The organism is Sphingobium sp. B7D2B, from assembly GCF_025961895.1.
Classification (GTDB): Bacteria; Pseudomonadota; Alphaproteobacteria; order Sphingomonadales; family Sphingomonadaceae; genus Sphingobium.
Window position 1 is genome coordinate 56698 of record NZ_JAOQOM010000001.1, and the last position, 114247, is coordinate 170944.

99 protein-coding genes, 1 tRNA gene and 1 riboswitch (2 of these 101 running past the window's edge) are annotated in these 114247 nt (G+C 65.3%); of the genes, 39 read left to right on the top strand and 61 right to left on the bottom strand.

Annotated elements, in window-relative coordinates; translation table 11 throughout:
• The 4 genes from M2341_RS00280 to M2341_RS00295 all read right to left on the bottom strand — a co-directional run.
• A protein-coding gene (locus M2341_RS00280; protein ID WP_264583795.1) for a ParB N-terminal domain-containing protein crosses the window boundary here: on the bottom strand, positions 1–1551 show its 5' portion. It extends 1017 nt beyond the left edge of the window; the window shows 1551 of its 2568 coding nt (coding positions 1–1551); its start codon is at positions 1549–1551; its stop codon lies beyond the left edge, outside the window.
• A 56-nt stretch (positions 1552–1607) separates the two neighbouring features.
• Positions 1608–3047: a hypothetical protein gene (locus M2341_RS00285; protein WP_264583796.1), complete on the bottom strand. Its 1440-nt coding sequence runs from the start codon at positions 3045–3047 to the stop codon at positions 1608–1610.
• A 96-nt stretch (positions 3048–3143) separates the two neighbouring features.
• Positions 3144–3428 (bottom strand): hypothetical protein, encoded by a 285-nt coding sequence (locus M2341_RS00290; RefSeq protein ID WP_264583797.1) that lies wholly within the window; start codon positions 3426–3428, stop codon positions 3144–3146.
• Positions 3425–4297 carry a hypothetical protein gene (locus M2341_RS00295; protein ID WP_264583798.1) on the bottom strand — a complete coding sequence of 291 codons (873 nt, stop codon included), beginning with the start codon at positions 4295–4297 and terminating at the stop codon, positions 3425–3427. The genes M2341_RS00290 and M2341_RS00295 overlap by 4 nt, the downstream gene beginning before the upstream one ends.
• A gap of 278 nt (positions 4298–4575) precedes the next feature.
• Here M2341_RS00295 and M2341_RS00300 point away from each other — a divergent pair, with 278 nt between their 5' ends.
• From M2341_RS00300 to M2341_RS00310, 3 genes are all read left to right on the top strand, one after another.
• Positions 4576–7131 carry a MobA/MobL family protein gene (locus M2341_RS00300; protein WP_264583799.1) on the top strand — a complete coding sequence of 852 codons (2556 nt, stop codon included), beginning with the start codon at positions 4576–4578 and terminating at the stop codon, positions 7129–7131.
• Positions 7132–7280: 149 nt separating this feature from the next.
• A complete protein-coding gene (locus M2341_RS00305) occupies positions 7281–7427 on the top strand; it encodes a hypothetical protein (RefSeq protein ID WP_264583800.1) in 147 nt (48 codons plus the stop codon).
• Positions 7424–9073 (top strand): recombinase family protein, encoded by a 1650-nt coding sequence (locus tag M2341_RS00310; RefSeq protein WP_264583801.1) that lies wholly within the window; start codon positions 7424–7426, stop codon positions 9071–9073. The genes M2341_RS00305 and M2341_RS00310 overlap by 4 nt, the downstream gene beginning before the upstream one ends.
• Here M2341_RS00310 and M2341_RS00315 read toward each other — a convergent pair.
• Positions 9044–9119 (bottom strand) — tRNA-Thr (locus M2341_RS00315). The genes M2341_RS00310 and M2341_RS00315 overlap by 30 nt on opposite strands.
• A 224-nt stretch (positions 9120–9343) precedes the next feature.
• On the opposite strand from M2341_RS00315, the gene M2341_RS00320 reads away from it, so the two are divergent.
• Together M2341_RS00320 and M2341_RS00325 are read left to right on the top strand one after the other, a co-directional pair.
• Positions 9344–10666: a hypothetical protein gene (locus M2341_RS00320; protein ID WP_264583802.1), complete on the top strand. Its 1323-nt coding sequence runs from the start codon at positions 9344–9346 to the stop codon at positions 10664–10666.
• A 139-nt stretch (positions 10667–10805) separates the two neighbouring features.
• Positions 10806–15461: an NAD-glutamate dehydrogenase gene (locus M2341_RS00325; RefSeq protein WP_413715174.1), complete on the top strand. Its 4656-nt coding sequence runs from the start codon at positions 10806–10808 to the stop codon at positions 15459–15461.
• Here M2341_RS00325 and M2341_RS00330 read toward each other — a convergent pair.
• The 5 genes from M2341_RS00330 to M2341_RS00350 form a co-directional block, all read right to left on the bottom strand.
• Positions 15458–16165 carry a peptidylprolyl isomerase gene (locus M2341_RS00330; RefSeq protein ID WP_264583804.1) on the bottom strand — a complete coding sequence of 236 codons (708 nt, stop codon included), beginning with the start codon at positions 16163–16165 and terminating at the stop codon, positions 15458–15460. The two genes, M2341_RS00325 and M2341_RS00330, sit on opposite strands and share 4 nt — an antisense overlap.
• Positions 16166–16297: 132 nt before the next feature.
• Complete coding sequence (gene purH / locus M2341_RS00335; protein ID WP_264583805.1) at positions 16298–17887, bottom strand: bifunctional phosphoribosylaminoimidazolecarboxamide formyltransferase/IMP cyclohydrolase; 1590 nt, start codon at positions 17885–17887, stop codon at positions 16298–16300.
• An 11-nt stretch (positions 17888–17898) separates the two neighbouring features.
• The gene (locus M2341_RS00340) at positions 17899–19656 is read right to left on the bottom strand and encodes a heparinase II/III family protein (protein WP_181561169.1); all 1758 of its coding nucleotides are present in this window, start codon (positions 19654–19656) and stop codon (positions 17899–17901) included.
• Complete coding sequence (gene rpe, locus M2341_RS00345) at positions 19653–20315, bottom strand: ribulose-phosphate 3-epimerase (protein WP_264583806.1); 663 nt, start codon at positions 20313–20315, stop codon at positions 19653–19655. The genes M2341_RS00340 and rpe overlap by 4 nt, the downstream gene beginning before the upstream one ends.
• Before the next feature lie 79 nt (positions 20316–20394).
• Positions 20395–21705, bottom strand: coding sequence for an RsmB/NOP family class I SAM-dependent RNA methyltransferase (locus M2341_RS00350; RefSeq protein WP_264583807.1), 1311 nt, complete (start codon positions 21703–21705; stop codon positions 20395–20397).
• A 108-nt stretch (positions 21706–21813) separates the two neighbouring features.
• On the opposite strand from M2341_RS00350, the gene M2341_RS00355 reads away from it, so the two are divergent.
• Positions 21814–21978 carry a DUF1674 domain-containing protein gene (locus M2341_RS00355; protein WP_264573935.1) on the top strand — a complete coding sequence of 55 codons (165 nt, stop codon included), beginning with the start codon at positions 21814–21816 and terminating at the stop codon, positions 21976–21978.
• 226 nt (positions 21979–22204) lie between these two features.
• Positions 22205–22771: a hypothetical protein gene (locus M2341_RS00360; protein ID WP_181561165.1), complete on the top strand. Its 567-nt coding sequence runs from the start codon at positions 22205–22207 to the stop codon at positions 22769–22771.
• A 23-nt stretch (positions 22772–22794) separates the two neighbouring features.
• Here the strand turns inward: M2341_RS00360 and M2341_RS00365 are convergent, their stop codons facing one another.
• The 15 genes from M2341_RS00365 to M2341_RS00435 form a co-directional block, all read right to left on the bottom strand.
• Positions 22795–29715: a beta strand repeat-containing protein gene (locus M2341_RS00365; RefSeq protein WP_264583808.1), complete on the bottom strand. Its 6921-nt coding sequence runs from the start codon at positions 29713–29715 to the stop codon at positions 22795–22797.
• A gap of 51 nt (positions 29716–29766) precedes the next feature.
• On the bottom strand, positions 29767–31428 hold the full coding sequence (locus M2341_RS00370; RefSeq protein ID WP_264583809.1) for a ShlB/FhaC/HecB family hemolysin secretion/activation protein: 1662 nt from the start codon (positions 31426–31428) through the stop codon (positions 29767–29769).
• 434 nt (positions 31429–31862) lie between these two features.
• A riboswitch (cyclic di-GMP riboswitch) is annotated at positions 31863–31942 on the bottom strand.
• A gap of 452 nt (positions 31943–32394) precedes the next feature.
• Positions 32395–32919 carry a single-stranded DNA-binding protein gene (gene ssb, locus M2341_RS00375; RefSeq protein WP_181561162.1) on the bottom strand — a complete coding sequence of 175 codons (525 nt, stop codon included), beginning with the start codon at positions 32917–32919 and terminating at the stop codon, positions 32395–32397.
• Positions 32920–33027: 108 nt separating this feature from the next.
• The gene (feoB, locus tag M2341_RS00380) at positions 33028–34893 is read right to left on the bottom strand and encodes a ferrous iron transporter B (protein WP_264583810.1); all 1866 of its coding nucleotides are present in this window, start codon (positions 34891–34893) and stop codon (positions 33028–33030) included.
• Complete coding sequence (locus tag M2341_RS00385) at positions 34893–35156, bottom strand: FeoA family protein (RefSeq protein ID WP_181561160.1); 264 nt, start codon at positions 35154–35156, stop codon at positions 34893–34895. The genes feoB and M2341_RS00385 overlap by 1 nt, the downstream gene beginning before the upstream one ends.
• Before the next feature lie 104 nt (positions 35157–35260).
• Positions 35261–35956, bottom strand: coding sequence for a COQ9 family protein (locus M2341_RS00390; RefSeq protein WP_264583811.1), 696 nt, complete (start codon positions 35954–35956; stop codon positions 35261–35263).
• Positions 35957–36017: 61 nt separating this feature from the next.
• Positions 36018–36437, bottom strand: coding sequence for a 6,7-dimethyl-8-ribityllumazine synthase (ribH, locus tag M2341_RS00395; protein WP_264583812.1), 420 nt, complete (start codon positions 36435–36437; stop codon positions 36018–36020).
• Positions 36438–36469: 32 nt separating this feature from the next.
• Complete coding sequence (locus tag M2341_RS00400; RefSeq protein WP_264583813.1) at positions 36470–37333, bottom strand: DMT family transporter; 864 nt, start codon at positions 37331–37333, stop codon at positions 36470–36472.
• A 2-nt stretch (positions 37334–37335) separates the two neighbouring features.
• The gene (gene ribB, locus M2341_RS00405) at positions 37336–38622 is read right to left on the bottom strand and encodes a 3,4-dihydroxy-2-butanone-4-phosphate synthase (RefSeq protein ID WP_264583814.1); all 1287 of its coding nucleotides are present in this window, start codon (positions 38620–38622) and stop codon (positions 37336–37338) included.
• Between the two features lie 55 nt (positions 38623–38677).
• Positions 38678–39286 carry a riboflavin synthase gene (locus M2341_RS00410; protein WP_264571709.1) on the bottom strand — a complete coding sequence of 203 codons (609 nt, stop codon included), beginning with the start codon at positions 39284–39286 and terminating at the stop codon, positions 38678–38680.
• A gap of 10 nt (positions 39287–39296) precedes the next feature.
• Entirely contained in the window at positions 39297–40253 is a 957-nt protein-coding gene (ribD, locus tag M2341_RS00415; protein ID WP_264583815.1) for a bifunctional diaminohydroxyphosphoribosylaminopyrimidine deaminase/5-amino-6-(5-phosphoribosylamino)uracil reductase RibD, read from the bottom strand.
• 26 nt (positions 40254–40279) lie between these two features.
• Positions 40280–40738, bottom strand: a complete 459-nt coding sequence (locus tag M2341_RS00420; protein ID WP_181561153.1) for an OmpH family outer membrane protein — start codon at positions 40736–40738, stop codon at positions 40280–40282.
• Between the two features lie 60 nt (positions 40739–40798).
• The gene (locus tag M2341_RS00425) at positions 40799–41479 is read right to left on the bottom strand and encodes an energy transducer TonB (RefSeq protein ID WP_264583816.1); all 681 of its coding nucleotides are present in this window, start codon (positions 41477–41479) and stop codon (positions 40799–40801) included.
• Positions 41480–41608: 129 nt separating this feature from the next.
• A complete protein-coding gene (gene gltX, locus M2341_RS00430) occupies positions 41609–42949 on the bottom strand; it encodes a glutamate--tRNA ligase (protein WP_264583817.1) in 1341 nt (446 codons plus the stop codon).
• A 3-nt stretch (positions 42950–42952) separates the two neighbouring features.
• Positions 42953–44617, bottom strand: a complete 1665-nt coding sequence (locus tag M2341_RS00435; RefSeq protein ID WP_264583818.1) for an NAD+ synthase — start codon at positions 44615–44617, stop codon at positions 42953–42955.
• 174 nt (positions 44618–44791) lie between these two features.
• On the opposite strand from M2341_RS00435, the gene M2341_RS00440 reads away from it, so the two are divergent.
• Complete coding sequence (locus M2341_RS00440; protein ID WP_181561149.1) at positions 44792–45727, top strand: ribose-phosphate pyrophosphokinase; 936 nt, start codon at positions 44792–44794, stop codon at positions 45725–45727.
• 32 nt (positions 45728–45759) lie between these two features.
• Here M2341_RS00440 and M2341_RS00445 read toward each other — a convergent pair whose 3' ends face one another.
• Both M2341_RS00445 and M2341_RS00450 read right to left on the bottom strand, forming a co-directional pair.
• Positions 45760–45930, bottom strand: a complete 171-nt coding sequence (locus M2341_RS00445) for a hypothetical protein (RefSeq protein ID WP_264577089.1) — start codon at positions 45928–45930, stop codon at positions 45760–45762.
• Positions 45931–46063: 133 nt separating this feature from the next.
• Complete coding sequence (locus tag M2341_RS00450) at positions 46064–46765, bottom strand: NnrU family protein (protein WP_264583819.1); 702 nt, start codon at positions 46763–46765, stop codon at positions 46064–46066.
• 101 nt (positions 46766–46866) lie between these two features.
• Between M2341_RS00450 and M2341_RS00455 the strand changes: the two genes are divergently transcribed.
• The 3 genes from M2341_RS00455 to M2341_RS00465 all read left to right on the top strand — a co-directional run bounded on the left by M2341_RS00455 (position 46867) and on the right by M2341_RS00465 (position 49960).
• The gene (locus tag M2341_RS00455) at positions 46867–48054 is read left to right on the top strand and encodes an aminodeoxychorismate synthase component I (RefSeq protein WP_264583820.1); all 1188 of its coding nucleotides are present in this window, start codon (positions 46867–46869) and stop codon (positions 48052–48054) included.
• A gap of 35 nt (positions 48055–48089) precedes the next feature.
• Entirely contained in the window at positions 48090–48683 is a 594-nt protein-coding gene (locus M2341_RS00460) for an aminotransferase class IV (protein ID WP_264585949.1), read from the top strand.
• Positions 48684–48757: 74 nt separating this feature from the next.
• Positions 48758–49960, top strand: a complete 1203-nt coding sequence (locus M2341_RS00465; RefSeq protein ID WP_264583821.1) for a pyridoxal phosphate-dependent aminotransferase — start codon at positions 48758–48760, stop codon at positions 49958–49960.
• A 320-nt stretch (positions 49961–50280) separates the two neighbouring features.
• Here M2341_RS00465 and cobT read toward each other — a convergent pair whose 3' ends face one another.
• Positions 50281–52107: a cobaltochelatase subunit CobT gene (cobT, locus tag M2341_RS00470; protein WP_264583822.1), complete on the bottom strand. Its 1827-nt coding sequence runs from the start codon at positions 52105–52107 to the stop codon at positions 50281–50283.
• A gap of 241 nt (positions 52108–52348) precedes the next feature.
• Between cobT and M2341_RS00475 the strand changes: the two genes are divergently transcribed.
• Positions 52349–52963, top strand: coding sequence for a PEPxxWA-CTERM sorting domain-containing protein (locus tag M2341_RS00475; RefSeq protein ID WP_264583823.1), 615 nt, complete (start codon positions 52349–52351; stop codon positions 52961–52963).
• Between the two features lie 45 nt (positions 52964–53008).
• Here the strand turns inward: M2341_RS00475 and cobS are convergent, their stop codons facing one another.
• The 3 genes from cobS to M2341_RS00490 all read right to left on the bottom strand — a co-directional run bounded on the left by cobS (position 53009) and on the right by M2341_RS00490 (position 56100).
• Entirely contained in the window at positions 53009–54016 is a 1008-nt protein-coding gene (gene cobS / locus M2341_RS00480) for a cobaltochelatase subunit CobS (RefSeq protein WP_264571700.1), read from the bottom strand.
• Between the two features lie 84 nt (positions 54017–54100).
• Positions 54101–55411 (bottom strand): Hsp70 family protein, encoded by a 1311-nt coding sequence (locus M2341_RS00485; RefSeq protein ID WP_264583824.1) that lies wholly within the window; start codon positions 55409–55411, stop codon positions 54101–54103.
• 65 nt (positions 55412–55476) lie between these two features.
• Entirely contained in the window at positions 55477–56100 is a 624-nt protein-coding gene (locus M2341_RS00490) for a J domain-containing protein (protein ID WP_264583825.1), read from the bottom strand.
• Positions 56101–56150: 50 nt separating this feature from the next.
• Here M2341_RS00490 and M2341_RS00495 point away from each other — a divergent pair, with 50 nt between their 5' ends.
• Genes M2341_RS00495 through M2341_RS00505 form a run of 3 tightly spaced genes read left to right on the top strand, consistent with a single transcriptional unit; the run spans position 56151 to position 57815 of the window.
• Complete coding sequence (locus M2341_RS00495; protein WP_181561141.1) at positions 56151–56435, top strand: BolA family protein; 285 nt, start codon at positions 56151–56153, stop codon at positions 56433–56435.
• Positions 56398–56910 carry an NUDIX hydrolase gene (locus tag M2341_RS00500; protein WP_264583826.1) on the top strand — a complete coding sequence of 171 codons (513 nt, stop codon included), beginning with the start codon at positions 56398–56400 and terminating at the stop codon, positions 56908–56910. The genes M2341_RS00495 and M2341_RS00500 overlap by 38 nt, the downstream gene beginning before the upstream one ends.
• On the top strand, positions 56907–57815 hold the full coding sequence (locus M2341_RS00505) for a tyrosine recombinase XerC (RefSeq protein ID WP_264583827.1): 909 nt from the start codon (positions 56907–56909) through the stop codon (positions 57813–57815). Before M2341_RS00500 ends, M2341_RS00505 begins: the two co-directional genes overlap by 4 nt.
• A gap of 7 nt (positions 57816–57822) precedes the next feature.
• Here the strand turns inward: M2341_RS00505 and M2341_RS00510 are convergent, their stop codons facing one another.
• The 4 genes from M2341_RS00510 to rsmI all read right to left on the bottom strand — a co-directional run bounded on the left by M2341_RS00510 (position 57823) and on the right by rsmI (position 60744).
• Positions 57823–58434, bottom strand: coding sequence for a DedA family protein (locus tag M2341_RS00510; RefSeq protein WP_264583828.1), 612 nt, complete (start codon positions 58432–58434; stop codon positions 57823–57825).
• 50 nt (positions 58435–58484) lie between these two features.
• Positions 58485–59444 (bottom strand): glutathione synthase, encoded by a 960-nt coding sequence (gene gshB, locus M2341_RS00515; RefSeq protein ID WP_181561138.1) that lies wholly within the window; start codon positions 59442–59444, stop codon positions 58485–58487.
• A 92-nt stretch (positions 59445–59536) separates the two neighbouring features.
• A complete protein-coding gene (locus tag M2341_RS00520; protein WP_264583829.1) occupies positions 59537–59911 on the bottom strand; it encodes a YraN family protein in 375 nt (124 codons plus the stop codon).
• On the bottom strand, positions 59908–60744 hold the full coding sequence (gene rsmI / locus M2341_RS00525) for a 16S rRNA (cytidine(1402)-2'-O)-methyltransferase (protein ID WP_264583830.1): 837 nt from the start codon (positions 60742–60744) through the stop codon (positions 59908–59910). The genes M2341_RS00520 and rsmI overlap by 4 nt, the downstream gene beginning before the upstream one ends.
• 10 nt (positions 60745–60754) lie before the next feature.
• On the opposite strand from rsmI, the gene M2341_RS00530 reads away from it, so the two are divergent.
• A complete protein-coding gene (locus M2341_RS00530; RefSeq protein ID WP_413715175.1) occupies positions 60755–61969 on the top strand; it encodes a penicillin-binding protein activator in 1215 nt (404 codons plus the stop codon).
• A gap of 81 nt (positions 61970–62050) precedes the next feature.
• Here the strand turns inward: M2341_RS00530 and fsa are convergent, their stop codons facing one another.
• Complete coding sequence (gene fsa, locus M2341_RS00535) at positions 62051–62704, bottom strand: fructose-6-phosphate aldolase (protein WP_181561134.1); 654 nt, start codon at positions 62702–62704, stop codon at positions 62051–62053.
• 146 nt (positions 62705–62850) lie between these two features.
• Between fsa and M2341_RS00540 the strand changes: the two genes are divergently transcribed.
• The gene (locus tag M2341_RS00540; protein WP_264583831.1) at positions 62851–65019 is read left to right on the top strand and encodes a primosomal protein N'; all 2169 of its coding nucleotides are present in this window, start codon (positions 62851–62853) and stop codon (positions 65017–65019) included.
• A gap of 79 nt (positions 65020–65098) precedes the next feature.
• Here M2341_RS00540 and M2341_RS00545 read toward each other — a convergent pair whose 3' ends face one another.
• Positions 65099–66214, bottom strand: coding sequence for an LPXTG cell wall anchor domain-containing protein (locus tag M2341_RS00545; RefSeq protein ID WP_264583832.1), 1116 nt, complete (start codon positions 66212–66214; stop codon positions 65099–65101).
• 156 nt (positions 66215–66370) lie between these two features.
• On the bottom strand, positions 66371–67414 hold the full coding sequence (ada, locus tag M2341_RS00550; RefSeq protein WP_264583833.1) for a bifunctional DNA-binding transcriptional regulator/O6-methylguanine-DNA methyltransferase Ada: 1044 nt from the start codon (positions 67412–67414) through the stop codon (positions 66371–66373).
• A 199-nt stretch (positions 67415–67613) separates the two neighbouring features.
• Between ada and M2341_RS00555 the strand changes: the two genes are divergently transcribed.
• A complete protein-coding gene (locus tag M2341_RS00555; protein ID WP_264583834.1) occupies positions 67614–69212 on the top strand; it encodes a S1C family serine protease in 1599 nt (532 codons plus the stop codon).
• A gap of 31 nt (positions 69213–69243) precedes the next feature.
• Here the strand turns inward: M2341_RS00555 and rnk are convergent, their stop codons facing one another.
• The 3 genes from rnk to M2341_RS00570 all read right to left on the bottom strand — a co-directional run bounded on the left by rnk (position 69244) and on the right by M2341_RS00570 (position 70920).
• Positions 69244–69642 (bottom strand): nucleoside diphosphate kinase regulator, encoded by a 399-nt coding sequence (gene rnk, locus M2341_RS00560; protein WP_264583835.1) that lies wholly within the window; start codon positions 69640–69642, stop codon positions 69244–69246.
• A gap of 242 nt (positions 69643–69884) precedes the next feature.
• On the bottom strand, positions 69885–70250 hold the full coding sequence (locus M2341_RS00565; RefSeq protein ID WP_264583836.1) for a hypothetical protein: 366 nt from the start codon (positions 70248–70250) through the stop codon (positions 69885–69887).
• A gap of 4 nt (positions 70251–70254) precedes the next feature.
• Positions 70255–70920, bottom strand: a complete 666-nt coding sequence (locus tag M2341_RS00570; RefSeq protein ID WP_264583837.1) for an EI24 domain-containing protein — start codon at positions 70918–70920, stop codon at positions 70255–70257.
• A 126-nt stretch (positions 70921–71046) separates the two neighbouring features.
• On the opposite strand from M2341_RS00570, the gene M2341_RS00575 reads away from it, so the two are divergent.
• Positions 71047–72057, top strand: a complete 1011-nt coding sequence (locus M2341_RS00575) for an adenosine kinase (protein WP_264583838.1) — start codon at positions 71047–71049, stop codon at positions 72055–72057.
• 29 nt (positions 72058–72086) lie between these two features.
• Here M2341_RS00575 and M2341_RS00580 read toward each other — a convergent pair whose 3' ends face one another.
• Genes M2341_RS00580 through M2341_RS00600 form a run of 5 tightly spaced genes read right to left on the bottom strand, consistent with a single transcriptional unit; the run spans position 72087 to position 77424 of the window.
• The gene (locus tag M2341_RS00580; protein ID WP_264583839.1) at positions 72087–72326 is read right to left on the bottom strand and encodes a ribbon-helix-helix domain-containing protein; all 240 of its coding nucleotides are present in this window, start codon (positions 72324–72326) and stop codon (positions 72087–72089) included.
• 8 nt (positions 72327–72334) lie between these two features.
• A complete protein-coding gene (phbB, locus tag M2341_RS00585) occupies positions 72335–73057 on the bottom strand; it encodes an acetoacetyl-CoA reductase (protein ID WP_181561125.1) in 723 nt (240 codons plus the stop codon).
• A 34-nt stretch (positions 73058–73091) separates the two neighbouring features.
• Positions 73092–74114, bottom strand: a complete 1023-nt coding sequence (gene hemH, locus M2341_RS00590) for a ferrochelatase (RefSeq protein WP_264583840.1) — start codon at positions 74112–74114, stop codon at positions 73092–73094.
• Positions 74111–76390: a xanthine dehydrogenase family protein molybdopterin-binding subunit gene (locus M2341_RS00595; protein WP_264583841.1), complete on the bottom strand. Its 2280-nt coding sequence runs from the start codon at positions 76388–76390 to the stop codon at positions 74111–74113. The genes hemH and M2341_RS00595 overlap by 4 nt, the downstream gene beginning before the upstream one ends.
• 20 nt (positions 76391–76410) lie before the next feature.
• Positions 76411–77424 carry an Mrp/NBP35 family ATP-binding protein gene (locus M2341_RS00600; protein WP_264583842.1) on the bottom strand — a complete coding sequence of 338 codons (1014 nt, stop codon included), beginning with the start codon at positions 77422–77424 and terminating at the stop codon, positions 76411–76413.
• A 124-nt stretch (positions 77425–77548) separates the two neighbouring features.
• Between M2341_RS00600 and hflK the strand changes: the two genes are divergently transcribed.
• The 4 genes from hflK to M2341_RS00620 all read left to right on the top strand — a co-directional run bounded on the left by hflK (position 77549) and on the right by M2341_RS00620 (position 82881).
• Entirely contained in the window at positions 77549–78670 is a 1122-nt protein-coding gene (hflK, locus tag M2341_RS00605) for an FtsH protease activity modulator HflK (protein WP_264583843.1), read from the top strand.
• Entirely contained in the window at positions 78667–79512 is an 846-nt protein-coding gene (gene hflC / locus M2341_RS00610; protein ID WP_181561122.1) for a protease modulator HflC, read from the top strand. Before hflK ends, hflC begins: the two co-directional genes overlap by 4 nt.
• A 151-nt stretch (positions 79513–79663) precedes the next feature.
• Positions 79664–81163: a DegQ family serine endoprotease gene (locus M2341_RS00615; RefSeq protein WP_264583844.1), complete on the top strand. Its 1500-nt coding sequence runs from the start codon at positions 79664–79666 to the stop codon at positions 81161–81163.
• Between the two features lie 116 nt (positions 81164–81279).
• Positions 81280–82881, top strand: a complete 1602-nt coding sequence (locus tag M2341_RS00620; RefSeq protein ID WP_264583845.1) for a DUF853 domain-containing protein — start codon at positions 81280–81282, stop codon at positions 82879–82881.
• A gap of 20 nt (positions 82882–82901) precedes the next feature.
• Here M2341_RS00620 and queF read toward each other — a convergent pair whose 3' ends face one another.
• Entirely contained in the window at positions 82902–83348 is a 447-nt protein-coding gene (gene queF / locus M2341_RS00625; RefSeq protein ID WP_181561119.1) for a preQ(1) synthase, read from the bottom strand.
• Between the two features lie 77 nt (positions 83349–83425).
• On the opposite strand from queF, the gene sseA reads away from it, so the two are divergent.
• From sseA to M2341_RS00640, 3 genes are all read left to right on the top strand, one after another.
• The gene (gene sseA, locus M2341_RS00630) at positions 83426–84271 is read left to right on the top strand and encodes a 3-mercaptopyruvate sulfurtransferase (protein WP_264583846.1); all 846 of its coding nucleotides are present in this window, start codon (positions 83426–83428) and stop codon (positions 84269–84271) included.
• Complete coding sequence (gene metC / locus M2341_RS00635) at positions 84268–85512, top strand: cystathionine beta-lyase (RefSeq protein WP_264583847.1); 1245 nt, start codon at positions 84268–84270, stop codon at positions 85510–85512. The genes sseA and metC overlap by 4 nt, the downstream gene beginning before the upstream one ends.
• 320 nt (positions 85513–85832) lie before the next feature.
• Positions 85833–86570 carry a TorF family putative porin gene (locus M2341_RS00640; RefSeq protein ID WP_264583848.1) on the top strand — a complete coding sequence of 246 codons (738 nt, stop codon included), beginning with the start codon at positions 85833–85835 and terminating at the stop codon, positions 86568–86570.
• A gap of 128 nt (positions 86571–86698) precedes the next feature.
• On the opposite strand, the gene M2341_RS00645 is transcribed toward M2341_RS00640, so the two are convergent.
• The gene (locus tag M2341_RS00645; protein ID WP_264585951.1) at positions 86699–87244 is read right to left on the bottom strand and encodes a peptidylprolyl isomerase; all 546 of its coding nucleotides are present in this window, start codon (positions 87242–87244) and stop codon (positions 86699–86701) included.
• A 314-nt stretch (positions 87245–87558) separates the two neighbouring features.
• On the opposite strand from M2341_RS00645, the gene M2341_RS00650 reads away from it, so the two are divergent.
• The 4 genes from M2341_RS00650 (at position 87559) to pgeF (ending at position 90818) form a co-directional block, all read left to right on the top strand.
• Complete coding sequence (locus M2341_RS00650; protein ID WP_264583849.1) at positions 87559–88059, top strand: sterol desaturase family protein; 501 nt, start codon at positions 87559–87561, stop codon at positions 88057–88059.
• 125 nt (positions 88060–88184) lie between these two features.
• Positions 88185–89048 (top strand): prolipoprotein diacylglyceryl transferase, encoded by an 864-nt coding sequence (gene lgt / locus M2341_RS00655; RefSeq protein WP_264583850.1) that lies wholly within the window; start codon positions 88185–88187, stop codon positions 89046–89048.
• Positions 89038–90057, top strand: a complete 1020-nt coding sequence (locus tag M2341_RS00660; RefSeq protein ID WP_264583851.1) for a class I SAM-dependent methyltransferase — start codon at positions 89038–89040, stop codon at positions 90055–90057. Before lgt ends, M2341_RS00660 begins: the two co-directional genes overlap by 11 nt.
• Complete coding sequence (pgeF, locus tag M2341_RS00665) at positions 90054–90818, top strand: peptidoglycan editing factor PgeF (protein ID WP_264583852.1); 765 nt, start codon at positions 90054–90056, stop codon at positions 90816–90818. Before M2341_RS00660 ends, pgeF begins: the two co-directional genes overlap by 4 nt.
• 31 nt (positions 90819–90849) lie before the next feature.
• Here the strand turns inward: pgeF and M2341_RS00670 are convergent, their stop codons facing one another.
• Entirely contained in the window at positions 90850–91494 is a 645-nt protein-coding gene (locus tag M2341_RS00670) for an HAD family hydrolase (protein ID WP_264585952.1), read from the bottom strand.
• 116 nt (positions 91495–91610) lie between these two features.
• On the opposite strand from M2341_RS00670, the gene M2341_RS00675 reads away from it, so the two are divergent.
• From M2341_RS00675 to M2341_RS00690, 4 genes are all read left to right on the top strand, one after another.
• Positions 91611–92720: an ABC transporter permease gene (locus M2341_RS00675; RefSeq protein ID WP_264583853.1), complete on the top strand. Its 1110-nt coding sequence runs from the start codon at positions 91611–91613 to the stop codon at positions 92718–92720.
• On the top strand, positions 92717–93517 hold the full coding sequence (locus M2341_RS00680; RefSeq protein ID WP_264571668.1) for an ABC transporter ATP-binding protein: 801 nt from the start codon (positions 92717–92719) through the stop codon (positions 93515–93517). The genes M2341_RS00675 and M2341_RS00680 overlap by 4 nt, the downstream gene beginning before the upstream one ends.
• A 74-nt stretch (positions 93518–93591) precedes the next feature.
• On the top strand, positions 93592–94554 hold the full coding sequence (locus M2341_RS00685; RefSeq protein WP_181561110.1) for an MlaD family protein: 963 nt from the start codon (positions 93592–93594) through the stop codon (positions 94552–94554).
• Positions 94551–95204, top strand: a complete 654-nt coding sequence (locus M2341_RS00690; RefSeq protein WP_264583854.1) for an ABC-type transport auxiliary lipoprotein family protein — start codon at positions 94551–94553, stop codon at positions 95202–95204. The genes M2341_RS00685 and M2341_RS00690 overlap by 4 nt, the downstream gene beginning before the upstream one ends.
• A 24-nt stretch (positions 95205–95228) precedes the next feature.
• On the opposite strand, the gene pepN is transcribed toward M2341_RS00690, so the two are convergent.
• The 3 genes from pepN to argH all read right to left on the bottom strand — a co-directional run bounded on the left by pepN (position 95229) and on the right by argH (position 99661).
• Positions 95229–97829, bottom strand: a complete 2601-nt coding sequence (pepN, locus tag M2341_RS00695) for an aminopeptidase N (RefSeq protein ID WP_264583855.1) — start codon at positions 97827–97829, stop codon at positions 95229–95231.
• Between the two features lie 165 nt (positions 97830–97994).
• Positions 97995–98282, bottom strand: coding sequence for a hypothetical protein (locus M2341_RS00700; RefSeq protein WP_264583856.1), 288 nt, complete (start codon positions 98280–98282; stop codon positions 97995–97997).
• The gene (argH, locus tag M2341_RS00705) at positions 98279–99661 is read right to left on the bottom strand and encodes an argininosuccinate lyase (protein WP_264585953.1); all 1383 of its coding nucleotides are present in this window, start codon (positions 99659–99661) and stop codon (positions 98279–98281) included. Before argH ends, M2341_RS00700 begins: the two co-directional genes overlap by 4 nt.
• A gap of 31 nt (positions 99662–99692) precedes the next feature.
• On the opposite strand from argH, the gene M2341_RS00710 reads away from it, so the two are divergent.
• Positions 99693–100322 carry a TlpA family protein disulfide reductase gene (locus tag M2341_RS00710; RefSeq protein ID WP_264583857.1) on the top strand — a complete coding sequence of 210 codons (630 nt, stop codon included), beginning with the start codon at positions 99693–99695 and terminating at the stop codon, positions 100320–100322.
• A 15-nt stretch (positions 100323–100337) separates the two neighbouring features.
• Here the strand turns inward: M2341_RS00710 and M2341_RS00715 are convergent, their stop codons facing one another.
• Together M2341_RS00715 and M2341_RS00720 are read right to left on the bottom strand one after the other, a co-directional pair.
• Entirely contained in the window at positions 100338–101969 is a 1632-nt protein-coding gene (locus M2341_RS00715; protein WP_264583858.1) for a cisplatin damage response ATP-dependent DNA ligase, read from the bottom strand.
• Entirely contained in the window at positions 101969–102970 is a 1002-nt protein-coding gene (locus M2341_RS00720) for a ligase-associated DNA damage response exonuclease (protein ID WP_264583859.1), read from the bottom strand. The genes M2341_RS00715 and M2341_RS00720 overlap by 1 nt, the downstream gene beginning before the upstream one ends.
• Before the next feature lie 77 nt (positions 102971–103047).
• Here M2341_RS00720 and tldD point away from each other — a divergent pair, with 77 nt between their 5' ends.
• On the top strand, positions 103048–104490 hold the full coding sequence (gene tldD / locus M2341_RS00725; RefSeq protein ID WP_264583860.1) for a metalloprotease TldD: 1443 nt from the start codon (positions 103048–103050) through the stop codon (positions 104488–104490).
• A gap of 30 nt (positions 104491–104520) precedes the next feature.
• Here tldD and M2341_RS00730 read toward each other — a convergent pair whose 3' ends face one another.
• A complete protein-coding gene (locus M2341_RS00730) occupies positions 104521–104817 on the bottom strand; it encodes a CcdB family protein (RefSeq protein ID WP_264577713.1) in 297 nt (98 codons plus the stop codon).
• Positions 104817–105062, bottom strand: a complete 246-nt coding sequence (locus M2341_RS00735) for a type II toxin-antitoxin system CcdA family antitoxin (protein WP_181561102.1) — start codon at positions 105060–105062, stop codon at positions 104817–104819. Before M2341_RS00735 ends, M2341_RS00730 begins: the two co-directional genes overlap by 1 nt.
• A gap of 68 nt (positions 105063–105130) precedes the next feature.
• On the opposite strand from M2341_RS00735, the gene M2341_RS16430 reads away from it, so the two are divergent.
• Positions 105131–106246, top strand: a complete 1116-nt coding sequence (locus tag M2341_RS16430) for a DUF924 family protein (RefSeq protein WP_319801034.1) — start codon at positions 105131–105133, stop codon at positions 106244–106246.
• A gap of 27 nt (positions 106247–106273) precedes the next feature.
• Here the strand turns inward: M2341_RS16430 and M2341_RS00750 are convergent, their stop codons facing one another.
• The 4 genes from M2341_RS00750 to M2341_RS00765 all read right to left on the bottom strand — a co-directional run bounded on the left by M2341_RS00750 (position 106274) and on the right by M2341_RS00765 (position 111937).
• Positions 106274–107764: a DUF389 domain-containing protein gene (locus M2341_RS00750; RefSeq protein ID WP_264583861.1), complete on the bottom strand. Its 1491-nt coding sequence runs from the start codon at positions 107762–107764 to the stop codon at positions 106274–106276.
• 98 nt (positions 107765–107862) lie between these two features.
• Positions 107863–108999 (bottom strand): ATP phosphoribosyltransferase regulatory subunit, encoded by a 1137-nt coding sequence (locus M2341_RS00755; protein WP_264583862.1) that lies wholly within the window; start codon positions 108997–108999, stop codon positions 107863–107865.
• 92 nt (positions 109000–109091) lie between these two features.
• Positions 109092–110675, bottom strand: a complete 1584-nt coding sequence (serA, locus tag M2341_RS00760; RefSeq protein ID WP_264571656.1) for a phosphoglycerate dehydrogenase — start codon at positions 110673–110675, stop codon at positions 109092–109094.
• A 113-nt stretch (positions 110676–110788) separates the two neighbouring features.
• Entirely contained in the window at positions 110789–111937 is a 1149-nt protein-coding gene (locus M2341_RS00765; RefSeq protein ID WP_264583863.1) for a phosphoserine transaminase, read from the bottom strand.
• A 273-nt stretch (positions 111938–112210) separates the two neighbouring features.
• Here M2341_RS00765 and M2341_RS00770 point away from each other — a divergent pair, with 273 nt between their 5' ends.
• Together M2341_RS00770 and M2341_RS00775 are read left to right on the top strand one after the other, a co-directional pair.
• Positions 112211–112879, top strand: coding sequence for an extensin family protein (locus tag M2341_RS00770; RefSeq protein WP_264583864.1), 669 nt, complete (start codon positions 112211–112213; stop codon positions 112877–112879).
• Positions 112880–112923: 44 nt separating this feature from the next.
• Positions 112924–113799: a TIGR00730 family Rossman fold protein gene (locus tag M2341_RS00775; protein ID WP_264583865.1), complete on the top strand. Its 876-nt coding sequence runs from the start codon at positions 112924–112926 to the stop codon at positions 113797–113799.
• A 120-nt stretch (positions 113800–113919) separates the two neighbouring features.
• Here the strand turns inward: M2341_RS00775 and M2341_RS00780 are convergent, their stop codons facing one another.
• Positions 113920–114247 carry the 3' portion of a c-type cytochrome gene (locus tag M2341_RS00780; RefSeq protein ID WP_264583866.1) on the bottom strand. Its footprint extends 311 nt past the window's final position, so the window shows 328 of its 639 coding nt (coding positions 312–639); the start codon falls outside the window, past its right edge; its stop codon occupies positions 113920–113922.

Below are 114247 nucleotides of genomic sequence, written 5' to 3' on the forward strand. Positions count from 1 at the left end.
TTCGGGGAGGCCCAGCAGGACGAGCTTCAGATGGCCCGCGAATTCACGCTCGATCCTGGCAGTAAGCGGGGCGTTCGCGATCTGGGAGATGGTGGTATAATGCCGCGTGTGCAGGGACTGCATGTCGCCCTCGCCCAGGATGGCCTCAAAGGCGTAGTCGAGATTGTCGATGGTGAGCGCATAACGGCCCGCCTCGAAAAGTGAGCGCGCGATGCCGGGGAAGCCATCGACGCTGCGCAGGCTTTCCAATTCGAAGCCCAGCGCTTCCAGCCTCGACGGTTCGCAGCCGACGCCCAGCGCCAGTATCTCAGCAAGATTGACCGCGAGGAATTCCGAAAGTTCGGCGTATTTTCCCGGCAACGCCTCAAGTGTGGTGAGCGGTAACTGCGCGATCAGTTGCGCGAGGTGGGACAGATGCCTGGGGTTGGCGAGGGTCGCGGGGATGAAGCCAGGCCATGACCGGACCATGCCGGCGACAAATGTGGGCACCTGCGTCCCGGAAGCGTAATAGCTCGTGAAGAACGCATCAATCGTTTCGAATTCTGACGACAGATAGCCAAACATGGCATCGACGTGAGATCCATAGGATGCCGGATCAGACAGCAGGCAATCGACAATTTTGACGTTGAGCACGTAGCTCTGCCGGAAATCCTCATCGCGCATCGCGGCTATAACTTCTTGAGGGTTATCGATCGGGAAGCCTGGTTCTGGCGTGATGAAGCCACGAATCTTTTTCAGATATTTGTTGTCGTTCGGAGACAGGCGGCCCGCATGGAATAGCGACGTGTATTGATAATATGTGTCGTCGAGATGCCCTTCGAGGACAAGGAAGCGCGCGAGTTCGCTTCTGTTGCCGAAGGCCTTGAAGAGTTCGTCCAGCCCATCGGTGTTGAGCCGAATGATCTCGTTGAATTTGGCGGCGCGAAGGCTCGCGCTTTTCGCACGCAAGGCGCGGAGCTTCTTGGCGGCGGTATTCCTGAATCCAACTGCCCTCTGCTCAATCTCCTTCTTGCGTTCCTGATAGGTTCGCGACGGATCAACCTCCGCCGCAATCATCGAAGGATTGAGCTGAGTCTGATGACCTTGTGGCGACCTTAAATAGACATTCGAACTCTTGATGAGCTGATCAAACGTATCGGTCGTGGCGATCGAGGAGATCTCGACCCAACTCTGTCCATTGACCATGATTTGCGATATGTAAGACGGCGCCTTCTCAATGAGCGCCATCGCGTAGATTCGGCGCAATTCCAGAACATCGGACGGGATCTTTCGCTCAGCAACGTCGATCTCGTCTTCCAGGTGCTCGATCTGGGCTCTACGTGACCCAGCCACAAGTTCAAGCCTGCCGTCGCCCAGGCGCATGACGATTGCCGGCATCAGCTGCCCATTTTGACGCACCGATTCAGCGAGTTCTTCCAAATCGCTTTGCGCCGCTCCCTCTCGCGATCGCGGATTCCAGCGAGACAGGGTCAATTCCTTGGGATCGACCTGGAAGATCTCCCCTTCACTTGTCATTGCCGGCCGGCGCGGATCATATGTTGTTTCAACCATGTTCTCTTCCTTTCCACCGTAGCGGTGGGGAACAAGAATCGACGAAGCCAGGAAGCCTACTGAATTTCGGCAAACTTATGATCGAGACCTAGCCATGTAGGGGTGATGGCCTGAATGGATGCGATCTTGACCGCAAGCGGTGTTGGGATACCACGCATATAGAGATTTGGTGCCCAGCGATGCGCCTGGCGTACCTCAAACGCGATCTCGTCACGCTTGGCGGCCATCGCTTGCGGTGCCCCGGCGGGATTGGCTCCAGACGCGAGCCACGACCAGATGGGCAGATCAACGTCCCGGCAGAACCAGAGGCCCGGCAGAAAGAGATCGGCTATCGGCGCGCTGCCCGCCTCGACACCCCTGGATATAAGATCGAGCAACGGGCGATCGTCCGCGAAATTTCGGGGGTCCCAATGCATCGTGATCGAAGCCGCGATCGCGCTGCGATGCACCCTGGACTTGAGCTGACATAGTTGTTTGCGAACGGCATGAGCACCGACCGTTTCCGGAGAAGTGCCATAACGATGTCCGGTACGCAGGTCGTGCTCAAACTTATCAAGTTCGATCTTGCTCGGGTCGATATTGCGCAGGATCGCTTTGCCCGCACGAAGCGTGTCCATCGGTAGCTGGGATCCATCGTCAGTCGTACCAGGCACTCCGCTTCGCTTACTGCTTGAGGAAAAGACGGTGAATAGCGCGCCGAAAATCGCTTCCAGCACGGTGCGGCCGTAAAAGCGGGCATAATGATTGTCGTGATGGCTGGTCAGGCGATGGAGATGTTTGTCATCCTCGGCTCGCCGTGTCGATGCCACCGTCCGATCCTCGCTGAATGCCACAACCGGATCGGGATCCCACGTACCAAAGCGAACTTGGGTGAGCGGATGTTCCCTCGCAAGATAATCACCCGCCATCGCGCGAGCCAGCATCGCGTGACTGACACCGGCGTCAACAATCGCTGTGCCGAGCCGGCTCTCCTCGACGATCGCTGTTTGCGGCGCGTCGTTCTTGATGCGTCGATACGCGCTCGTCAAACCGAGCCGGGCATCCTGGCCATCAGCGTTCGGCTCGTGCATGCGCCATATCAATTCACGGCCAATTTCGCAGGCTCGACCGAGCTCGAAAAGTTGTGCCATTACCCCTGGCAGGCCGAGCGGTACATGTTTGAACAGCGTCATGCGCGCGGACAACCATGGAAACAGAGCGATAACGTCGTCGAGCCGCCGCAGGATAAATAACCGGAACAGGCCCTCCGTCCGAAAACGCAGGAACCAGTCAAGACGATCCGCCGCCGACGGCAGATGAAGAACGGCTGGCGTCCATTGGTCGAGGCTGGCCTCGCAGCTCAGAAGACGATTAAGGCGAATATCCAACTCCTCGCTGGACCAGATTCGATCGAGACTTTCCTGTTTCCTGGACTGGCAAATCCGCCGCTCAAAGCTATCGAAAGCCTGATCATCAAGGACGATATCAAGACATAACTGCTCCAGATGATCGACCAAGTGCCTGATGACGTCCAGTGCCCGGCCATTGCGCTTGGCAGCGCCCTCTCCATTTTGAGGGTTACGCCGGAATGGAGGTCGTTGCTTTTGGGAGGATCACGGCCGCTGGATTTTCCAATCGAGGGCGAAGCGCCGCATGGACTCGACAAAGTCGCGTTCTTCCTGCTCATTCCACAGCCGCACGATTTCGATGCGGTCTACGAGTGCGTCATAGCATGCTTTGAGTTTCGGCAGGTGTTGCATCCCAGCCTCAAGTTTCTGTCCACCGGGCGCTTGAACGAGGGCGAGGATTTGTTCGGTCATAGTGTCGATTTCGCGAATAATCGGTTCAATATCGTTAATGTCTTGCTCGATCCCTCCGAGCTTTGCGCGGATCGTCATGTGTGTCCTTCTCTTTTGTTGAACCGAAGATTGGCGCCGTGTTTGAACAGCCAGTCGGCCGCGTCGCCACGCGTCAGAAAATCAGGCTGATCCACAGAAAGCGCACGGGCAGTTGCCGTGGCTAGAAATCCCTGACCGGATGTTGGTGGCAGGTCGCGCCAGCGTTTGAGCTGGTCCTGTCCATCATAGGCCGCGAAAGATTCGCAGTTGGCTAGATATCGGGCGCGGGCGCGTAGATAGGTGGATTGCTTACCGCGCGATGCGAGCCGATCATGATGGGCATCGAGCAGGGGCCGTAACAGATCGACAAGTCTGTCCTGCTTGGAGGCTGCGATCGCGGACATCAGGTCGGCCAGCGCCTCGAAGCCGATCGTCCAAAGTCCTGCGAAAGCATGGCGATCCTCTGCACGAAGGCCAGCCTTGGCGAGTGGCAAGCCCAGACCAAACTTGCCGCCCTCCCTCAACCAGTTTTCTGGAAGACGACCATCTACCAACAAACCATGGTCGTGCAGATATTCCATACCATGCACCGCAGCGCTCGGGCGAAGGAAGGAAAGTTGAGACAGGCGTCGCAGCAAATAGGCCGGCTGCTGGGGCGATGCGTCATCCCGAATGAGCGACAGCGCCTCGGTCCAGGGCTGCGTAAGCCACCAATGTACAAGCGCAATATCGGCCACGCGGAGACCGGCCCCTGCGAGGACGCCGCCGAGCGCAAATTTATGATGGTTGGGGTGACATCCAACCGCTGTCTGCTCGCCTTCGCTGGTCGTCAATTGGGCTTCCAGCACCGTGCTGTCGCCCAGCACATGCGCAAGCTCATTCTCGAGCCATCGCTCTAGCGCCTGAGGTGATTGTGGCGTCTCATTCATGACGCTCGCGATGAGCCTCGAGAATCCCAAAAGCCAGGAAGCCCAGCGTCGGACGCGCGCAGTCCGCCCGATGTCCGGGAGGTGGCCACCTCATGTATCGCGGCAGGTTATTAGAGGAAGCCGCACCGTTCTGGGCTTCCTCGCTTCATGGATTTTGCTCCGCTAACCGAGCTTGGCAGGCCAGTGATGCACCGAAGGACTATGACACTGGCCACATCTTGAAGCGAATTCTATTTTTCAGGCGGGGTGCGCAATAAATGAATTCTTCGAATTCGGACATGAGAGTTGCTTCGCGAAGGACCCCGCCCGATCCATCAAGTGACATCGAGATTTTAACGGCAAAGGGTCGTTGCATCCGTGCAACCGCGGCCAATCTCGAACTCGCCATGGTGCAGCATCGCAGTGAAGAGACCGCTCAGGCCAAGGCGGCAGCCAATGCGCGTCAGCGCAAACTGGCGACCGCCAAAGCCGATCGGGCAGCAGCATTCGCCGTCATGCGCGAAATTGAACAGGGCTATCGGGACCATATTCGATTTGCCGTGCGGGTCCGGGTCAAGCCTCCCGTTAGGGGGGAGGAGGGCAAGAGGAACGAGATCAGGATTGCGCCGGGAGCTAAGCGCGCAATTTCCCACGGTTCGAGTTGGGAAGTCGACCGCAGCGGGATGCGCGGCGTCCACTACCAGCAAAGCTACATCAGTCGGAAAAGCCCTGCTTTCAAGCCCGGCTGCGCGAGAAAGCGGCTTCTGTATATCACGCGGCCTGATGCGGTGCTCGCCGATGAGCACGGCGAGCCCCTCATCTTTTCCAACCTCGGGCTTAATACCTATGAAATGGGCAATGCCTGGGATGTCATCGAGGCAGCATCCACCCGCAAAAACGCTAAGATCCAGATTGAAGCGATCGTGGCCTTTGATGCGGATGCCGCGCCCGCCGAACAAATTGCGGCGTTGCAGACATTCCTTCGTACTGTGTTCGATCCGCTCGACATTGGTTACACGGCCGCCATCCACACGCCCTCGCCGACTGGAGACCAGCGCAATACGCACGCTCATATCCTCTTCAACCTTCGCCCGGTGCGCAGGATCGCTGAGAATGAATGGGAAATTGGCGACAGCATGATCCGGGAACTGGATGGTCAGGCCGGTTTGACGGCATTGCGCACCCTATGGGCCCATGCTCAGACGATGGCAGCTGAAGAAGCCCAGCGCGATATGGCGTACACGGCGCTATCTTACGCCAATCGTGGGCTCAATCGTCAGGCTGGCGAGCATCTGGGGCCAGCCCGATCAGCGCAAGTGCTTCGCGGCAAACATGTTCCTGCGGACCTGCGCAATCGCAAGAAAGCTGAAGCGAACCACCTGCGCCGCAAGCTTGCCGATCTCAACAGCAAGAAGAGGGCTCTGGTTAGGCTCAGGGATACGCTTGAAAAGCGCAAAGCTAGCTTCGCCGATCTTACCCAGCCGGGATCAGACCTCGCGTTGATCGCCATTCCCGCAATACCAACGCGCGGGACCCTCGCCGACAATGTTATTCCGCCCCCATCGCCGCCATTGGCGGTCAACGCGCACGTTATGTTCGATCACGGTTCCTTTCCTCGCAAGAAGCCAGTTGCACCCGTGCAACCTGCGCCGTTGTCCGCCGTCATTTACTTACCTGGAATCCCGCGCCCACTTCTAGTCGGCCCACTGTACACCGACCAGAATAAGCTGCTCAGCACTCGATTGCCGATGGGTATGGAATGTTGGGCACTACCGGCAACGTTGGTCGCTGCGACCCAGCACCTCGGGGCTCTTCCAATGCGCACCGCAATCCGGTCAACATCGGCGATAGTGCAGCCGCCCCATAGTCCCTTTAGCTGTTCTCTTCCTGTTCGCAGCGAACCCCTGACCGGCCCGCTGCTTTTGCCAGCCCAGCTGGTCAGCACCCCCAAGATGCCAACTTTGCCGTTGAGACTGCCAGCCACGCCGAGTGCCTCGTTGCCACTGCCTTTGACAGCGACCGTGCGCTTACCTCTGCATGCTGTTTCGGCGAGATTTGCGCGGCATCGATTCGCTGTTCCCGCACGGTTCACAACGATTGAGCTCAGCAGCACGATCCTTCGCGAACCGCCCCCGGAAGCAGAGGCAATCGAACCGCCTCTGGTCCGTTATCCGTCGACGCTCGACGGCGCTTTGCGACAGCGCGCACTGAACGCGTACCGATCCATGCAGCAATTGTTCGAGCTCGCCGAGAGAAGGGAAAAAGAGAAGTCCGATTTGAAAAAGGTAGCTGCGGCGGCCGCTACCGCGTCAGCCGAAAAGCTCCGCACCCGGCCGACACAAGCCGCTTCGCCCGCCCGGACATCTACGGCCTCGACGATCACCGGTGTGCAGACAGCCGGACAATTCGCAGACGGTTTTGGCGGCGTGCGCACCTCGTTTCCGCCTTCGCATGCCGCTCCGGCGGGAGCGCTGCGCATGCCCGCATTCACGCGTGAAGGCGTGCCAGGGCAAGCGCTCAAGAGTCTGCTCTATTGCCTTGCGAGGAACCCGCTGCTCGCCGAGTTTGCAGATGATCGTCGTCTCACCATAACGCCGGCCTCACAAACGGATCCCGGTCTGCGCGAGGCGGCGTTCTTCATGCACTGCTGGCGTTCCGATCCAGCAATCCATGACTTGATGGTCGAAGTCGCCCGCCGAGCGCGCGCGGGGGACGAGCATCCTTGGCCGCCCAAGTTCGCGAATACGTTGCGTGAATTCGCCAAGCGTCGCGATAGGGAGGAAAAGGACATCCGTCAGCGATCGCTCCAGCTCGGCAAAAGTATCGGGATCGAGCATCGTGGGCTTGAGCGCTAGCTAACTTGGCGTACCAGACCACATGATCTGCGCGCTTTGTCCCGGAAGCAAGCCAGTCCTTCAACCAGTTCTGCCGGCGCCGCTGGGCTTCCTAGGAATATCGATTCTCGACGTCCACTCAAAGACGCATGGCAACGGCTAGAGACCATGTGGCAGCAACTTCACCCGGTGATGAACCGGCGACCAGGATTGTGTTTGAAAACCGCGCGTTCGAGGCGCCCTCCGTCGAGGAGGCCAGGCTCATCGTCTCCTGGCTCGAAGCCGAGCTGCTCGATCTCTTCAAGGATACATCATGACCAAGACAAAGCGCCTGCCGGCATTCGGCTATGTTCGAGTGTCCACTGACGAACAGGAGGAGAACCGCACGAGCATAGAAAGCCAGATTTCTGCTGTCGAAAGCTATGCCCATGACCACGGCTATCAGATCATCGAGATGTTCATCGAGCCTGCTGCCTCCGGTCGAAACCAGCGCCGCCCAAAATTTCTCCAGATGATCGCACTGGCGACGGCGCCGGATCATCCGGTTGAAGCAATCATTGGCTGGGCGCAATCTCGTCTATGGCGCGACCTCGAGACCCATGTGAACACCCGCAACAGTTTGAGCAAGGCACGCGTGGCTCTGCTCTCCGTGACGCAGTCATTCGGAAATGACTCAAACGGCCAGATGCTTGGCAACATGACCGCCATGTTCGACGAACATTTTGCGCGGGAGACAGCGAAACATACGCGCCGAACGATGCGGGCGAACGCCGAGGAAGGTTTTTATAACGGAGGGCGTTTTCCGTTCGGCTACGAAGCGCGCACCGTGGAAGTGCGTGGAAAGAAGGAGAAGCGGCGCCTCTTTATCAACGAACAGGAAGCGGTCGTGGTGCGGCTGATCTACGATCTGGCCGATCATGGCGAGGGCGAAGGCCCCATGGGCGGGCGCGCCATCGCCGGCTGGCTCAACGACCGCGGCTACACGCTGCGAGGGAAGCCATTCTACAACGGGACGATCGCGAGCATCCTCTCCCAGCCTCATTATCTCGGGCGCTACTCGAACATGACTGTCGATGAAAACGGCGACAAGTTGCCGGAAACAGACTGGGTGTGGGTCGAGTGTCCGCCGATCATCGATCCAGAGCAGGCAGCAAGAATCGCGACCTCCCGCGCGAAGCGCAGCCCGAAAGTTACAGCGCCCAGGATCGTATCAGGGCCAACGCTCCTTACCGGAAAGGTCCGATGTGGCATGCCTGACTGCGGTGCAGGGTTCACCATGGCGACCGGAAAGGGAGGACGATATCGCTATTATCGATGCAATCGGCGGACCAATGCTGGCGCCGGCAGCTGCAAGTGCCCCGCCGTCCGCGTTGAGAAACTCGACGCCATCGTAGTTGACGCTCTGCTCGAAAAGCTCTTCACGCAGGAGCGTCTTGCAGAGCTTCTTGCCCGCGTGATGGACGTCTCAGACCAAGCTCAGCAACGGCAGCGCGCTGAGCTTGGTCAGTGCCGCGCGGAAACGGACCGTTCACAGGCCGCCTTGAGCCGCCTGCTCGATCTCGTCGCTCAGGGCATCATGAGCCCGCGTGACCCCGCATTGGCTGAAAAGCTCTCCGAGCACCGGGCACGCATCGCGACCTTGTCCGAACGCGCAAATCTGCTGGAGCGCCAACTCAATCGCGGCGGAACGATCCTGACGCCCGACCTAATCAAGCGTTTCAGTCAGCTCATTCGCGACAGGCTCCGGGATGATGAATCGCCGCTCCGGCGGAGCTATGTGCGCATGTTCGTTGATGAAGTGATCGTTGGGGCAGCGCCGGATAAGGGCAGCGAACCCCACATCATAGTGCGTGGCTCCCAATCCACCATCGAGACGGCAGTGATTTCTGCCGCAGTATCAACGAAAGGCCAATTGCCCATCTTTGACCGGGAATGGTGCCGCTTAGGTGACTCGAACACCTGACCCTCGCATTACGAATGCGATGCTCTACCGGCTGAGCTAAAGCGGCTCCGGCTCGCCGGCAAACCGGCGATCATCATGATGCGTGTCCGGTGCGGCGCACGATCATGCAGGCGGGGCGCTTATCAGCGTGTGCCGGGCATGGCAAGCGCCGATCGCGTTTTCGCCTGTGGTATCGCGCGGGCCGGCGGCGATATTTGGTGCCTTTACCGGGCCTTTACCCTTCATGGCGCAGGGTTCGCCCCTTGCACGCGACCACAGGCGAATCCTCGAATGGACGTACATCACAGCCCGGCCGATGCGGTCACCACGCTGGACGAAGCCATGGATGCCCCTCCGCTCGTCCGCTTCGACGAGCGGCGCATGCACATCCGCGCTTATAATTACTGGTCCTCGCTGCTCCGCGACCGGTCGCTGCCGAGTATCGAGGATCTCAATCCCGAGGAACTTCAGGATTTCGGCTCGCACAGCGTGCTGCTGGACTTCACGGCGGGCGTCGAGGATCCGACCATTGCCTTCATCGGCCCCGCTCTGGCCGCGCAGTGCGATATCGACACCTCCGTGCGCCGGGCCAGCCAGGTTCCGGCCCGCACATTGCTCTCCCGCCTGACCGACCATTATCTGCAGATCGTGGCCAACGCCGCGCCGATCGGGTTCGAGGCGGAGTTTACCAACCAGCGCGGCGTCGAGGTCATGTATCGCGGCATCATGATGCCCTTCTCGACCCGCGATGACGCGATCGACTTCGTCTATGGCGTGATCAACTGGAAAGAGGTCGCGACGGATGCGCTGACCGAAAGCATCATCGCACAGGCCGAGGCCGCCTCGCCGGTGCGTATGAGGACGACCGACGCGACCGCCATCTGGGCTGACGGCCCCTCCGCGCAGACGATCGCAGCGGCGTCCGTAACCGATTTCGCCGAAGACGTGCCGACCGACGATGCGCTGGACCTGACCAGCGAGACGATCACCCTGCCGGACCACGACACGGCGCTGGCCGACATGCTGGCCCTGGCGCGCGACGCCGCCATGGCCGCCCATGCCCAGGAGGGACGGACACGCCACGCGCTTTACCGCGCGGTCGGGCTCGCGCATGCGCTGGCGCAGGTCGCCGCCGCCCGGCGGGAGGATTATGCCGCGCTGCTCGCCGACTCTGGCATAGCCGTGCAGCCTCGCAGCCCGCTGACCGCGCTGGTGAAGCTGGTCTTCGGCACGCACTATGACAAGACGCGCCTGGCCGAGTTCGTCTGCGCCATCCAGTTCGCGCTCGACGCGCGGATGCAGCCGGGCGCCCTGATCGCGCATCTTCATGCCACGGTGGGCGGCCTCAAGGGCGTGGTGGCGCAGGTCCGCGCGGCGCGACGCAACGAAGCTCCCAAAGAGCCGCACAAGGCCATCATGCGCTCCCGCCGGGTGCTGAAGCAGGCCCCTGCCCTCCCCGCCGATCAACTGGCCATGGACGGCGAAGGGCTGGCCGTGGTGATCATGCGGCGAGAGGCCGATGGCTCACTTGCCATGGTGGCAGCGCTGGACGGCGCCGACCAGCTGGCCGAACGGGTTCTGACGAAAGCAGCCAAGGCGATTCCGGCATCCTGAGCAGGCGCGGAGCATAAGCAGGCCGAGCAAGGGTCCGGTTGCGGACCCTGCTGGCGGGGTTTAACCACACAGGCCCGACACTGCTTCCACAGATGTGCGTTAGGCAGACAAGGGCCGGCACAAGTGGAAGAGGATGTCCATGACCATCAAGACCAATCGCGACGACGCGCTGACAGCAGCCATCGCGGAGGCACTGGCCAAGGGCGTGCTCGAAAGCGAGCAACAATCGCCCCAACCGGACCAATGGGACGAGGCGGCGCGCTTCGTGCTGGAAGCCGCCGCAATGCGCAAGGATGGCGAGAGCGCCATCCTCATCGACAGCCTGACCGATGAGCGCAGTGCAGGCGCCGCGAGCCGGCGGCAGCGCATCGCCATCATCAACGCCGACATGCCCTTTCTTGTCGACAGCATCGGCAATTGCCTGAGCCAGGCCGATCTGGTGATCCACGTGCTCGCCCACCCGATTCTCCCGGTGCGGCGTAACGAGGACGGCGGGTTGCTGGCCATTGGCGATGAGGACGGCGCCGTCCGCGAATCGCTGATTTATATCGAGACCGACCGCATAGACGCGCGCGGTCGGCGGGAGCTTTGCCGGGCGCTGGAGGAAACCCTGTGCCACGTCCGCGCGGCGGTGAGCGACTGGCGGGCGATGATCGACGCGCTCAATGGCGATGCCAATCGCCTGGGCGCCGGCGAAGGCGGCGACTTTCTGCGCTGGCTGCTCAAGGGCAATCTCACCCAATTGGGGCACGAGCTTTGGACGCCGAATGCCCAGCCAAGCCGGCGCAAGGGCATTTGCCGGGCTGCCGAAAGCCCCGTGCTTTCGGACCAGTCCGCCGCTGCCGCCCTGGCCTGGTTCGAGTCTGGCCATGCCGGGCCACTGATCCTCAAATCCAACATGATGGCCAAGGTCCATCGCCATGTGCTGATCGACCTGTTCCTTGTGCCGGTGCGGGAAGAGGGCAAGATCACCGCCATTTCCATCCATGCCGGTCTGTGGACGAGCGCGGCGCTCGCCACCGCCCCAGAGGATGTGCCCATCCTGCGCGACACGCTTTCGGGATTGATGGCGCGGTTCGGCTACAATCCCTCCGGTCATGCCGGCAAATCGCTGGTCCACGCCCTCACCGCCCTGCCGCACGACCTGATGCTGGCGTTCAGCGCGCAGGACCGGGACCGCATCACGCTCACCGCCATGTCGCTGGCCGACCGGCCCCGCCCCAAGCTGGAGCTGGTGAGCGATGTGCTCGGCCGGCACCTCTTCGCCTTCGTCTGGATGATGCGCGACGACCTCTCGACCAGCCGTCGCGAAGGTATCTCCGCGCTGATCGCCTCGGCGGCGCACGCCAGCCTGCTCGGCTGGTCCATCGCGCTGGAGGAAAGCGGTCTGGCGCTGGTGCGCTTCACCTTCGACCTGCGTGATGAAGGACAGGTGCCCGACGCCGAGGCGCTGGACCTGCAGATCGCGCAACTGCTGCGCGGCTGGACGCCAGCCGTGGAACAGGGGCTCATCGAACTAGGCGAAAGCTCGCGCGCCGCCGTCCTCGCCCAGCGTTATGCGCCGACCTTCCCGATGTCCTACCGGGAAAGCGCCGGGCCGGACGAAGCTGCCCGCGACGTGCTGGCGCTGCACCAACTCACCGGCCCCGATGATCGCAGCGTGCGCTTCTACCGCATCGCGCAGGATGGCGACCACCAGCTGCGCGTGAAGATCTATTCGCTTGAACCGCTTGTGTTGTCAGAAGCCGTGCCGGCGTTCGAGAATTTCGGCTTCCGGGTACTGGAGGAGCGCAGCACCAGCGCGGGCGCGGAGGGTTCGCTCGGCCATATCCAGCGCTTCACCCTCGAGCGGCAGGATGGCGGCCCCGCGGCCGAGGTGCTCGACCGCGCGGCAATTGTCAGCGAGGCGCTCGATGCCGTGCTGGAAGGCAGGGCGGAAAATGATCGCTTTGCCGAACTGATCGTCACGGCGCAGCTGGGGCCGCGCGACATCGTCTTCCTGCGCGCCATCTTCCGCTATCTGCGCCAGACCGGGCTTGCCTACGGCCTTTTGACCGTCGTCGAAACGCTGCGGCGCGAGGCGCGTATCGCCCGCCAGATCGTGGACCTGTTCTTCGCGCTGCACGATCCTGCGCGCGGCAAGGATGCTGAAGACGCCGCGACGATCAACGCAGCCATTGATACCGCACTCGAAGGCGTCAAAGGCCTTGATGAAGACCGCATCCTGCGGCTCTACCGCGCGGTGGTCAACGCCACGCTGCGGACCAATGCCTTCACCCCGGCCGCGCAGGAGGCGCTGGCTTTCAAGCTGGACAGCGCGCTGGTGCCCGGCCTACCCAAACCGCTGCCTTGGCGCGAGATCTGGGTCTATTCGCCGCGCGTCGAAGGCATCCACCTGCGCACCGGGCGCATCGCCCGCGGCGGGCTGCGCTGGTCCGACCGGCGCGACGACTTCCGCACCGAAATCTTGGGGCTGATGAAAGCCCAGCGGGTCAAGAATGCGGTCATCGTCCCCACGGGCGCCAAGGGCGGCTTCTACCCCAAGATGCTGCCCAACCCGGCAAGCGACCGCGATGCGTGGCTGGCCGAAGGCACCGAGAGCTACCGCGTGTTCATCCGGGCGCTGCTCTCCGTCACCGACAATATCGTCAAGGGCAAGACCGTGCACCCAAAGGGCATGGTCATCCGCGACGGCGCCGACCCCTATTTCGTGGTGGCGGCCGACAAGGGCACGGCGAGTTTCTCGGACGTCGCCAATGCCATCGCCATCGATCATGATTTCTGGCTGGGCGATGCGTTCGCCAGCGGCGGCTCCAACGGCTATGACCACAAGGCGATGGGCATCACCGCGCGCGGGGCTTGGATCAGCGTGCAGCGCCACTTCGCTGAAATGGGCGTCGACGTGCAGAAGGACCCGGTGCGGGTGATCGGCGTGGGGGATATGTCCGGCGACGTGTTCGGCAATGGGATGCTGCTCAGCAAGAGCATCCGCCTGGTCGCGGCGTTCGACCACCGCCATATTTTTATCGATCCCGACCCCGATGCATCCGCCAGCTGGAAGGAGCGCCAGCGCCTGTTCAAGCTGCCGCGCTCAAGCTGGGCGGATTACAAGGAAAGCCTGATCAGCGAAGGCGGCGGCGTGTTCGCCCGCAGCGAAAAGAGCATCCCGCTCAGCCCGCAGATGCAGGCGCTGGTCGGCACCGACCAGACGGCCATGGAGCCGGCGGCGCTGATTTCGGCGCTGCTGCGCGCGGAGACCGATCTGCTCTGGTTCGGCGGCATCGGCACCTACATCAAGGCCGCCAACCAGAACAACGCCGAGGTCGGCGACACCGCGAACGACCGTCTGCGGGTGGATGGCGAGGACGTGCGCGCGAAGGTGATCGGCGAGGGCGCCAATCTGGGCGTCACCCAGGCCGGGCGCATCGCCTATGCGCTCAAGGGCGGGCGGATCAATACCGACTTCATCGACAATAGCGCGGGCGTCGATTGCTCGGATAATGAAGTGAACATCAAGATCGCGCTCAACAAGGAGGTCGCTGAAGGGCGGCTTGCGCAGGAGGCGCGCAACGATCTGCTGCGAGCCATGACCGATGAGGTCGCCGCCATCGTTCTGGAAGACAACCGCCTGCAGGCGCTCGGCCTCTCCATTGCGGAGCAGGGGGGGAGCGCGGACCTCGCCTCCTATGTCCACCTGATCCACACGCTGGAGGATGGCGGGCATCTCGACCGCAAGGTGGAGGGTCTTGCCCCTGACGAGGAGCTGGTGCGCCGCGCTAGCGAAGGGCTGGGGCTAACGCGGCCGGAGCTGGCCGTGCTTTTCTCGACCGCGAAGCTGACGCTGCAGGACGCCATCGAGAAGAGCGACCTTGCCCGCGATCCTGCGCTGGAAAGCGACCTGATCGGTGCCTTCCCGCCCCTGATGCAGCAGCACGAGGGGGATGCGATTGCCGCTCACCAGCTGCGCGACGAGATCATCGCCACCAAGATCGCCAACCGCATCGTCAATCGCCTCGGCGTGATTCTGCCCTTTGCCCTCACCGAGGAAGCCAGTTGCTCGCTCGATGAAATCGCCCATGCTTTCGTGATCGCCGAGCGCCTGTTCGGCGTGCGGCAGCTTTGGGACGATATCGATAGCGCCGATCTCTCCGAGCAGGCGCGGCTCGCCCTCTACCGCAGCGTCGCCAATGCGATGGCAGGCCATATCGGCGATGCGCACCGCTCCTTGCCGACCGGCATCGCGCCGCACAAAGCCATGGCAATGCTCGATGGCGCCATCGACACGCTCAAGACCAAGGTCGACAGTCTGCTACAGCCCGAGCCGCTCAAGGCCGCCGAAGCCATGAGAGCCATGCTCACCAGCCTTGGCGTGCCGGATGCGCTGGCCGAACGGACCGTGATGCTCGTGAAGATGGATGGCGCCATCGGCCTTGCCCTGCTCGCGCAGAAGGGGTCGCAGGACGCGCTGAGCGTTGCCGCCGCCTTCACGCGGCTGGGCAGCCTGCTCGGCATCGACTGGCTTCAGGCCCTCGCCGCCCAGATGACGCCGAGCGACCCGTGGGAACGCTTGCTGGTTGCCGGCAGCGCGCGGGAATTGCAGCAGATGCGGCTCGGCTTCCTGGCCCGCGCCGGCGCGAAGACGAGCGAGGAGCATCTCGATCGCTGGCTCGCGGAGAACAAGGTTGCGGTGGAGAAGTTCACGGACTTCATCGCCCGCGCCCGGCAGGCCGCCGCGCCTTCTGCCGCCATGGTCGCGGAATTGACCGGACAGGCCCGAACGCTGCTCAGCCGCTAGCGAACCGCGCCGCGCGGGCTCACCAGCCAGGGCTTCACCACGCCGCTCGGCTTGGGCGTGCCATCGAGTCGCACGGCACGCTTGATCGTAACGCGGTCCTTGATCATCTGGCCGAACATCACGCCGCGCCCGCAGCAGGTGTCGCGCGCCATGATGCGCCTGACCACATCCATGCCCGCGACCACCTGGCCGAAGGCGGCATAGCCCGCATAGCCCGGCCTTGCATCGAGCGTGGGGTTGGCGCCGACCTGAATGGAGAAGTTGCCGGTGCCCGAATTGGGCTCCTTGTGACGCGCCATGGAAATGGTGCCATCCAGATGTTTGAGGCCAGTCTGATCGGTCGGCTCCAGCTCCACAGTGGGGAAGTAGACCCGCCGCGCCTCGGTATCGATCCCGCCCTGGACGAAGCCCGACTTGGGATCGTTCTTGCGGCGGAAGGCCCGGTAGAAGCTCGTCCCGTCCAGCCGGCCATCATCCACATAGATCATGAAATTGGCGACCGTCTTGGGCGCGCGACGGGCGTTCAAAGCGAGCACGATGTTGCCCATGTCCGTCTCCAGCCGCACGCGGATGAAGCCGGGCGTCGGCTTGGTCGCGCTTTGCGCAAGCAGCGGCCCGGGCACCGCAACCAGCAGCAGGGAGAAGAGAGCGAGGAAGATGAGGTTCAGGCGCAGGACGGGAACAGGCTGAAGAAACAAGAGCATCGATCCGGGCAGTGGCAGGGCGGGCGAAGCCGCACCATGTCACATCGCGGCGCCCGGCATCAACCCGCCGGCGCGCAGAACCGGGCGGACCGAGGCCCGCTCCGGCTGCATGCCTACTTCTGCCGGCACAGCTTAGTGGCGGAAGTGACGCATCCCGGTGAAGACCATCGCCAGCCCGGCCTCATCCGCCGCCGCGATCACCGCGTCGTCGCCCAGCGACCCGCCCGGCTGGATCACCGCGCGTGCGCCAGCCTCGGCCGCTGCGAGCAGGCCGTCGGGGAAGGGGAAGAAGGCATCGGACGCTACGGCGCTACCGACGGTGCGCGGCTCGCTCCAGCCCGCAGCCTCGGCCGCCTCGCGCGCGCGGATGGCCGCGATGCGGGAGGAATCGCGCCTGTTCATCTGCCCGGCACCGATGCCCGCCGTCACACCATCCTTGGCATAGACGATGGCATTGGAGCGGACATGCTTGGCGACCGTCCAGGCGAACAGGCAGTCGGTCAGTTCCTGATCGGTCGGCGCCCGCTTGGTCACCACCTTGAGGTCATCGCGGCTGATGCGGCCATTGTCGCGCGTCTGCACCAGCATGCCGCCCGCAATGGACTTCATCGTCATGCCCGCGCGTGCCGGATCGGGCAGCGGGCCGGTGAGGATGAGCCGCAGATTCTTCTTCTTCGCGAACACGGCGCGTGCGGCATCATCGGCATCCGGCGCGCAGACGACTTCGGTGAAGATCTCGGTGATCGCTTCGGCCGTCGGCCCGTCGAGCGGCCGGTTGACCGCAATGATGCCGCCAAAGGCCGAGACGGTGTCGCACTGGAAGGCCGCGCGATAGGCGTCGATCAGCGTCTCGCCGGTGGCAACGCCGCAGGGATTGGCGTGCTTGATGATGACTACGGTCGGCGGCCCCTCGCGGAACTCGCTGACCAGCTCCATCGCCGCATCGGCGTCAGCGAGATTATTGTAGCTCAGCTCCTTGCCCTGCACCTGCCGGTGGTCGGCAAGGCCGCCCTCGGGCGCGAAGGCCGGCAGATACAGCGCGGCCTGCTGGTGCGGGTTTTCGCCATAACGCAGCGACTGGCCGAGCCGCAGCGGCACCGCCATGCGCGGCGCGAACGGCTCGCCCTGATCCACCGTGGCGAACCAGCTTGCGATCATGGCGTCATATTCCGCGGTCGCGGCATAGGCCTTGGCGGCGCAGAGGCGCCGGAAATCATAGCTGGTCGCGCCGCCCTTCTCGTCCATCTCGTCCATCAGACGCGCATAATCGGCCGGATCGGTGAGGATCGTCACGCTGGCGTGGTTCTTGGCCGCAGAACGGACCATCGAAGGGCCGCCAATATCGATATTCTCAATCACCTCGTCCCGGTCGGCGCCCTTGGCGACGGTGGCGGCGAAGGGATAGAGATTGACCACGACGAGATCGATCGCGCCGATCTCATGCGCCTCCATCGCCGCGACATGCTCGGCATTGTCGCGCACCGCGAGCAGGCCGCCATGGACCTTGGGGTGCAGCGTCTTGACGCGCCCGTCCATCATCTCGGGAAAACCGGTGAGGTCCGAAATATCCTGCACCTCAAGCCCCGCCTCGCGCAGCGCCTTGGCCGTGCCGCCGGTGGAAACCAGTTCCACGCCATGGCGCGCCAGCGCGGCGCCCAGCTCAAATAGCCCGGTCTTGTCGGACACCGAAAGGAGTGCCCGCCGGATCGTCACATCCTGCATCTGTCTTGTCCTTATCCCGATTTCTTGAGCAGCCAGCCGATGCTTGTTCCGCCCGGCCCCGTGGTGGCGCTCACCACGAGTTGCTGCGTGGGGTGGGGCCTGCCTTCGCCGTCCACCCAGAGGCTTTCTTCCACTGCGAGTTCCCCGGCGCCGACCCGGAACTGCCACAAGGCACCGCTCGGCAAGCGCAAGAGGGCGCCCTGCCGATCGGCGGTCAACGTCGGCTCGATATCCGGGCCGAGATGGAAGCGGATGGCGAGCGGGCAGCTGACCGGCTTGCGGCGGCGGCTGCCGGGCAGCAGCACGTCCTCGCCGCGCAGCTCCCGCCCTTCATGCGTGAGAACCAGCGTGCGCCGATGCAAATGGCCAAGGCGCCGCGCATAGCCATCATGCGCAATCTCGAGCCGGCTGCCCTGCTCATGCTCCTGCCGATCCAGCTCCACTTCGCTCACGCCCTTACCGAGCGCGCCATCGGGGAGGATCGCGGTGGAATTGGTGTCGTCCAGCACCAGCGTCGAATGCGCCGCCGTTGTGCGCAGACCCTGGGTCAGATCAGCCGGGAGAGAAGCGCCCGCCAGTGCCGCGCCGCCGCAATTGACGATGAGCCGCACCGGCCCATCCGAGACTTCCAGCGCCGTGGTCGAGGCGCAGCCATTGGAGGCCAGCCGGGCCACCGGCGGCGGGGCCGCATCGACCTGAACGACAGTCGTGCCGCCGCTCAGCCGCTGATAGCCCCAGTCGCGTGCCTGCCGCAGCGGCCGGGCGCGGATGCCGGAGGCCGCGACGATAGCGGTGATTCGTGCGGGATCGAGCGGCGCCCCGCCCTGCCAGCTTCCGGGCGCGCCATCGCCATGCAATATGCCGAGCAGGGCCGCGACGATGCGCTCCATCGTTTCAGCCAGCCAGGCCGGCAGGTCGGCGCGGCGGACGTCATAGACGGCGCGCAGCATCGCCAGCAGCGTGATCGCCTCGACCTGCTCCAGCGGCGAGCGGGAAATGATGCCGCCATCGCTCGAAAAGCCCGTCTCCAGCGCACGCCGCAGCCCGGCCTCGCCAAATATCCGTCGCGGATCGCCACCGGGCAGCAGCAGGCCGGCCGCAACGATGCCGGTCCAGGCAATCACGCGCGGCAGGCCGAGCGGCGCCTTGTCCGCGCCCCGATCGAGATGACGCGCCGTGCGCGCGATGCTGTTGAGCACCAGGCTGCGGTAGACGAGATCGTTGCTGGAGAGGATCAGCGGCGAATAGGCCGTCCAATACAGGATGCGCCAGCCGGCATTATCGGCACGCCAGGCAGGGTCCGTCGGCTTTTCGGCATGGGCGGTCAGCCAGGCCCGCATCTGCGCCTCGGCGACGGGCACCGCATTGTCCCGCGTGGTGGCGGCCGCCAGATCGCGCATCCAGCGGAAGCTGTGGAGATAATCCACGAACTCCGCCGGCTGCTCGATGCGGCGCCAGTCCAGCGTGGCCACGGGCTGCTTGAGGCCGCGAAACAGGAAATAGCCCGCCCGCAGCGCCTTGCCCGCCCGCGCGTCGCCCGGAATCCCGTCATCCGGTACGGCGAGCAGCTTGAGCGGATATTTGCCCTTGAGCCGCATATTGTGGAATGGCGTCGCCCAGCTCAGGCGGTAGAAATGATTGGCGAGCCGCTCGGTCAGGGACACGCCGCGATCGTCCGAGACGCGAATCAGCCGCTTGCCCCGCTCAATACCGTCTTCCACCGGCGGTTCCGGGGGCGGCGTAGGCGTGGGGAGCGGCCGGGCGCTCATCCGCCCCTCAGCATCCGGATGTTGTCGGCATAGGATGCCGGGCCACCCCGGAAGGTCGCGGTGCCCGCCACCAGCACATCGGCCCCCGCCGCAATGACGCGCGGCGCGGTAACGGCATCCACGCCGCCGTCGACTTCCAGCGCAATCTCCTTGCCGGTCTTGTCGATGGCCTTGCGCACGGCCTCGATCTTGCGCAGCTGGCTGTCGATGAAGCTCTGGCCGCCAAAGCCGGGGTTGACGCTCATGATGAGGACCAGATCGAGATCCTCGAGCAGATAGTCCAGCATCTTGGCCGGCGTGCCCGGATTGAGCGAAACGCCCGCCTTCTTGCCCAGCGCCTTGATGCGCTGCACGGTGCGGTGAATGTGCGGCCCGGCCTCGGGATGCACCGTCAGGATGTCCGCGCCGGCCTCTGCAAACGCATCGAGGAAGCTGTCCACCGGCGAGATCATCAGATGCACGTCAAGCGGCTTCTGGGTATGCGGCCGCAGCGCCTTCACGACCATCGGGCCGATCGTGATGTTGGGCACGAAATGCCCGTCCATCACGTCGACATGGATCCAGTCGGCACCCGCCTCGTCAACGGCGCGGACCTCCTCGCCCAGGCGTGCGAAGTCAGCGGAGAGGATCGACGGGGAAATACGCACGGATGGCATCATGAATTTCGCTTAACCCTGCGATTCGGACAGTGCAACTGCCACAGGCCGAAAGTTGTGGATGGATTGGGGCCCGCGCGCCCTAAAGCGAGTCAGAGCGGGACAGGCTGGCGATGAAGAAGCCGTCAAGCCCGCCCGCCGGCATCAACGCGCCGGGGAGAAGACGCAGCACATGCCCGTCCGCCACGAGCCCCTCGGGCAGCAAGGCCGTGTCAATCGGCCGTGGCAGCATCTCAGAATGGTTCGCGCGCAGGGTGGCCATCTGCGCCTCGCCTTCCTCCGGCTCCAGCGAACAGGTGGCGTAGACCAGCACCCCGCCGGGCTTCAGCCAGCCCGACACGCGTGCGACGAGCGCCGCCTGAATCTCGGCCATCTCGGCAATCTGTCGCAGGCCAACGCGGTGCAGCACGTCCGGGTGGCGCCGGAAAATGCCGGTCGCGCTACAGGGCGCATCGAGCAGGATCGCGTCGACAGGCGCGTCAGGCGCCCAGTTGGTGAGGTCGGCGCGCAGCACCGCTGCCTCAAGCCCGGTGCGCGTGAGATTGGCCTGCATCCGCTCCAGCCGGCGCTGGGACTGGTCCACAGCGGTGACAGTCCAGCCCGCAGCCGCAAGCTGCATGGTCTTGCCGCCAGGCGCCGCGCACAGATCGAGCACGGAACGGCCTCCCCCCGCCCCGAGCAGCCGGGCCGGAAGCGAGGCGGCGAGGTCCTGCACCCACAACTGCCCCTCGGCATAGCCGGGCAGGGCTGTTACCTCGCTATCCGCCGGCAAACGGACGTGACCGGGCATAAGTGACACGCCGCCAAGCCGCTCCGTCCATTCGTCAGTCGTTCCGGCATCGCGCAATGTGAGATCGAGCGGGGGGCGGTGCGCGATCAGCTGCCGCGCCGCGCCGACGACCTCTTCGCCCCACGCCTCGCCCCAGCGCGCCTCAACTTCGTCCGGCAGGCGAGGCGCCTCGGGGAGGGCCAGCTGGCGCCGGAACAAGGTGCCCAGAACGCCATGAACGAGCTTGCGTGGCCCGCCATCGACCAGCGGCAGGGATGTGGCGATCACGGCGTGAGGCGGCGTTTCAAGGATCAGCGCCTGCGCCAGCGCCAGCCGCAGCACCATGCGCGCCTTCGCGTCCACGGGCAGCGGACGGGCGGTTGCGCTGTCGATCAGCGCATCCAGTTCCGTCATGTAACGCAGCACCCCGGCCGCGATGCCATGCGCCAAGGCGCGGTCTGGCGGATGGCTGATGTTGCGGGCCGCAGCCCCCAGCGCCTGTTCGAGCGGCTGCCCCCGCCGGATCACGGCATCGAGCAGGCTAAGCGCCGCTCGCCGCGCAGGCAGACCGGCAGGTTGGGCATTTTGAGGGACGTGCTGCGATTTGGCGGTTGGGCGGGACATGGCTTGGCCCTATAACAGCTAAAGTCGATACGTGACCGGGAAATGCCGCTTATGGCATCATCAGGTCACGAACCGCGTGCCATTGGCGCGAAAACGGAGCACTAAAGCGTGGGAAAACGCCCCGATCATCTCAAGCCGCCGAGCTACCTTTCGAAAAGCCCGCCGGTGCCCCAGCCCGAGGAAGCCCCGGCGCAGCCGCGCCCTTCTGACGAGGAGCTGGACCCGACCCGCTTCGGCGACTGGGAGCGCAAGGGCATCGCCGTTGATTTTTGAGCGCCGCCCCCTGCACGCAATGTTGCATTTTTTTGGCGTTCGCCTTGGTACAACGCAATTTTCGGATGCACTATCGGCGGCTATCAGTCATATAGTACACTTAACACTCCACAAAGAGAGTGGGACGAAGAGTCGGTTCGCTGGTCTTGGGGCGAGATGCCATTGTGTCTGCTGTGATGATCCCACCATCATGCCGATGCGCGCTGTTGCCTGACGGATGAGCAACGTGTCCGATTCCCACCGAACTTCTGCTTCGCCCGGCAACAATGCCGGTGTCGAGCAAGGAACGCCGGTCGGTTCTCCCACGCCGACCGGCGAACCACTTTCAGAAGACCAGCCCGATCTTTTCCCCGGCGCACGACCTGCGACTGCGCCTGCCGATGGCGATGCCGCGCTGTTGCAGGCGGTTGGCCGCCTGATTCTCGCCTGGGGCCAGCTTGAGCGCACAACCGCGGACAAGGTCTCGACCATGCGCGAGTCGTTCGGCGATGTGCGCTCCGTCGGCGGACGAACCCGCCCCACGCTGCAAAAGCTGCTCGCCGAACTGCGCGCGCTGGTCGCCATGCGCGACCGGCACGATCAGGATGCGCTGGCGGTGATCGCCACCATCGATGGCAGCCTCCAGCGCACCGCCCAGTTCCGCCAGCTCATCATCGACGGCGCGCAGGGCGCATCCGGCAAAATCCTGAATTGCCGGGATATCAAGAATTGCCCGCTGGAAATCGGCCTGCGGGAAGTCGAGCGGGAGGCCGCCTCGCTCGACCGGATCTGCGCGCAGATCGCGGAAATCTAGGCAAGCGGCGGCGAGGCTGATCCTTAGCGCGCGCTGGCCAATTCCAGCTCCCGCTCCACCTCCTGCCGGCCCTCGTCGATCTGGATGATGATCGCCCTGTAGCCCTGCCGCAGCAGCTCGCCCAGCCGCTGGACCGTGTTGACGACGATCGGAGGCCGCGCCGGCCCAACCGCAGCGCTGGCGGGCGCGATTACGCCCAGCGTGAGATTGGCGGGCAGGATGATCTCGCCGGTGCCGGTCACCTGGCCACCGACGGGCGTGATGAACGTGTCCGTGATGATCTGGTTCGGGTTTATCTTGCCGCCAGCCACCACGGGCTGATCGTTGACCACGAACGACCCGTCGCCATTGCTGCTGATCTCCTTGAACACACCCTCGATGGTGCCGCCGGGCGCATCGACGACGAGCGCGCCGCCGTTGACCTGCACGTTGAGCGGCGTGTTCGACTGCAGCGAGATCGTGCCGCCCGAGCTGATGGTGCTGGTCACCGCACCGGGCGCCGCCACCGACACGGCGCCACCGGCGTTGATCGCGCTGGAAATGCTGCCCGTGCCCGAGGTGACCGAGGCGCTGCCCGCCGTGACGATCTGCGAGCTGATCGACCCGGCACTGGCCAGCACGGTGACCGGGCCGGTCGCCTTGATCGATCCGCTGACATTGCCGGACCCCGCCGAGACGCTGACGCCGCCGCCCGCATTGACCGTGCTCGATATGCCCGACTGCGAGGCGATGGACGCAGAGCCACCGGAGGTGACGGACGAGCTGACCGGCCCCGTCGCACTCAGCGCCACCGGCCCGGCGGCCTGGATGGAGCCACCTACGCTGCCGCTCGAGGTGAGCGAGACGCTGCTTTGCGAACTGACGTCGCGCGAGACATTGCTGGTGTAGGCAAGCTGCACCGGGCCGCCCGCTATGATCGAGCCCGTGCCCGAACCGCCCGCGCTCACCGCCACGGAGCCGCCCGCCACGATGGGGCCGCTTTCGCTGCCAGTCACCGACGCGCTGACATTGCCGAGCGTATCCAGCGTGTTCGCGCTGAACAGCTGGTTGCCACTCAATTGCGAGGTGAAGTCGCCCGCCAGCTTGACGGTTGCGGCGGAGAAGTTCCCGCCCGTGACGGACAGACTGCCCAGCCTTATGCTTTCGCTGCCGAGATTGCCGAGACTGACGTCACCGTCCCCTGTGGCACCCGCAAGACCGGTGCCGGTGAGGAACGCCACGCTTTGCGCGGCATTGGCGGTGCCGATCAGATTGGTGCTGATCGCGATCGACCCGCCGGGACGCGCATCGAATTGGGTGAGCGCCTGTGTCAGGCGCAGCGTTGATCCGGTCGCCGTTCCGCTGAACGTCAGCCCGCTCGCCGTGTAGCTGCTGCCGTTCAGCACGACCTGATTGCCGATTACACGCGTTGCGCCGAGCCGGGTGATCTGGCCGATATTGCCCAGAGCGGCCGTGCTCGCATTCAGCGTGAACGTCTGGCCACCGCCTACACCCCCGTTGATGCCGAGGAAACTGGCCACCACCAGCGCATCGACCGTGGTGGCGCCGGCCAGCGTCGTGGCGCCGTTCACGGAGAAGCTGGTTGCGCTGTACGTGCCGGCCAGCGTCGTCGCGCCGGTGTAGCTCTGCGCTCCCGTCGTGACAGTGCCCGCGGTCATGATCTGACGCGCGGTCGCCGTGATGCTGCCGACGTTCACCGACCCCAGCTCGATCGCGCCTTGCCCGGCGTCCACGGCCAGCGTCTGGGGTCCGCTGACGACACCCAGACGGACAGCCCCACCGTTCGTCACCAGCGTGGTTGCGCCACCAAGCGTGGTCGCGCCATCCACGCGGAAGGCGCCTCCGCCTGTGCTGAACGTGCCGGAGAGGCTGGCAGCGCCGGTATAGGTCTGGCTGGCGGTCGTGGCGATGTTGGTGGCCGAGAGCGTCGTGCCCATGGCGTCCAGACGGCCGATCGCGGCGCTGCTGATCGCCACATTGTTGCCGCTCAGGCTCAGCCCATGGTTTCCGTCGACCGAGGCCAAGCTGATCGTGCCCGCCTGCGCTCCAATCACCATATCCCCGGAAAGGGTGAGGAGACCGGCGGCGGTAAAGCCACCTTGCCCAACCATCACCGAGCCCCTGATGCTGGTGCCGGTCGCGCCGCCGCCAAGCGTCATCCCGTCCACAGTCGCGCCCTCGAAGATGAGCGCGCGCAGGCCGGACAGGCTGGCCGCTTCATTATAGCGCCCGGCGCCGACGAAGATCGCGTCGCCCGTGTTAGAGTCGTCGAAGGCCGACTGGAGCGAGAGCATCGCCGTCCCCCCGCCATCGAGCTGCCCCTCGCCGACATAATAGGTGCCGCTGCTCGCCGTGCCCGACCAGCCCTGAACAAGGCTCGCGTTCGCCGCTGCAAGGTTGACGGCATAGTCGAAGGCGTCCTGCCGGCTCTTCTGGAAGAAGGTGAACTGCGCGCCGTCCTGCCGGTGCTCGGCATTCCGGACGATATAGTCGTAGCCCAGGATATTGATCGCACCGGGCGCCGTCATCGTGGACGAATTCTGCAGGTAGAGGCCGTTCGATTCACCGAAGCTGTTGCTCGCCTCGATCGTGATATTGGTGAGTTGCTGGGTGCTGCCACCACCGTCGATGTTGTTGGCCTGATAGAGCGCCAGCCCACCCCAGGCATTGCCGGCCGTCTGGCTGTTGCGCACAACGACATTGGCGCTGTCGGTGATCGAAATGCCGTTGCCGGCCACGACGCCGCTGACTGAAACCCCATCGATGGTCGCGCCGACGACGGCGTTCAGATCGAGACCGGTCTTGTGCGATCCGCTGATCGCCACATCAGTAATCGCAAAGCCGGTGTTGCGAGAGTCGGCATCGCCGCGCTTTTCAACCTTGATGCCATAGGTAGAGCTGGTGTTCGCTTGTGAGCCGAGCAACGCGAAGCCGCTCAAGGCGACATCGTCGGCATTCACCCTTATGCCGTAATGGCCGTGCCCGCTGGCATCGATCACGGTCAGCCCGGAGCCCTGGCCAACCACATCGATATCCTTTGTGATAAACAGCGTGTCGGTGAGACTATGGGCGCCCGCCGACAGGTTCAGCCTGTCACCGTCTTGGCCCAGCGCCAGCGCCCGCCGCATGGCATCCGGGCCGGACGCGGTGGTAACGAAGAGCTGACCGGCCACCACATGGGCGAGACCCGCGCCGGAATTGTCCACGCCATGGGTAATCCGATCTTCGACAGCGAAGAGTTGGTCAAGCGTCAATGCGCTCGCCAGCACACCGTTGAAGCTGACTCCGGTCAGATCGAGATCATTCGCGCTGCGCCACACAATATGCTGCACGGTGGCGTCACCCGCGACGAAATTGTTGCCGCTGCCGAAGCTGAGTGTCCCCGCGCCGGCGACATTGGTCGGCAGGTAGAAATCATAGCGATTGTTGATGAAGCTGTTGCCGGTGATGGTCGTCGCCGTCGGCAAGCCAAAGCCGGGCTCGACAGCCAGAACCTGATTGTTGTTGGTGAAAATGTTGTCGGTGAGGTTCAGCGCCTCCACGCCGCGCATCATCAGCACGGCGCCGTAGGTGGCTTCGCCGCTGGGCGTCCAACTGCTCGCCCCGACATCGCTGACGCTGTTGCCGACGAAATTGACGGTTCCGGCGCGGAACGCCTTGAAGATCGCGCCGAACGAGAGGTCCGAATCGCCGCCATTGCGCACGATATTGTGGGCGATCGTCACATCCGGATAATCGAAGTCGCCGCTCTGCTGCCGGAAGGCGATGTGCCCTGCCGTGTGGTCGAGCAGATTGCCGCTGAACACGACACTACCAATCTGTGCGCCGTCATTGGCGCTGCCGGCGCCGCTGCGCGTATCGAATGCTGCCCAGCCACGGATATTGAGGAATTCCGAGCCGGTGATCGCGATATCGCCACCAATCTGCCCGCCGATGAAGCCGTGGCGACCCGCGACATTTTCGCCGTCGATCCGCACGCCGCTGAGGGTCAGTCCGGTGATCGTCCCGCTGTTGCTGATCACGGCGGAGCCGGCCGAGCCCCGCACCGCAAAGTTCCGCAGGGTCAGTCCGCTCGGGCTGCCGCTGATCGTCATGCCGCCGGTGATGATCGTCTCATCCATGCCCGCGCCACTCAGGGTCAGCGCCTTGGTGACGGCTGCGGTCTCTTCATAGGTGCCGGCGGCGACATTCACCGTCGCGCCGGACCGCGCATCACCGATCGCGGTGTTGATCGACAGACCTTCGGCCACGGTGAAGATGTTGGTCAGGCCACCCGGGCCGTATCCCTCGATCGAACTGGCCGCAGCATTGCCCACGTCCCGCGCGAAACTGAGCGCGTCCGCCAGATCCGTGCGATAGAAGATGAACTGCCGGTCGAGATCATCACTGCGGTGATCGCTGTTGCGCACCGCATAATCGAAGCCCGTCAGGTTGAGCTGGCCGAACTGTTGCGTGGTCGATTCAAGCTGGCTGAACAGACCCAGCTGTTCTTCGAAGCTGTTGAGAGCGGCATCAATGGTGATGCTCGTCGTCTGCCCATTATAGCCGCTGCTCTTGTTGCTCTGATACAGCGCAACCCCGCCCCAATCATTGCCGAGCGTATGCACGCCCTCCAGCACCACATCGGCACTGTCGGTGATCTGCACGCCAGCACCCTCCGTGAGAAGTGCGTCATTGGCGACGCTGCGGCCATCGGCGGTGACGTTGGTGATGCGAGCACCGACCACACCGTTAAGGTCCAGCTCGGCTCGCCGCGAGCCACGCACCGTCACATTGCTGATCGCAAAGTCGTGGACCCGCTCGCTCGTTCCGCCCGGCGTGCTGACATGCCCCGCCGGATTGGGCTGGACCTTGATGCCGTAATTACCGCCGGCGAGCGTGCTGCCATATAGCGTGAAATTCGACAGAGACACATTGTCGGCAAGGACCGAGATCGTGCCCAGCCCGTTGCCGCTGACCGCGCGCCCATCGAGGATCACGCCGCTCTCAGACTGGCCAGCCAGGGTCAGCGCCTTGCGGATGACGAGTTGCGAACTGCCAAGATCGTAGGTGCCGTCCCGCACCTCCACCATGCCGCCGGATACGACGGCGTTCACGCCAGCCTGTACCGACGACAGAGGCGTCGCCGCCGATCCCTGAGCGCCTCCCGAACCGTTTGTTGCGACCGTGACATGCGTCCGGTTCGAGGCGGTATAGGCCTGGTTGAACACGGACATGCCGCCATTGGCACCGCTCAGCGCTAGCAGTCGCGCCTGCTCCTCCACGGAGATATTGGCGCCGAGCAGACCGTTTCCGGACGTGGTCGTGGTGCCGTTCCACACCCCGTTCAGATGCAGGTTCATGCCCCACTCGTTGCCGAAAGCACCCGCGCTGTTGCCGCTGATCACGAACCCGGGGGCGGACCCATCGACATATTGGAGGGAAATGCCGCTTTTTGTATTGTCGATCAGATTGCCGGTGATCCGCAGATCGGCGACATTGCGTCCATCGACAAGAATGCCATTGCGCACGCCGATGATGCTGTTGCCGGCGATCGTCGCATTGTTAGCGCCATTGAGCAGCGCAATGCCGCGCGTAACCGAGCTCCCCCAATCAAAACCCCATGCGGCCGCGCCCTCGGGCAACGTACCGATGAACCGCAGGCCGGTAATCGTCACCTCATCGGCATTGACGGTCAGGCCGTTGATCTGCCCGCCGGTTAGCGGGAGCAAAATTGTCGCGAGACCATCTCCATTTATGGTGACGTTGTTACGCGAAACGGTCGCGCCGGCGGCGTAGATGCCCTCGCCCAGGTTCAGCAGCGTGCCACCGGCGACGGTGCCGATCACACCGAGCGCATCCCCGATCACATCGCCATTGCCGCTCACATCGGCACCGCCGATGTTGAGGGACATTTCCAGCGCCCCGTTGCTTACATTGATCTGCCCGGCCCCGCCGATGCGGGCGCCCTCCACGAGCATATCGCCAGACACAGACAGCGCCGAGGTGACGTCGATCCCGCCGGCCGCTCTCGCACCAACCAGACCGTCCGCACCGGCATCGATGGTTCCGCTCATCGCAAGATCGCCACTCTGGGCGAACAGCACGACCGTCCCGTCGGGTTCGGAGGTCATGCCGGATGCCGTGAGCGTGCCGCTATTGACCACCTGATCGATCAGGGCACCGGCCGTCCGGGCCGTGAGCAGGATCTGGCCGCCCCGCGCGGCAATCGTGCCGCTGTTCTCGACCAGCGCATTGTCTGCGCCAAGGCCGATCTCGAGAAAGCCCGTGCCGTCCAGATCCAGTGTGGCGCTGCTGCCCGAGGCGAGCACGACGCGGCCAAGCCGGGCCGAGATCACGCCCTGATTGCGCACGGTCGGCGCGAAGAACGCGGCAAGGCCCTGATCGGCAATGCTGATATTGGCGCCAGCGCTGACCACGATCTCGGCCGTCGAGCCTTGCATGCCGGTGAAGGCCAGCGGACCGCCGTTCATGAAATCGGCATCCACCACATTGGCGCTGCTGGCGATCAGGCCGCCGACATTCACGTCGGCCGTGCCGGCAAACATCACGCCATTGCTGTTGATGACCGCCACGATGCCGTTGGCATTGAGAGACCCGGCGATCTGCGACGGCGCATCGCCTCCAACGACACGGTTGAGCGCGACGGCGCTGGCGCCCGGCTGCGAAAAGGTGACCTGCGCATTCGAGCCGATGTCGAAGCTGTTCCACTCGATCAGCGCGCGGTCGCTGGTCTGCGTGATGGCCAGGCTGGAGGAAACGGGCGCACCGATGGTGGCGCTGCCGCCGACCACCACGCCGCCGGTCGGCAGGGCATTGGCGTCCTGCGCGAGAGCGGGGCGTGCGCTGGCCAGCGCGAGAATGGCTGCCGAGAGCAGCAGCGCGGTACGGCGGCCCCGAAGGGGTGAGAGGGCGGGCTGTGCTGCGAGAGTAGACGTGCTCATATCAGGTCTCCACGAAATCGGAACGATCGGCGCGACGAGGGTCGCGCCGGCTCAGTAAGCGGCGCTCAGGGACACGAAGATGCGGCCATCCCGGTTGCCCTCTGCGCTGACGACGCGGCGGACGGGCTTGGCGTATTCCATCGAGAGGCTGAAACGGTCGGCAATGCCGGCCCGCAGGCCGACGCCATAGGATCGCAATCCGGCGCGCGGGCGCTCGCCTGGCAGCAGATCGTTCTGCCAGACACGGCCGCCTTCATAATAGACATAGGGTTCGACCGTCCCCATGCCGCGCGCGGCGATGGTGTAGAAAAGCTCCACCTTGCCGGCGATGCCCTTGTCCCCGGTGATTTCGGAGGGATCATAGGCGCGGCCATATTGGGCGCCGCCCAAGCCGAACTCTTCGGAGGCCAGCAGGCTTTCGGCCGACCACTGACCCGTGGCGCCGAGCAGAAGATGCAGGCCGCGATAGAGAGGCTGCACCCGCGTCACTTCGCCATTGAGACGGGTGAACATGGCCGATGCAGTCCCTCGTGATTTCGCGGGGTCGCCCAGCCTTGTCGCATCGAAAACGTCGAGCCCCTGTGTCACGGAGGCGCGCAGCGTCGTCTGGCCGCCCATTCGGTCGGCATGATTGGCCAGCAATTCGGCCGTGACGGTGCGAATGCGGTCATCGAAAACCGGATCGATCAGGCGATTGCGGGAACTGCTCTCCCGCGATTGCCAGGAGAACCGCCCGAGAACGTTGGTGTGCCGGCTGCGCAACATGGGGTATTGGAGAGCAAGGCCCCAGCTGAAGCTCTTGCCCTTGACGGCCAGCACCCGCAGTTCGTCACCCGGCTTGGTGCGCGCGAAGCTGGCAAAGCCGCTCATCCGCAGCCCGGAACCGCCGAGCGGCTGATCATAGGCGCCGGACACGAAGGCCAGTTCACCGCTTTCATCAGGGGCGGCCACCGCGGTGAGGGCAAGGCGTCCGCCCAGCTGCGCGAGATCGTTGAAAACCAGCCCTCCGAAGAGTTGCACCGGCCCGAGCCAGCGCGATCCGCGATTATCCACCGCGACAAAGGCCTCGATCGGTTGGCGCGCGACGAGGAGAGAGAGGTCGGCGGCCCCTTCGTCGCTCGACGGGGTCAGCACGGCACGCACGCTGGCGCCTTTGAGGTCGCGCGCGAGCAGCAGCGCACGTGCGAGATCATCGCCCGAGGTCGGCCGCTCGGCCCGCACCGGCGCGAAATAGCCTTCGAGGAGCGGGCGATAGCCGCCGGGATCGCCCTCGACGCGCACGTCACCGATGAAGCCCTCGACAATGTTGATCGTCGCAACGCCGTTTTCGATACGCTGCGGCGCGACCACCGCGCGGGACAGCACGAAACCCCGGCGCCGATATTCCGTCGTCACCGCTTCCGCGAGCCGGAAAAGGTCGGCCAGGGTGATGTCGCGGTTGAGATAGGGTTGGGCCAGTGCGTTCAGAACGTCGAGCGGCACCGCGGTCGCTCCCTCGAACCGGATGAGGGAGAGGCGGAGCGGCGCCGTGCTCTCCGGCGCAGCCTCCGATGTGGGCGCCTGCGGGAGTTCCACCGGCGAGACCGAGGGCATGGCCGGCTGCCCGCGCAAACGCTCGTCGACCCGTCCGGGATCGACAGTCTGCTGCGCATGTGCGGATGTGCCCGCCAGCGCGATGGCGGCCAGCAATAAGCTACGAGTCGTCATGGTCATTCCGATCCCCTTGTTCCCCATCGGAAAGTGATTGAGCGCCAGGATGCAGCCCCCTGCATCGCGGTGTGCGAGCGCCGTCAGGCGGCTCTGAAATCTTTAACGAGAGCGGTTGTCGCGCGGCGGCCGGTAACCGTGACAGGCTGGCGGCCAAGTCCCGGCCCAGCTGAAGCCCGACAAGCCTTTTGCTCTTGCTGCAAAGCCCGTGATCGCAGGGCTCCGCAGGGCCACCTCACCGTGCCGGCCCGCTCATTCTGCGGTGACAAGAATATGAGAGACGCCAAGCCTCGCCAACGCGCGCGCCACATTTGACGTGGGAAAACGCGCCTGTTTTCAAGATATTCAAAGGAAAGCCTGCGTCGCTCCGCGACGGAGCATGGCGGCTTTCGAAGGCTCCTGGGGGAGCCCGGAAGATCACGCGGTATCATGTTCGACCTTTCGGCAACCCCGCTATCCTGAAGGCTCAGGACCGGAGGCTTTGCGTCCCGCCGTTACCGACGGTTTGCCCTTTCGAGATCAAGGCGATCTCATCGGTCTGTTAATGGGCATAGTTAATCGAGCCCGTCAAGGTTAATGAGAGCCGATTGCAAAGATGAAGGATTAATAGAAATTTCACGCTGACCCACGTTCGCGTGAAAATTTCGTAGATTCCGGAATAATGCGGGCAGTCGCCAAGATAAGGAGCGGGATTTGTCTTATGGCATTGCGGCTTCGCTACTCGCGCATCGCAATTGCTCTGCGAGATTGCGCTGAAGACTATAGTTAAACTCTATTTAACTGACGCAGCCCCTGGGATTTGGACATGCTCACTATAATTGGCGGCGGCGCGGCCGCCCCTTCGGCGGCCAACTGCTTCCGCCGTAAGCGCGGACAGACCCACGCGCAGAAGCGCTCCGCACGTCCATTCAGACTGCCGGCGCTAGCTTTATCGCTGCAAGGAACCCGCGCGTCTTGTGCGCCGGGCGACCGTCAGAACGGAATTTCGTCGTCGTCCAGCCCGTCGTCGAACGCGCTGCTGCTCGAGCGCGCGCCGCTGCCGCCAGACGAGGAGCGACCACCGCCGAAGTCGTCGTTACCGCCGCCCCAGCTATCGTTGCGGCTGCCGCCACCACCGCCCTGACCGCCGCCACCGCCGCCGCCCTGGCCGCCGTCGAGCATCGTCATCACAGCGCCGGGGCCGGAGAGCACGATCTCGGTGGAATAGCGGTCCTGCCCGTTCTGGTCCTGCCACTTGCGGGTCTGCAGCGAGCCTTCGAGGTAGACCTTCTTGCCCTTGCGCAGATATTTTTCGGCAATGCCGATCAGGCCATCCGAGCGGATCACGACGCTGTGCCATTCGGTCCGCTCACGGCGCTCGCCGGAGGCGCGATCGGTCCAGTTTTCCGACGTCGCGATGCGCAGATTGCAGATGCGTCCGCCATTGCTGAAGCTCTTCACTTCAGGATCGGCACCGAGATTGCCGACCAGAATGACCTTGTTGACGCTGCCTGCCATGGAGCTCTCCGAAAAACGCGACGAGGATAGGAAATCGAACGGCTGCTTATAAAGCTGAACGGCGTCTCGTCCAGATCGCAATACCGCTCAGCATCCGCCTTGCGTCGATTAAAGGCCGAAGGCGACCGCCGTCCAATAGGTCGCGCCCGCGGCCAGCCAGGCCAGCCCGAACAGATAGGCCGTCATGAAGAGCGGCCAGCGCCAGCCATTGGTCTCCCGCCGGGCAACCGCGATGGTCGACAGGCATTGCGGAGCGAAAACGAACCAGGCGAGGAAGGCCAGCGCCGTCGGCAGCGACCAGCGCCCCCGCAAGCGTTCACCGAGCGTGCGGGCGGTCTCGTCCTCATCCTCACTGGCCTCGATGGCATTGGCCGTCGCGAGCGCCGACACGGCGACCTCACGCGCTGCCATGGCCGGGATCAGCGCCAGTGCGATTTCATGGTTGAACCCCACCGGCCGCAGCACCGGCTCGATCACGCTCGCGATGCGCCCCGCCGCGCTATACTCGACCAGGCTGGCCGAACTGCCCGCCGGGGGCTTGGGGAAGGAGAGCAGCAGCCACAGGACGATGGTGGTGCCGAAGATGATCGTGCCGGCGCGGCGCAGGAAGATCCACGCACGCTGCCACAGGCCGATGATGACGTCGCGCAGCATCGGCATCTGATATTTCGGCAATTCCATCAGGAAGCTGCCGCCCGGCCCCTTGATCACGCCCATGCGCAGCAGCATCGCAACGATGACCGCACCGATGATGCCGGAGACATAGAGCGCAAACAGCACCAGACCCTGCAGGCCAACCCCGCCCCAGACCGTGGTCGAGGGGATGAAGGCGGCGATGATCAGCGTATAGACCGGCAGGCGCGCCGAGCAGGTCATCAGCGGCGCGATGAGGATGGTCGTGAGGCGATCCTTGGGGTCCGAGATGGTCCGCGTCGCCATGATGCCGGGAATGGCGCAGGCAAAGCTGGAGAGCAGCGGAATGAACGCGCGACCGGACAGGCCGACCCGCGCCATCAGACCATCCATCAGGAAGGCGGCGCGGGTCATGTAGCCCGTCGCCTCCAGCATGAGGATGAAGAAGAAGAGAATGAGGATCTGCGGCAGGAAGACGACCACCGACCCCACGCCGTTGATGACGCCCTGTACGATGAGATCGCGCACGAAACCTTCGGGCAGGATCGCTTCCATCGCTGCCTGAAGAGAGGCGAACGCTTCCTCGATCATTGCGATCGGCGCCTCGGACCAGGCGAAAACGGCCTGGAAGATGACGAACAGCAGCGCCAAGAGGATGAGCGGACCCAGGAGCGGATGCAGCACGATCCGGTCGATCTGCGCGGTGATCCGGCGGGTCGGCGTTTCGGCGACGATGGCGCGCTGGGCGATCCGGCGCGCTTCGCGACGCAGATCATCGGCATCCCGCGCTGCGTGCGTTGCGAGGACGGCGGGCGCGGGGGCATGGGCCGGCACCGCCGCCACCATAGCCGCCTTCAGATCATCCAGCCCGCGCCGGCGCACGGCGACGGTCGGGATGACCGGCACGCCGAGGTCGGCCGCAAGCTGCGTCGCGTCCAGTTCCAGTCCGTCGCGGGTCGCCAGATCGACCATGTTCAGCGCCAGAATGCAGGGCGAGCCGAGCGCGATCAATTCCAGCGCAAAGCGCAGGTGATTGTCGAGATTGGCGGCATCGACGACGATGACGAGGAGGTCCGGCCGCCGTTCGCCTTCCTGATGGCCGAACACGACGTTGCGGGTCACCTGCTCGTCCGGGCTCTTCGCATCGAGACTATAGGTGCCGGGGAGATCGACGAGATCGGCTGTCCGCCCATCCGGCAGCACCAGCCTGCCGAGCTTGCGCTCGACGGTGACGCCCGGATAATTGCCGACCTTCTGGTGCGCGCCGGTCAGCGCATTGAAGAGCGCGCTCTTGCCGGCATTGGGGTTGCCGACCAGCGCGATGGTGAAGCGATCATCCATCACGCCGCTGCCTCACCCGCATCAGCCGCAGTACGGACATGGATGGCATCGGCATGCGCCGCCCGCATGGCGACGATCATGCGCCCGATGCGGCAGGCATGCGCGCCGCGACCGGTAAATCCGGCGCGATGGAGCAGTTCGACGCTGGCGCCCTCATGCAGGCCGAGTTCGCGCAGGCGGCGACCGTCCATCTCGGATATGGCGTTCCAGTCGACACTGTCGACATAGGCGGGGCGATTGGGTTCTAGGGAGGTCAGGCGCAACGCAATATCGATCTCTGGTGGTTTTGCGAACGACTATCAATATCGCCCGATAGAAGCAAGGCGATGCTGGCGCGGCCGTGGCTTATCGGCAGGACGCCAGACGGTTAGCGCCCCCGGTAGCGCAGCCGGCCCAGGAAGCGCGCCATGCTGAAATGCTGGTCGGTCTGCCCAGTCAGCCGGCCCTTGGCCTTCTCGAAGCGCATGATCCCTTCGATCCGCCGCGCCAGAAAGGCGCGGGTGTCAGCATAATCCGTGCTTTCGTCATTGACGAAGACGAGCAGGGTCGCGGCATAGACCCCTGCCAGCGTGGTGCGCTTGGAATAATGATTATAATCTACCGCGCGGTCCCCGGCGGCGCGCCACATCGCATCGGCGGCGCGCCAGCCCAGCCGGGTCGCCCGCGGCAGGTTGAGCGGCATCGCCAGCACGGCCTGAGCGCGGCGCAACGCCTCGCGATTGGGCGCCAGCACCGCAAGCCGGGCCTCGACCAGTGCCGTAATCCGCTCGCGAATTTTCATCGCGGCCAGACGCTCTGCCGGCAGGGCATCGAGCATGGCCTGATCGACGCTGGCGAACCACGCATCGATCATGGTCAGAGCGCCGCCGGAGAAAGCCAGCGCCGCCACGTCCCGATCCACACCAGCGGTGTCCGCTGCGACCGCGAGAGCCGCATCGGACCAGCCATCGAAGGCGGCGTTGGCCGCGATCAAAGGCGCGAGCCGCAGTCGCAGGTCGTCCAGGGTCTCATCAGCCAGCAGACCGGCGGTCTGCGGTGCGGCGGTGGAGGGCGCGAGGGTCATGCCTCTGCTCTACGGCATTTTCACGCGCGAGGAAATCGCTGCCGCCATCGCCATGACCGTCTCAGCGATACTCTTCGGCGATCTCCAGCATGCGGATCGCAGCAACGGCGGCCTCGCCACCCTTGTTCTTGCGGGCCGGATCGGCACGTTCGAGCGCCTGCGCCTCGTTTTCCACGGTCAGAATGCCATTGCCGATCGGGATGCCATCCATGGTGAGCGCCATCAGTCCACGCGCGCTCTCGTTGGAGACGATCTCGAAATGATAGGTTTCGCCACGGATCACGACGCCGATGGCGACGAAGCCTTCATAGCGCCCGCTCTCAGCGGCCAGCGACACAGCGGCGGGAATCTCCAGCGCGCCGGGCACGGTGAGCACGTCGACCAGATGACCCGCCGCATCCAGCGCCGCCCGCGCACCGGCAATCAGCATATCGTTGAGGTGGTCATAGAAGCGCGCTTCGACGATCAGAAACTTGGCCATGTCGGTTCCTTTCAAGACATATGTTCGTGAGCTTATCTGAACGCCGTGCCGGCAATCACCGCGAGCGTGCCCGCCATCACCAGCAGACCGCCCGTCAGGCGGCGCCAGCCGAGCTTCTCCTTGAGCATCCACGCGCCAAGCACAAGCCCGAAGACGATGCTCGATTCGCGCACCGCCGCCACCGCGCCGACTGGCGCCAGACCAAGCGCGAACAGCGCCGGGGCAAACGCAACCACGGCCATCACCCCCGCCCGAAGCCCGGCGACCCGGTCGCGGATCATGAGGGACAAGGCGTTGCGACCGTGGCGCACTGCCAGAGCCGCCGGCATGGGGAATGAGCCGAGCAGGAAGAACCAGGCGATGAAGGTCAGCGAATCGGGCGCCGCCCGTACGCCCTTGGCATCGACCAGCGTGTAGCAGGTGGTCAGCAGCCCGGCGATGGCAGCGGCGGCAAAGCCGGCCGGCGAAATGGATCGGCCGCTCGCCAGCACCAGAATCCCGGCGCTCACGACCGCGATCCCGGTCAGGACGAAACCGTCCAGCCGATCCCCCAGCAGCGCCATGCCGAGCAAGGCGGTGAACACCGGCACGAAGCCGCGAGCGATAGGATAGGCCGCATTGAAATCGCTGACCGAATAGGACCAGGAAAGGACGAGTTGATAGACGGCGTGAACCACGACGGCCGCGAACAGCCAGGGCCAGAGTATTGCCGGCGGCAGGCCGATCCACAGCACGAATGGCAGGGCGAGCACGAATTCGACGCAGCGAATCCAGGCTAGCACCGCCAGCTTGTTCTCACCCGATTTGAGCAGCGCATGCGCTGCCGCCGAGGCGAGCGCCGAAAACAATGCGAGCAGGAGGCCGGTCAGAACCGCCGCAGCGCTCCCTTCGATCATGGTCAGACGCCCGTGATCGCCCGCTCCTCGACAACCGCCAGATCATAGCCATCCAGCGCGATCAGATTGTGGTGGCTGTTGGTGAGCAGGATCATGTCATGCACGCCTAGATCGGCCAGGATCTGCGCGCCGACGCCATAATCGCGTAGCTCGTCCATGCCGGCAGGGCTTGCTTCACCAGTGCGGATCTTCATCTGCCGGCTGAACCGGTCTTCGCTCGGGCGATTGATGACGACGATGACGCCGGCCCCTGCGTCCGCGATCATTTCCATCGCGCGGGAGAGCAGGCTGGCGCGCGGGCCTTCTTCCCCGAAAATATCGGTGAAGACGGACACCTGATGCATGCGCACGAGCGTCGGCTGCTCGGGCGTGACATGCCCCTTGATGAGCGCGACCTGTTCGGACTCGGTCGCGCGATTGAAGAAGGTCACCGCGCGCCACTCGCCGCCCCAGCGGCTGGTGAACGTGGCTTCTGCGCGCCGCTCCAGCATATGATCGTTGCGGCGGCGATAGGCGATGAGATCGCGAATGGTGCCGATTTTGAGGCGATGCTTCTGCGCGAAGGGGATGAGATCATCGAGGCGGGCCATGGTCCCGTCGTCCTTCATAATCTCGCAGATCACGCCGGAGGGATTGAGACCCGCCAGCCGCGCGACGTCCACCGCCGCCTCGGTATGGCCGGTGCGCACGAGCACCCCGCCATCGCGTGCGATCAGCGGGAAGACATGGCCCGGCGTCACGATGGCTTCGCGCCCCTTGGAGGCATCGATGGCAACCGCGACGGTCCGTGCACGATCGGCTGCGGAGATTCCGGTGGTCACGCCTTCGCGGGCCTCGATCGATACCGTGAAAGCGGTCTCGTGCCGGGTGCCGTTGCTGGCGCTCATCAGGTTGAGGCCCAGCGTCTCGACGCGCTGACGGGTCAGCGCCAGACAGATGAGGCCGCGGCCGTGCGTGGCCATGAAGTTGATCGCATCCGGGGTCGCCATCTGCGCGGGGATGACCAGATCGCCCTCATTCTCGCGGTCCTCGTCGTCGACCAGAATGAACATCCGGCCATTGCGCGCCTCGTTGATGATCTCCTCGGCGCTGGCCAAGGCCGTCCCGTGCGCGCGGGCGAGCAGATAGCTTTCCAGCTTGCCCAGCGTATCGGCCGTCGGATTCCAGTCGGCTTCATCTAGCCGACGCAGGCTGTTGGCATGGAGCCCGGCGGCACGGGCGAGGCCGGAGCGGGACAGAATGCCATCGCGCACCAGCTTACGTACGTTTTCGATCAATTCGCTGCTCATGAAGGGCAAATATCACATCGTAATGTGATTGCCAATATTTCTCGGCAACTGCGCCTTAGCTGCGGGCCTGATGATCCTTCATGCGCGCCAGATATCGGGCCAGCACATCGATCTCCAGATTGACCGGCTGGCCCGGTGCAAGCTGGCCAAAGGTCGTCACCGACCAGGTGTGCGGAATGATGTTGAGGCCGAATGTCGACCCCTCCGGACCGTCTTCCACGGAATTCACGGTCAGCGATACGCCATCCACCGTGATCGACCCCTTGGCCGCGACATAGGGGGCAAGATCGGCCGGAAGGCGCACGGTGACCCGGTGCGAATCACCTTCGGCTGTGATGTCTGCGACTTCGCCGATGCCATCGACATGACCCGTGACGATGTGCCCGCCCAGCTCGTCCCCGAGCTTGAGCGCGCGCTCCAGATTGAGCAACCGCCCTTCTGCCCAGGCGCCCTGCGCGGTGCGCGAGACGGTCTCGGCCGACAGATCGACCGCGAACCAGTCGGCGCCCTTGTCCACCACGGTGAGGCACACGCCGGAACAGGCAATGGAAGCGCCGATATCCACGCCCTCCATGTCGTAATGGCAGCCGATGACCAGCCGCAGGTCGCCGCGCTGCTGCGCGCTCTGGATGGTGCCGATGTCGGTGATGATGCCGGTAAACATGCCTGCTGCTCTATGCGGGCCGCACGCGTTCGTAAACCTCCAGCCGGTCCGGCGCGAAATTGCGCGCATCGATCAGCCGCCAGCGACCGTGGGCCTCGGCCAGATGATCGAGGCCAATGTCACCCAGCGCCGCCTTGCCGCGCCCGATGAGGATCGGCGCGCGGTAGAGCAGAAGGCGATCCACCAGATCGGCCGCGAGAAAGGCGCCAGCCGTTTGCGCGCCGCCCTCGACCATCAGATGATCGCCGGGAAGGCCTGCGATTTGAGCCGGAGTTTGGATCGCAAGCCAACCATCTGGCGCCGCACCGCTGTGACTTAGGAGCACCCGGACGGGCGAGCGCGCCTCCAGCCCGGGCAGGCGCACGTCCAGCCGGGGCTGATCCTGCGTGAGCGTGCCGCGCCCAACCAGGATCAGCTCATGCCGCGCCCGCTCCAGATGCGTGTGCGCCCGCGCCGCCGGGCCGGTAATCCACTGGCTCGTCCCGTCTTCCAGCGCGATGCAGCCATCGAGTGAGGTGGCGAGCTTGAGTGTAACCTGAGGACGCCCGGCCTGCTGGCGCATGAAGAAGCCAGCCATTGCGGCCCGCGCCGCGGGCGCCAGCTTTGGCAGAGTATCGACGATCAGCCCCGCGTCCCGCAAGCGCGCGATGCCGCGACCGTTGGTCCGTGGATCGGGATCGCCTGTCGCCACGACGACGCGGCGCACGCCTGCCTCCACCAGCAGATTGGAACAGCAGGGGCCGCGCGCGGATTGGTGCGCGCAGGGCTCCAGGCTGACATAGGCCGTGCCGCCCCGCGCCGATGCCCCCGCCATGACCAGCGCCATCGCCTCGGCATGAGGGCGGCCGCCAGGCTGGGTCCAGCCCCGCCCCACGACGCGGCCTGCGGCATCGAGCATTATGCATCCGACATTGGGATTGGGCGCGGTGCGACCGCGGGAACGGTGGGACAAGGCGATGGCTGCCATCAGCCAAGCGCTGTCGCCCGGAAGAGTCAGGGCGTTGCCGTCGCGGTATTGCCCGCTACGCCGCCTTCCTTGGCCAGAGCCGCGGCGAGCTTCTGCTGCAGCTCCTTTTCCTTCGCATCGAACAGCTCTTCGCGCTCGCGCTTGGTGCGCGCGGCATCCTCGCGCCAGTCGATACCGAGACTATCGGCGAGGCGTTGAAACTCGCCCTGCTTGCTCTCAAGCGCCACCCGATACCGCGCGAAATCCTCGATCTGGCGCTGGATGATCGCACTGTCCGGCCGGTTGGCCTCCCAGTTCTCGATGTAGATGATCTGCCGTTCCTGCTCCGGCTTGCGCGAGTCGATCGCGAACCCCCAGAGCAGAACGCCAGTCAGCGTCACCGAGAGCGCAAGAATGCTCCAGCGGTGCGGGCGATCGGGCGCGAACATCTCGCGCAGATCGGACGCAGCGCTCCGTGGAGAAACCGGGCGGGGAAAAATGGCCATGGCGCCTACATAGGGAGGCACCATGGCCTTGAAAAGCAGCGCGTCATCGTGACGCCCCGCTTAACGCTCCAGTTCGAAGCGCAAGGTGAGGACCTGCTCGGACGCGACCGGCACGCCATCCCGCGTGGCTGGGCGGAAACGCCAAGCCCGCAGCGCGTGGCGCTGGGCCGCCTCGAAGAAGGCCGGATCGCTCGCGCGGACCTGCTCGACCGCGGTCACCCGTCCACGCTCGTCGATGCTGACTCGCACCGTGACGCTTCCCTCGCGCCCTTCGCGCTGCATGGCGGGCGGATAAGGCGGGCGAAACCGGTCAGCAAACCGCGCATCCGGCTGAGCGGGCACGATGACTGGCGCAGCGGGCGGCGTGACGATGGTCTTGCCGGCATCCGGGTCAGGCAAAGGGGGGTAGGGCTTCGTCGTCAAATCGGTCATGGTGCCGAGGTTGATCTGCGGATCGACCCTCACCGGGTCGCGTGGCGTATCGAGCGGGCGAGTCGGCTGAGTCTCCACTTTCGCCTCCGGCTCCGGTGTGACGGGCGGCGGCAACGGAGCGGTCGGGACGAACCGCACATCAATGGGAGGGGTCGGTGAGGGCCTCAAATAATGGGTGGCCGGCAAGGCGATCAGCAGCCCGATCAGCCCGCCATTAAACGCAATGGCCGCTGCCAGCGCGCCCGGTGACCGCCGGGCCGCATAGCCGCTCTGGGGGGCATAGGATGATTGAGACGACACAAGGGACATGACACCTCTCCTGATTTTATTTGTGATGTTATACTATCACTAAATAGAGATCAGGCGAAGCGGTTTTTATAGGGTGTCAGAGTGCGTATGGGTCGGCCGCCGGTGGGCGTTACCGGCGCCGAGTATCGCTCAGCTGGTGGCGGCAGCACGCAGCCGGGCGAGCGCGCGATCCCGCCCGATCAGCGGCAGCAGCGCGGCCATGTCAGGGCCGTGATCCACGCCGGTCAGGGCGAGGCGCAACGGCAGGAACAGCGCCTTGCCCTTGCGCCCGCTGCGCTGCTTGAGCGCGCTCGTCAGCGCCCGCCAGGTATCGGCGGCGAAGTCGATATCCGCTGCCACCTCGGCAGCCTGGGCGAGGAATGCGCGGTCTTCGGCATCAAGATCGGGCCGCGCGATCTCGCCGCTGAGCACCGCAACCCAGTCCGCTGCCCCCGCCACCGTCTCGAGATTGGGCTGCACGACCGGCCATGCGGCAGCGTCGATTTGCGCCGGGAGGCGATCGGCGACCGCCTCATAGGGCAGCATGTGGACGATCTTGGCGTTGAGGCCGAACAGCTCTTCATCCGAGAAGCGGGCGGGCGCTCGCCCGAAATGCCCGAAATCGAAGCGCTCGATCAGCGGGGCCATGTCGATCACCGGCTCCACCGGGTCGCTGGTGCCGAGCCGCGCAAGCAGCGCGCTGATGGTGATCGCCTCGACCCCCGCTTCCCGCAGATCGCCGACGCCGACCGCGCCGAGTCGCTTGGAGAGCTTGCCTTCCGCACCGGTGAGCAGGGCCATATGAGCGAACTGCGGCAGCGGCGCACCCAGCGCCGCAAACATCTGCAACTGCGTGGCCGTGTTGGAGACATGATCCTCGCCGCGCAGCACATGGGTGACGCCCATGTCGATATCGTCGATCACCGAGGGCAGCATATAGAGCCAGCTGCCGTCCGCCCGGCGAATCACGGGATCGGAGAGCAGTTTGGGGTCGAAATGCTGGTCGCCCCGGATCAGGTCGACCCATTCGATCGGCGCATCATGGTCCAGCTTGAAGCGCCAGTGCGGCTGCTCGCCCGCAGCCTGCTTCACCGCGATCTCGTCTGCGCTCAGCGCCAGCGCCGCGCGATCATAGACCGGGGGCAGACCGCGCCCGAGCAGGATCTTGCGCCGCAAGTCCAGCTCCTGCGCCGACTCAAAGCAGGGATAGACCCGCCCGGCGGCCCGCAGAGCCGCAAACTTCTCCTCATAGAGATCGAACCGCGCCGACTGGCGCACCTCACCGTCCATGGCGAGGCCGAGCCAGGCGAGATCAGCCCGGATGCCTTCGACAAAGCGCTCCTCGCTGCGCGCGGTATCGGTATCGTCGATCCGCAGCAGGCACTGCCCGCCCATCTTGCGCGCCCACAGCCAGTTGTGGAGCGCCGCGCGGATGTTGCCAACATGCAGATGGCCGGTCGGCGACGGCGCGAAACGGGTGATGACGGTCATGGTTCAGGCGGTCCGGAAAGCATTGGTGATGGGATAACGCCGGTCGCGGCCGAAATTGCGGCCGCCCAGTTTCACGCCCGGCGGGGCCTGGCGGCGCTTGTACTCCGCGACGTAGAGCAGCCGCTCGATGCGGGCGACGGTCGCGCGATCGAAACCCATGGCGGCAAGCTGATCGACCGACTTTTCCTGTTCGACCAGGCCGTAGAGAATGGGGTCCAACACCTCATAAGGCGGCAGGCTGTCCGAATCCTTCTGGTCCTCGCGCAATTCGGCGGTGGGCGGCTTGGTGATGACGCGTTCCGGCATCACCGGCCCGTCCGGCCCTAGCCCAAGCGCCGGCTTCTCCGCATTGCGCCACCGCGAGAGATCGAACACGGTCGTCTTATAGGCATCCTTGAGCACCGAATAGCCGCCCGCCATGTCGCCATAAATGGTGGCATAGCCCACGCTCATCTCGCTCTTGTTGCCGGTGGTGAGCAGCATGTGGCCGAACTTGTTGGAGAGCGCCATCAGCGTCACGCCGCGAATGCGCGACTGGATGTTTTCCTCGGTCAAATCCGCGGTCCGCCCGGTGAACGCCTCTGCCAACATGGCATCGAACGCGCCGACAGCGGGGGAAATCGGAATGGTATCGAGCCGGCAGCCGAGCAGACGCGCGCACTCCGCCGCATCGTCCAGGCTTTCCTGGCCGGTGAAACGCGACGGCATCATCACGCACCAGACGCGATCCGCCCCCAGCGCATCCACCGCCACGGCTGCGGAAAGCGCACTGTCGATCCCGCCGGACAGGCCCAGCACGACGCCCGGGAAGCGGTTGCGGTTCACATAATCGCGCAGGCCCACGACCATCGCGTGATAGATATCCGCCGGATGCGCATCGAGCGCGTGGACCTCGCCCGGCTTGCAGAACCAGCGGCCATCCTCGCCCCGGTCCCACTGCGTGATGACCAGCGCTTCCTCCCAGTCGGGCAGCATATGGGCGATGTCGCCATCCGCATTCAGCACGAAGGAAGCACCGTCAAATACCAGCTCGTCCTGCCCGCCGACGCGGTTGAGATACAGGAGCGGCAAGCCTGTCTCGTTGACGCGCTCCATGCACACGCCCCGGACGCGGAAATCATCCTTGGCCACCTCATAGGGGCTGCCGTTGATCGAGATGAGCAGCTCCGCGCCTTTTTCCGTTAGATGCCCGGTGACGAAGGGGAACCAGATGTCCTCGCAGATCGGCAGGCCGAGCTTCGCGCCGCGAAACTCGACCGGATCGGGCAGGGGGCCGGGCGCGAACAGGCGCTTTTCATCGAACGTGCCATAATTGGGCAGCTCGCGCTTCTGGCGGATCGCGACAACCTTGCCGCCATCGAGCAGCGCCGCGCAATTGAACAGCAGGCCGTTGTTGGCGATGACCGTGCCGACAAGCATCGCCGGGCCGCCATCCGCCGTCGCCTCGGCAAGCAGATGCAGCGCTGTCTCCGCGCGCGCAGCCAGCGCGGGCTTGAGCACCAGATCCTCCGGCGGATAGCCGATGAGCTGCAATTCGGGATAGACGATCAGATCCGCGCCCTGCTCGCGCGCCTTGTCCCGCCAGGCCAGCATGGCCTCTGCATTACCCGTGATATCGCCCATGCTCTGGTTGAGCTGGGCCATGGCGATCCGGAGAGAGGCTGTCATAGCGCCGCTTTATGGGCGGGCGGGGGCGGGAGCAAGGGCGTCGCCAAGCCGGATATGCGGCCTCGCCGCGCCATTGACCGCAATCCCTTGTCCCCGAACCGTCACAAGCGGCTTTTCAGCGGGGCACCTGCTCGCTAGAGGGGCCGCGACAACCGCAGCCATGGGGACCCCGACATGAAGATCATCTCTGGCAACGGCAACATGCCGCTCGCCCAGGCGATTGCCGATTATGTGGAGCTCCCGCTCACCGATGCGAGCGTGCGGCGTTTTGCGGACGAGGAAATCTTCGTCGAGATTCACGAGAACGTGCGCGGCGAGGATGTGTTCGTCGTGCAGTCGACCAGCTATCCGGCCAACGACAATCTCATGGAACTGCTGATCATGATCGATGCGCTCAAGCGCGCCTCGGCGCGGCGCATCACGGCGGTGGTCCCTTATTTCGGCTACGCCCGGCAGGACCGCAAGCCCGGCCCGCGCACGCCGATCTCGGCCAAGCTGGTGGCAAACCTCATCACCACCGCCGGCGCCAACCGCGTTCTTTCGGTCGACCTCCATGCCGGGCAGATCCAGGGCTTCTTCGACATTCCGACCGACAATCTGTTCGGTGCGCCGGTGATGTCCGCAGATATTCAGGCGCGGTTCCCCAATGAGAATCTGATGGTCGTCTCGCCCGACGTCGGCGGCGTGGTCCGCGCTCGTGCGCTGGCCAAGCGGCTCGACAATGCGCCGCTCGCCATCGTCGATAAGCGCCGCGAGCGAGCCGGCGAATCGGAAGTGATGAACATCATCGGTGACGTGAAGGGGCGCTTCTGCATCCTGATCGACGATATCGTCGATTCGGCCGGCACGCTCTGCAACGCCGCCGCCGCGCTGAAGAACGCCGGCGCAACCGACGTCGTGGCTTATGTGACGCATGGCGTGCTCTCGGGCGGCGCTGTCGCGCGGGTGGAAGGCTCGGCCCTGCGCGAGCTGGTCATCACCGATTCGATTCTCGCCACGCCGTCCGTCGCGGCCTCGACCAAGATCCGGCAATTGCCGATTGCGCCGCTGCTCGGTGAAGCGATCCGCCGGATCGCGGACGAAAGCTCGGTCAGCTCGCTGTTCGACTGATCAGGCGCCGGGGCAGTTCCCCCGGCCGCAGATCAGAAACCGGCGTCGAGTCGGCGCAGCCGCATGGTGGCGCCGATAAAACCCATCACGCAGATCATCAGCGACCAGCGCGCCGCCTCGGGCGCGGAACGCAGCAACAGCGCAAGGCCCAGCGCCGCGAGCAGAGCCACTATTGCGCCTGCGATCCTGCCAAACCCGAACATGATACGCCTTCCGCTCCCGCGATAGCCGATGACACGGATTCGCCATGCGCCGAACAGCGGCTGACAATCCACGACATTGACGGTGCCGGCTGGCCCAAACCGGGGTGGCCCGTCGATTTTGGGAAAGACTGTGTCATCCAATCCACAGCCAGGGCGGCACGAACGGTCCGCCCAGCAAGGGATGCGCCCAGGCGGCACCGAGCCAGAGGATGACGCCGCCGAGCACCGGGGCGACGCCCGGCCACAGCGCGCGCCACTCCGCCTTGCCGAACAGGAGCGCAGCGAATGGCACAAAGCTCGTGCGCGCCTGCCACTGACGCCATGGCGCACCCAGCAGCCACGCCTTCTTCCGGTCCTGCCCCAGCGCGCCCGCACTGGCGAGCAGGGCGATGCCGCCACTCAGGATCAGCGTCCGTCCGGATGGCCAGAGCGTGGCGTGAACCAGCGCCCAGAGAATGAAGCTCCACATCATCGGGTGGCGAGTCAGGGCATACACACCCTGCGCACGCTCGGGTGCCTTCAAATGCCCGGTGGGGTCGACCATCGCAGGATTGCCGATGAGCGAGCCGACTAGCATGACGCTGGCGAGCGCCATCACCAGCCCGCCAAGGTGCCACAGGCCGATGGGCGCCATCCACAGCAGCGGCGCGGCGGGCGCGGCCCGGAAAGCGAGGATCGTCCAGCCCAGCGTGGCAAAGGCGGTGAGGGTATAGAGGCCAAGAAAGCCCCGCTCGCCCAGCCGCGCCACCAGAGGCGCACGAAGGGGATGGGACAGGAGAAGGTGCGTGCCGACGAAGCTCCCCATCGCCAGAGCCAGATGTATCAAAGCCTGCATGAGACGTGCCTCCTCGACGCTGCCGCCTGTCCAGCTTCTACACCGAGTCTGACGGTGCTGAAACGCTGGCCTTGATGCCATCACGCTGCCAATAGGGCGCCATGACTCGCCCCGCCCTGCCCATATCGTCCGACGCACCCTTCGTGCTGCTCGATGATGCGCGGGTAGATGGATCGGGCAGTGCAACACTGTTCCGCGACCCGGTCGACATCATCCGCGCCGAACGGCTGGCCGATGTACTGCCTGCGCTGGCGCGGGTTGAGGCTGCCGTCAAAACCGGCCTCCACGCCGCCGGCTACCTCTCTTATGCGGCGGGCCACGCGTTCGAGGCGCGGCTGAACGGCTATGCGCCGCGCGAGGGCGATGCCGGGCCCTTGCTCTGGTTCGGCTTGTTCGACGCGCCCCAGCCCATCGCGGCGGATGCCGTGGATGCGCTGTTGCCGGAGACGCCCGTCACGATCGGCCCGATCGAGCCGATGATCTCGCGCGCGGACTATGGCCGCGCCATCGGGACGGTGCTGGACTATATCCGCGCTGGCGACATCTATCAGGCGAACCTGACCTTCCCCGCGCGCGTCGCCATCGATGGCGATCCCCTCGCTGCCTATCGCGCCATCCGGCCCCGCGCCGCCGCCGGCCATGGCGCCTTGCTGCGCCACGACGGCCGGCATGTCCTGTCTTTCTCGCCCGAGAGCTTCTTCACGCTGGCCGATGGCACGGTGACGACCCGGCCGATGAAAGGCACCGCGCGGCGCGATGCGGACCCGGCCCGCGATGCCGCCGCCGCGCGTGACCTCGCCAGCGACCCCAAGCAGCGCGCCGAAAATCTGATGATCGTTGACCTTTTGCGCAACGACATCTCGCGCGTGACGCAGGCGGGCAGCGTCGCGGTGCCGGCGCTCTTCCATGTGGAGCATTATCCGACGGTCCATCAGATGATCTCGGTCGTCGAGGGCCGGCTGCAACCGCAACTTGGCCCGGCGGACGTGCTGCGCGCCCTCTTCCCTTGCGGATCGATCACGGGCGCCCCCAAGCTCCGCGCCATGGAGATCATCCGCGAGGTCGAGCCTTTCGGGCGCGGACTCTATACGGGCAGCATCGGCCATATTGCACCGGACGGCACCGCACGGTTCAATGTCGCCATCCGCACCATCGTGTTGGAGAAGGACGCCCGGACGGGCATCGTGGGGCTGGGCTCCGGCATCGTTGCGGACAGCCAGCCCGAGGCAGAATGGCAGGAATGCCTCGACAAGGGACGGTTTCTGGCCGTTGAGGAGAACGTGCTTTGATCGCAAAGGCCCATCATTTCGACCTCATCGAAACCATGGCCTTCGATCCCGAAATCGGCCTGCCGCTTCTCGACCTTCACATCCGGCGACTCGAACGCAGCGCGCACGAACTTGGCTTCATTCTCGACCGGCATGAGCTGCGCAACGAACTGCAGGCCGCGACCTTCGGCTTTGTCGAGCCGAGGCGCGTGCGCATCCTGCTCGGCCGGATCGGCACGCTCAGTATCGAGGTTCGCGAAATGCCGCCCTTGCTGGAGGGACCGGCGCCGGTGAGCATCGCGCCCCGCCTGCTCGGCGGAGACGATATTCGCGTGCGGCACAAGACCACGGACCGGCGCCATTATGAAGTGCCCCTGCGGCAATCGGGCACGTTCGAAGTGCTGCTGACCGACGAGGCCGGCTATCTGACGGAGGGTTGCTTCACCAACCTGTTCGTCCAGCGGGGCGAGACCCTGCTGACGCCACCCCTTGCGCGCGGCCTGCTGCCGGGCGTGCTGCGCCAGAGCCTGATCGACCAGGGCAAGGCGCAGGAGGCCGACCTGCGGCCGGAAGATCTGGCAGACGGTTTCCTCATCGGCAATGCCGCGCGCGGGCTGATGGCTGCGAGGCTGGTTGCGCCGCAAGGCTGAGCGCACTATGCACCGCGCCGTCCGGGAGCGTCCCGGGCGCCACGCGCATCATCCCTGACTGTCAGGAGCTTTCCATGTCCCGGACTTCCGCCGCCCTCGGCCGTATTCAGCCCAGCGCCACGCTCGCGATGACCGACAAGGTCATTGCCCTCAAGCGGGAAGGCAAGGACATCATCGGCCTTTCCGCCGGCGAGCCGGACTTCGACACGCCCGATTTCGTGAAGGATGCCGCCATCGCCGCGATCCGCGGTGGGCAGACCAAGTACACGAATGTCGACGGCACCGCCGAGCTGAAGGAAGCGATCGCAGCCAAGTTCAAGCGCGATAACGAGCTCTCCTACAAGACGAGCGAGATCAGCGTGAACTCGGGCGGCAAGCACACTCTGTTCAACGCGCTGATCGCGACGGTGGAAGCCGGCGACGAGGTCATCATCCCCGCGCCTTATTGGGTGAGCTACCCCGACATCGTGAACTTTGCCGGCGGCACGCCGGTGATCATCGCGGCCGGTGCCGACCAGCTCTACAAGATCACGCCGGCCCAGCTCGACGCGGCGATCACCCCCAAGACGCGCTGGGTGCTGCTCAACTCGCCCTCCAACCCGACGGGCGCGGCCTATTCCGGCGAGGAGTTGATGGCGCTCGGTGAGGTGCTGCGCAAGCACCCGCATGTGCTGATCCTCACCGACGACATGTACGAGCATGTCTGGTATGCGCCGACCCCGTTTAAGACGATCGCGCAGGTCTGCCCGGATCTCTACGAGCGCACGCTGACGGTGAACGGCGTGTCCAAGGCTTATTCGATGACCGGATGGCGCATCGGCTATGCCGGTGGTCCGCAGTGGATCATCAAAGCGATGGCCAAGCTGCAGTCTCAGTCGACCTCCAACCCCTGCTCGATCAGCCAGGCCGCGGCGACGGCCGCACTGAATGGCGACCAGAGCTTTCTCATCGAGCGCAACGAGGCATTCCGCAAGCGCCGCGATCTGGTGGTGGCCATGCTGAACGATGCGCCGGGCCTCAATTGCCCGACGCCGGAAGGCGCCTTCTACGTCTATCCCGATGCCGCCGGCTGCATCGGCAAGACCACGCCCGAGGGCAAGACCATTGCCACGGACGAGGACCTCATCACCTATTTCCTCGAGAGCAAGGGCGTCGCAGCCGTCCACGGCGGCGCCTTCGGCCTCGCCCCGGCCTTCCGCGTGAGCTACGCGACCTCGGAAGAAATCCTGCGCAAGGCCTGCACGCGCATCCAGGAAGCCTGCGCCGCGCTGAAGTGATAAAGGACAGGCCGGCCTGAGCGGGAACGCTGGGCCGGCCTGCCTCCAGCGCCGCCTGATGGGCGCCATTGCCGGCGTCGGCACGGATATTCTTCGAGCAGCTCTCCGTTCGTCCTGAATAGCTGCTGAGCCCGTCGAAGCAGCGTATCGAAGGACCGGCCCGTGCGCTGCGATGCTTCGATACGGCTCTTCGATATGCGCCTGCGGCGCTCCTCAGAGCCTACTCAGCACGAACGGTAAAGATCGGCGAAGACCGCTTCGGTGTCATGATCGGAGCTTCCCCAGGCGAAGAAACGCTCCCCGACGCAAGGCTCGTCCAATTAGTCCTTGTCGAACAGCGCCGCGAGCTGCTCCACCATCGCCCCGCCCAATTGCTCGGCATCCATGATCGTCACGGCGCGCTTGTAATAGCGGGTGACGTCATGGCCGATGCCGATGGCGATTAGCTCGACCGGTGAGCGCCCTTCGATCCAGCCGATCACTTGCCGCAGGTGCCGCTCCAGATAGGTGCCGTTGTTCACCGACAGCGTCGAATCGTCCACCGGCGCGCCATCGGAAATCACCATGAGGATGCGCCGCTCCTCGGACCGGGCGAGCAGGCGGTTGTGCGCCCAGAGCAGCGCCTCGCCGTCGATATTCTCCTTGAGCAGCCCCTCGCGCATCATCAGGCCGAGGCTGGCCTTGGCACGGCGCCAGGGCTCATCCGCCTTCTTATAGATGATGTGGCGCAGATCATTAAGACGACCGGGCCGGGGCGGGCGCCCGGCGGCGAGCCATTGTTCGCGACTCTGCCCCCCTTTCCAGGCGCGGGTGGTGAAGCCCAGCACTTCCGTCTTCACGCCGCAGCGCTCCAGCGTGCGGGCCATGATATCCGCGCTGATCGCTGCGATGCCGATGGGCCGCCCCCGCATCGAGCCGCTATTGTCGATCAGCAGTGTCACCACCGTATCGCGGAAATCGGTGTCCCGCTCCATCTTGTAGGAGAGCGAGTGCGCGGGATTGACGACAACGCGCGCCAGCCGCGCAGCATCGAGCATGCCTTCTTCCTGATCGAAATCCCAGCTGCGGTTCTGCTGGGCCTGCAGGCGCCGCTGCAGCCGGTGCGCCAGCTTGGAGACCGCCCCCTGAAATGGCGCGAGCTGCTGGTCGAGAAAACCACGCAGGCGCACGAGCTCGTCGGCGTCGCACAGGTCGAGCGCCGTCACCACCTCGTCGAACTTCGTCGTATAGGCATGGTAGTCGAAATCCGGCGGCAGGTCTGACAAGGGGCGATTGGGGCGCACGGGCATGGCGCCATCGTCATCCTGCGCGTCGCCATCGCCATCCTCGTCCGAGTCGCCGTCCTGCTCCTCGCGCTCTTCGGACATCTCCTCGCCCGGCTCGCCCTTATCCTCGCCGCGCGTGTCGGCGCGGGACTGATCGTCCTCCTCGCCCTCGTCTTCTTCCTTGTCCTGATCCTGCTGCTCGGATTGCTCGTCCTGGTCCTCGTCATCTTCGTCGGGCGATTCGGGGGGAACCTCCGCGCGCACCAGCTCGAGATGCTGGAGCATCGAAAGCACCTTGTCCTGAAAGGCCTGCTGATCGTCGAGGCACAAAGACAGGCCTTCAAAGTCGTCAGCGGCCTTCTCGTCGATCCACTCGCGCAGAAATTCGATGCCCTTGAGCGATTCAGGTGGCGGCGCTTCCCCGGTCAGCTTCTCGCGCAGCAGCAAGGCAACGGCACCCTGCACCGGCACTTCATCGGCCGATTGCGCGCGCGTAATTGGGTCGGAATGGGTGCGCATGTCCAGCGCGGCAGCGAGATTGGCGCGCATGCCGGCGTAGTTCTTGGAGCCCAGCGCCTCATAGCGGACCATCTCGACGGCATCATAAACGGCACGCGCGGCGGGCTCGCTCGGCGCCCGCGCGGAATGGAGTCGCGCATCATGGTGGCGAAGCTTGAGCGCGAAGCTGTCTGCAAAGCCGCGCGCGAGCGCGACCTGATCCGCCGGCAGATTGCGCGTCGGCGTGGGCACCTTGATCTGCTTGCCGGCGAGGTGCGGTGCATCGGGCGTGAAGCCGAGCTCAACCTCGGCATCATGCGCGACAGCGCGCGAGGCGCCGGTGAGAACTTCCTTGAAGCGGTCGAGGGGGGAACGGTCAGCCATGATGTACAATGGGCTGGTCCAGTGCCCCGATCCTGTCAACCCTCCTACCCTTTGGCAGAGCGGCCCATCCCAGCCCGTCAACCTTTGTACGCGCAGCTGTGCCGCTGTGGAACAGCACCCAAATTATTAGGATTTCTTGGTTAAATCCGTTTTCGAACGCGGCCTGCCTGCCTATCAGCGTCCCCAAGGGACGGTGCTGGAGCGGCCAGGTCGCGCAGCTTTTGTGATAGGACGATTGCCGATGATCCGGACTGCCTGCCTTGCCGCGACGCTGACGAGCGGCGCACTCCTGCCGATCCAGAGCGTCAGCGCGGCGGTCAATCTCAATGCGCGCATCGCCCTGCTGACCAGCATTCTGCACACCGAGGCCAGCTTCTCGCAGCGCGATTTCAGCTTTGCGATCAACAGCGGCGGCAGCCAGCAGATGGTCTTCAAGGGCCTGGATGGCGTGCGCAACTTCAACAATTATACCCAGCTCAACAATTGGCTGGGCCACTATGCGGATTCGCAAGGCGTTTTCGAGGGCGGCCAGTACAAATTCACCCACTCCGTGCTCGACAGCTATTTCACCAGTCCGGCACCTGCCACGCCGATGGCGACCGTGACTGAACCGACGCCAACCGTGTTCGAAGGCGCACCCTACAAGTTCACCCATTCGGTGCTGGGCAGCTATTTCGACGAGGCCGCGGAGCCGCAGGCAGCGTCGCACACGGAGACCGCCGGCCCGCTGATGCGCGCGATGATGGCGCCGCCGCCCGCCATTCCGGAGCCGGCGACCTGGGCCATGATGATTGCCGGCTTCGCGCTGGCCGGCGTCGCCCTGCGCTACCGGGTGACCCGCACGCGCATCGCCTGATCACCCATTCGCGAAGGCGGCCCGCGCTCGGGCCGCCTTGCCGCGTCAGGCGCTCTTGCCAACGACGCTTTCCGGCAGATCCTTGCCGAACACGCGCTGGTAATATTCCGCCACCAGCGCCCGCTCCGCCTCGTCGCACTTGTTTAGGAACGACAGGCGGAAGGCGAAACCGACATCCTTGAAAATCAGTGTGTTCTGCGCCCATGAGATCACGGTGCGCGGGCTCATCACGGTGGAAATATCCCCGTTGATGAAGCCCTGACGGGTCAGTTCGGCGACGCGGATCATCTTCGCGACTTCCTCGCGCCCGCCGGGATGATCATATTCGCCGGACTTGGCGAGCACGATCTGCGCCTCGGTCTCGGCCGGCAGATAATTCAGCGTCACCACCAGATTCCAGCGGTCCATCTGCCCTTGGTTGATCTGCTGGGTACCATGATAAAGGCCCGTGGTGTCACCCAGGCCGACCGTGTTGGCGGTGGCGAACATGCGGAACCAGGGGCTCGGACGAATCACCCGGTTTTGGTCGAGCAGGGTCATCTTGCCGTCCGCTTCCAGCACGCGCTGGATGACGAACATCACGTCGGGCCGACCGGCGTCATATTCGTCGAACACCAACGCCACCGGGCGCTGCAGGGCCCAAGGCAGCAGGCCTTCCTTGAACTCGGTGACCTGCTGACCGTCCTTGAGGACGATGGCGTCACGCCCGACGAGATCGATGCGGCTGATATGCGCATCGAGGTTGATGCGGATGCAGGGCCAGTTGAGCCGCGCCGCGATCTGCTCGATGTGAGTCGACTTGCCGGTGCCGTGATAGCCCTGCACCATCACCCGGCGATTATAGGCATAGCCGGCCAGGATCGCGAGCGTCGTGTCCGGGTCGAACACATAGGCTGGGTCCGTATCCGGCACGCGCTCGTCCGCTTCGGAAAAGGCGGGGATCTCCATGTCGATATCGACCCCGAACACCTCGCGCGCGCTCACGACGCGATCGGGCGCATCGAGCAGCACCTCGCTGCGCATGTCGGAATTGGTGTTGGGCAGATCGGTCATAGTCATCATCTTCCTGCGAGTCACACAGCCCCTAACCGATTGCCGCGCGCCCTGTCGATAGAAGGTAGGGTTCCATCAGGCGGATCAGACCGCCCATTCCGCCGGATCGTGCTCCAGCCCGATCAGCGCGAGACCGTGCGCGATGGATGTCAGTTCTCCGCCGGTCGCGATCCGCTCGGCACCGAACCGGCGTTCGAATATGGCGCGAATCGCAGGGATGAGCGACGATCCGCCTGTGAGGAACACGCGGTCGATGGCGCCGGCGTCCAATGCGGCGTCTGCCAGGGCCTGATCGACCGTCTCCTCGATCCGCGCGACATCCAGCGCGATCCAGCGCTCAAACTGGGCACGCGTCACATCGGCATCGATCACCAGATCATCGCTCTCGAAGCGGAAATGCGCTTCATCCTCGCTCGACAGCGCGCGCTTGAGCTGGCCGACCGCATCGTACAGCGCATAGCCGAGCTCCCGCTCGATGATGGCGATCATTCGCCCTATGGCAGCAGGATCGACGGCGGCACGCTGCAGCCGCGCCAGCTCTTCCATGGTCCGCCGGTTGCGCATCAGGGCGAGCCGCGACCAATCGGCAAAGTCCGCGAAATGGCTGCGGGGAATTTCCAGGACCTTGTCGAAGGAGCGATAGCTGCCGCCCTTGCCGAGCATGGGAAGCACGAGACGATCGACGATGCGGTAATCGAACCGGTCGCCCGCAATGCCGATGCCGGCATGACCGAGCGGCTCGCAGCGCCGCCCGTCGCCCGCCGGGCGCATCCGCACGACGGAAAAATCGCTCGTGCCGCCGCCAAAGTCCGCGACCAGAACCGTCGCCGGCTCCGACAGGCGGCTGGCGAAGCTGAACGCCGCGCCGAGCGGTTCGTAGACATAATGGATATCGGTGCCGAAGGTGCGGAACATGGCATCGTAGCGGGTGCGGGCCAGCGCCTCATCCGGTCGCGAGCCAGCATAGCGCACCGGTCGGCCGACGATGATCCGTTCGGGCCGCTCATCCGGCCCAGAGCCGAGCGCGCCACCGGCATGGGCGACCATGCGCTCCAGAAAGGCCTCGCCCAACTGCTCGAAGGTCATGCGCTGATCGAAGATGCTGGCATGATCGAACAGCGGGCTGGCGGCGACCGACTTGAACGACTGGATGAAGCGCGAACCCTGCGGAAATTCCAGATACTCCGCAATGGCCCACGGCCCTGCCTCGCGCGCCAGCGCCGCCCGGCGGTCGCCCTCTTCCCAGAAGCAGAGCGCGGACCGGAAGACGGCGCCCGTCGCCTTGTCGCCCGAGAACTCCAGCATATGCGACGTGCCGTCTTGGGCAATCGCGGCAACGCTGTTGGTGGTGCCGAAGTCGAAGCCCATCGCACGGGCCGGCGTGCCGGTCGCCATATCAATCACCTTCCTGAAAGCGGGCCGGCGCCTATGGCAGCGCAGACCGGGCGCGGCAAGGTCCGTCAGGCGAAGGCCGGCGCCTTGCGGAGATGGGAATAGGCCGCGATCACGTCCTGCAGCGCCTTCTCATGCGCACGGTCGCCGCCATTATGGTCCGGATGAAAGCGGCGGACCAGCTCGGTATAGCGGGTGCGCAAGGCGCGCCGGTCGGCATCGGTCGAAAGGCCGAGCGACTTGAGGGCAGACCGATCCGCGCCGGACAGCGGCTTGCCATCCTGCCGTTGCGCGGTTTCCGCTGCCCGCATCTTGAAGCGGGCGCCGATCGCATCGAGCGGATCGGAGAAATCGGCCCAGCGTGGCGGCGGCGTGCCACTCGCTGCGGCCGACGAAAAGGCCCGCGTCTCTCGCTCCCAGCCGCCATAAGGGCGCTGCGCCTGCGTGATCTCCTCCGGGCTCATCCCCTTGAAGTAATTATACTCGGTGTTGAACGCGCGGATGTGCTCCAGGCAGAACCAGCGCCATTGCGGCGGACCATCGGGTGCGCCGCGCCTTTCCTCGGGCGGCGCGCGGAACTCGCCTGCTTCCATGCAGCCGGGGTGCGAGCAGCGGCGCGCCTCGCCTTCCACGCGGCCGTGAAAGCGCGTGTGGCGGCGCGATGCACCCTGATTGAACCCCGACCCTGACACGACCGTCTCTTCCCTGTGGCTGCGTGAACCAAAACGCCTATATAGGGCGCATGGTTGACGCTTCGCTAGGCCCGGTCGGGCAAGAGATCGCACAGCGGCTGGAAAATGCCCTGTCCCCGCAACAGCTCGCCGTCATCAATGACAGCGCCAAGCATCGCGGTCATATGGGCGATGATGGCAGCGGCGAAAGCCACTTCACCGTGGAGATCGTCGCCGACTCCTTCACCGGCCAATCCCGCGTTGCGCGGCAGCGCATGGTCAACGCGGCGCTCGCCGATCTGCTGCGTGAGAAGGTGCATGCCCTCGCCATTCGAGCCCGCGCGCCGGGTGAATGAGCAGGTGAATGAGCGGGGCGTGACCCGTCGCGCGAAACGTCCGGCGGCCCGCCTGCTGGTCACCGATCCGCAAGGAAGGCTGCTGCTCTTCCGCTTCACGCCCGATGATCGCCCGCCTTTCTGGGTGACGCCCGGCGGCGCGGTCGACCGGGGCGAAACATTTGAGCAGGCCGCGCGGCGCGAACTGCGCGAGGAGACCGGGCTCGACCTCGAACCCGGTCCGCTCGTGGCGGTGCGCCATGTCACCTTCGTCACGCTCGAGGGCATTCCCGTCGATGCCGAGGAGCGCTTTTACGCGGTCCCCGTCGCGGAGGCGCGAATCGATACGGCGGGTCACACCGATCTCGAAAAGGCCGTCATGCTCTCGCACCGCTGGTGGGCGCCGCAGGAACTCGCTGCCCATGACGAGGCCTGGTATCCGGTCGATCTGCTGGACATCTGGCAGGAGCTGCTCGCCAGCACCGTGCCGTCATGACCGGCGAAACGCGGGCAGGGCTGCTGGAAGGCTGGCGCGGGCATCTCGCCCAAGGCCGGCGCCGCTCGCTTCACACCGTGCGCGCCTATGTCTCCACCGCCGAACGCCTGCTCGACTGGATGGCGGACATGGACGGCCGCCCGCCCACATCGGCGGCCCTCACCAAGCTGACGACAAGCGATTTGCGCGCCTATCTGGCGGCGCGCCGGGCGGAAGGCATCGGCAACAGTTCGGCGGCGCGGGAGCTCTCGGCCCTGCGCGCCTTTCTGCGGTTCGTGGGCGGCGAGGGCGCGACCATACCCGTCATGCGGGGGCCGCGCGTCAAGCCCGGCGTGCCGCGGCCGATCAGCCCGGATGAAGCCGTCGCGCTCGCCGAGGACATTGCCGAAACAGCGCGCGACGGATGGATCGGCGCGCGCGACTGGGCCGTGCTGATGCTGCTCTACGGCGCGGGGCTGCGAATCAGCGAAGCCTTGGGACTGACCGGCGATGCCCTGCCGCTGGGTGAAACGCTGCGGGTGCTCGGCAAGCGGGGCAAGACACGGGTGGTGCCGTTGCTGCCGCAAGTGCGCAGCGCGATCGAGGATTGTATCGCGCTCTGCCCCTATCCGACGGCCAAGGATGCCCCGCTGTTCCGGGGCGCACGCGGCGGGCCGCTGTCTCCGGCGCTGATTCGCCGCGCCGTGCAGGGCGCGCGCGGCCGCCTTGGCCTGCATGACCGCACGACACCGCATGCGTTGCGCCACAGCTTCGCCACTCATTTGCTCGGGCGCGGCGCGGACCTGCGCTCCCTGCAGGAACTGCTCGGCCATGCCAGCCTGTCCTCCACGCAAATCTACACGCAGGTCGACGCGGCGCATCTGCTCGATGTCTATCGCAACGCGCACCCCCGCGCGGAAGGATAAGACATGATTACGGCCGGTCGCGTGGCTCGCTCTTCCAGGTGAACAGCCGCCAGAGATAGCCGACGACCAGAAACGCCACCGCGATATTGGTCAGCGGGCCAAGATAATCATCGATGCGCGCGAACCGCACGCCGAGATAATAGCCCGCGCCGACCAGTATCACGTTCCAGATCAGCGCGCCGCCGGTCGTCCAGATGACGAAGCGCCAAAACGGCATGGCGAACAGCCCCGCCGGCAGCGACACAATCGTGCGGAACACCGGCATGAAGCGGAAGATGAACACGATCTTGTCGCCATGGCGCAGGAAGATTCGCTCCAGCCACTCGACCTCCCGCCACCGCAACGTCGCCCAGCGGCCATAGCGCTCGACCAAGGGCCGCAGTCGCGCATAGCCGAGGCAGAGCCCAAGATAATACCAGAACAGATTGCCAATGGTGGTGCCGATGGTCCCCGCTGCCAGCAGGGGCACCACATCCATCTTCCCCTGGCCGACGCGAATGCCGCCAATGCCCATGATCAACTCGGACGGAATGGGCGGAAACACATTTTCCAGCACCATCAGCAGGGCGATGCCCCAATATCCGCCGGCATCGATCAGATGAACGACCCAATCGCTCATCTGTCGTCACCCATCATCAACATATCAATCATCTGGTTGTTGCAGCAGCCTCAGGCCGCCCGCTCCGCCAGCCGGCGCTCGACCGCATCCCAGATCATGCCGCCGGTATCCGTGCCGTTGAAGGCATCGATAGCGACAATACCGGTCGGTGAGGTCACATTGATTTCGGTCAGCCATTTACCGCCAATGACGTCGATGCCGACGAACAGCAGGCCGCGCTTCTTGAGTTCCGGCCCCAGGGCGGCGCAGATCTCCTGCTCCTCCGCCGTCAGCTCGGTCTTGGCGGCGGTGCCGCCGGCGGCCAGGTTCGAGCGGATCTCGCCCTTACCCGGAATGCGATTGATCGCGCCGGCCACTTCACCATCGACGAGGACGATCCGCTTGTCGCCTTGCGCCACGTCCTTGAGGAAAGCCTGCACCATGAAGCTTTCGACCCACATCTCGCCGAAAAGTTCCACCAGAGCGGCGAGATTGGCGCCATCTGCGCCGACGCGAAAGACGGCCGAGCCGGCATTGCCGTACAGCGGCTTCACGACGATCTCGCCATGTTCGGCAAGGAAGTCGCGCGTTTCCTCAAGGCTGCGCGTGATCATCGTCGGCGGCATGAAGCGCGCGAAATCCAGCACGAACAGCTTTTCCGGCGCGTTGCGCACGGCCGCCGGATCGTTGACGACCAGCGTCTCGCCTGTGATTCGCTCCAGCAGATGTGTGGCGGTGATATAATTGAGGTCGAACGGCGGATCCTGCCGCATCCAGACCACATCGATATCACGGCCAAGGTCCAGTCGGACCGTCTCACCGAAGCGATAATGATCGCCTTCGACTCGCTGCACCGTCACTTCGCGCGCCTGCGCATAGAGCCGTCCGCCGCGCCAGCTCAGATCATCCGTGCGATAATGGTAGAGCCGGTGCCCCCGCGCCTGAGCCGCGATCATGATGTGGAAGGTCGAATCGCCGGCAATGTTCAGCGACTCCATCGGGTCCATCTGCAGAGCGACCTTGAGCGACATCCGTTCTTACCTTCCACCGTTCGGGCTGCTTCAAGCCCTGCTCTTGTTCTGAACCGAGACGCTGACACGCGACGCAACCGGGACCGCAGGCGCTAGCCGCCGTGCCAGACATTTTCCAGATGGCGTGGCCGATGACCCGGCGCAAGCAGCATCACGTCGATGCGCATGTCATCATCCGGCCCTAGCCAGTTATGGGCGACCGCTTCCGCCGCTGCCGCGACGCGCGCCAGCCGCCGCTCATCGATCGCTTCATCGAGCAGCGCCTCGCTGGCCCGCGTCTTCACCTCCACGAAGGCGACGATGTTGCCGCGCCGGGCGATCAGGTCGACCTCGCCGGCGCGGGTGCGCACCCGCCGCGCCAGAATCGTCCAGCCCTTGAGCCGCAACCACCAGCCCGCGAGCCGCTCGCCCTGCCGGCCGCGCTTCTCGGCAGCGAGCCGCGCCGGCGTGGGCGGGCTGCCCTTCACTTTCCTTTGAGCTCCATGGCGCGCGCGTAGAGCGCCTTGCGGTCCGCGCCCAGCGCGCGTGCGACTTCGCCTGCCGCTTGCGAGACGGTCAGCCGCTCCAGCGCCTCGCGCAGCGCTGCATCGATCTCGTCGGCTTTCGGTGGGGCGCGCTCGCCCGGCGGACCGACGACCAGCACGATCTCGCCGCGCGGCTCCTTCTGCGCGCACGCCGCCGAGAGTTCGCTCAACGTGCCCGTCAGCGTTTCCTCATAGGCCTTGCTGATCTCGCGACACAGCGCGGCCGGACGATCGCCGAGCACGGCCGCCATGTCCGCCAGCGATGCCGCGCAGCGCGGCCCGCTCTCGTAGAAGACCAACGTCGCGCGCAGACCCGCCACCTCCGCCAGCGCATCGGTGCGCGCCTTGGTCTTGGGCGGCAGGAAGCCCATGAACAGAAAGCGGTCGCTAGGCAGGCCGGAGAGCGTGATCGCCGCAATCGCCGCGCAGGGCCCAGGCACCGTATTCACGGATCGGCCCGCCGCACGGGCGTCTCGCACCAGCTTGTATCCCGGATCGGAGATGAGCGGCGTTCCTGCGTCCGACAGCAGCGCTACAGCTTCGCTCGCCATCCGCTCGACCAGACGGGCGCGAACCCGCTCATCGCTGTGGTCATGGTAGGGAATCATGGGCCGGTTGGACCCGGCATGGCGCAGCAATTTGGCGCTCACACGGCTGTCCTCCACGGCCACCACGTCCGCACCTTGCAGCACAGCGGCAGCGCGGGGCGACAGGTCGGACAAGTTGCCGATCGGTCCCGCAACGATATATAGGCCAGGCTCAAGTGAAGCGGACATGAGGTGTGCCATGGCAGAGAGGAGCCTTGCGGGGCAAGTGAGGTTCGACATCGCGGCTGGAGGCACCCCGACGCCCCGTCGCGTTCTGCAGGGCATTGTGCTGATCGGCGCCATGCTGCTGGCGGCCTGTACCCGCGTGGTGCCGCCCGCCGCGCCGCCTCCCCCGCCACCCAAAACGCAGCAGCCGGACGTGACGCAGGGCCTGCCGACCGATACGGAGCGGCACCGCATCGCCCTGCTCGTGCCGATGAGCGGCACGAATGCCGGCGTCGGGCGCTCGCTGGCCAATGCCACCACCATGGCGCTGCTGGATACCAAGACCGAGCGGCTGCGCGTCACCACCTACGACACCGGGCGCAACGCGGCCGAGGCGGCGCGCAAGGCCGTGGCGGAGGGCAACAAGCTCATCCTCGGCCCGCTGACGGCGGACGAGGTGCGCGCCGTCGCGCCGATCGCACGCGCAGCCAACATCCCGGTGCTGAGCTATTCCAATGACGAGAGCGTCGCCGGCAACGGCGTCTATCTGCTCGGCTACAGCCCGGAGCAATCGGTCTCGCGCGTCGTGCGCTTTGCGAGGGCGCGGGGCCTCAGCGATTTCGCAGCGCTCGTGCCGCGCGGCGTGTATGGCGAGCGGGCCGGCAAGGCGTTCCTCAGCGAGGTGAAAGCCGCCGGCGGCACGGTCGTGGCGATGGAGACGTTCGATCGCTCGGCCAATTCGGTGCAGTCAGCGGTCCAACGCCTGTCGGCCAGTTCCAGCTATGATGCGCTGCTGATCGCCGATGTCGGTCGCATCGCGTTGCAGGCCGCGCCGCTGGTGCGCACCGCCGGCGCCAAGGACGCGCGTATTCTCGGCACCGAGCTATGGGCGACTGAATCCGGTCTTTCCGCCAGCACGGCGCTGCGCGGCGCCTGGTATGCTGGCGTATCCGATGGTCTCTATCGTACGCTCGCCACCAAATATCGCTCATCCTACGGCACGGCGCCTTACCGCCTGGCGTCGCTAGGCTATGATTCGGTTCTACTCACCGTGCGGATCGCGCAGGACTGGAAGCCGGGCACGGCCTTCCCGGCGGCGCGGCTTCGTGACGCCGAGGGCTTCGCCGGCATCGATGGCGCCTTTCGCTTCGGCCGGGATGGGATCGCCGAGCGCGCACTGGAAGTACAACAGGTCGGCGCCAGTGGATCGACCGTGGTTGATGCCGCGCCGAAGGGTTTTGGGCGGTAGATCGCGCCGTCCTTTGAGCCAAAGAAAAGGGCCGCTGCCTCCCGGGAGACAGCGGCCCTTCTTATTGGACTGCAGCAGGACTCAGAGGATCGACTGACCCGTCTTCTCCCAGTCCGAAGCGAAAGCGGCGAGGCCCTTGTCGGTCAGCACATGGTTGACCAGCGACTTGATGACCGCCGGCGGCGCCGTGATCACGTCTGCGCCGATCTTCGCGCACTCGAGCACATGGATGGGATGACGCAGCGAAGCCGCGAGAATTTCCGTCTCGAAGGCATAGTTGTCATAGATCAGCCGGATGTCCTCGATCAGCCGCATGCCGTCGAAGCCATTGTCATCGTGCCGTCCGACGAAGGGCGAGATGAACGTCGCGCCGGCCTTGGCGGCCAGCAGGGCCTGATTGGCCGAGAAGCACAGGGTCACATTGACCTGGCAGCCATCCTGCGTGAGCGCCTTGCAGGTCTTGAGGCCATCGATGGTGAGGGGCACCTTGATGCAGACATTCTCCGCGATCTTCCGGAGCACCGCGGCTTCCTTCATCATCGTCTCATGATCGAGCGCCACGACCTCCGCCGAGACGGGGCCATCGACCAGCCCGCAAATCTCTTCCACCACTTCAAGGAACTTGCGGCCCGATTTGTGGATGAGGCTGGGATTGGTCGTCACGCCGTCCAGCAGGCCGGTGGCGGCAAGCTCGCGAATGTCGGCAGTGTCGGCGGTATCGACGAAGAATTTCATGGCCAGAGGTTCCCGGTTGTGGAGAGATTGGCGCCGCCTATAGCGCCGCACGCCGGCGGATGTAAGGCCTTGCCCGCCGCGCGCAGCCGTGAAGCCAGCGCGACGATGCCATTTCCTCCGAGCCACACAGTCTCTAAGGCCGGGGCATGACCCGCGCCCGGATCATTCTGCTCAACGCCGCGCTCGGCCCGCTCGACTACCGGGTGCCGCATGGCATGAGCGTGGAGCCCGGGCAGATCGTCGTCGCCCCGCTGGGTCCGCGCCCGATGATCGGCGTGGTGTGGGAAGCGGACCGCTTTCCGGACGTCGCGCCGGTCGGCGACAATCGTCTGCGCCCCATTACCGGCGTGCTGGATGCGCCGCCTTTGCCCGCTTCGCTGCGCCGCCTCATCGAGTGGACGGCGGATTATTATCTCGCCCCGCCCGCTGCCGTGCTGCGCATGGCGCTCGCCTCCATGTCCGCGCTGGATGGCGAGAAGACGGTGGTGGAATATCGTCCTACTGGCATCGCGCCGGATCGGCTGACGCCCCAGCGCACGCAGGCTCTGGAACGCATCGGTGAGCGGCAGGGACTGGTGCGTGAACTCGCCGCCATTGGCGAAGTCAGCGACGCGGTGATTCGCGGGCTGGTGAAGCAGGGCGCGCTGGAGGCCGTGGAGGTCTCCACCGACCAACCCTATCCCGATCCGGACCCCGACTTCGTGACCGTCACGCTCAGCGCCGACCAGCAGGCCGCGGCCGACAGGCTGACAGAGCATGTTCGCGCCCATGCCTTCCAGACTGTGCTGATTGATGGCGTCACCGGATCGGGCAAGACGGAGGTGTATTTCGAGGCGCTGGCCGAAACCCTGCGGCAGGGCAAGCAGGCGCTGGTGCTGCTCCCAGAGATCGCGCTGACCGAGCCGTTCCTCGACCGGTTCACCGCCCGCTTTGGCTGTGAGCCGGTGCCCTGGCATTCCGGCCTCAAACAGTCCGACCGGCGTCGCGCCTGGCGGGCCATCTCGCGGGGAGAGGCGCAGGTGGTGGTGGGCGCGCGCTCGGCGCTGTTCCTGCCTTACCCCAAGCTCGGCCTCATCATTGTGGACGAGGCCCATGAGACCAGCTTCAAACAGGAAGAAGGCGTGCGCTACCATGCGCGGGACGTCGCAGTGATGCGCGGCATGTTCGAGAGCTGCCCGATCATCCTCGCCTCGGCCACGCCGGCCATCGAGACGCGCCACCAGGTCGCGCTGGGGCGCTATGAAGAGATTGCCCTGCCGAGCCGGTTCGGTGGCGCAGAACTGCCGGAGATCATCGGGCTCGACCTGACGCGCGACCCGCCCGACCGGGGGCGATGGCTCGCCCCGCCGCTGGTCAAGGCCATGGCGGAGACGCTGGAGCGCGGCGAGCAATCCTTGCTGTTCCTCAACCGGCGCGGTTATGCCCCGCTCACGCTCTGCCGCCATTGCGGCCATCGCTTCCAGTGCCCGCACTGCACAGCCTGGATGGTCGAGCATCGCCTGACCCGGCGCCTCGCCTGCCATCATTGCGGCCACAGCATCCCAACGCCCGACGCCTGCCCGGAATGCAACGAGAGCGATGCACTGGTCGCCTGCGGGCCTGGCGTCGAGCGCATCGCGGACGAGGTGAAGCTTCTCTTCCCGCAGGCGCGCACCGCCATCGTCACCTCCGACACCTTATGGTCTCCGGCTCGGGCGGCTGCTTTTGTGCGGGACGTGGCGGGCGGCGCGGTCGACATCATCATCGGCACGCAACTGGTTACCAAGGGCTATCACTTCCCCGAACTGACGCTGGTCGGCGTGGTCGATGCCGATCTCGGGCTGGATGGCGGCGACCTGCGTGCCGCCGAGCGCACCTATCAGCAGATCATGCAGGTCTCCGGACGCGCAGGGCGTGGCGAGAAGCCGGGACGGGTCTTCATCCAGACGCGTGCTGCGGAGGCGCCGGTGATCCGCGCCTTGCTCGATGGCGATGGCGCGCGCTTCTACGCGATGGAGACGGAAAGCCGGCGGATCGCCAACGCGCCACCCTTCGGACGCTTCGCGGCGATCATCGTGAGCGATACCGACGGTGCACTGGCGCGCGAGACGGCCCAGCGAATCGGGAAAATCGCACCACATCAGGAGGGCCTCGATGTCTACGGGCCCGCCGAAGCACCTCTCGCCGTGCTGCGCGGTCGGCACCGCTTCCGCTTGCTTGTCCACGCGCGGCGCGGCGTGGACCTGCAGGCGATTATCCGCAAATGGCTGGGGCAGATCGATTGGAAATCCACGACGCGGGTTAGTGTGGACATCGATCCCTACAGCTTCGTCTGATTGCGAACCGCGCTGTAATGAAACAGCCGCTCCTCGTGACGAAGAGCGGCTGCATCTTAATTATACTGACCGATGGAGATCAGGTCGTGCGCGGCTTTTGGGTCGGGCGGACGGTCGCCCCGCCGAAGCTATACACCGTCTGGCGCGCAGGCGCTTGCGGCTGGGTTGCGGGCGCTGCCGCTTGTGCGGTCTGGCGGTCCATCGTCGCCGGCGCAGCCTCACGCAGAGCGCCCTGGCGCATCAGGAAGTTGGCGCGACGCAGACGGTTCTTGCGGGTAAGAAACGGGTTTTCCCGCGACGGCGCCGCCGCCACCTGTTGTTCCAGATCACCCTCGCGGACCACAGTGGAGCGCTGCATGGTTGGAGCAGAAGAATCAACGGGGGCACGCGCCGCTACGGCAGGTGCATAGGCTGGATTCACGGCCATATCCTGCTTCGGCGTGACGACGGGCTCACGGATCACCTCCCGCTCCATCGCATCTGCTTCGATCTCACGATCATAGGTTTTGCGGCGACGGAAGGCCATGAAGCCGGCCCCGAGAAGCACGAGCGCACCAGCACCGCCGATGATGATCGCAGTGTTATCGCTGGAAGCAGCCTCACCGGTGGTTTCAAGCGGCGCGGGTTGCGGTGTCTCATTGACCATCGGCGCCGCAGTCGCAGGGGCTGCCTCGACCGCTTGGGGTTGGGCTTCGGCCGGCGCAACAGTATCGCTGGCGACCGGCTGCGGAGCAGGTTCACGCGCCGCAGTCGGACGCGTCGATTCCGCGCGGGCACTCGATGTGCGCTCGGCAGGCGCAGAGGTCGTTTCCCAGGATGACGGCGCAGCCTGACGCGCCTGGGAAGGGGTATCAGCAGTACCCGCGGTTGTGGCTTCCGGGGCAACGATGGGGGCGGTCGTTAAGGCGCTCGATGAAGGCGCTGCCGGGCTCTGCGTGACGATCGGAGTCACGGTCGTCAGCGGCGGCGCGGTTGTCGGGAGCGGGACCGCCGTAGGCGCACGCTGCGCATCCGGAATCACGATCTCACTACCAGCGGGATCGACCGCGGGTGAAGCGGTTCCGGCCTCCTGCGCCAGAGCCGAGGTGGAGCCAAGCGCCAAGACGGCGGCAATCGCGGTCAGCGCTGTACGAGGGGTTTCATGGTTACGTGTCATAGTGAGGAAAAAACCGCCGAACATGCCTGCTGGTTTCACGTCCCCCGGCTGAATCCGGCCAGTTGTTAGGCAATGGCGACAAGTTGAACGGAAAATTTACTTGGCGGCGGGCGCGTAAGGTAATGAGTTTTCATTGTTTTTTCGCCACTGATCTATTGGGGGCCGACTCTATCCTCATGTGCCCCCAGTAAAGTCCTACTTCTGCCGTTTTTCCTTCTCCAGGAGGACCGTCTTGCGATCCGTCCCATAGGCATAACCGCCCAATCCGCCATCGCTGCGCAGAACTCGGTGGCAGGGAATGAGCACCGCCAGCTTGTTATCACCACAGGCCGACCCCGCCGCGCGGACGGCAGCCGGCTTGCCGACCGCTGCTGCGATCTGCGTGTAAGTGCGCGTTTCACCAATGGGGATCGCCCGTAAGGCCGCCCATACCGCTTGTTGAAATGCCGTACCGGCGACATCGACCGGCAGATCGACCGCGCGTGTGGGATCGTCGACCAGCGCCACGACCTGCGCTACCAATGCCGCAAAATCGGCACCCCCCGCAACGATCGTCGCGCGCGGAAAATGCCGCCGCAGGTCGCTTTCGTGCTCGTCGAAGCTGATCCGGCACAGGCCCTTGTCGGTCGCCGCGACCAGCATGTCGCCCAGAGAGGTCGCCGTGACCGTGAAGCGAATCGTCACGTCCGCGCCGCCATTGCGCCAGGCGGACGGTGTCATGCCAAGTCGCGCTCGCGCGTCGGCATAAGCGCGGCTGGGTGCTTCATAGCCGGCATCGTAGATCGCATCTGTGATCCTTTCAGTCTGGTGGAGCGCGCGCGTCAGCCGGTCCGCCCGCAAACCGCGCCAGTAGGCCGCGGGCGAGACTCCGACGGCCCGCTTGAACAGGCGCTGGAAATGGTGGGGCGCATAGCCGACGGCGCCTGCCAATTTGGCCAGCGGCGGCATGACATCACCCGCTTCCAGCAATGCCAGCGCTCGTGTGACGGCAGCGCGATCCGGCGCGACATCGTCCGGCCGGCAGCGCAGGCAGGGCCGATAACCCTCCGCGCGCGCCGCGCCGCCATCGGGCAGGATCGTGACATGCTCCGGCCGGGGGCGGCGCGCAGGGCAGCTCGGGCGACAATAGATGCCGGTCGTCTTGACCGCGACGACGAAACGCCCGTCCATGCGGCGGTCGCGCGCCGCGAAGGCCGCCCATGCCGTCTCTTCATCAATGGCCGGCGCGGTGGCGGGCATAACAATTTTCCTGTCTCTTCCGCAATCGAGCGGGGGCTATCCGATGTAAGCGGGCCGGTCATGCTCACGCAAGGCGCGGGGTCAGCGGCGGGTCCTTGTCGCACCGGCAATGCGGGCAAGCTTCCCGTAAATTGCTTTCAAAGCGCCTGGACCGTGAAAACCTCTGTCGAGAGCTCGAAGGGCGCGTTAAAGGTTCCCAATGATCAAGCCTCGCACCGGACTGTTCGGTTCCTTCAAAGCGGTCCTCGCCCTTGCGCTGCTGCTGCCTCTTGCCCTGACGCCGGCACGGGCAGATGTGCAGGACATCGCCGCCGCCTCGCGCAGCGTCGTGCGGGTGGCGCTGGTGGCGACGGACGGCCAGAATGCCTATTTCGTGGGCCATGGCAGCGGCGTCATGATCGCGCCGGGCCGCGTGCTCACCAATGCCCATGTCGTCGAACTCGCCCGCAGTGAATCCAACATCGTCATCGGCATCATCCCCTCCGAGGGCACGAACAGCTATGGCGGCCGCATCCTGGCCTATTCGCCGGGCAATGATCTGGCCTTGCTGGCGGTCGACGATGCACCATCGATCCCCATCGCGACCTTCCTGGCCGGCCCGGTGGAAGACGGCACGCGCGTAACGGCCATTGGCTATCCCGGCTCGGTCGATCGCGCGCAGGGCATGAGCATTGAGGATATCATCCGCCCCATGAGCGCCGTGCGCACCTCTGGCAATGTCTCGGCAGGGCGCGCCTCCCGCCAGTTCGACACCGTGCTGCACACCGCCCCACTGGCGGCGGGAAACAGTGGCGGGCCGCTAGTGGACGATTGCGGCCGCGTCATCGGCATCAACAGCTTTGGCTCGCTCTCGGACGGTAGCGATGCTGAATATGGTTTTGCGGTATCGACGCGCGAGATTGCGAGCTTTCTGCGGCAGGCCAATGTTCAGGTACGCCGATCCAGCGAAACCTGCCGATCCATGGCGGAAATCGATGCCGCCCAGCAGGCCGCCGACGAGCGCGCTCGGGCTGAGGCGGCGCGACGGCAGAACGAAGCCGCCCTGAAGGACCGCGAACGCGCCATCGCCGCGCGCGAGCAGGCCCAGCAGCAGGTCATCGCCCGGCGGGAGAACATGATCGCCATCGCCGCGCTGCTTCTTGCCGCTGCTGCTCTGACCGGTGGTGCCGCGGTACTGGGCCAGTCGCGCGGCAACATCCGCCACGCCCGGCGCTTTGGCGGGGCGGCAGGCGTGCTGCTGCTGGCTGCAGTGCTGACCTTTGCGCTGCGCCCGAGTTTCGACAGCGCCGACGCATCGGCCGAGCCGCTGCCCGATGCCGGCAATGCGGTCGGTAATGACATGGACGGTGCGGCGTCGACCGAAAGCGGTCGCTGGCTGTGCCGGCTTGAACCGGGGCTGAGCCGGGTCACCGTCTCGGAAACGGCGGACCTGAGCTTTACTTGGACGCAGCAGGGATGCCTCGACGGGCGCACCCAGTTCCAGAATGGCGCGACCGGTTGGTCCCGCGCCCTCGTGCCGGCTGACGAGGCCGCTGTTTCGGTGCGGCGCTTCGACCCCGCTATCGGCCGCTACCGCACCGATAACTATCTCGTGAGCGCACAGAGCGCCGCCGAGATGCGCGCGCTGCGGGACAAGATCGGCTGGTCCGGCTGCTCGAGCGACCCAGAGCGGCTCGCCAAGCTGATGCAGATTCAGGGCGAGATCGAGGCGCGTCTGCCATCCAGCCCGAACGAGCGCCTCGTCTATCACTGCGAGCGGCAGGTGCCGAAGACGGCGGGGCAAAGCACAGCGCCCTGAGGCCTGACGCCCTGCCCGCCACCATGGCCCCTCAGTGGCTGACGGACTGGATGCGCAGCCGCCGCCGCTTGCCGCTGCGATCCGGCCAGTTGATCGACTGACCCTCGCGCAGGCCGATCAGCGCCGCGCCGATCAGCGTGAGGATGGAGACGCGCCCGGCATTGATGTCTGCCTCGCCGGGATAGACGAGTTGGACAGACCGTTCGGCGCCGCTTTCTTCATCGATGAACGCCACCGTGGATTGCATCCTCACAACATCGGGGCCGATCTGGCTGGCGGTCTTCACTGTCGCGCGCCCGATTTCGTCGAGCAACAAGGCGCTGACCTCGGGAAACCGGTCTTCGGCGCCGAGCGCCAGTTCGGTCAGGCGATCGGCTTCGGTGTCGATCATATGGATGGCCGGCCTGCGGCCCGCCTGTGTGTTGGTCATGGAAGGATCTTTCAAGATGGAGGGCCAGCGCCACCTGTTGGGGGACGCTGGGCAAGATGCGCGAATTCACCCCGACAGTCGGGGCGAGACGCGCCGACTCCCGGGGCTATCGTCCCGTGAGGATCTGACCTCGATAAGATCGGTTGCCCGACGGGCAACGAGGCTGGCCAACATGCTCAGTCATGGCCGCAAGCTGTCATTGCCTGATCGGGAAGTCAATCGACGCGCCCCGGCGCGCCATCCTAGCGCCTGCGTAGCAGGCCCGCGCAGGCAGCGGCGTCCATGTCATCGCCCGCGCTGTTGCGTGCATCGACATGCGTCACAACGGGCTCCCGATTCGCGGCCGGGGGATAGAGATAGGCATCCAGCACGCACTGGCCATTGGCGAACTGCAGCTTGCGCACCGCAGGATCCCGAATGTCCAGCCGAGGCTCCCCGAAGAGGCGTTGCAGGCCTCGCGCATCCGCCCCGACGATGCCGCCCGGCTGGGGCCGCTTGGCAGGGGCATAGCCGACCGCGGGCGCTTGGCCGCCGGTCCGCGGGACCAGCGACGCGCCGCAGCCGGAGAGCAGCAGGGCAAGCAGGGGAAAGCCAAAGCGCAAGAGCATCTGTTCAGGTCTTCCGCCGCGCGTGGAACATGTGCGCGGCCATAGCCACGCTCCAGATCGGCGCCAACAGGTTCACGACGGGTGGCAGGAATAGAAGCGCCGAAACGAGGCCCAGCTGCCAGCGCTGGCCAGCGGTGAACGCCGCCAGGCCCGGATGCCGCCCCTCGATGAGTTCGGCAAGGTCGCGGCCGAGCAGATAGGCATTGAGCACAAGGAACAGGATCGGCGCGCCAACGCCTGTGACCAGCAGCGCTACATAGAGCGGCAGCACCGCCAGATTCCAGCCGACCGCGCGGCCGGCCGAGCGCAGGGCGATCCGCATTCCGGTGGCGAAAGGCACGGCCGCCGCCTGCGCATGGCGTGTGGGATAGTCCGTCTGCTCGACCACCGCCACGATGCGGTCCACATAGAGTCCAACGATGGCAATCGCCACGGCGCGAAACAGCAGCCAGCCGATGACCAGCGCGATTGCGACGGCGAGCGCTGCGCCGGCGAAACCGTCAGCATCCAGCCAGCCGGTCCGGGTCAGCAGCAGGCGCAATCCAAACCAGACGCCCGCGCCGATAAGCGCAAAGATCGCCACGGTGATGGCGAGACTCTGCCAGAGCACCGCGCGAATGCCGGGCAACAGGATTTGCGGGAGGGCGCGCAGCAAGGCGGGAAACACCATGGGACAGGTTTTGCCCGAGCACGCGCGGCGGTCAAGCGGCCGGCGTTCCTGCCCTGCCCCACGCTGCTTGCCGGGGCGAGATCAGGCGGATAAGGACGGGCTTTCTCCCGCCCTGCCTCATCCTTCATGAAGGAATGCCTCTTGTCCGAAGCTGTTCTTGATGTCGTCGCCATCGGCAATGCCATTGTCGATGTGATTTCCCAGGAAAACGATGCCTTCATCGCCAGCCGCGCGCTCACCAAGGGCGGGATGCAGCTTATCGATGCCGACCAGGCCGAGGCGCTCTACGCCGATATGGCGAGCGGCCTTGAGATTTCCGGTGGGTCGGCGGCCAACACCCTGGCCGGCATGGCCGCACTGGGCGGCAAATGCGGCTTCATCGGCCAGGTCGCCGACGACCAGCTCGGCCGCATCTTCGCGCACGACATTCGCGCGCTGGGCATTCGCTATGAAACCGAGGTGGCGAGCGACGGTCCGCCCACCGCGCGCTGCCTCATCATGGTGACGCCCGACGCTCAGCGCACGATGAACACCTTCCTTGGCGCATCCCAGTTCCTGCCCGCGGCCGCGCTCGATCTCGACATGATTCGCTCGGCCCGCATCCTCTATCTTGAGGGCTATCTGTGGGACCCCGAGCAGCCCCGCGCCGCCATGCGCGATGCCATCGCCGCCGCGCGCGAGGCGGGCCGCGAGGTGGCCTTCACGCTGTCCGACGCCTTCGTCATCGAGCGGCATCGCGAGGACTTCATCAGCCTGATCGACGGCGGGATGATCGACATCCTCTTCTCCAACGAAACCGAGATCTGCTCGCTGGCGCAAACGCAGGACTGCGAAGAGGCCATTGCGCGCTTTGCGGACAAGCTGCCGACGCTGATCGTCACCCGCAGCGAGAAGGGCGCCATCGCCATCCAGAACGGCACGCGCTATGAAGTGGCGGCAGCGCCCGTCGAGCGGGTGATCGACACGACCGGAGCGGGCGATCTCTTCGCCGCTGGCTTCCTGACCGGCCATGTGGGTGGGCAGGACCCGACGACCTGCCTCACGCTCGGCGCCATCGCCGCTGCAGAGGTCATCTCACATTATGGCGCGCGGCCCGAGGCCGATCTCAAGGACCTGGCCGGCGCGCTGCTCGCCTGAGGCTTGGCAGGCGCCGGAACACCCGGCGCTTATCCTGCGCGCACCAGCAACCAGCACCGGATCGCGCTGGCGAGATTGGGCGGCTCGCTCTGTTGAATCCGCTCGGCATCGATGCGGGCGACGAGCGCGCTCAGCGGCAGGTCCACTGCGCGAGCGCTGTTTTCCAGCGCCCGCCAGAAGACGGGCTCCAGGCTGATCGAGGTGGTATGGCCGGCAATGGTCATGCTGCGCTTGACCGGGCCGGCATAAAGCGGTGGCGTCTCTTCCACCGCCCGACTCAATACATGTGCTGGCCGCCGTTGATCGACAGGGTCGATCCGGTCACGAACCCGGCATCCTCGCTGCACAGGAAGGCCACACCGCGCGCGATCTCTTCCGCATGGCCCAGGCGCCCGACGGGAATGCGCGCCACGATCTTCTCCAGCACCGCCGCCGGCACAGCGGCGACCATGTCGGTATCGATATAGCCCGGCGCGATGGCGTTGACGGTGACGCCATATTTGGCGCCTTCCTGAGCCAGCGCCTTGGTGAAGCCGTGGATGCCCGACTTGGCGGCTGCATAGTTCACCTGGCCATATTGGCCGGCTTGCCCATTGATCGATCCGATGTTGACGATGCGGCCCCAGCCCCGCTCGCGCATGCCGGGGAAGGTGGCCTTGGCCATGTTGAAGCAGCCGCCGAGGTTGATGCGCATCACCTCGTTCCAGTCCTCGAAGCTCATCTTCATGAGCACGCCGTCCCGCGTGATGCCGGCATTGTTGACGACGACGTCGATCGGGCCGAGATCGGACGCGACCTGGGCGCAGCCATCGAGGCAGGCCTGATGATCGCCCACGTCCCACGCGTAGGAGCGAATGCCGGTCTTGTCCGTGAAGGCCTTGGCGCGCTCGCTATTGCCCGCATAGTTGGCAGCGACCTCAAACCCCTTTTCGCGCAGTGCCAGACTGATTGCTTCGCCGATGCCGCGGGTTCCGCCGGTCACGATCGCTACTCTGCTCATTCAATGCCTCTCCTGCGCGTCATCAAGGGTTCGGTCAAATGCTGGACGGCTCTACCCAGCCGGCAAGTTCTCGCCCGAGAAGCTGCCGATACATGGCAATAGCGTCCGCCTGAGCGTTAAGACAGGGCAAAAAGGCGAAATGCTCGCCACCCGCGGCGACGAAGCTCTCCTTGCCGCGCAGGGCGATTTCCTCGAGCGTCTCCAGGCAGTCCGCCGAGAAGCCCGGCGTCATCACCGCCACTGAGCGCACGCCCTGGCCGGGCAGTCCCTCAAGCACGGTGTCCGTCGCCGGCTCCAGCCATTTGGCGGGGCCGAAGCGGGACTGGAAGGTGACGATGATCTCACGCCCGAGCGCCTCGCCGAGCAGACGCGCCGTCTCCACGCACTGCGCATAATAAGGATCGCCCAGTTCGCGGGTGCGCTTGGGCATGCCGTGGAAGCTCACCAGCAGGCGATCCGGGGCGAATGGCAGGGCCGCCAACTGGCTTTGCGTGCGGGCGCGCAATGCCTCGATATAGGCGGGATCGTCGAAATAGGGCGGCAGGGTGCGGATGGCGGGCTGCCACCGCATCGCTTCCAGCGCCTGACCGACCGCATCCATCACGCTCGCGGTCGTGGCGCCACAATATTGGGGATAGAGCGGGGCGATGAGAATGCGCTCATGGCCGCTCTCTTTCAGCGCGGTCAGCCGGTCGGCAATGGATGGCGCGCCATAGCGCATCGCCCAGTCGACCGTGATCGCATCCCCCCAGATGACCCGCAAGCCCCGCGCCGTATCCCGCGTGTGCATCGCCAGCGGAGAGCCGTCGTCCGTCCACACCTGCTGATAGGCATGCGCCGACTTGCGCGGGCGCACATTGAGCACGACACCGCGCAAGATCGGCTGCCAGACTGCCTGCGGAATCTCGACGACGCGGGGATCGGACAGGAACTCGCGCAGATAGCGCTTCACCGCTGCCGGCGTCGGCGCATCAGGGGTACCGAGATTGACGACCAGCACGGCCACCCGGCCCCCTTGAGCGCCGATGGCGCTGCCCGTCACCTGCGATTCGTTCATCCATCCTCTCCCATGACCGGCAAGCGACGGTAACGTCGCCCCGTGACCGTCGCCAACGCACTGGCGAGCGCTGGCGCAACCGCCGGCACGCCGATTTCCCCAAGGCCGGACTGGGCCGCGCTGCTGTCGATGAATTCCACGCTCACCTCCCCCACATCCGCCATGCGCGGCAGGGCATAATCGCCAAGCTGCAGACCGGCTGGCAACGATCCGGCATAGGCCGGCGCGCCACCGAGCGCCATGGCGAGGCCGAAGATCAGCCCCCCTTCGATCTGCTGACGGGCGATCCCCGGATTGATCAGCTTCCCGCAATCGGCGACCGCGCAGATTTTCTTCACCGCGACCCGTCCCTGCGACAAGCCGGCCTCCACCAGCACCGCGATGTGGCCGCCAGCCATGCTGTGGCAGGCGATGCCCTGGCCGCTGCCCGGCACGCCGCCCTGCCAATCGCCAAGCGCGGTGACGGCGGTGAGGCATTGCGCCAGACGGGGATTGTTGCCGAGCAACTGCATCCGGAAGGAGAGCGGCTCGACCTGCGAGACCACCGCCAGTTCGTCGATGAAGCTCTCGGAAAAGAAGCAGCCATAGCTGTCCGCATTGCCCCGCCAGCGACCCGTCGCCAGCGCGAGGTCGGCAGGGAAATGATCCACAGCGAAATTGGGGATCGTATAGGGCAGGTCCATGCCGGAGACGGCCAGAGCATCGGCCTTGCCTGCCGTGTCGGCCCGCGCCTCCTCCCGAGTGCGGCCATGCGCGATCCGTCGCCACTGCTGGGCCAGCGTGGCGGGTGCCGCAACCTTGGCGGACCAGCCCTCGATCAGACCGGTCGGCCCCAGCTTGGCAACCATCCGCGCGCGGGCCGGCGGCCGCGGATAATCGCGGATGATATCCTCCGCACGGGACCACATGAGCTGCACCGGGGCATTGGCGGCACGGGCGATGAGCGCTGCCTGGACCCCGGCATCGACCTCCATCTTGAGCCCGAACGAGCCGCCCGCGAACAAGGGATAAATGGTGACGTCGCGGGCTGACACGCCCAGTGCCTTGGCCACGGCATCGCGAGCCAGCGTCGGGGCCTGCGTCGGCATCCACAGCTCCACGCCCTCCGGCCGTACGCGCGCCGTCGCCGCCATGGGTTCGAGCGCGAGATGCAGCGCCGGCGCCACATCGTATACGGCGCTGACGACCTGCGCACCGGCAAAGACCGGCTCCAGATCGCCACGGTGGAAATAGCGCCCGCCCTGGCCGCTCTCGAACGCGGCTTCCAGCGCGGTATCGATGACTGCATCGTCCAGCTCCGGCCCATCGAGCCGGAACACGGGATCGAGCCGGCTCAACGCCTGATTCGCCGCCCACCAGGTGCGGCCGGTCACCGCGACCCAGCCTGCCTCCCGCACGATGTCGATCATGCCAGGCACCGCGCGCGCCGCCGCCTCGTTGATTGATTCGAGCGCGATGGCATTGACTGGCCCCTGCCGAATCGAGGCGTAGATCATGTCCGGCAACCGAATGTCGGCCGCGTAGTTGGCCGATCCGTCGATCTTCGCCGGCACATCCAACCGGGGCGCTTCGGTGCCGATCAAGGCATCCTCGCGCCCTTCTGGCCGGAAGGGCAGCGGATCGGGCGGCGTGAAAGCGGCGGCCTCCTCGGCCAGCGCGCCGATCCGCGCCTTGTTCGTCCCATCGCTGACAATCCCCGCCACAATGTCGCAGCTTTCCCAGCCGACGCCCCAGCGATCGGCCGCCGCCATGCAGAGCAGCACCCGCGCGGTTGCACCGGCCTCGCGCAAGGCGTCGCGGAAATTGGCAACCGAGGTCGCCCCACCCGTCAGGACTAGATTATACCGACGCGCATATTCCTCGATCGCCCGATCGCTGAGATCCCCGAATTGCTCGGTGACCGGCCCGGAGAACCATTGCCGCAGAAGTGTGGGATTGGCGTAAAGCGGTCCGGGCGGGGCGGGCTGGACCGCGACGGTGCGCCAGTCGGCGCCGAGCTCGTCCGCAACGAGTTGCGCGAACAGCGTGAAGACGCCCTGCCCCAGCTCCGCTTGCGGCACCATGACGATGACCTGCCCATTCCGGTCGATCTTCAGGAACGCGCCGAACGCGGTCTCGCTCTCCGTTGCATCCGCGGTTTGCGCGTAGTCGCGCGGCCAGAGCCCCCAGGCCAGGGCCAGTCCGCCGCCTGCCGCAGCCCCGATCAGGAGCGTTCGGCGGTTGATGGATGAAGGAAGTCCCTTGCCGGACTTCTCTGCGCCGCCGCTGCTGCCCATCCTGTTGCGCGGCGTCCGCATCAACCGGCCGTGGCGCCCGACCCGTTTCGATCAAGCCAGCGGGCAACCCGCTCGGCAATGGCGCAGAACGGCTGGCCAGCCACGCCCTCATCCGCAGCGGGCGGCTTGCCCGCATCCGATGCGGTGCGAACTGCGATATCCAGCGGCACGCGCCCGAGGAACGGTAGACCCATTTGCGCGGCGCTCGCTTCTGCTCCGCCGGACCCGAACGGATCGGATACCTCGCCGCAATGCGGGCAGACATAGCCTGCCATATTCTCCACCATGCCGATGACCGGCACCTTCGCCTGATCGAAGAAGCTGACCGCGCGCGTTGCATCGATCAGCGCCAGATCCTGCGGCGTGGAGATGATCACCGCCCCGGCCGGCTTGTAGCGCTGGATCATGGTGAGCTGCACGTCGCCTGTGCCCGGCGGCAAATCGACCACCAGAAGGTCGATGCCCTGCCAGTCCGCATCCAGCAATTGCCCGAGTGCATTGCCGGCCATCGGACCACGCCAGGCAATCGCCTGCCCCTTTTTGGCGAGGTGGCCCATGGACAGCATCGGGATGCCATAAGCGTTCTGAACCGGGAACAGCCGGTTGCCTTCCGCCTCGGGTTTGGCATCCTCGCTATCCAGCAAACGGGGCAGAGAGGGGCCATAAATGTCCGCGTCCACCATGCCGACACGCTTGCCGAGCGCCTTGAGGGCAACGGCGAGGTTGACCGAAAGCGTCGACTTGCCGACCCCGCCCTTGCCCGACCCCACCGCGATGATCGTAGGGCGCGCGGCGCGTTCCGCCGTCATCGCGACCCGGACATCCTCCAGACCGAATTCGCTGGTCCCCGCGGCAACGAGTTGCGCAGCAAGGGAATCACGCTGCTCTGCGTCCATTCCGCTCACATCCAGCACCAGGCTAAGGACATTGTCGCGCAGGCGAAGTCCCCCGGCGCGGCCCGCAGCCAAGCCTTCGATCCGGGCGGTCAGAGCGGGAGGAAGGGCGGACGCATCATCGATCGGAGAGTCAGTCATGCGGGCGCTCTAGAACATGCCGACTGTTTTGTGAATCGAAGAGCGCCCGAATACGCCCTCACTAAGGGGCAATTATCGCAGCACGGCCCTGTATTTCCGCAAAGACCGTCCCTATAACCACGGCATGAGTAAGGAATTGATGGAAAATCCCGGCCAGACTTTGCCAATGAGCGAAGGTGGTCCTTGGGGCACGCAGGGCGAGGAGCCGTCTTCCGGCAAAGGCAAGGAAGGTCCGCGCAACCCGTGGACCCCACCGCCCCGGGATGACCGGGGTAGCGCGGATTCGCGCGGTCCGAGCGCAATCGATGAACTGATGCGCCGCGCGCGGGACAGCTTCGGCGGCCAAGGCGGTACGCCGCGCAGCCCCGGCGGGCGCGCCATCTGGTTCTATGCCGCCATCGCCATCGTCGTGCTTTGGATCGCAACCACCAGCATTCACCGGATCGGCCCGCAAGAGCGCGGCATCGTCTCCATCCTGGGCAGCTACAGCCGCACCCTTGGCCCCGGCATCAACTGGTCGCTGCCGGCGCCGCTCGAAAATGTGACCATCCTCGACGTCGAAGAGATCCGCACCGTCGATCTCGGCTCGGCGGGCGATGAGTCAGAGAAGCTGGTGCTCACCGGGGACCAGAACATCATCAATCTGGGCTATTCTGTCCGCTGGAATATCCGCGACCCGCAGCAATATCTCTTCCAGATCGCCAATCCTGAGGAAACGATCACCGCCGTTTCCGAATCCGCCATGCGCGCAGTGGTGGCGACGGTCTCGCTGACCGACGCACTCGGCGCCGGACGTAATGCGATCGAGGCACAGGTGCAGGAGCGGATGCAGCAGATTCTCGACAGCTACGGCGCGGGCGTGCGCATTCAGGGCGTCGCCATCAAGCAGGCCGATCCGCCAGCCGCCGTGAACGATGCATTCAAGGAAGTCAGCGCTGCGCAGCAGGCTGCCGAAACCTATCTCAATCAGGCCCGCGCTTATGCGCAGCAGCTCTCTGCCCGCTCGCAGGGTGAGGCCGCCGCGTTCGACAAGGTGTATGAGGAGTATCGCCTCGCACCCGACGTGACGCGTCGCCGCATGTATTATGAAACCATGGAAAGTGTGCTCTCCGGCGTGAACAAGACCATTGTCGAAACCCCCGGTGTGACGCCCTATCTGCCGCTCCCAGCCCTTCGCCCCCGCGCGAATGTGAGCGTGGAGACGCCTGCACAGCCGCAAGCCCAGCAGCAGGGAGGCGCACAATGAACCTCTCCTTGCGCAACCCCATCCTGCTGGCCGTTCTGGCGACAGTCGGCCTGATCCTGCTGGCCAGCACCTTCTCCATCGTGCCGGAAACCAAGCAGGCCGTCGTGCTGCGCTTCGGCGAACCGGTCCGCATCTACAATGCCTACAAACCCAATGAGGTGTTCGGGAACACCGGTGCCGGCCTCAAGGTCCGGCTGCCCTTCGTCGACCAGGTCGTGTGGATCGACAAGCGCGTGCAGTCGGTCGCCATGGAGCGCCAGCAGGTGCTCTCCACCGATCAGCTGCGCCTTCAGGTGGATGCTTTTGCGCGCTATCGCATCGTCGACCCCCGGCGCATGTTCATCTCGGCCGGTAGCGAAACCCGGGTCGAGGACGCGCTGCGCCCCATCCTGGGTTCGGCCCTGCGCAACGAGCTGGGCCGCCGCCGCTTCGACCTGTTGCTCAGCCCCGAGCGCAGCGAGGTAATGAACAACATCACCAACAGCCTGAACCGGGTCGCGCGGCAATATGGCGCGGAGATCATCGACGTGCGGATCATGCGCGCTGACCTGCCCGACGGCACGCCGCTGCAGAGCGCGTTCCAGCGGATGCGCACCGCGCGCGAGCAGGAGGCTCTGACCATCCGCGCAGAAGGCGCCCGGCGCGCCCAGCTGATCCGCGCCGATGCCGATGCCGCCGCAGCAAAGGTCTACGCCGCCAGCTTCGGCAAGGACGCGCAGTTCTACGATTTCTATCGCGCCATGCAGTCCTACCGGACGACCTTTGCCGAAACTGCGCCCGGCGAAACCAGCGCCGTCCTATCCACGGACAACGACTATCTCCGCCAGTTCCGGGGGCGCTAAGGCTGATTGAGGGCGCGGCGTCTTTACGTCGCGCCCTGACCATTCAATGCCCGTTCATCCGGGCGATTCCATGGCCGGTGGGTCACTCCCCGGCTCCGGGCCTTCCGTTCCGGAACACCCGGCGAAAGATGAAGAGAAGAGGAACATCTTCGTGCGCTACGCTTATGCTATTACCGCAGCCCTCCTCCTCGGCGGCACCGCCATTGCCCTGACATCCAATTCATCCACCGTCGTCGCGCAGACCGCGCAGAACGAGAATATGGCCGCAGCCGCGCCGCGCGGCGCGCCAATGAGCTTCGCCGACATGGCGCAGCGCCTGCAGCCGGCCGTGGTGAATATTTCCACCCGCCAGCGCGTGCAGGTGCAGAACCCGTTCGCAGGCACGCCGTTCGGCGCCCTGTTCGGCTCGGGCGACCAGCCGCAGACGCGCCAGGCGCAGTCGCTCGGCTCGGGCTTCATCATCTCGGCAGATGGTTATGTGGTCACGAACAACCATGTGATCGCGCCCGGTGCGCGGGGCGCGCGGGTCGACTCGATCACGGTCACCCTGCCCGACCGCACGGAATATGAGGCCAAGCTGATCGGCACCGATCCGCGCTCTGACCTTGCCGTGCTCAAGATCTCCACCACCAAGCCGCTGCCGTTCGTGAAGTTCGGCGATTCGACCCGTGCCCGCGTGGGTGACTGGGTGATCGCCATCGGCAATCCCTTCGGCATCGGCAGCACGGTCACCGCCGGGATCATCTCCGCGCTCCACCGCAATACCGGCGGCGGCGAGCGCTTCATCCAGACCGACGCTTCGATCAACCAGGGCAATAGCGGCGGCCCGATGTTCGACATGAACGGCAATGTGATCGGCATCAACAGCCAGATCCTCTCGCCCACCGGCGGCAATATCGGCATCGGCTTTGCGATCCCGGCCGAGCAGGCTGTCCCGATCATCGAGACGCTGCGCAAGGGCCAGACCATCACGCGCGGCTATCTCGGCATCCAGATCGGCCAGCTTTCCGAAGACATGGCCGATTCGCTTGGCCTGCCCCGCAACCGCGGCGAGTTTGTGCATGGCGTCGAGCCGGGTCGCGCCGCCGACAAGGCTGGCATCAAGGCCGGCGACGTCATCGTGAAGGTTAACAATCGCGAGGTGAATCCGGACGAGACGCTGTCCTACATCGTCGCCAATCTGCCAGTCGGCTCCAGCGTGCCGATCGAGCTGATCCGCAATGGCAAGCGCATGACCATTCGCGCGACGATCGAGGAGCGTCCTGCAGAAGAGGAACTGGCCAACTTCAGCCAGCCGGCCGAGGACGACTTCTCGGACCAGGATGCCCAGGCCACCAAGGAAGCCTCGCAGCAGTTGCTCGGCATCGCCGTCCAGTCGCTGACGCCCGCCATCGCCCGCCAGCTCGGCGTGCCGGCGGATACGCGCGGCGTGGTGGTGACGGCTGTCGACCCCGCGACCGATGCCGGACAGAAGGGGCTGCGCCGTGGCTTCGTCATCACCACGGCCAATGGCCAGCCAGTCACCAGCGAGGCGGAACTGGGCAAGGCCGCGCAGGCTGCCAAGGATGCCGGCCGCAACGCCGTGCTCCTGCAGGTGGTCCGCCGCGGATCGCCGCCGGCCTTCGTGCCGATCCGCCTGCGCGGCATGTAAGCGCGGGGCATCCCGACGTAGTGAAAGGGCGCGATGACCTCGCGCCCTTTTCTGTTTGTGCCGCTTTTCTTGCTCCCTTTGCCAAGCTACTTCTGGCCTGTGGTTGGAGAACGGGCATGAGCGACGACACGAGCATCTTCATTGGCCAAAGTCTCGACGGCGAACCGCAGCGTCTGGTCCTGCGTCGCGCCAACCGGCACGGCCTGATTGCCGGCGCAACTGGAACCGGCAAGACGGTCACGCTGCAGGGATTGGCCGAGAGCTTTTCGGCGCAGGGCGTTCCGGTCTTTCTTGCCGATGTGAAGGGCGACTTGTCCGGCATCGCCATGGCCGGCTCGCCGACCGCCAAGAACGCCGACAAGCTGATCGCCCGCGCGCAGGAAATCGGCATGACTGACTATGCCTTCTCGAACAATCCGGCGATCTTCTGGGATCTTTATGGCGAACAGGGCCATCCGGTCCGCGCCACCATTTCCGAAATGGGGCCGTTGCTGCTCGCCCGGCTGATGGGGCTGAACGAAACGCAGGAAGGCGTGCTGACCATCGCCTTCCGCTATGCGGACGACGAAGGGCTGCTCCTGCTCGACCTGGGCGATCTGCAGGCGATGCTGGCTTATTGCGCTGACAATGCCGACATGCTCACCAGCCGCTATGGAAATGTGACCAAGGCCAGCGTGGGCGCCATCCAGCGCCAGCTTTTGCAGCTCGAATCGCAGGGTGGCGACAAATTCTTCGGCGAGCCCGCGCTGGAGATCAGCGACCTGATCCGCACCGATGAGAAGGGCCGCGGGTTCATCAACATCCTCGCCGCCGACAAGCTGATGCGCAGCCCGAAGCTGTATGCGACCTTCCTGCTCTGGCTGCTGTCCGAGCTCTTCGAGACGCTGCCGGAAGTCGGCGACCCTGCAAAACCCGTGCTCGTCTTCTTCTTCGATGAAGCGCATCTGCTGTTCGACGATGCGCCCAAGGCGCTGGTCGACAAGATCGAGCAGGTCGTGCGCCTGATCCGCTCCAAGGGCGTGGGCGTGTATTTCGTCACGCAGAATCCCATCGACGTGCCGGAGGATGTGGCGGGGCAACTCGGCAACCGAGTGCAACATGCCCTGCGCGCCTTCACCCCGCGCGAGCAGAAGGCGATCAAGGCCGCCGCCGAGACGTTCCGCGCCAATCCCGCTCTGAACGTCGAAACCGCGATCATCGAACTGCGCGTGGGCGAGGCACTCGTCTCCCTGCTGCAGGAAGATGGCGCGCCATCGATGGTCCAGCGCACGCTGATCGCGCCACCGCGTTCGCGGCTGGGCGTGCTGGAGCCCAAGGAGCGCGCGATCATCCAGTCCATTTCGCCCTGCGACGGCAAATATGACGAGGCGATCAACCGCGAATCAGCCGAGGAGATCCTGCTGGCCCGCACGCAGGCCGCAGCTGCCGCCGCAGACGCAGCCAAGGCACAGGCCGAGGCGGACAAGGCAGCCGCGCAGCAGGCCAGGTTGGAAGCCAAACAGCGCGAGGCAGAAGCGCGCGCTCAGGCGCGGGAAGCTGCCAAGCCGAGCAATCTCGACCGCGCCATCCAGTCCGCGACGCGCTCGGCCGCTTCTTCGGTGGGCCGGCAGGTCGCCAATGAGATCGGCAAGGCGATTCTCGGTGGATCGAGTCGCAAGAGCAGCGGCGGGCTGGTCGGGCGTCTCGTGCGCGGCGTGTTGGGCGGACTGCTCAAATAACGGTTCGCTCGGGCGCCCGCTTAGCCCCGGCCGCGATAGCCGGGGACATCCTGAACCGGGAGCCATACGCCATCCAGGGGCGGACCGGACTGCCAGAATACATCGATGGGAATGCCACCACGCGGATACCAATAGCCGCCGATGCGCAGCCAGAGCGGCTGCATTTCGGCCGTCAGCCGTTCACCGATGCCGACCGTACAATCCTCGTGGAAACCGGCATGATTGCGGAAACTGCCGAGAAAGAGCTTGAGCGACTTGGATTCCACAATCGTCTCGCCCGGCACATAATCGATGACCAGATGCGCGAAATCGGGCTGGCCGGTGACGGGGCAAAGCGATGTGAACTCCGGCGCGGTGAAGCGCACCAGATAGGGCCGGCCCTTGCGGGGATTGGGCACATAATCGAGAACGGCCTCCTCCGGGCTTGCCGGAAGGCCGCTTGTCTGACCGAGATGCTTGAGTGTCATGCCACGCGCCTTAATATGATTCGTGGCCGGCGCGAACCCCTTGCGCCAACCATCCCACCTCAAGGATACGCTTCGCCATGGATATGCTGGTTTCCACCGATTGGCTCGCAAAGGCGCTCGGCGCGCCGGACCTCAAGGTCCTCGATGCCACGGCGTTCTTGCCGGGCACCCCGCGCGATCCGAAGGCGGAATATCTGGCGCAGCATATTCCCGGCGCTGTGTTCCTCGATCTCTCGACGCTCAACGACGCGAGCGATCCACGCCCCGCGATGGTGCCGACCAACGCCCAGTTCGCCGAGCGGATGGCTGCCCTCGGCATCGGGCAGGACGACCGCATCGTCATTTACGACAATAGTCCGTTGAGCAGTGCGGGCCGGGCGTGGTGGCTGCTACGCATCTTTGGCGCACGTCAGGTTGCTATTTTGGATGGCGGGTTGGCGCGCTGGACGGCAGAAGGCCGCCCGACCGAAGTAGGCGAGGCAGCCAGGTCGAACAACGGTGCCTTCACCGCCGCCCGCGACGACAGCGCGATTGCCAGCAAGGCCGATGTGCTCGCCAATCTGAAGAGTTGCGCCGCGCAAGTCGTGGATGCCCGCAGCGCCGACCGGTTTCGGGGTGACGCCGCCGAGCCGCGCCCCGGCATGGCGGAAGGCCATATCCCCGGTTCGGCCAATCTGCCGTCGAACCTGTTGCTGGACGAACAGGGACGCTGGAAGCAGGGCGATGCGCTGCGCCAAGCCTTTGACGATGCGGGTGTCGACCTCGACAAGCCCCTGATCATGAGTTGTGGCAGCGGCGTCACCGCCTGCAATCTTCTGTTCGGCGCAGCACTGCTGGGCAAGGAGGATGTACGGATCTACGACGGGAGCTGGTCCGAATGGGGCGCGGATCCCGCGACGCCCAAGGCGGTCGGCCCGGCATGAGCGGCACCCGCGACGACGGAAAGGCCGGCAAACCTCTTGGCCCCGGCACGCGGCTGGTCCAGGCCGGTCGCCGCCCGGAATGGACCGGGATGCCCGGGCAGCCCGGCGGGATCGTCAACCCGCCTGTCTGGCGCGCTTCCACCATATTGTATGAGGATGTCGCGCATCTGCGCAGTGCCACGACCGCCGATCCGCACCGCCTCTATTATGGTCGGCGTGGCGCGCCCACGAGCTGGTCGTTGGCTGAGGCCATCACCCAGTTGGAGCCGGAAGCGGCCGGCACGATGCTCTACCCCTCGGGCGTCGCCGCCATTGCCGGCGCCTTGCTCGCGGTGCTGAAGCCCGGCGACGAGCTGCTGATGGTCGACAGCGTCTATGGCCCGACCCGTGCGATGTGCGATGGAATGCTGCGCGAGTTCGGCGTGCGGACGATCTATTATGATCCGCTGATCGGCGCCGATATCGCTGCGCTTTGTACCGAGCGAACTCGGGCCATCTTCCTCGAAAGCCCCGGCAGCCTGACCTTCGAGGTGCAGGATGTGCCCGCCATCGTCGCGGTGGCAAGGGCGCGCGGGATCAGCACGCTGATCGACAACACTTGGGCGACACCCTTGCTCCTGCCGGCCCTCGACCTGGGGGTCGATGTGTCGATCCTCGCCTGCACAAAGTATCTTTGCGGCCATAGTGACGTCATGATGGGGTCCGTCACCGCAAATGCTGCGCTATGGCCCGCCATCCACAAGCGCGGCCACATGCTCGGCCAGACCGTCAGCCCGGACGATGCCTGGCTGGTGCTGCGCGGCATGCGGACGCTGGCCGTGCGCCTCAAGCATCAGGGCGAAAGCGCGCTGGCGCTGGCGCGCTGGCTGGAGGCGCGGCCCGAAGTTGCGCGCGTGCTGCACCCGGCTTTGGCATCCTGCCCCGGCCATGCAGCGTGGCGCCGCGATTTCGCCGGGAGCGCCGGCCTGTTTGCTTTCGAATTCGCGAGCAACGACGACTCGGCCCGCTCGGCCTTTATCGACGCGCTGACGCTGTTCGGCATCGGCTATAGCTGGGGCGGGTTCGAGAGCCTTGCCCTGCCGGTCGATCCCGCCAGCCTGCGCACGGCGCGGCAGTGGGAGGCCAAGGGTTTGCTGGTGCGGATCAATGTTGGGCTGGAAGAGCCTGACGATCTCATCGCAGACCTCGAACAGGGGCTTCAGCGTTGGCAGCTTGCGATGGAGCACCACGCCGCTCCTTGAGTCGCCCGCCGCTTGCACTGCACCCTGGCTGACCGCCCATGGGGGCACTTCGCGCCTGAGCAAGTCTGGCAAAACCTCCAGATGCGCCTGCTTCCCCTACGGTTTCGGTCAATAGCCAGCGTGGCGCGGCTGCAACACTTCATGAGTTCGCAACACATATGTGCAGTTTCTGTCTTGTGCGTCGCACAAGACAGAGGCATCAGGATCGCGGCTTGCCGGCAAGTCCGCTCAACCGCAACAAAATGCGGATCCAAAATGAAGCGATCGCCCGGCGCTGCAGGCAGGGACGATCGCATTTTTATCTCGTTAAGGGGAATCCCATGCGTAAGTCCATTCTGGGCCTCTCGGCCCTCGCTATTTTTGCCACTGCCACCCCTGCCCTCGCGCAGGACGATGACAGCGGCCTGACCGTTTCCGGCTCCGCCACCCTCGTGTCCGACTACCGCTTCCGCGGCTTCTCGCAGACGAACCAGAATGCTGCCATCCAGGCCGGCATCACCGTGACGCACGACAGCGGTTTCTACTTCGGCACCTGGGGCTCAAACGTCGACTTCCCCAATGTGGACGGCGCGGGCAATAACGTGACGGCTGAAGTCGACTTCTTCGCCGGTTACTCGACCGAGCTGACGCCGGGCGTCACGGTCGATGCTGGCCTGCTCTATTATGTCTACCCCAAGGATACGGTCACTGACGTGGCTCTGGACTTCTTCGAGCCCTATGTGACGCTCAAGACCACGCTCGGCCCGGTCGGCCTGGCAGTTACCGCCAACTATGCCTGGAAGCAGGATGCGCTCGGCAAGAACGATGCCTTCTACATCAAAGCTGCTCCGTCGCTTGCCATCCCTGGCACGCCCTTCACGGTTGACGGCAGCATCGGCTACGCGACGAGCGACAGCGCCCTCGGCGGCGATGACGGCGAAGTGTTCGACTGGTCGGCTGGCGTGAGCGCCAGCTGGAAGCAGCTGACCTTCGGCGTGCGCTATGTCGACACCGACGAGCCCGGCCAGCTTCGCGGCCGCGACGCAGCGGTCGTGTTCTCGGTCGGCGCAGCGTTCTGATCGAATAAAGTGCAGCCGTCACCGGGGGGAGACGGCTGAACAAAGGGGTCGCGACATCCGTCGCGGCCCCTTTTTGTTATGGACGACGATGGAGCGGCCGCGCTCATACAACCCGACCTCGAACCAGATCAGTCGGCCTTGGCCCTCCGAGCCGTAATGATACGAATGGCGGGCTCGAGCATCTGGCCCTTCATCACGCCTTCACCCTTCGTCGCGCTGCGCGGCGCATTCCAGATGCTGCGGATGACATCCATGCCATCGATCACCCGGCCGAAAGCGGCAAAACCCGGCTGATCCTGCGTCGCGTCGAAGCCGCGCATGTCGCCCACGATGATGAAGAAATCGCCTGTCGCCGTCCCCGGCGCGCCTTGCGCCATGGAAATAACGCCTTCGATGTGGCTCAGCCCGGTTTTGCTGGTCGGCTCGTGCGGCACGGGCTTCAGGATGCGCTTTGGATCATTCTGCGTCCCGCCCTGGATGAATCCACCGGGCGTGCCATCCTCCCATTTGAAGGCACGATAGAAGAGCGTGCCATCGAGCCGCTTCCCATCGACATAGGCGAGGAAATTGGCCGCAGTCAACGGCGCCCGCTCCGTCTCGATCGCGAGGGTGATGGCGCCGGCGCTGGTCGTCAGGACGACGGGCACGGTCTCAAAGACCTGCGTCTCGACCACCTCCCGCGCCTTGGCAGCCTCCTCCTCAGCCTTGCGCTGGGCAGCGGCTGCCTCGGCAGCCCGCGCGGCGGCCTCGGCACGGTTGATCGCTTCCAGCTCGGCGTCGATTTTCGCCTGAATCTCGGCTTCGGATCGCTGGGCGTGGGCCGGGGCCAGCGCCGCTACAGACAGGAGGGTCAAGGCGACGGGCATCGTCAGCCGGCGAAGGCACGCGAGGGTCATCATGACGCCATGCTAACCCGCCCGCTCCCCGCAAGACAAGGCAGCCCTTTCGCTTCACAGCCCGTGACTGCGCGCCTATAGGCGGGAGCGCCATGTCGTTCCTCAGCCTTGCCGCCCTCTTCATCCTCACCGTCGCGCTGATGGAGGGCTTTGCCTATGTGATGCACCGCTGGGTGATGCACGGCCCAGGTTGGTTTCTGCATGCCAGCCACCATCGGCCGCGAAAGGGCAATTGGGAGCTCAACGATCTCTATTTCGTGATCTTCGCCCTGCCCTCGGTCCTGATGCTGCTCGGCGGCGTGCAATGGGGCTGGGGCAACTGGGCGACCGCTGTCGGCGCCGGAATCGCCGCTTATGGCGCCATCTACCTCGGCTTCCACGACATCATCGTTCACCAGCGGGTCAAGCATCGTTACGTGGCCCGCTCGCCTTACATGAAGCGCATCGTGCAGGCGCATCGCCTGCATCATGTGGTGGAAACGCGCGAGGGCAATGTGAGCTTCGGCTTCCTGATCGCGCCGGCGCCGGAAGACCTCAAGCGACAACTCGCTGGCATGGACGCGGGCCGCATCCGCGATGCCCGGGGCCGGTAGAAGGCTCTCGCCGCCAGGGCTGCTTTCCCTGCCGAGGATATGGCTTGCAGCGCGGCCTGTCATTCTCCGGCCTTGGTGTTGCTGACGTCTTGCACTATGCAGCGCAAAACTGACGGGGAAAACACTTGACGCTTGCTGTCCTGGCCGCTGCTCAGCCCATCTATTTCCAGAATCTCGGGCTCGATCCGGTCGCCCTCGATCTCGGCTTCTTCGCGATCAAATGGTATAGTCTGGCCTATCTCGCCGGCATTCTGATCGGCTACTGGTATCTAACTGTGCTGCTCCGCCAGCCCGGCGCACCCATGGCACGGCGCCATGCCGACGATTTCATCTTCAATGCCACGCTCGGCATCATCGTGGGCGGACGGCTCGGCTATATTCTCTTCTATCAGCCGTCGATCCTCCAGAACCCCATCGACATCTTCAAGCTATGGGAAGGGGGCATGTCGCTGCATGGCGGCACGATCGGCGTGATCGCCGCGATCTGGTGGATGGCCCGGCGCGAGAAGCTCTCCTTCCTGCGGGTGGCGGACTATATCGCCTGCGTCGTGCCATTCGGGCTGTTTTTCGGCCGGCTCGCCAACTTCGTGAATGGCGAATTGTGGGGCAAGGTCACCACCGTGCCATGGGGTATCGTTTTCCCCGGCGGAGGCGACATGCCCCGGCATCCCAGCCAGCTTTATGAAGCGCTGCTGGAAGGGCCGCTGATGTTCGCGATCCTCGCCTTCTTCTTCTGGAAGACCAAGGCCCGCTACGAGCCCGGCAAGCTGTTTGGCATCGCTGCGCTCTGCTACGGCGCTGCCCGCTTCTTCGTCGAGTTCTACCGCGAGGCGGATTCCCAGTTGATGGAGTTCGCGGAACGCACCGGCCTACATATGGGCCAGTGGCTGACCCTGCCGATGCTGGTGCTGGGCCTTTATCTGGTGGTGACCGCGAAGGGCCGCCGGACCCGCGTCGAGCCGATTGCCGGGCGAGACAGTGTCGCCTGACATCTGGCAGGGCCGCGACACTCTTTCGCTCCACGACTTTATGGCGGCAGCCAATGCCGCTTATTATGCCGGGCGCGATCCCTTGGGGGCGCGCGGGGACTTCATCACCGCGCCGGAGATCAGCCAGATGTTCGGCGAGCTGATCGGACTTTGGGTGGCCGATCTTGCCTTGCGCGCCGGTGTCGGCCCTTCGTTCGCCTATGTCGAGCTGGGACCGGGTCGCGGTACGCTCGCGGCCGACGCCCTGCGAGCAATGGGCCAAGCCAGGCTCTCGCCGCCGGTCCATCTCGTCGAGACCAGCCCCACACTGCGCGCACACCAGCAGGCTGCGGTGCCGGGGGCGATCTGGCATGACAGCGTGGCGACACTGCCCGACGATCGCCCGCTCATTATCATCGCCAACGAGTTTTTCGATGCCCTGCCGATCCGCCAGTTCCAGCGCACCGGCGCGGGCTGGCGCGAACGCTTCGTGCAGCGCGAGCCCGCCGCTTTCATCCTTGGCGGTGAGGATGGCGGCCAACACATTCCCCTTGCGCTCGGCGATGCGCCTTTGGGATCCATGGTCGAGCGCAATTTTGCCGCCGAAGCCATCGTCGCCGATCTCGCACAGCGGCTCTGCCGACAGGGCGGTGCGCTGCTGACCATCGATTATGGCTATGAGGGACCGGCATCGGGCGATACGCTGCAAGCGATGAGCCAGCACCGCTTTGCCGATCCGCTCGATGCGCCGGGCACCCGCGACCTGACCGCCCATGTCGACTTCGGCATGATCGCCGCTGTCGGCAGGGCGCACGGGCTGCGGCCACAGCCATGCATCGGGCAGGGCGCCCTGCTCACGGCGCTGGGCATCGATGCGCGCGCAGCCACGCTTACCCGCGCAAATCCTGCGCGTGCCGAGGATCTGCGCGCCGCGCGCGACCGGCTGGTTGAGCCCGCTCAGATGGGTACGCTGTTCAAGGCCCTCGCCCTGCGTCACCCGGACTGGCCGGCATCGGCGGGGTTCGCATGAGCATCGAAGTGCTGCGCGCCGGCGCGCTGGGCGATGTACCCCACGGCTTTCTTGGGCGCACCGGCGGCGTTTCAACCGGCATTCACGCCGGGCTGAATGTCGGCTTGGGTTCGGATGACGAACGCGATGCCGTCGTGACAAATCGCGATCTGGCCCGTGACGCCGTGCTGCCGCAATCGACGCTGGTAACGCTTCATCAGGTCCACTCCGCCCGCGTCGTCATTGCGGACAACGCCTTTCCGCTCGACGCCCGACCGGAAGCCGATGCGCTGGTGACAGCGCGCCCCGGGCTGCTGCTGGGGGTTCTCACTGCTGATTGCGTGCCGATCCTCTTCGCCGATCCCGCCCATGGCGTCGTGGGGGCAGCCCATGCGGGATGGAAAGGCGCGCTCCACGGCGTGGCGGAAGCGACCATCGACGCCATGATGTCCTTGGGCGCAACACGCGCCAGCATCGCCTGCGCCATTGGCCCATGCATCGGCAAGGCGAGCTATGAGGTAAGCGCCAGTTTCGAGCGCCCGTTCCTGGAACGCGATCCGGATGACGAGCGCTTTTTCGCCGAGGGCCGCCCTGGCCATCTGCAGTTCGACATCGCCGGCTATGTCGGAGCGCGACTGGCGCAGGCGGGCATCGGCACGGTCACCTTGCTGGATGAGGACACGTACAGCCAGCCCGCGCGCTTCTTCTCCTACCGTCGCGCCTGCCATGCCGGAGAGCCGGGCTATGGGCGGCAGATTTCGTTGATCGGACTGCCGGCTTAAACAACGCTGCCTTGTGTCGCGCCGCGCAACTTCACCAGTGAAGTACCGGCCAGCCCTCTTCCGCCGCCAGTGACGCCAAGGCGCTATGGGGGTTCGCCGCATAGCCCTCGTCCGCAAAGCCCAACAGCGGTGCATCGGTGACGTGATCGCTATAGGCGCGGACGTGCGCATCGGCCCGGGCAATCCCTTCGCGGGACATCCACGCCTCGATCATCCGCAACTTTGCGACGTCATAGCAGTTCTCTCCTGCAATGCGTGCCCGGATGTAGTCGACACCCTGGCTGAAATGATCGGTAGCAATCACATCATCGAAGCCCAGCCTCTTCGCAATCGGCTCGACATAAAGCCGGAAGGATGCCGAAGCGATCACCAGCCGGCAGCCGGAGGCGCGATCCTGCGCGATCTGGGCCAGCGCGCCGGCGCGGATGTTGCGCGCAATCACCTTGTCCGCATAGGCCTCCACGGCCGGGCGGATCCTCTCGCGATTGACCCGTCGCCCGATCAGCAGCGCCTGATTGAGTTCCTTCGCCCGGCCACGATCGACCAGCCGCAGCACGTAGCCGAGCATGACGATGCCCGCAAAAGGCAGGAAAATCAGCCGCCACGGCGCCAGCGAGAGAGCCATATGCGTGAGAAACGCCGCATAGGTGCCGCGCACGGTGATCGTGCGGTCCATGTCGTAGATCGCGATCCTCTGCACCGCTCAATGTCTCCCTGTACTCTCGGGCTGCGGCCCGCCAGATGGTCCAATTCGGCTTGCCGTGCAACGCAAACTGGCCCACTGTGGCTCAGATGACGCAATCTGCCGACCTCATCGAGAGCAACGATGCAACAGGCCGGACGGTTGCCTTCACCGGCAGCCTTGCGCTCGCCCAGCTCGGCGATCTGCCCAATCGCACGGATGCGATAGAGGGCGATGTCGCACGGATCGACCTCACGCAGGTCACCCAGATCGACACGATCGGCGCGTGGATCGTCCACAGCCTCGCCAAACGCACGCAGGCGGAGATCACCGGCGCCAGCGACGACGCGATGCGGCTGATCGACGTCGTCTCGCGCAACGATCAACCGCTGGAAACGCGCAATGTGCCGCCCCATCCGATCGTGCGCATTCTGGAGGAAGTGGGTGTTGCAACCCGGATGACCTTCAACACGATGATCGGCCTGCTCGGCTTTCTGGGCGCCGTCGTCATCACATCGTTCATGCTTCTGCGGCATCCCTCCCGCATCCGTCTCATCGCGGTCGTCCAGCGTATCGAGGTCGTCGGTATTTCGGCGCTCTTCATCATCGGGCTGATGAGCTTCCTCGTCGGCATCGTGATCGCGCAGCAAGGGTCGGTGCAGCTCGAGCAGTTCGGCATGGAAGTGCTGACCGTCAATCTCGTTGGGCGCCTGACGTTCCGCGAACTGGGCGTGCTGATGACGGCCATCATGGTCGCCGGCCGCTCGGGATCGGCCTTTGCCGCGCAGATCGGCACGATGCAGCTCAATGAAGAAGTGGACGCGATGCGCACCATCGGCGTCTCGCCCATGGAAGCGCTTGTCATGCCGCGCATCATGGCCGCGGTCATCATGATGCCGCTGCTCGGCTTCTATGCCTCGGTCATGGCGGTGATCGGCGGTGCCTTCCTGTGCGCGGTCTCGCTCGACATTCCGCCCGTCACCTTCTTCCAGCGGCTGCGTGAAGTCGTGCCGCTGACCGACCTTTATATAGGGCTCATCAAGGCGCCGGTCTTTGGCCTCATCATCGCGATTGCCGGCTGCTTCCAGGGCCTGCAGGTGCGCGGCAATGCTGAGGAAGTCGGCCTGCGCACCACCGCCGCTGTGGTGCAGGCGATCTTCATCGTCATCGTGCTCGATGCCATCTTCGCGGTGTTCTTCACCTGGCTGGGGTGGAAATGAGCGCTAGCGACGATCCCGTCATCTCCATCCGCGGACTGGTCAATCGCTTCGGCGACCAGACCGTGCATGACGGGCTGGACCTTGACGTGCGGCGCGGGGAGATTCTCGGCGTGGTGGGTGGATCGGGCACCGGCAAGTCGGTGCTGATGCGCTCGATCATCGGCCTGCAAAGCCCTTATGCCGGCTCCATCGAGGTGTTCGGCGAGCAGATGCTGGACCGCGACCCGGCCGACCCGGAATTGCTGGCAATCCGCAAGCGCTGGGGCATCCTCTTTCAGAATGGCGCGCTGTTCTCCACGCTGACCGTCTCCGAGAATGTGCAGGTGCCGCTGCGCGAATATTATCCCGATCTGCCGGTTCAGCTGCGCGAGGAAATCGCCGCCTACAAGATTCTGATGACCGGCCTTCCGGATAATGCGGGGCCGAAATTCCCCTCCGAGCTCTCCGGCGGGATGCGCAAGCGCGCCGGCCTCGCCCGCGCACTGGCCCTCGATCCCGCCCTGCTATTCCTCGATGAGCCGACTGCAGGGCTCGACCCCATCGGTGCTGCGGCATTCGACGAGCAGACGCGGGCCCTGCAGGAGACGCTCGGCCTCACCGTGTTCCTGATTACCCACGATCTCGACACGCTCCACGCCATTTGCGACCGCGTTGCCGTGCTCGCCGATCAGAAGGTCATCGCGGTCGGGACGATCGACGAGTTGCTGGCGCTCGATCATCCCTGGATCCAGGAATATTTCAACGGGCCGCGCGGGCGCGTTGCCCATGGCCAGAGCGCCAAGATGAGAGGCGCGTGATGCACAATCGGCCGCAGACATGGACAGGGTGGAACCACGGCGCCATAAAGCCGTTGGGGGAAAGCAGGAAATAGATGGAAACACGATCCAACAATGTGTTCGTGGGCGCGGTCGTCCTGCTCCTGATGGCCTTGACGGTCGGGGCAGCCTTCTGGTTCTCACGCATCGGCGAATCCGATCGCAAGGAATATGACATTTTCTTCAAGCAGTCGGTGAGCGGCATCGCCCGCGGCTCGGCGGTGACTTATGCTGGCGTGCCCTCGGGGCAGGTCCAGTCGATCGAGCTTTGGGAGCGCGACCCCCAGTTCGTGCGCGTGCGCATCGTCGTCAGCAGGACGACGCCCGTCCTGCAAGGCACGACCGCGACGATCAATGGCGTAGGCTTTACCGGCGTCTCGGAAATTCAGCTTGAGGGCGCGGTGCGCGGCGCACCGCCGATCGTCTGCCCGGAGCGCAATGCGCAGTCGGTCTGCCCCGAAGGCGTCCCCGTCATCCCGACCAAACCCGGTGCGCTTGGCGAACTGCTCAACAGCGCCCCGATGCTGCTGGAGCGGCTTACCACGCTCACCGAGCGATTGACCGAGCTGCTGGATGATCGCAACCAGAAGCATATTGCCGGCATCCTGCAGAATCTCGACAAGCTGACAGGCGACATCGCCGCGCGTGGACCGGAACTGGCTGATACCATCACACAAGCCAAGCTGACGCTGGAAAATGCCTCCAAGGCGGCCGAATCGCTCGCCCAAGCCGCGAACAACACCAATGCGCTGGTCAATGAAGAGGGTCGCCCCCTCATCCGCGATCTGCGCACGACGATCCGCAATGCCGGCGCGACGCTGGAAACGCTGGATGCGACCCTGAAGGAAGCACAGCCTGGCATGCGGACCTTCACCCGCGACACCATGCCGCAAATCGGCTTGCTGGTCCGCGATCTGCGTCAGGTCTCCCGTTCGCTTCAGGCTGTGACGGATACCGTTGAACAACAGGGTGCAGGCGCCTTGATCGGCTCGCCCAAATTGCCGGATTACAAGCCATGACGAACAGCAGAGCGAACGTGCAGACAGCCCCGGCGACCAGCGGAGTAGCGATGCGCAAGGCAGCGCGGGCGGCCCTGATCACGGGTCTGCTGATCTCGGCGGCCGGGTGCGTGAAGTTCGGTGCCGAGCCGCCCGACCGGCTGCTCGCCATTGCCAGCACGGCGACGGTGCCGGCCGGGGTATCGGCGTCCAGTGCCAGCGACTCCGCGCTGTTCATCGACGTGCCGAACGTGCCGAAGGCCCTCGCGACCCCGCGCGTGGCGGTGCGCGAGAACAGCACCAGCTTTGCCTATGTGAAGGATGCGATCTGGGTCGATACGCCGGCCCGGCAATTCCAGTCGCTGCTGTCTGAGACGATCCGGTCCCGCAGCAATATCCTGGTGCTCGACCCCGGCCAGTATCTCGCCCGCACGGGCTACATCCTCAATGGGGATCTGGTTGAATTCGGCATCGATGCGACGCGCCGGGAAGCGGTCGTCACGTTCGACGCGACCATGCTCTCGCCCGACGGCCTGACAGTGACGCGCCAGCGCTTCACCGCCTCCGCGCCGGTCAGCCGCATCGACGCAGATGGCGTCGCCCCGGCGATCAGCGCCGCCGCCAACGATGTCGCCAATGCCGTGGCGACCTGGGTCTCCAGCCGGACCTGACGCCCGACCGCAGACCCACCCCGCTCAGGCGAGGCTCTTCGTCGCCTGCTCCATCACGTCCCGCGAGAGGCCGGGTTCGGCGATGATCCGCTCCAGCGCAGCACGCATCGCGGCACCCCGCTGCGCGTCGAACCGGCGCCAGCGACCAAGTGGCGGCACGAGCCGCGCGGCGGTCTGCGGATTGAGCTTGTCCAGCGCGATAATAGCGCCTGCCACCATGTCATAGCCCTTGCCGTCCGCCCGGTGGAACGCCCATTGGTTGGCGGCAAACGCACCGTAAAGCGCGCGGGCGCGGTTCGGATTGGCCAGGGTAAAGTCGGGGTGGCTGCTCAGCGCCGCGACATTATCGACCGTCTCCGGATGGAACGCCAAAGCTTGGGTCTGGAACCATTTGTCGATGACCAGCGCATTGCCCGCATAGCGCGCGTGGAACGCCGCCAGTGCTGCGTCCCGCTCCGCCGCCGTGCCATTGGCGAGAACAGCCAGCGCGGCCTGGCGCTCGGTCATATTATCCGCCTGCTCGAACTGGGCGAAGGCAAGCGCCGGGCCGTCCGACGCGCCTGACGCGACCAGATAGCTCAACGCAACCCCGCGCAGCTTGCGGGCCGCGCGCGCGTCCGCCGAGAGTGAGAAGCCGTTACGCGCGCAATCGGCATGGAGCCTGCGCCAGTCCTGCTCCAGTTGCGCGCCGATCTCGTGCTGCAGCGCCTCACGCGCCGCATGGATGGCATCCGGATCAACGACCTGCATCTGATCGCCGAGATAGGCCTCGCTTGGCAGCTTCACCGCTTCGGCGATCAGCGCCCGGTCCAGCGTGTCGTCGCTGATCGTCCGGCGGATCGAGTCGATGATCACGCCGCTCTCCAGCGGTCCGCCCGCAATGTGGCTGAGCAGGCCATTGATCATGAGCTGCTGCAGCGCCTCATAGCGGCTGAACGCATCGTCATCGCGTGCGGCGAGGAAAGCCAGATCCTGGGCGCTCTGCTCGGCTTCCACCACGATTGGCGCGGAGAAGCTGCGATTGAGCGACAGCACCGGCGGCTGCGCGAAGCCGGTGCGCGTGATGACCGTCTCCGCCTGCGTCAGCACCTCCAACTCCTCGCCGGCATGGGCGCCCCTTTCCCGGTCGAACAGAGCGAACAGGAACGGGATGGCCATGGGCTGCTTCTCGCACTGCCCCGGCGTCGGCGGCACGGTCTGCCGCAAGGTGAGCGTCACCGTGCCGCTCGTCGCATCATGCGCGGTCTCGACCGTCACGCGCGGCGTGCCGGCCTGGCTGTACCAGAGCCGGAACTGCGCGAGATCGATGCCGCCGCCATCTTCCATCGCCCGCACGAAATCCTCGCAGGTCGCCGCCTGCCCGTCATGCCGGTCGAAATAGAGGTCAGTGCCCTTGCGGAACCGCTCCGGCCCCAGCAACCGGGCCATCATGCGGATCAGCTCGGCGCCCTTGTTATAGACGGTTGCCGTATAGAAGTTGCTGATCTCCATATAGGATTCTGGCCGCACCGGATGGGCGAGCGGACCGCCATCCTCCTGAAACTGAGCCGCGCGCAGCACCCGCACATCCTCGATCCGCTTGACCGCCGCCGAGCCCATGTCAGCGGAGAACTCCTGATCGCGATAGACGGTGAAGCCCTCCTTGAGGGAGAGCTGGAACCAGTCCCGGCAGGTCACCCGGTCGCCGGACCAGTTGTGGAAATATTCGTGCGCCACCACAGCCTCGATGGCATCATAATCCGGGTCGGTCGCCGTTTCCGGGTCCGCCAGAATGTAGCGCGTGTTGAAGATGTTGAGGCCCTTATTCTCCATCGCGCCGAAGTTGAAGTCCGCCACCGCCACGATGTTGAACACGTCGAGATCATATTCGCGGCCATAGACGCGCTCGTCCCACGCCATCGAATCCTTAAGCGCCTTCATGGCATGGTCGGTGCGCGGCAGATCGCTTTCCGCCACCCAGATGCCGAGCTTCACCGGCCGGCCGCTCATGGTCGTGAAACTGTCCGCATTGCAGGCGAGATTGCCCGCGACCAGCGCGAACAGATAGCTCGGCTTGGGGAACGGATCGGTCCAGCGCGCCCAATGCCGCCCGCCCTCCAGATCGCCCGCCTCGACAGGATCGCCATTGGCGAGCAGCACGGGATAGGTCGCCTTGTCGGCGCGTAGGGTCACATCATAACGCGAGAGCACATCCGGCCGGTCCGGGAAGAAGGTGATACGACGGAAGCCCTCCGGCTCGCACTGGGTGCAGAGCAGGCCGCCAGAGGCGTAGAGCCCCATTAGCTGTGTATTCGCTGCAGGATTGATCTCGACCTCTGTCTCGACGACGTGGCTCTCGCCGGTCAGCGGGATCAGCAGGTCGCCGTCCTCGAGCTTCCAATCGGAGGGGGCGAGCGTGCGGCCGTCGACGGTGACCCGCAGCGGCGTCAGTCCGTCGCCATCCAGTCGCAGCGGCTGCGCATGGTTGCCGACGCGGGTGACCTCAAGCCGGGCCTTAACGCGGGTGGCGCGGGAATCGAGATCGAAGTCGAGGCTGATCTGCGGCACCTGCCAGAGCGGCGGGCGATAATCCTCGCGGCGGATGACAGGCGGGGTAGCGGCGGCTTGGGTGATCTGAATATCCATGCCCCAGTCCTATGCCCGCATCAGGCGGGGCACAAGCGGGGGAAGCCGCCAATGGCCAGAACTCCACCACCACGTTCCCGTTCGTGTCGAGCGAAGTCGAGACACGTTAGGACTGTCCTGGGTGTCTCGACTTCGCTCGACACGAACGGAGCAGAAGCAATCTATTTAGTCGCCACTCCGCCCGTTGTTCGGCCCGGGCGGCAAATCGAACGGGTCCTCCGCGCGCTCCATGGAGCGGTCGAGCAGATCCGCCTGCCGGTCCGGCTTTGCCTGGGTGGATGGCGTCATGAGCTGCTTGGGCGTCTCCCGCTCGGGCGCGGCGGCGGCCTTGGGCACTTGGCCCATGCCCTCCTTGGGGCGCAGATCCTTCACCGAGCCGCAGCCCGCAAGACCAGCCGCCACGATCAGCGCCAGAGCGGCGCGCGCGATCATCCCTTGGTTCATCGCCTTCATCGACCGGTCTCTCCATCCAGCGCAGCTTGCGCTTCGGCAATCCGCGCGCGCACCTGATCGGGTGCGGTGCCCCCATAGCTCTTGCGACTGGCGACAGAGGCATCCACCGTCAGCACCGCATAGACGCGCTCGTCGATCCGCGCGTCGATAGCCTTGAGCGTCTCGATCGGCAGCGCGGCAAGCTGCACGCCCGCCTCTTCCGCTGCCTTGACCGCACGCCCGGTGATGTGATGCGCCTCGCGAAACGGCACATTGCCTTCCCGCACCAGCCAGTCGGCAAGGTCGGTTGCGGTTGCGAAGCCGCTTTCGGCCAGCGCCCGCATCCGTTCGGTGCGGAAGGTCGTCGTCTCCACCATGCCGGTCATCGCGGTGATGGAGAGGCCGAGCAGATCATGCGCCTCGAACAAAGGCGGCTTATCGTCCTGCATGTCCTTGGAATAAGCCAGCGGCAGGCCCTTCATGGTGACGCACAGCGACGTCATGCAGCCCATGATCCGCCCGGCATGGCCGCGCACCAGCTCGGCGGCATCGGGATTGCGCTTTTGCGGCATGATCGAGCTGCCGGTGGAATAGGCATCGGGCAGCGAAATGAAGCCGAAGGGCTGGCTTGCCCAGATCACGAACTCTTCCGCCAGCCGCGAGAGGTGCAGGCTGCACTGGGTGGCGGCCATGAGATAATCGAGCGCGAAATCCCGGTCGGAAACGCTGTCGAGGCTGTTGCGCGTCGGCCCGTCGAAGCCGAGCGCTTGCGCGGTCATATGCCGATCGGTCGGAAAGCCCGTGCCCGCCAGCGCCGCCGCACCGAGTGGCGAGAGATTGAGCCGCGCGCGCGCATCGGCAAAGCGCGAACGATCCCGCGCGATCATCTCATAATAGGCCATGAGGTGATGGCCGAGCGTCACCGGCTGGGCGCTCTGCAAATGGGTGAACCCGGGCATGACGCTCTGCGCATGCTCGCCCGCCCGACCGATCAGCGCGCGTTGCAGCGCCTTGAGGCTGACATCGACCTCATCAATGGCATCGCGCACGAAGAGGCGGAAATCGGTCGCCACCTGATCGTTGCGCGAACGTGCGGTGTGCAGCCGCCCCGCCACCGGCCCGATCTTCTCGGCCAGCCGCGCCTCGGTGGCCATATGAATGTCCTCAAGGTCGAGATCCTCGGGCAGATCACCGGCTTCATACTCGGCCTGGATCGCCTCCAGCCCGCCAATGATCGTCGCCGCCTCGTCCTGCGCAAGGATGCCTTGCGCGCCAAGCATCCGGGCGTGCGCGATGGAGCCGGCAATGTCCTGCCGCCACAAGCGCTTGTCGAACGGAAGCGAGGCATTTATCTCGCGCATGACGGCGGCCGGCCCGGCCGCGAAGCGACCGCCCCACATGCTGTTCGCGCCCTTGCTTGCGGAGTCTGCCATGCGCTCTATTTCTGCCCTTGCTATGCTGATCGGCCTCTCACTGGCCGCGAGCGGCTGCGATAGGCAATCCGCTCAAAACGCGCAAGGCGCCGGCAACGCCGCCGCGGTGGGCAATGCCCTCTCCCCCGATGAAGTGAGCCCGGACGAAGCTGCACCGGGGAGCGCGGGCAAGACCTTCTCCCATGTCATCGACCGCAGCCACAAGGGCGAGGCGATGCCGGACAAGCCCTTCACCACCATCGAGGGCAAACCGGCGACGCTCAAGGCCATTGCGCAGGGCAAGCCGATGCTGGTCAATCTGTGGGCGACCTGGTGCGCGCCTTGCGTGGCCGAATTGCCTGCCCTCGACCGCGCCGCCAAGGCTGCGGAAGCCAAGGGCGTCAAGGTGATCGCCGTTTCTCAGGACATGGAGCCGGATGGCGTCCCCGCCTTCTGGTCGGCGCGCAAGCTCTCCACCCTGCAAACCTGGCTGGACCGGGAGAATGCGCTCGGCTTCCATTACGGCACTGGCACGCTGCCGACGACCATTCTCTACGATGGCGCGGGCAAGGAAGTCGCCCGCATCGTCGGTGCGCTGGAGTGGGATGAGGAAGATGGGCAGAAACTGATCGCCGAAATCGGCGGGTAAGCCGTCCCGACTCCCCTAGCCGGAGATCATCGCCCGCAAGCTTTCGATCCGGTCGGCCTCATGGGCGGGCTTGTCATTGCGGATGCGGCTGATGCGCGGGAAGCGCATGGCGAGACCGGATTTGTGGCGCTTGCTTTCATGGATCGAATCGAACGCGACTTCGAAGACCAGGCTCTTATCCGTCTCGCGCACCGGGCCGAAGCGATTGACGGTGTGGCGGCGGACGTGAGAATCGAGCCACTTCAGCTCCTCGTCGGTAAAGCCGAAATAGGCCTTGCCGACAGGCAGCAGCTCCGCGCCGGCATCGGGATCGCCATCCCAGCAGCCGAAAGTGAAATCGCTGTAGAAGGAGGAGCGCTTGCCGCTGCCGCGCTGGGCATACATCAGCACGCAATCGGCGAGCAGGGGATCGCGCTTCCACTTGTACCACAAGCCCGTGCGGCGGCCGGCGACATAAGGGCTATCCCGCCGCTTGAGCATCACGCCCTCGATGGCATCATCGCGTGCGCGCTCGCGGATGGCGGCGAGATCGGCGAGGCTTGCAGCCTCGATCAGCGGCGAAATGTCGAAGCGGGTGGGGTCGAGCCGGGGCATCAGCGCCTCCAGCACGGCGCGGCGCTGCTCCCAGCTCAACGCGCGATGATCCTCGCCGTCGGAGAGCAAGACATCGTACAGGCGGACGAAGGCGGGAAAATCGGTGAGCATCGCCTTAGAGACAGTCTTGCGCCCCAGCCGCTGCTGCAAGGCGTTGAAGCTCGCCGCGCCGCCCTCTTCGCCGCCCTGATGGCTCCCCCGCACCAGCAGTTCGCCATCGAGCACGCCGGGCTCGCGAAATGCCGCCGCGATATCCGGGAAGCTGCCGGTGATGTCGTCCCCGGTGCGTGAGAAGAGCCGCGTATCCCCGCCCGGCCCCGCGCCATCCGACTCCGGCACATGGACGATCTGCACGCGGATGCCGTCCCATTTCCACTCGGCGCCATAGTCGGCCATATCGAGCGTTTCGCGCGCGATGACATCATCCTCCAGCGGATGCGCCAGCATGAAGGGACGGAAGGTGGGGATATGGTCGACCCGCGGCGGAGGGCCAACCTTCGCGGCCCAGTCGAACAGCGCGCCATAAGGCGGGGTCTGGCCGTGCCAATATTCCTCGACATCGTCCACCGGCACATCGAACGCCTGCGCGAAGGCGACCTTGGCGAGCCGCGCCGAAATGCCGATGCGCATCGCACCCGTCGCCATCTTGATGAGCGCATAGCGGCCATTCACATCGAGCCGGTCCATGAGCTGCGCCAGCGCGGGGGCGACGGACTGGCGGGTCATGGCGGACAGCGCCGCCACCGTTTCGCTCAGGCTCGGCGGATCGAGCGCAGCGGGATTGTTCGGCCAGAGCAGGCTCGCCGTCTCCGCCGTATCGCCGACGAAATCCCGGCTAAGCTTGAACAGGACCGGGTCGACGCGATCCATCAGCAAGGCGCGGATCGTTCCGGCCTTCACCGCCGGAAAATCGAGGCCGTCCGTCAACGCAGCCAGCGCCCAGCCCCGGTCAGGATCGGGCGTCTCGCGCAGATAGGCGGCGATCAGGGCGAGCTTGCCGTTGCGCGAGCGGGTGTAGACGAGCGCATCCAGCAGGGCGGCGAAGGCCTCCATCAGTCGTCCTCATCCTCATAGCCGACCAGCGCCAGCGCACGGGCACGGCGCTGATGGAGTTCGCACCAGCGCAGCAGCGCATCCTCCCGGCCATGGGTAATCCAGGTCTGCGCCGGATTCACTTCGGCGATCGTGGTCGTCAGTTCCGCCCAGTCGGCATGGTCCGAGATCACCAGGGGCAGTTCGACATTGCGCTGCCGCGCGCGCTGCCGCACCCGCATCCAGCCGCTTGCCATGGCCGTGACCGGATCGGGCAGGCGACGGCTCCAGCGATCGTTGAGGGCCGAGGGTGGACACAGGATGATCTGCCCGACCAGCGCGCCCTTGGGCATTCCGGCGATCAATCGCAGCACGCCAAGATCGACCCCGAGGTCTTCATACAACCGGCACATCCGCTCCAGCGCGCCGTGCAGATAGATCGGCTCGACATAACCTGCCTGGCGCAGCTCCGCGATGACGCGCTGCGCCTTGCCCAGGGCATAGGCCCCCACAAGGATGCAGCGCTCGGGATTGGCCTCGCGCGCCTTGAGCAGCTTGCCGATTTCCTCGCCAATCGGCGGGTGACGGAAGACCGGCAGGCCGAACGTGGCTTCGGTGATGAACACATCGCAGGGCGTAACCTGAAAAGGCGGGCATGTCGGATCGGCCCGGCGCTTATAGTCACCAGTGACGATCACCCGCTCGCCGGCATGTTCAAACAGGATCTGCGCGGACCCGAGCACATGCCCAGCCGGCAGGAAGGTCGCCTGCACGCTCCCCGGCAGGCTGATCGTCTCGCCATAGGCCACCGGTTGCGCGGCGCCGGGCGGACCGTAACGCAAGTCCATGATGGCCAGCGTCTCCGGCGTCGCGATGCAGCGGCCATGGCCGCCCCGGGCATGATCGGCATGGCCATGCGTGACGAGGGCTGTCTCCACCGGATCGGCCGGATCGACCCACGCTTTGGCCGGCACGACATGCAGCCCATGCGCCTCTGCGCGAATCCAGGAGAAGTCGGCCATGGCCTCTAAATGGCGACCGGCACGTCCCGGTTCCAGCGCGGCTTTGCGATGTGCCCCAAAGGACCTATATCAGGGCCATGACAGATGCTGCTCCCCAGACCACAGACGTGCGTTTCTTCCTGTATCGCGATGGGTCTCTCGACCCGGATAGCGCCCGTCGGCTCACCGCCGAGGCGCTTACCGGCTGCGAGGATGGCGAGCTTTACCTGCAATATGTTGCGACAGAGAGTTTCGGCTTCGATGATGGGCGGCTGAAGACAGCGGATTATTCCACTGATGCGGGCTTCGGCCTGCGCGGCGTCTCTGGCGAGATGACCGGCTTCGCGCACGCCAATGACATCAGCGAGCGGGCGATCCGCAAGGCGGCTCAGACGCTCCAGCTGCTCGACCCGGCGCGTGAGCCGATGACAACGCCGCCTCAGCGCACCAACCGGCATCTTTATACCGACGCCAACCCGCTCGATCTCGTCCCCTTCGCGCAGAAAGTGGACCTGATGGCCAAGATTGACGCCGCGGCGCGGGCCCGCGATCCGCGCGTGGTGCAGGTCTCTGCGGTGCTGGCCGGTAGTTGGTCGGTCGTTGAGATCGTGCGGCCGGACGGCTTCGTGGCGACCGACGTGCGTCCCCTCGTCCGCCTCAACGTCTCGATCATCATGGAAGAGAATGGGCGGCGCGAAACCGGCTATTTTGGCATTGGCGGGCGCTATCTCTACGATTCCCTGTTCGAGGAGGCGACCTGGCAGCGCGCGATCGACGAGGCGCTTAAACAGGCGCAGGTCAACCTCCGCTCAATGCCCGCGCCGGTGGGCGAGATGACCGTGCTGCTTGGTCCTGGCTGGCCGGGCGTGATGCTGCATGAGGCCGTCGGCCATGGCCTGGAGGGCGATTTCAACCGCAAGGGCACCAGCGCCTTCTCGGGCAAGATCGGCGAGCGCGTGGCGGCGCCGGGCGTGACGGTGGTCGACAATGGCGCGATGGACGCGCGACGCGGGTCGCTCAGCATCGATGATGAGGGCACCCCGACTCAGGAGAATGTGCTGATCGAGGATGGCATTCTGCGCGGCTACATGCAGGACCGGCTCAACGCGCGGTTGATGGGCGTGGCACCCACGGGCAACGGCCGGCGCGAAAGCTATGCCCATGCGCCGATGCCACGCATGACCAACACTTATGCGCGCGCGGGCAACGACGATCCCGCCGAGCTGCTCAGCCGCGTAAAGACCGGCATCTTCGCGCGCAGCTTTGGCGGTGGGCAGGTGGACATCGTCTCGGGCAAGTTTGTCTTCTCCTGCACCGAGGCGTACAAGGTGGAGAATGGCAGGATCGGCGACCCCATCAAGGGTGCAACGCTGATCGGCGATGGCCCCGCCGCGCTGCACCGCATCGTCGGCATCGGCAACGACCTCGCACTTGATGAAGGCATCGGCATGTGCGGCAAGGCGGGTCAAGGCGTGCCCGCGGGCGTGGGCCAGCCGACGCTGCTGCTCGAAGGGCTGACGGTCGGCGGCACCGGGGGCTGAGGCGCCAGTCGGGACGACTAGACGATGCCCTCACACCCCGGTCAGCAGCATGTCGAGCGCGTTCTTGATCCGGTATTCTTCTTGCGCGAGGGAGCCGGTGATTTCTTGGATTTCCGACACCGACACTGCACCTGCAAACTGGGTGACGAGCACCCAGTCTTCGCCCTGCATACGAAAGCGGGGATTGAGGCCCGGCCGGGGCGGCGGCGCGTCGTTTGGATAAGCCAGCGGAACGACAAACCGTGTGTTGATGCCCGACAGCACCTCAGCCTGACAGTCTACGACATACTGCCCCGACCTCAGCCGAACGACATCATATTGGGCCATTAAAACATGCGGTAACGGGCAAGGGGAAGGCCGTTCTTCTCAACCCACGCGTTGTGGGCTTCGACCCACTCCTTGTTCTCCTCCTGCCAGCGCCGCTCGCGCTCTGCCTTCGCCGCCGCGCGCAGGGCCGCTTCGCAGGTCTGGGAGAGATTGATCCCGGCCTCCCGCGCGGCCTCCACCACGCCAGTATCGAGCGAGAGATTGACTGGCTTGCGCTTGCCGGACGCGATAGGATCAAGCTTCATATGCGCAAGCTATGCGCATGAACCATGCGCGTCAATGTGCGCATCCGACCAGCAAGACCTGAGGCCCCATGTCTGAATTCTTCACTGCCATTTCCGACAAGCAACGCAGCTTCATCGAGAAACAGCCGGTCTTCTTTGTCGCCACCGCTGCGGACGGCGCGCGGATCAACCTCAGTCCCAAGGGCATGGACAGCTTCCGCGTGCTGGGGCCCAATCTGGTCGGCTATCTGGATGTGGGTGGATCCGGCAACGAGACCCAGGCCCATCTTTCAGCGGACGGGCGCATCACCATCATGTTCTGTGCGTTCGGCCAGCCCCCGCTGATCCTGCGACTCTATGGGCGAGGCAAGGCGGTGCTGCCTCAGGATGATGAATGGGATTTCGCCTCGCGGCCCTTCACAATCCTGCCCGGTACCCGGCAGATTTTCATGATCGCGGTGGAGAGCGTGCAGGAGAGTTGCGGCTGGGGCGTGCCCTTCATGCGGCACGAGAAGGATCGCGACACGCTCTCTCGTTATCATGAGCAGAACGAAACGCCGGAACGGCTGGCGCGCATTTCGACCCGGACACAAAGCATCGATGGCCTGCCGGTGCGCGTGCAGGACCATTTCCCCGAGCGCAAGCCGGCGCAGGTGCATGTCGATCCCGATTGGGTGCCGGCGGTGCTCAATCACTGGCTCAATGAGATCGGCCCGGACGGCTGGTTCGATTCGAGCGAGGAAGAGGATGTGCGACTGACGCATCTCTTCCGTTCGCTCTGGGAAGCGCAGCGCGACAAGCCTGCCGATATGTTCGTGGCCGATGCCGACACGGCACTGGCGGCGCTCATTCTGTTCGACCAGTTTCCGCGCAACATGTTCCGGGGCGAGGCTCGCGCCTTCGCGACCGATCCGCTCGCCCGCGAGATCGCCCGGACGGCATTGCAGCGTGGCTTCGACAAGGCATTCGTCGAGGGCGCCCGCGCCTTCTTCTACATGCCGTTCATGCACAGCGAAAATCTGACCGATCAGGACTTGTGCGTGGCGTTGTTCAGCGCGCCGGGCTTCGAGCATAATCTGAAATTCGCCGAGGCCCACCGCGAGATCATCGCCCGCTTCGGCCGCTTCCCGCATCGCAATGCGGCGCTCGGACGGCAAACCCGGGCCGAGGAGCAAGAAGCGGTGGCGGAGGGCAGCGACTGGTAACCCACCGCCGCTCGCAGCGGATCGTCGTCAGTCCGGCAGGCGCCAAGTCAGACGGACATCTGCATCGCCATTGGGCGCGATCAGCAGACGCTGGTCCGGAATTTGTTGGGCACGCAGAATCTCGCGCACCATCTCGGCGCGTGCGGCCTGCCCCGCAATGGTGATGCCCAATGGCACCCGCCGCGCCGCCCACACGGCCAGATCGAGATCGGCGGCGCCCTGCTGGGTCAATGCCTCGCCCGAAAAGCCGATGACCGGCAGCGGGGCGGGCGGTGGCGTCAGCACCAGCGTCCAGCCATCGAGGCCGTCGGATGCGCGCCGTTCCAGCTGGCGGTAGAGATCGAGCGATGCGCCGGACAGCGGCTCGGCTGCAACCGTGGCCTGGCGCCGACCCCGGTCCACCAGGACCGCATCGCTGGACACGCCAGCGACGAGGGCCAGTCGGTCCACCGCCGTCGTCGCAAAGCGCTCAAGGCTCTGCGTGCGCTCGCGAGATTGGGCGGCGGCCACCTGAGCCGCCTCGCTATTGCCCGCCCCCACCTGGATCTGGTCGATGGTGACATCCAGATCCCGCTGCAGCGCATCGCGCAGGCTGGTCGCGGTGTCCCGCTCGGCATCCTTCGCATAAGAGGGCGTAAGCACGGTGGCGACGACCCGCATGGGCTGGCGATTGAAATCCGTTTCCAGATCACTGATGCGTGCCGTCTGGGGGAACTGGCGCTGGATCACGTCCCGCACCTGGCGGGCGGCCAGCGTCTCCCACGCGATATGTCGCAGGGTAAGCGCCAAAGGCACCGAAAGCGCCGTCATGCAGACCACCATGACGATGCTTTGCAGCCGGGTATGGGCCGGCGTGAGGTGGGAACCAAAGCCGTAGAGCCGGGCCATGAATGCGGCCGTGAGCGTGATCGTAACCGTGTTGGTCATGAAAAGCAGGAAAGCACCGCCAGCGATGGTCCAGTTCCATGTGGCGATGCCGAAGCCGACGGCGGCGAGCGGCGGCATGAGGGCGATGGCGATGGCGACGCCCACGACCGTCTCGCCCCGCCCGCGAATAAGCGCATAACCACCCGCGAGTGCCGAGAAGAACGCGACGAGAAGATCGAAGAGATTGGGCCGCGTGCGGGCCGCGATTTCCGTCGTCACGGTCTGCACCGGTGAAACCAGGACGAACAGCGCGGTGAACGCGATCGCAATCACCGCGCCGACCGCCAACGCGAAGCCGGATGCGCGCATTTCCGCAAAGTCCAGCGTCGCGAGCGCAAAGCCCAGGCCGATGATCGGCATCATCAGCGGAGACAGCAACATAGCGCCGATGAGGACCGCGCTGGATGGCAGCAGCAGCCCGAGAATGGCGATGCCGGCGGATATGACCGTCATGAAGACATAACGCGGCGACCAGCCGGATTCCTCGACGATCCGCCGCAGGATCGCGTCGTGATCCACCGTCGCAATTGAGCGTTCCCGCCAGCTGACCCAGAGGGGGTTGCGCGAAACCGCGTAGGTCTTGTTGGTCAAGCGATCGGCTCCTCTGCCACGTCCGTCATTCCACTGACGCCCTAGCAGGGAAAATTGCTGTGTTTCCAGTCCGCTGCCCATACGGGCGAGCCGGGACCTTACAACCGCCGAAGCTCGGTGCCGTCCAGAATCGCTTCGCAACCCAGCGCCAGCGGGTCGTCGGCCTCATCCAGCGCGGCGATGGTCACCCAGCCTTCCGCCCGGAGCGCCGCAGCCCGGGCGCCATCATGGCCGATCGGCAAAAACGCCCGCTGCGCGGCGGTGGTGCCGAACCCGGCATCGATGAGCGGATCAGGGTAGAGCGAGAAGCCCATGGCCGGCTCAGCCTTGCCGTCAGCGCCCGCCACCGCATAGCTGCCGCCCCGCCCGATCTCGCCGATGAAGCCCTCGGCAAAGACAGAAAAGCCGAACCAGCTCTGATATTCAAAGCCGTGCCGCTCGGTCGGATCAAGCGTGAGCGTGATGTCCCAGCCGATCGGCTTGGCAATCGCGCGCAGTGCCGCAATGAGGTTATCCAGCTTGCCTTTCGCCGGACCCGCGTCAAATGCCTCGAGCCGCTCCATGGCGGGGTGGAATGGCCCCGTCGCTTCAATGAGCGCCAGATAGGGCCGCGCGGCTTCGCCCAGCGCCGCCAGCGAGCCTGCATCCTTCGCGTCGAGACTGTCGCGGACCGCCTCGACGTCGCCCTGAGGGAGCGGCATCGGGCCATCGGCCAGCATCGTCACAAGATCGGGCAAGGTGAAGTCGATAGTGATGCCGCTGACACCGGCGCGCTGCAGCGCTTCGATGGCGACATTGACGATCTCGACTGCCGCCGCAACGCTGTCCGTGCCGATAATCTCGGCGCCGACCTGCATCCGCTCGCGCTCGGGCCGCAACTGGTCGGCCCGCAGCTTCATCACCGGTCCGCCATAGCACAGGCGCAGCGGACGCGGGGTCGCAGCCATGCGGGTCGCGGCGATGCGGCCGATCTGGGCGGTCATGTCCGGCCGGATCGCCAGGCTGCGCTGGGAGAGCGGATCGACGGCGCGGAGCAAATCTTCGGCGCGGGCCGACTGCAAGCGCGCGACCAGCGTTTCCTCAAACTCGGCCAGGGCCGGCATCACCCGCCGATAGCCATGCGATGCAACGGTATCGAGCACTTCGCGCACAAGGCGGGCGGAGGCCTCCGCCTTGGGCGGCAGACGATCGGCAAGCCCTTCGGGCAGCAATCCGGGAGCGATGGCTTCAGTCATGGCGCGGCATTTAGCCGATTCCGCTCGCCAAGCGAGGATAAATTACAAGCGTGACCGGCCCGACGTGATGGCACGCCGGGCCGGGCCGTGATTTAGAACTTAAGCGGGCAGACCCGGTGCACGTTTGGCAGGGCGCAGATCTTGTCGACCAGCGTCTGCGGCACGGTCTCGTCCACCGAGAGCAGCAGGATCGCCTCGCCACCGGCCTCACGACGGCCAAGGTGGAAGGTGCCGATGTTGATCTTGGCCTCGCCAAGAATGCCACCGACGCCACCGATGAAGCCCGGCGCATCGACATTGGCGATGTAGAGCATGGTGCCATCGAGATCGGCCTCGACCTTGATGCCGAACAGCTCGACCAGACGCGGCGCGCCGTTGCCGAACAGCGTGCCGGCCACCGAGCGCTCGCCCTGCGAGGTCTTCACCGAGACGCGGATCAGGGTGCTATAGTCGCCCTCGCGCTCGGTCTTGATCTCGCGCACCTCGATGCCGCGCTCGCGGGCGAGGAAGGGCGCGTTGACCATGTTCACCGTGTCCGTCTGCGTGCGCAGGAAGCCGGCGAGAACGGCTGAGACGATCGGCTTCTGGTTCAGTTCGGCCGCCGCACCCTCGCTGTGGATCGAGATCCGAGGGATGACGTCGCGCGAAAGCTGGCCGACCAGGCTGCCCAGCTTCTCGGCCAGCGCCATATAGGGCTTGAGCTTGGGCGCTTCCTCAGCCGACAGGCTCGGCATGTTGAGCGCGTTGGTAACGCCGCCGCTCAGCAGATAGTCGCTGAGCTGCTCGGCGACCTGCAGCGCCACGTTCACCTGCGCTTCGCTGGTGGATGCGCCAAGGTGCGGGGTCGAGATAAAGTTGGGCGTGCCGAACAGCGGGCTGTCCGTCGCCGGCTCGGTCTGGAACACGTCCAGCGCCGCGCCGCCGATGTGGCCGCTGTCGAGACCGGCCTTCAGCGCCGCCTCGTCGATCAGGCCGCCGCGCGCACAGTTGATGATGCGCACGCCCTTCTTGGTCTTGGCCAGATTCTCGGCCGAGAGGATGTTGCGGGTCTGGTCGGTCAGCGGCGTGTGCAGCGTGATGAAATCCGCCTTGGCCAGCAGCGTGTCCAGATCTGCCTTTTCCACGCCCATTTCGATGGCGCGCTCGGGCGTCAGGAACGGGTCGAAGGCAACGACCTTCATCTTGAGACCCAACGCGCGGCTGGCGACGATGGATCCGATGTTGCCGGCACCGATCAAGCCAAGCGTCTTGCCCGTGACCTCGACGCCCATGAAGCGGTTCTTCTCCCACTTGCCGGCCTGCGTGGAGGCATCGGCCTCCGGCAGCTGGCGGGCGAGGGCGAACATGAGGGCGATGGCGTGTTCGGCGGTGGTGATCGAGTTGCCGAAGGGCGTGTTCATCACCACAATGCCCTTGGCCGAAGCGTAAGGAATATCGACATTGTCGACGCCGATGCCGGCGCGGCCAATGACCTTGAGATTGGTCGCGGCGTCGATGATTTCCTTGGTGACCTTGGTGGCCGAGCGGATCGCCAGACCATCATATTTGCCGATGATTTCCTTGAGCTCGTCGGGCTTCAGTCCGGTGATCTCGTCCACCTCGCACCCGCGCTCGCGGAAAATCTGCGCGGCCTGCGGGTCCATCTTGTCGGAAATGAGAACTTTGGGCTTGGTCATTTTACTGTCCTTCAAAGAGAGACAGTGCCCCTGCGAAAGCAGGGGCCCAGGGCGGGATGGCAGTGCTGCTGAGCCCTGGGCTCCTGTTTTCACAGGAGCACCGGAAAGTGGGGTCAGGCGGCAGTCGCGCTCAGCGCGGCCTTGGTCTCGGCATAGGCCCAGTCGAGCCAGGGGCCGAGCGCCTCGATGTCCGCGGTGTCGACCGTGGCACCGCACCAGATGCGCAGGCCAGCCGGGGCGTCGCGATAACCTGCGACGTCATAAGCGGCATCCGCCTTCTCGAGCAGCGAGGCCATCTTCTTGATGAAGTCGGCGTCGGCGCCCTCGACGGTGAGACATACGCTGGTGATCGAGCGGGTCGCCGGATCGGCAGCGAGATGCCCCAGCCAGTCGCGCGATTCCACAATGGCATTGAGCGCATCGGCATTGGCCTGCGCGCGGGCGATGAGACCCTTGGCGCCACCGATGGTCTTGGACCATTCGAGCGCGAAGATCGCGTCCTCGACCGCCAGCATGGACGGCGTGTTGATCGTCTCGCCCTTGAACACGCCCTCGGCCAGCTTGCCCTTGGACATCAGGCGGAACACCTTGGGCAGCGGCCAGCTCGGCGTGTACTGCTCAAGCCGTTCGACGGCACGCGGGCCGAGGATCAGCACGCCATGGCCGCCCTCACCGCCCAGCACCTTCTGCCAGGAGAAGGTGGCGACGTCGATCTTCTCCCACGGCAGGTCGTAGGCGAACACGGCGCTGGTCGCGTCCGCGAAGGAAAGGCCCTCGCGGTCGTCGGCGATCCAGTCGCCATTGGGAACGCGCACGCCCGACGTGGTGCCGTTCCAGGTGAAGAGCACGTCATTCGACCAGTCGACCGCATTCAGATCGGGGATCTGGCCATAGTCGGCGCGCAGAACCGTCGGATCGAGCTTGAGCTGCTTGGCGGCATCGGTGACCCAACCTTCACCGAAGCTCTCCCAAGCGAGCGTCGTAACCGGGCGAGCGCCCAGCATCGTCCACATCGCCATCTCGAAGGCGCCGGTGTCGGAGCCGGGCACGATGCCGATGCGGTGTGTCTCGGGCAGGTTCAGCAGCTCGCGCATCAGGGCGATGCAATAAGCGAGGCGATCCTTGCCGAGCTTTGAGCGGTGGGAGCGTCCGAGCACTTCGGTGGCCAGCTTCGCCGGATCATAGCCGGGCGGCTTGGCGCAGGGGCCGGACGAGAAATGGGGGCGGGCCGGCGTGGTCGCCGGCTTCGTAACGTCAGTCATGGTATGCGTCTCCTTGCAGAGAGCACGCGCGGCGTTGGGACCGCGTGGCCCGCCGGCGGCCATAGAGATTTGCAGACGGGTGTCAATGTAAGATCGGGCTAAGATCGGGACCGGCGTGCCTCGCCCGGGCTGAACGGAGCTTGGGCGGACATGCGCCAGACCGCGCGCGGCGGTCGAGGCATCCCCTTGCACTGTCTAGGTTTTGTTCAGCTGCGATGCGTGATAAACGGCGCCATGATCCATTGGGCGTCATCGGTCGGATTGAGGGCGGGAATGCGCAGGCTGGTCGGCCTGCTGCTGGTCACCAGTCTTGCCGCCTGCGCCGACCGCCCCAGCCCGCGCACGGGTGTAAGGGCGCCGGGCGCCGCAGCGCCCGCACAACGCACAATGCCGAACAGCGAGAGCTATCGCCTGTGCGCGGCGCGCCTCTCGACCGCCAAGGTCCGCTTTGAGCCGCTGCCCAATCAGGATCGGGGCGGCGGCTGCACGACAATCGATACCATCCGCTTGCTGGAGATCGGTACGCCAGTGGCCAATCTTGGGCCGATGACCTGCCCCCTCGCCGCCAATTTCGCGGCCTGGGTGCAATATGCGGTGCGCCCCGCCGCGCGACTCTATCTGCGCAGCGAAGTGGTGCGCGTCGAGACCTTCGGCACTTATGCCTGCCGCGATGTCCGTGGCACGGGCGGGACTATCGCCGGCAAGCGCAGCGAACATGCCCACGCCAATGCCGTGGACATTTCCGCCTTCGTGCTGGCTGATGGGCGCCGAATCAGCCTAGTGAACGATTGGCAGGGCGAGAGCGCCCACGCCGAGTTCCTGCGGGTCCTCCACCAGAGCGCGTGCAAGCGATTCCGCACCGTGCTCGGCCCGGACTATAACAGCGCCCACCGCGACCATTTCCATTTCGACATGGGCGGGCGGGGCAGTTTTTGCCGCTGAACCCGCCGGTTTTCTTCTCCGCCGAAATCGTCTAGCGCCACTGGATGACAGACCAGCCTACAGTGCGCGAAAGCAAGTTTCGCCGTGCCCGCGAAGAAGCCGTCGATGCCAAGCGGATCATCCCCACCCCGCAGACGGAAAGCAAATCCTACAAGCTGGCCTTCCAGGACAACGAGTTCCTGCTGCGGGAAGACCTGCGGCCGGTCCGCTTCCAGCTCGAGTTGATGAAGCCGGAGCTGCTGCTCGATGAAGCGAAGATCGCCTCGACCTTTGTCTTCTATGGCTCGGCGCGCATTCCCGAGCCGGAGGCCGCGCAGGCGCTGATCGACGCCGCGCCCGACGAGCGCGCCCGCAAGGTCGCCGAGCGTCTCGCCGAAAAGGCGCGTTATTATGAGGAAGCCCGCAAGCTGGCGCGAATCGCGGCGCAATGTCCGCCGAACGAAGCTGGCTGCCATCACTTCGTCGTGTGTTCGGGCGGCGGCCCCTCTATCATGGAGGCGGCCAATCGGGGCGCGGCGGACGTCGGCGCGCAAACCATCGGGCTCAACATCGTGCTGCCGCACGAGCAGGCGCCCAACCCCTATGTGACGCCGGATCTATCCTTCCAGTTCCACTATTTCGCGCTGCGCAAGATGCACTTCACCCTGCGCGCTCGCGCGCTCGCAGTGTTCCCCGGTGGTTTCGGCACGTTCGACGAATTTTTCGAGCTGCTCACCTTGGTGCAGACCGGCAAGATGAAGCGCATCCCGATCCTGCTGTTCGGCAAGGACTTCTGGATGCGCGTCGTCAATTTCAAGGCGTTGGCCGAGGAAGGCGTGATCAGCCCACGCGATCTCGATCTGATCAGCTGGGTCGAAACGGCAGAAGAAGGCTGGGCCGTGGTCGAGAGCTTTTATGCGGATAGCCAGCGGGGCTGCTGAGGTCAGCGCCCGTCCGGCTCGCTGATTGATACCAGCGGGTCCGATAACAAAAGCGGCGCGGGTTGCCCCGCGCCTGCTTGAATATTTGGCCGAACCCAAGCCGGGCTCTGGCTAACGAGATTATTCGTGCGGCGTCGCAGCGTTGGCGGCAGCGCCCTCAGCGCCCGCTTCCGCCGCATTGCCTGCAGCGGCTGCATTGTCGGCACCGCCCTCTGCCGCAGCCTCAGCCGGCGCATCGGCAGCCGGGAGAGGCAGGTTCGAGCCCTGCGTGTTGAGATAGGCAATCAGATTGGCGCGATCTTCAGGCTTGCTGAGACCGGCGAAGCTCATCTTCGTGCCGTTGGCGAAGGAGCGCGGCGAGGTCAGCCAGTGATCCAGCTGCTCGAAGGTCCAGTTGCCGCCCACCTTCTTGAGCGCATCCGAGAAAGCGAAGCCGCCACGGCCGTGG

Excerpts from the sequence above, each read along its gene's own strand:
- hflK (WP_264583843.1), top strand. The coding sequence starts at position 77,549 with ATGAGTAAGGAATTGATGGAAAATCCCGGCCAGACTTTGCCAATGAGC.
- M2341_RS00500 (WP_264583826.1), top strand. The coding sequence starts at position 56,398 with ATGCCCTCGCCATTCGAGCCCGCGCGCCGGGTGAATGAGCAGGTGAAT.
- argH (WP_264585953.1), bottom strand. The coding sequence starts at position 99,661 with ATGTGGGGCGGTCGCTTCGCGGCCGGGCCGGCCGCCGTCATGCGCGAG.
- M2341_RS00340 (WP_181561169.1), bottom strand. The coding sequence starts at position 19,656 with ATGAGCGCCCGGCCGCTCCCCACGCCTACGCCGCCCCCGGAACCGCCG.
- M2341_RS16430 (WP_319801034.1), top strand. The coding sequence starts at position 105,131 with ATGTCTGAATTCTTCACTGCCATTTCCGACAAGCAACGCAGCTTCATC.
- feoB (WP_264583810.1), bottom strand. The coding sequence starts at position 34,893 with ATGGATGATCGCTTCACCATCGCGCTGGTCGGCAACCCCAATGCCGGC.
- M2341_RS00445 (WP_264577089.1), bottom strand. The coding sequence starts at position 45,930 with ATGTTCGGGTTTGGCAGGATCGCAGGCGCAATAGTGGCTCTGCTCGCG.
- queF (WP_181561119.1), bottom strand. The coding sequence starts at position 83,348 with ATGACACTCAAGCATCTCGGTCAGACAAGCGGCCTTCCGGCAAGCCCG.
- gshB (WP_181561138.1), bottom strand. The coding sequence starts at position 59,444 with ATGTCGCTCAAGGTCGCTCTGCAGATGGACCCGATGGAGTCGCTGAAC.
- M2341_RS00570 (WP_264583837.1), bottom strand. The coding sequence starts at position 70,920 with ATGGTGTTTCCCGCCTTGCTGCGCGCCCTCCCGCAAATCCTGTTGCCC.
- M2341_RS00350 (WP_264583807.1), bottom strand. The coding sequence starts at position 21,705 with ATGTCCCGCCCAACCGCCAAATCGCAGCACGTCCCTCAAAATGCCCAA.
- gltX (WP_264583817.1), bottom strand. The coding sequence starts at position 42,949 with ATGACCGTCATCACCCGTTTCGCGCCGTCGCCGACCGGCCATCTGCAT.
- pgeF (WP_264583852.1), top strand. The coding sequence starts at position 90,054 with ATGAGCATCGAAGTGCTGCGCGCCGGCGCGCTGGGCGATGTACCCCAC.
- tldD (WP_264583860.1), top strand. The coding sequence starts at position 103,048 with ATGACAGATGCTGCTCCCCAGACCACAGACGTGCGTTTCTTCCTGTAT.
- serA (WP_264571656.1), bottom strand. The coding sequence starts at position 110,675 with ATGACCAAGCCCAAAGTTCTCATTTCCGACAAGATGGACCCGCAGGCC.
- M2341_RS00440 (WP_181561149.1), top strand. The coding sequence starts at position 44,792 with ATGAAGATCATCTCTGGCAACGGCAACATGCCGCTCGCCCAGGCGATT.
- M2341_RS00670 (WP_264585952.1), bottom strand. The coding sequence starts at position 91,494 with ATGGACCGCACGATCACCGTGCGCGGCACCTATGCGGCGTTTCTCACG.
- M2341_RS00540 (WP_264583831.1), top strand. The coding sequence starts at position 62,851 with ATGACCCGCGCCCGGATCATTCTGCTCAACGCCGCGCTCGGCCCGCTC.
- M2341_RS00455 (WP_264583820.1), top strand. The coding sequence starts at position 46,867 with ATGACTCGCCCCGCCCTGCCCATATCGTCCGACGCACCCTTCGTGCTG.
- M2341_RS00720 (WP_264583859.1), bottom strand. The coding sequence starts at position 102,970 with ATGGCCGACTTCTCCTGGATTCGCGCAGAGGCGCATGGGCTGCATGTC.
- M2341_RS00485 (WP_264583824.1), bottom strand. The coding sequence starts at position 55,411 with ATGGCGACCGGCACGCCGGCCCGTGCGATGGGCTTCGACTTCGGCACC.
- M2341_RS00620 (WP_264583845.1), top strand. The coding sequence starts at position 81,280 with ATGAGCGACGACACGAGCATCTTCATTGGCCAAAGTCTCGACGGCGAA.
- M2341_RS00530 (WP_413715175.1), top strand. The coding sequence starts at position 60,755 with ATGGCAGAGAGGAGCCTTGCGGGGCAAGTGAGGTTCGACATCGCGGCT.
- M2341_RS00425 (WP_264583816.1), bottom strand. The coding sequence starts at position 41,479 with ATGTCCCTTGTGTCGTCTCAATCATCCTATGCCCCCCAGAGCGGCTAT.
- M2341_RS00295 (WP_264583798.1), bottom strand. The coding sequence starts at position 4,297 with ATGAATGAGACGCCACAATCACCTCAGGCGCTAGAGCGATGGCTCGAG.
- sseA (WP_264583846.1), top strand. The coding sequence starts at position 83,426 with ATGGATATGCTGGTTTCCACCGATTGGCTCGCAAAGGCGCTCGGCGCG.
- M2341_RS00370 (WP_264583809.1), bottom strand. The coding sequence starts at position 31,428 with ATGACCATGACGACTCGTAGCTTATTGCTGGCCGCCATCGCGCTGGCG.
- M2341_RS00650 (WP_264583849.1), top strand. The coding sequence starts at position 87,559 with ATGTCGTTCCTCAGCCTTGCCGCCCTCTTCATCCTCACCGTCGCGCTG.
- ribB (WP_264583814.1), bottom strand. The coding sequence starts at position 38,622 with ATGAGCAGCGAATTGATCGAAAACGTACGTAAGCTGGTGCGCGATGGC.
- M2341_RS00600 (WP_264583842.1), bottom strand. The coding sequence starts at position 77,424 with ATGACTGACTCTCCGATCGATGATGCGTCCGCCCTTCCTCCCGCTCTG.
- M2341_RS00775 (WP_264583865.1), top strand. The coding sequence starts at position 112,924 with ATGACAGACCAGCCTACAGTGCGCGAAAGCAAGTTTCGCCGTGCCCGC.
- M2341_RS00690 (WP_264583854.1), top strand. The coding sequence starts at position 94,551 with ATGACGAACAGCAGAGCGAACGTGCAGACAGCCCCGGCGACCAGCGGA.
- M2341_RS00735 (WP_181561102.1), bottom strand. The coding sequence starts at position 105,062 with ATGAAGCTTGATCCTATCGCGTCCGGCAAGCGCAAGCCAGTCAATCTC.
- M2341_RS00640 (WP_264583848.1), top strand. The coding sequence starts at position 85,833 with ATGCGTAAGTCCATTCTGGGCCTCTCGGCCCTCGCTATTTTTGCCACT.
- M2341_RS00330 (WP_264583804.1), bottom strand. The coding sequence starts at position 16,165 with ATGCTCTTGTTTCTTCAGCCTGTTCCCGTCCTGCGCCTGAACCTCATC.
- M2341_RS00465 (WP_264583821.1), top strand. The coding sequence starts at position 48,758 with ATGTCCCGGACTTCCGCCGCCCTCGGCCGTATTCAGCCCAGCGCCACG.
- M2341_RS00680 (WP_264571668.1), top strand. The coding sequence starts at position 92,717 with ATGAGCGCTAGCGACGATCCCGTCATCTCCATCCGCGGACTGGTCAAT.
- ada (WP_264583833.1), bottom strand. The coding sequence starts at position 67,414 with ATGCCCGCCACCGCGCCGGCCATTGATGAAGAGACGGCATGGGCGGCC.
- fsa (WP_181561134.1), bottom strand. The coding sequence starts at position 62,704 with ATGAAATTCTTCGTCGATACCGCCGACACTGCCGACATTCGCGAGCTT.
- ribH (WP_264583812.1), bottom strand. The coding sequence starts at position 36,437 with ATGGCCAAGTTTCTGATCGTCGAAGCGCGCTTCTATGACCACCTCAAC.
- ssb (WP_181561162.1), bottom strand. The coding sequence starts at position 32,919 with ATGGCAGGCAGCGTCAACAAGGTCATTCTGGTCGGCAATCTCGGTGCC.
- M2341_RS00710 (WP_264583857.1), top strand. The coding sequence starts at position 99,693 with ATGCGCTCTATTTCTGCCCTTGCTATGCTGATCGGCCTCTCACTGGCC.
- M2341_RS00495 (WP_181561141.1), top strand. The coding sequence starts at position 56,151 with ATGGTTGACGCTTCGCTAGGCCCGGTCGGGCAAGAGATCGCACAGCGG.
- M2341_RS00595 (WP_264583841.1), bottom strand. The coding sequence starts at position 76,390 with ATGGGCAGCAGCGGCGGCGCAGAGAAGTCCGGCAAGGGACTTCCTTCA.
- cobT (WP_264583822.1), bottom strand. The coding sequence starts at position 52,107 with ATGGCTGACCGTTCCCCCCTCGACCGCTTCAAGGAAGTTCTCACCGGC.
- rsmI (WP_264583830.1), bottom strand. The coding sequence starts at position 60,744 with ATGTCCGCTTCACTTGAGCCTGGCCTATATATCGTTGCGGGACCGATC.
- metC (WP_264583847.1), top strand. The coding sequence starts at position 84,268 with ATGAGCGGCACCCGCGACGACGGAAAGGCCGGCAAACCTCTTGGCCCC.
- M2341_RS00290 (WP_264583797.1), bottom strand. The coding sequence starts at position 3,428 with ATGACGATCCGCGCAAAGCTCGGAGGGATCGAGCAAGACATTAACGAT.
- M2341_RS00325 (WP_413715174.1), top strand. The coding sequence starts at position 10,806 with ATGACCATCAAGACCAATCGCGACGACGCGCTGACAGCAGCCATCGCG.
- cobS (WP_264571700.1), bottom strand. The coding sequence starts at position 54,016 with ATGACCGATCTGCCCAACACCAATTCCGACATGCGCAGCGAGGTGCTG.
- M2341_RS00505 (WP_264583827.1), top strand. The coding sequence starts at position 56,907 with ATGACCGGCGAAACGCGGGCAGGGCTGCTGGAAGGCTGGCGCGGGCAT.
- rpe (WP_264583806.1), bottom strand. The coding sequence starts at position 20,315 with ATGATGCCATCCGTGCGTATTTCCCCGTCGATCCTCTCCGCTGACTTC.
- M2341_RS00555 (WP_264583834.1), top strand. The coding sequence starts at position 67,614 with ATGATCAAGCCTCGCACCGGACTGTTCGGTTCCTTCAAAGCGGTCCTC.
- M2341_RS00450 (WP_264583819.1), bottom strand. The coding sequence starts at position 46,765 with ATGCAGGCTTTGATACATCTGGCTCTGGCGATGGGGAGCTTCGTCGGC.
- purH (WP_264583805.1), bottom strand. The coding sequence starts at position 17,887 with ATGCAGGATGTGACGATCCGGCGGGCACTCCTTTCGGTGTCCGACAAG.
- M2341_RS00365 (WP_264583808.1), bottom strand. The coding sequence starts at position 29,715 with ATGAGCACGTCTACTCTCGCAGCACAGCCCGCCCTCTCACCCCTTCGG.
- M2341_RS00730 (WP_264577713.1), bottom strand. The coding sequence starts at position 104,817 with ATGGCCCAATATGATGTCGTTCGGCTGAGGTCGGGGCAGTATGTCGTA.
- M2341_RS00510 (WP_264583828.1), bottom strand. The coding sequence starts at position 58,434 with ATGAGCGATTGGGTCGTTCATCTGATCGATGCCGGCGGATATTGGGGC.
- M2341_RS00310 (WP_264583801.1), top strand. The coding sequence starts at position 7,424 with ATGACCAAGACAAAGCGCCTGCCGGCATTCGGCTATGTTCGAGTGTCC.
- M2341_RS00410 (WP_264571709.1), bottom strand. The coding sequence starts at position 39,286 with ATGTTTACCGGCATCATCACCGACATCGGCACCATCCAGAGCGCGCAG.
- M2341_RS00320 (WP_264583802.1), top strand. The coding sequence starts at position 9,344 with ATGGACGTACATCACAGCCCGGCCGATGCGGTCACCACGCTGGACGAA.
- rnk (WP_264583835.1), bottom strand. The coding sequence starts at position 69,642 with ATGACCAACACACAGGCGGGCCGCAGGCCGGCCATCCATATGATCGAC.
- M2341_RS00390 (WP_264583811.1), bottom strand. The coding sequence starts at position 35,956 with ATGACCCTCGCGCCCTCCACCGCCGCACCGCAGACCGCCGGTCTGCTG.
- M2341_RS00460 (WP_264585949.1), top strand. The coding sequence starts at position 48,090 with ATGGCCTTCGATCCCGAAATCGGCCTGCCGCTTCTCGACCTTCACATC.
- M2341_RS00300 (WP_264583799.1), top strand. The coding sequence starts at position 4,576 with ATGAGAGTTGCTTCGCGAAGGACCCCGCCCGATCCATCAAGTGACATC.
- M2341_RS00770 (WP_264583864.1), top strand. The coding sequence starts at position 112,211 with ATGCGCAGGCTGGTCGGCCTGCTGCTGGTCACCAGTCTTGCCGCCTGC.
- M2341_RS00685 (WP_181561110.1), top strand. The coding sequence starts at position 93,592 with ATGGAAACACGATCCAACAATGTGTTCGTGGGCGCGGTCGTCCTGCTC.
- pepN (WP_264583855.1), bottom strand. The coding sequence starts at position 97,829 with ATGGATATTCAGATCACCCAAGCCGCCGCTACCCCGCCTGTCATCCGC.
- ribD (WP_264583815.1), bottom strand. The coding sequence starts at position 40,253 with ATGGCAGCCATCGCCTTGTCCCACCGTTCCCGCGGTCGCACCGCGCCC.
- M2341_RS00755 (WP_264583862.1), bottom strand. The coding sequence starts at position 108,999 with ATGACTGAAGCCATCGCTCCCGGATTGCTGCCCGAAGGGCTTGCCGAT.
- M2341_RS00700 (WP_264583856.1), bottom strand. The coding sequence starts at position 98,282 with ATGAAGGCGATGAACCAAGGGATGATCGCGCGCGCCGCTCTGGCGCTG.
- hemH (WP_264583840.1), bottom strand. The coding sequence starts at position 74,114 with ATGAACGAATCGCAGGTGACGGGCAGCGCCATCGGCGCTCAAGGGGGC.
- M2341_RS00400 (WP_264583813.1), bottom strand. The coding sequence starts at position 37,333 with ATGATCGAAGGGAGCGCTGCGGCGGTTCTGACCGGCCTCCTGCTCGCA.
- M2341_RS00565 (WP_264583836.1), bottom strand. The coding sequence starts at position 70,250 with ATGCTCTTGCGCTTTGGCTTTCCCCTGCTTGCCCTGCTGCTCTCCGGC.
- phbB (WP_181561125.1), bottom strand. The coding sequence starts at position 73,057 with ATGAGCAGAGTAGCGATCGTGACCGGCGGAACCCGCGGCATCGGCGAA.
- M2341_RS00715 (WP_264583858.1), bottom strand. The coding sequence starts at position 101,969 with ATGGAGGCCTTCGCCGCCCTGCTGGATGCGCTCGTCTACACCCGCTCG.
- M2341_RS00765 (WP_264583863.1), bottom strand. The coding sequence starts at position 111,937 with ATGACTGACGTTACGAAGCCGGCGACCACGCCGGCCCGCCCCCATTTC.
- M2341_RS00575 (WP_264583838.1), top strand. The coding sequence starts at position 71,047 with ATGAAGGAATGCCTCTTGTCCGAAGCTGTTCTTGATGTCGTCGCCATC.
- M2341_RS00475 (WP_264583823.1), top strand. The coding sequence starts at position 52,349 with ATGATCCGGACTGCCTGCCTTGCCGCGACGCTGACGAGCGGCGCACTC.
- M2341_RS00675 (WP_264583853.1), top strand. The coding sequence starts at position 91,611 with ATGACGCAATCTGCCGACCTCATCGAGAGCAACGATGCAACAGGCCGG.
- M2341_RS00435 (WP_264583818.1), bottom strand. The coding sequence starts at position 44,617 with ATGACAGCCTCTCTCCGGATCGCCATGGCCCAGCTCAACCAGAGCATG.
- M2341_RS00420 (WP_181561153.1), bottom strand. The coding sequence starts at position 40,738 with ATGGCCATTTTTCCCCGCCCGGTTTCTCCACGGAGCGCTGCGTCCGAT.
- hflC (WP_181561122.1), top strand. The coding sequence starts at position 78,667 with ATGAACCTCTCCTTGCGCAACCCCATCCTGCTGGCCGTTCTGGCGACA.